102 protein-coding genes and 3 pseudogenes are annotated in these 115,343 nt (G+C 56.2%); 45 read left to right on the top strand and 60 right to left on the bottom strand.

Annotated features, from left to right (window positions below):
* Positions 1-48: 48 nt before the first annotated feature.
* Positions 49-459 carry a hypothetical protein gene (locus IB273_RS30970; protein ID WP_192225822.1) on the top strand — a complete coding sequence of 137 codons (411 nt, stop codon included), beginning with the start codon at positions 49-51 and terminating at the stop codon, positions 457-459.
* A gap of 41 nt (positions 460-500) precedes the next feature.
* Entirely contained in the window at positions 501-2,192 is a 1,692-nt protein-coding gene (locus IB273_RS30965; RefSeq protein ID WP_192225821.1) for an SEC-C metal-binding domain-containing protein, read from the top strand.
* Between the two features lie 45 nt (positions 2,193-2,237).
* On the opposite strand, the gene IB273_RS30960 is transcribed toward IB273_RS30965, so the two are convergent.
* Positions 2,238-3,266, bottom strand: coding sequence for an endonuclease (locus tag IB273_RS30960; protein WP_192225820.1), 1,029 nt, complete (start codon positions 3,264-3,266; stop codon positions 2,238-2,240).
* Positions 3,267-3,463: 197 nt separating this feature from the next.
* Here IB273_RS30960 and IB273_RS30955 point away from each other — a divergent pair, with 197 nt between their 5' ends.
* A complete protein-coding gene (locus tag IB273_RS30955; protein WP_192225819.1) occupies positions 3,464-4,762 on the top strand; it encodes a hypothetical protein in 1,299 nt (432 codons plus the stop codon).
* 392 nt (positions 4,763-5,154) lie between these two features.
* Here IB273_RS30955 and IB273_RS30950 read toward each other — a convergent pair whose 3' ends face one another.
* The 5 genes from IB273_RS30950 to IB273_RS30930 form a co-directional block, all read right to left on the bottom strand.
* The gene (locus IB273_RS30950) at positions 5,155-5,535 is read right to left on the bottom strand and encodes a hypothetical protein (RefSeq protein WP_192225818.1); all 381 of its coding nucleotides are present in this window, start codon (positions 5,533-5,535) and stop codon (positions 5,155-5,157) included.
* 266 nt (positions 5,536-5,801) lie between these two features.
* Positions 5,802-7,109 carry a DUF1173 family protein gene (locus IB273_RS30945; RefSeq protein WP_192225817.1) on the bottom strand — a complete coding sequence of 436 codons (1,308 nt, stop codon included), beginning with the start codon at positions 7,107-7,109 and terminating at the stop codon, positions 5,802-5,804.
* Between the two features lie 318 nt (positions 7,110-7,427).
* Entirely contained in the window at positions 7,428-7,712 is a 285-nt protein-coding gene (locus tag IB273_RS30940; protein ID WP_192225816.1) for a helix-turn-helix domain-containing protein, read from the bottom strand.
* A gap of 106 nt (positions 7,713-7,818) precedes the next feature.
* Positions 7,819-8,145, bottom strand: coding sequence for a type II toxin-antitoxin system RelE/ParE family toxin (locus tag IB273_RS30935; RefSeq protein ID WP_192225815.1), 327 nt, complete (start codon positions 8,143-8,145; stop codon positions 7,819-7,821).
* Positions 8,146-8,518: 373 nt separating this feature from the next.
* On the bottom strand, positions 8,519-12,565 hold the full coding sequence (locus IB273_RS30930) for a helix-turn-helix domain-containing protein (RefSeq protein WP_225610362.1): 4,047 nt from the start codon (positions 12,563-12,565) through the stop codon (positions 8,519-8,521).
* Between the two features lie 89 nt (positions 12,566-12,654).
* On the opposite strand from IB273_RS30930, the gene IB273_RS30925 reads away from it, so the two are divergent.
* Both IB273_RS30925 and IB273_RS30920 read left to right on the top strand, forming a co-directional pair.
* Positions 12,655-13,269 (top strand): type IV toxin-antitoxin system AbiEi family antitoxin domain-containing protein, encoded by a 615-nt coding sequence (locus tag IB273_RS30925; protein ID WP_192225813.1) that lies wholly within the window; start codon positions 12,655-12,657, stop codon positions 13,267-13,269.
* Positions 13,266-14,183, top strand: a complete 918-nt coding sequence (locus IB273_RS30920; RefSeq protein ID WP_192225812.1) for a nucleotidyl transferase AbiEii/AbiGii toxin family protein — start codon at positions 13,266-13,268, stop codon at positions 14,181-14,183. Before IB273_RS30925 ends, IB273_RS30920 begins: the two co-directional genes overlap by 4 nt.
* Positions 14,184-14,336: 153 nt before the next feature.
* Here the strand turns inward: IB273_RS30920 and IB273_RS30915 are convergent, their stop codons facing one another.
* Positions 14,337-15,068, bottom strand: coding sequence for a hypothetical protein (locus tag IB273_RS30915; protein WP_192225811.1), 732 nt, complete (start codon positions 15,066-15,068; stop codon positions 14,337-14,339).
* A 213-nt stretch (positions 15,069-15,281) separates the two neighbouring features.
* On the opposite strand from IB273_RS30915, the gene IB273_RS30910 reads away from it, so the two are divergent.
* Positions 15,282-15,680, top strand: coding sequence for a hypothetical protein (locus IB273_RS30910; protein ID WP_192225810.1), 399 nt, complete (start codon positions 15,282-15,284; stop codon positions 15,678-15,680).
* A gap of 134 nt (positions 15,681-15,814) precedes the next feature.
* On the opposite strand, the gene IB273_RS30905 is transcribed toward IB273_RS30910, so the two are convergent.
* Complete coding sequence (locus tag IB273_RS30905; RefSeq protein WP_192225809.1) at positions 15,815-16,174, bottom strand: hypothetical protein; 360 nt, start codon at positions 16,172-16,174, stop codon at positions 15,815-15,817.
* 496 nt (positions 16,175-16,670) lie between these two features.
* Positions 16,671-17,144 carry a conjugative transfer protein MobI(A/C) gene (gene mobI, locus IB273_RS30900; RefSeq protein WP_192225808.1) on the bottom strand — a complete coding sequence of 158 codons (474 nt, stop codon included), beginning with the start codon at positions 17,142-17,144 and terminating at the stop codon, positions 16,671-16,673.
* Between the two features lie 259 nt (positions 17,145-17,403).
* On the opposite strand from mobI, the gene IB273_RS30895 reads away from it, so the two are divergent.
* From IB273_RS30895 to IB273_RS30880, 4 genes are all read left to right on the top strand, one after another.
* Positions 17,404-18,384: a ParM/StbA family protein gene (locus IB273_RS30895; RefSeq protein ID WP_192225807.1), complete on the top strand. Its 981-nt coding sequence runs from the start codon at positions 17,404-17,406 to the stop codon at positions 18,382-18,384.
* A 273-nt stretch (positions 18,385-18,657) separates the two neighbouring features.
* Positions 18,658-19,236 carry a transglycosylase SLT domain-containing protein gene (locus tag IB273_RS30890; RefSeq protein WP_192225806.1) on the top strand — a complete coding sequence of 193 codons (579 nt, stop codon included), beginning with the start codon at positions 18,658-18,660 and terminating at the stop codon, positions 19,234-19,236.
* Positions 19,237-19,248: 12 nt separating this feature from the next.
* Entirely contained in the window at positions 19,249-20,283 is a 1,035-nt protein-coding gene (locus tag IB273_RS30885; RefSeq protein ID WP_192225805.1) for a FlhC family transcriptional regulator, read from the top strand.
* Between the two features lie 232 nt (positions 20,284-20,515).
* On the top strand, positions 20,516-20,893 hold the full coding sequence (locus tag IB273_RS30880) for a hypothetical protein (RefSeq protein WP_192225804.1): 378 nt from the start codon (positions 20,516-20,518) through the stop codon (positions 20,891-20,893).
* A gap of 24 nt (positions 20,894-20,917) precedes the next feature.
* Here IB273_RS30880 and IB273_RS30875 read toward each other — a convergent pair whose 3' ends face one another.
* From IB273_RS30875 to IB273_RS30850, 6 genes are all read right to left on the bottom strand, one after another.
* On the bottom strand, positions 20,918-23,980 hold the full coding sequence (locus tag IB273_RS30875; protein WP_192225803.1) for a conjugal transfer protein TraG N-terminal domain-containing protein: 3,063 nt from the start codon (positions 23,978-23,980) through the stop codon (positions 20,918-20,920).
* A gap of 9 nt (positions 23,981-23,989) precedes the next feature.
* Positions 23,990-25,354, bottom strand: a complete 1,365-nt coding sequence (locus IB273_RS30870; protein ID WP_192225802.1) for a conjugal transfer protein TraH — start codon at positions 25,352-25,354, stop codon at positions 23,990-23,992.
* A gap of 38 nt (positions 25,355-25,392) precedes the next feature.
* Positions 25,393-26,406, bottom strand: coding sequence for a conjugal transfer protein TraF (gene traF, locus IB273_RS30865; protein ID WP_192225801.1), 1,014 nt, complete (start codon positions 26,404-26,406; stop codon positions 25,393-25,395).
* A gap of 121 nt (positions 26,407-26,527) precedes the next feature.
* The gene (locus IB273_RS30860) at positions 26,528-27,742 is read right to left on the bottom strand and encodes a toprim domain-containing protein (protein WP_192225800.1); all 1,215 of its coding nucleotides are present in this window, start codon (positions 27,740-27,742) and stop codon (positions 26,528-26,530) included.
* On the bottom strand, positions 27,694-28,296 hold the full coding sequence (locus IB273_RS30855; RefSeq protein ID WP_192225799.1) for a DNA primase: 603 nt from the start codon (positions 28,294-28,296) through the stop codon (positions 27,694-27,696). The genes IB273_RS30860 and IB273_RS30855 overlap by 49 nt, the downstream gene beginning before the upstream one ends.
* Positions 28,296-28,610, bottom strand: coding sequence for a hypothetical protein (locus tag IB273_RS30850; protein WP_192225798.1), 315 nt, complete (start codon positions 28,608-28,610; stop codon positions 28,296-28,298). Before IB273_RS30850 ends, IB273_RS30855 begins: the two co-directional genes overlap by 1 nt.
* Before the next feature lie 402 nt (positions 28,611-29,012).
* On the opposite strand from IB273_RS30850, the gene IB273_RS30845 reads away from it, so the two are divergent.
* Positions 29,013-29,708, top strand: a complete 696-nt coding sequence (locus IB273_RS30845; protein ID WP_192225797.1) for a hypothetical protein — start codon at positions 29,013-29,015, stop codon at positions 29,706-29,708.
* Between the two features lie 189 nt (positions 29,709-29,897).
* On the opposite strand, the gene IB273_RS30840 is transcribed toward IB273_RS30845, so the two are convergent.
* The 23 genes from IB273_RS30840 to ssb all read right to left on the bottom strand — a co-directional run bounded on the left by IB273_RS30840 (position 29,898) and on the right by ssb (position 57,727).
* Positions 29,898-30,611: a nuclease-related domain-containing protein gene (locus IB273_RS30840; RefSeq protein ID WP_138526839.1), complete on the bottom strand. Its 714-nt coding sequence runs from the start codon at positions 30,609-30,611 to the stop codon at positions 29,898-29,900.
* A gap of 24 nt (positions 30,612-30,635) precedes the next feature.
* Entirely contained in the window at positions 30,636-31,568 is a 933-nt protein-coding gene (locus tag IB273_RS30835) for a TraU family protein (protein ID WP_225610350.1), read from the bottom strand.
* Between the two features lie 85 nt (positions 31,569-31,653).
* Positions 31,654-32,862: a TrbC family F-type conjugative pilus assembly protein gene (locus IB273_RS30830; protein WP_192225795.1), complete on the bottom strand. Its 1,209-nt coding sequence runs from the start codon at positions 32,860-32,862 to the stop codon at positions 31,654-31,656.
* 8 nt (positions 32,863-32,870) lie between these two features.
* Positions 32,871-33,437 carry a S26 family signal peptidase gene (locus tag IB273_RS30825; protein WP_192225794.1) on the bottom strand — a complete coding sequence of 189 codons (567 nt, stop codon included), beginning with the start codon at positions 33,435-33,437 and terminating at the stop codon, positions 32,871-32,873.
* On the bottom strand, positions 33,437-35,908 hold the full coding sequence (traC, locus tag IB273_RS30820) for a type IV secretion system protein TraC (protein ID WP_192225793.1): 2,472 nt from the start codon (positions 35,906-35,908) through the stop codon (positions 33,437-33,439). The genes IB273_RS30825 and traC overlap by 1 nt, the downstream gene beginning before the upstream one ends.
* A gap of 9 nt (positions 35,909-35,917) precedes the next feature.
* On the bottom strand, positions 35,918-36,634 hold the full coding sequence (locus IB273_RS30815) for a DsbC family protein (protein ID WP_138526834.1): 717 nt from the start codon (positions 36,632-36,634) through the stop codon (positions 35,918-35,920).
* Between the two features lie 119 nt (positions 36,635-36,753).
* On the bottom strand, positions 36,754-37,083 hold the full coding sequence (traA, locus tag IB273_RS30810) for a TraA family conjugative transfer protein (protein ID WP_138526841.1): 330 nt from the start codon (positions 37,081-37,083) through the stop codon (positions 36,754-36,756).
* A gap of 181 nt (positions 37,084-37,264) precedes the next feature.
* Positions 37,265-43,339: an Ig-like domain-containing protein gene (locus IB273_RS30805; RefSeq protein ID WP_225610360.1), complete on the bottom strand. Its 6,075-nt coding sequence runs from the start codon at positions 43,337-43,339 to the stop codon at positions 37,265-37,267.
* Positions 43,340-43,441: 102 nt separating this feature from the next.
* A complete protein-coding gene (traV, locus tag IB273_RS30800) occupies positions 43,442-43,969 on the bottom strand; it encodes a type IV conjugative transfer system lipoprotein TraV (protein WP_192225791.1) in 528 nt (175 codons plus the stop codon).
* On the bottom strand, positions 43,969-45,357 hold the full coding sequence (locus IB273_RS30795) for a TrbI/VirB10 family protein (RefSeq protein WP_192225790.1): 1,389 nt from the start codon (positions 45,355-45,357) through the stop codon (positions 43,969-43,971). The genes traV and IB273_RS30795 overlap by 1 nt, the downstream gene beginning before the upstream one ends.
* 10 nt (positions 45,358-45,367) lie before the next feature.
* Positions 45,368-46,474, bottom strand: a complete 1,107-nt coding sequence (locus IB273_RS30790) for a type-F conjugative transfer system secretin TraK (protein WP_225610348.1) — start codon at positions 46,472-46,474, stop codon at positions 45,368-45,370.
* A 190-nt stretch (positions 46,475-46,664) separates the two neighbouring features.
* Positions 46,665-47,300: a TraE/TraK family type IV conjugative transfer system protein gene (locus tag IB273_RS30785; protein WP_138526927.1), complete on the bottom strand. Its 636-nt coding sequence runs from the start codon at positions 47,298-47,300 to the stop codon at positions 46,665-46,667.
* Positions 47,300-47,590 carry a type IV conjugative transfer system protein TraL gene (traL, locus tag IB273_RS30780; RefSeq protein ID WP_138526928.1) on the bottom strand — a complete coding sequence of 97 codons (291 nt, stop codon included), beginning with the start codon at positions 47,588-47,590 and terminating at the stop codon, positions 47,300-47,302. The genes IB273_RS30785 and traL overlap by 1 nt, the downstream gene beginning before the upstream one ends.
* Positions 47,587-48,399, bottom strand: coding sequence for a DsbA family protein (locus IB273_RS30775; protein WP_192225789.1), 813 nt, complete (start codon positions 48,397-48,399; stop codon positions 47,587-47,589). Before IB273_RS30775 ends, traL begins: the two co-directional genes overlap by 4 nt.
* 86 nt (positions 48,400-48,485) lie before the next feature.
* The gene (locus tag IB273_RS30770) at positions 48,486-49,142 is read right to left on the bottom strand and encodes a DUF4400 domain-containing protein (RefSeq protein WP_192225788.1); all 657 of its coding nucleotides are present in this window, start codon (positions 49,140-49,142) and stop codon (positions 48,486-48,488) included.
* Positions 49,135-49,491 carry a hypothetical protein gene (locus IB273_RS30765; protein ID WP_138526904.1) on the bottom strand — a complete coding sequence of 119 codons (357 nt, stop codon included), beginning with the start codon at positions 49,489-49,491 and terminating at the stop codon, positions 49,135-49,137. Before IB273_RS30765 ends, IB273_RS30770 begins: the two co-directional genes overlap by 8 nt.
* Before the next feature lie 12 nt (positions 49,492-49,503).
* Positions 49,504-51,339: a conjugative transfer system coupling protein TraD gene (gene traD / locus IB273_RS30760; RefSeq protein ID WP_192225787.1), complete on the bottom strand. Its 1,836-nt coding sequence runs from the start codon at positions 51,337-51,339 to the stop codon at positions 49,504-49,506.
* Positions 51,336-53,753 carry a MobH family relaxase gene (gene mobH, locus IB273_RS30755; protein ID WP_225610359.1) on the bottom strand — a complete coding sequence of 806 codons (2,418 nt, stop codon included), beginning with the start codon at positions 53,751-53,753 and terminating at the stop codon, positions 51,336-51,338. Before mobH ends, traD begins: the two co-directional genes overlap by 4 nt.
* A gap of 209 nt (positions 53,754-53,962) precedes the next feature.
* On the bottom strand, positions 53,963-55,006 hold the full coding sequence (locus IB273_RS30750) for a lambda-exonuclease family protein (protein ID WP_192225785.1): 1,044 nt from the start codon (positions 55,004-55,006) through the stop codon (positions 53,963-53,965).
* A 127-nt stretch (positions 55,007-55,133) separates the two neighbouring features.
* On the bottom strand, positions 55,134-55,637 hold the full coding sequence (locus tag IB273_RS30745; RefSeq protein WP_192225784.1) for a hypothetical protein: 504 nt from the start codon (positions 55,635-55,637) through the stop codon (positions 55,134-55,136).
* Positions 55,618-55,797, bottom strand: coding sequence for a hypothetical protein (locus IB273_RS30740; protein ID WP_192225783.1), 180 nt, complete (start codon positions 55,795-55,797; stop codon positions 55,618-55,620). The genes IB273_RS30745 and IB273_RS30740 overlap by 20 nt, the downstream gene beginning before the upstream one ends.
* 225 nt (positions 55,798-56,022) lie before the next feature.
* Positions 56,023-57,126 (bottom strand): RecT family recombinase, encoded by a 1,104-nt coding sequence (locus IB273_RS30735; protein ID WP_192225782.1) that lies wholly within the window; start codon positions 57,124-57,126, stop codon positions 56,023-56,025.
* A 61-nt stretch (positions 57,127-57,187) separates the two neighbouring features.
* A complete protein-coding gene (ssb, locus tag IB273_RS30730) occupies positions 57,188-57,727 on the bottom strand; it encodes a single-stranded DNA-binding protein (protein ID WP_192225781.1) in 540 nt (179 codons plus the stop codon).
* Between the two features lie 402 nt (positions 57,728-58,129).
* Here ssb and IB273_RS30725 point away from each other — a divergent pair, with 402 nt between their 5' ends.
* The 5 genes from IB273_RS30725 to IB273_RS30705 all read left to right on the top strand — a co-directional run bounded on the left by IB273_RS30725 (position 58,130) and on the right by IB273_RS30705 (position 61,891).
* Positions 58,130-58,717, top strand: a complete 588-nt coding sequence (locus tag IB273_RS30725; RefSeq protein WP_138526992.1) for a hypothetical protein — start codon at positions 58,130-58,132, stop codon at positions 58,715-58,717.
* 4 nt (positions 58,718-58,721) lie between these two features.
* On the top strand, positions 58,722-59,600 hold the full coding sequence (locus IB273_RS30720; RefSeq protein WP_192225780.1) for a DsbA family protein: 879 nt from the start codon (positions 58,722-58,724) through the stop codon (positions 59,598-59,600).
* Positions 59,590-59,871 carry a hypothetical protein gene (locus tag IB273_RS30715; RefSeq protein WP_192225779.1) on the top strand — a complete coding sequence of 94 codons (282 nt, stop codon included), beginning with the start codon at positions 59,590-59,592 and terminating at the stop codon, positions 59,869-59,871. Before IB273_RS30720 ends, IB273_RS30715 begins: the two co-directional genes overlap by 11 nt.
* A 96-nt stretch (positions 59,872-59,967) precedes the next feature.
* Positions 59,968-61,014: an SMEK domain-containing protein gene (locus IB273_RS30710; protein WP_192225778.1), complete on the top strand. Its 1,047-nt coding sequence runs from the start codon at positions 59,968-59,970 to the stop codon at positions 61,012-61,014.
* 97 nt (positions 61,015-61,111) lie between these two features.
* A complete protein-coding gene (locus tag IB273_RS30705; protein WP_192225777.1) occupies positions 61,112-61,891 on the top strand; it encodes a hypothetical protein in 780 nt (259 codons plus the stop codon).
* 30 nt (positions 61,892-61,921) lie between these two features.
* On the opposite strand, the gene IB273_RS31560 is transcribed toward IB273_RS30705, so the two are convergent.
* Both IB273_RS31560 and traN read right to left on the bottom strand, forming a co-directional pair.
* Positions 61,922-62,125, bottom strand: a complete 204-nt coding sequence (locus IB273_RS31560) for a hypothetical protein (RefSeq protein ID WP_225610365.1) — start codon at positions 62,123-62,125, stop codon at positions 61,922-61,924.
* 69 nt (positions 62,126-62,194) lie between these two features.
* Positions 62,195-62,446 (bottom strand): annotated as a pseudogene (gene traN, locus IB273_RS32060) (conjugal transfer protein TraN); the annotation flags it as partial.
* Between the two features lie 23 nt (positions 62,447-62,469).
* Between traN and IB273_RS30695 the strand changes: the two are divergent.
* Positions 62,470-63,620, top strand: a protein-coding gene (locus IB273_RS30695) for an IS3 family transposase (RefSeq protein WP_156160533.1) whose coding sequence is annotated in 2 segments (ribosomal slippage) — positions 62,470-62,713 and positions 62,713-63,620 — 1,152 coding nt in all. Because the reading frame shifts where the segments join, the coding sequence is not laid out codon by codon here.
* Positions 63,621-63,737: 117 nt separating this feature from the next.
* Here the strand turns inward: IB273_RS30695 and IB273_RS30690 are convergent.
* From IB273_RS30690 to IB273_RS30665, 6 genes are all read right to left on the bottom strand, one after another.
* Positions 63,738-64,103, bottom strand: a complete 366-nt coding sequence (locus IB273_RS30690; protein WP_192225775.1) for a histone-like nucleoid-structuring protein, MvaT/MvaU family — start codon at positions 64,101-64,103, stop codon at positions 63,738-63,740.
* Positions 64,104-64,379: 276 nt separating this feature from the next.
* On the bottom strand, positions 64,380-65,084 hold the full coding sequence (locus tag IB273_RS30685; protein ID WP_192225774.1) for a hypothetical protein: 705 nt from the start codon (positions 65,082-65,084) through the stop codon (positions 64,380-64,382).
* 707 nt (positions 65,085-65,791) lie between these two features.
* On the bottom strand, positions 65,792-66,103 hold the full coding sequence (locus IB273_RS30680) for a hypothetical protein (RefSeq protein ID WP_192225773.1): 312 nt from the start codon (positions 66,101-66,103) through the stop codon (positions 65,792-65,794).
* Between the two features lie 2 nt (positions 66,104-66,105).
* Positions 66,106-67,071, bottom strand: coding sequence for a ParB/RepB/Spo0J family partition protein (locus IB273_RS30675; RefSeq protein WP_192225772.1), 966 nt, complete (start codon positions 67,069-67,071; stop codon positions 66,106-66,108).
* Between the two features lie 221 nt (positions 67,072-67,292).
* Entirely contained in the window at positions 67,293-68,426 is a 1,134-nt protein-coding gene (locus tag IB273_RS30670) for a ParA family protein (RefSeq protein ID WP_024766580.1), read from the bottom strand.
* A 124-nt stretch (positions 68,427-68,550) separates the two neighbouring features.
* On the bottom strand, positions 68,551-69,063 hold the full coding sequence (locus IB273_RS30665) for a hypothetical protein (RefSeq protein ID WP_192225771.1): 513 nt from the start codon (positions 69,061-69,063) through the stop codon (positions 68,551-68,553).
* A gap of 1,335 nt (positions 69,064-70,398) precedes the next feature.
* On the opposite strand from IB273_RS30665, the gene IB273_RS30660 reads away from it, so the two are divergent.
* Entirely contained in the window at positions 70,399-71,244 is an 846-nt protein-coding gene (locus tag IB273_RS30660) for a replication initiation protein (RefSeq protein ID WP_024766578.1), read from the top strand.
* Positions 71,245-71,463: 219 nt separating this feature from the next.
* On the opposite strand, the gene IB273_RS30655 is transcribed toward IB273_RS30660, so the two are convergent.
* Entirely contained in the window at positions 71,464-71,808 is a 345-nt protein-coding gene (locus IB273_RS30655) for a hypothetical protein (protein WP_192225770.1), read from the bottom strand.
* Positions 71,809-72,086: 278 nt separating this feature from the next.
* Here IB273_RS30655 and IB273_RS30650 point away from each other — a divergent pair, with 278 nt between their 5' ends.
* From IB273_RS30650 to IB273_RS30630, 5 genes and pseudogenes are all read left to right on the top strand, one after another.
* Positions 72,087-72,920, top strand: a complete 834-nt coding sequence (locus tag IB273_RS30650) for a hypothetical protein (RefSeq protein ID WP_192225769.1) — start codon at positions 72,087-72,089, stop codon at positions 72,918-72,920.
* A 20-nt stretch (positions 72,921-72,940) separates the two neighbouring features.
* Positions 72,941-73,201, top strand: a complete 261-nt coding sequence (locus IB273_RS30645) for a hypothetical protein (RefSeq protein WP_192225768.1) — start codon at positions 72,941-72,943, stop codon at positions 73,199-73,201.
* 129 nt (positions 73,202-73,330) lie between these two features.
* Positions 73,331-74,299, top strand: a complete 969-nt coding sequence (locus IB273_RS30640) for a DNA replication terminus site-binding protein (RefSeq protein ID WP_192225767.1) — start codon at positions 73,331-73,333, stop codon at positions 74,297-74,299.
* 107 nt (positions 74,300-74,406) lie between these two features.
* Positions 74,407-75,159: a hypothetical protein gene (locus tag IB273_RS30635; protein ID WP_192225766.1), complete on the top strand. Its 753-nt coding sequence runs from the start codon at positions 74,407-74,409 to the stop codon at positions 75,157-75,159.
* A 133-nt stretch (positions 75,160-75,292) separates the two neighbouring features.
* A pseudogene (locus tag IB273_RS30630) lies at positions 75,293-76,734 on the top strand (IS1182 family transposase).
* A 308-nt stretch (positions 76,735-77,042) separates the two neighbouring features.
* Here the strand turns inward: IB273_RS30630 and IB273_RS30625 are convergent.
* The 3 genes from IB273_RS30625 to IB273_RS30615 form a co-directional block, all read right to left on the bottom strand.
* Positions 77,043-77,255: a DUF2845 domain-containing protein gene (locus IB273_RS30625; protein WP_225610357.1), complete on the bottom strand. Its 213-nt coding sequence runs from the start codon at positions 77,253-77,255 to the stop codon at positions 77,043-77,045.
* Positions 77,256-77,642: 387 nt separating this feature from the next.
* Positions 77,643-78,053, bottom strand: coding sequence for a chemotaxis protein CheY (locus IB273_RS30620; RefSeq protein WP_192225764.1), 411 nt, complete (start codon positions 78,051-78,053; stop codon positions 77,643-77,645).
* A gap of 10 nt (positions 78,054-78,063) precedes the next feature.
* The gene (locus IB273_RS30615; RefSeq protein WP_192225763.1) at positions 78,064-79,344 is read right to left on the bottom strand and encodes an EAL domain-containing protein; all 1,281 of its coding nucleotides are present in this window, start codon (positions 79,342-79,344) and stop codon (positions 78,064-78,066) included.
* Between the two features lie 320 nt (positions 79,345-79,664).
* On the opposite strand from IB273_RS30615, the gene IB273_RS30610 reads away from it, so the two are divergent.
* Positions 79,665-80,327, top strand: a complete 663-nt coding sequence (locus IB273_RS30610) for a C40 family peptidase (RefSeq protein WP_318652518.1) — start codon at positions 79,665-79,667, stop codon at positions 80,325-80,327.
* A gap of 533 nt (positions 80,328-80,860) precedes the next feature.
* Here the strand turns inward: IB273_RS30610 and IB273_RS31550 are convergent.
* The gene (locus tag IB273_RS31550; protein WP_225610347.1) at positions 80,861-81,142 is read right to left on the bottom strand and encodes a hypothetical protein; all 282 of its coding nucleotides are present in this window, start codon (positions 81,140-81,142) and stop codon (positions 80,861-80,863) included.
* Between the two features lie 6 nt (positions 81,143-81,148).
* Positions 81,149-81,388, bottom strand: a complete 240-nt coding sequence (locus tag IB273_RS31545) for a transposase (protein WP_225610346.1) — start codon at positions 81,386-81,388, stop codon at positions 81,149-81,151.
* A gap of 326 nt (positions 81,389-81,714) precedes the next feature.
* Between IB273_RS31545 and IB273_RS30600 the strand changes: the two genes are divergently transcribed.
* The 5 genes from IB273_RS30600 to IB273_RS30580 all read left to right on the top strand — a co-directional run bounded on the left by IB273_RS30600 (position 81,715) and on the right by IB273_RS30580 (position 91,231).
* Positions 81,715-82,260, top strand: coding sequence for a fimbrial protein (locus IB273_RS30600; protein ID WP_192225762.1), 546 nt, complete (start codon positions 81,715-81,717; stop codon positions 82,258-82,260).
* Between the two features lie 70 nt (positions 82,261-82,330).
* Positions 82,331-83,071: a molecular chaperone gene (locus tag IB273_RS30595; RefSeq protein ID WP_192225761.1), complete on the top strand. Its 741-nt coding sequence runs from the start codon at positions 82,331-82,333 to the stop codon at positions 83,069-83,071.
* A gap of 424 nt (positions 83,072-83,495) precedes the next feature.
* Complete coding sequence (locus IB273_RS30590) at positions 83,496-86,087, top strand: fimbria/pilus outer membrane usher protein (protein ID WP_225610345.1); 2,592 nt, start codon at positions 83,496-83,498, stop codon at positions 86,085-86,087.
* Positions 86,087-87,184, top strand: a complete 1,098-nt coding sequence (locus tag IB273_RS30585; RefSeq protein ID WP_225610355.1) for a fimbrial protein — start codon at positions 86,087-86,089, stop codon at positions 87,182-87,184. The genes IB273_RS30590 and IB273_RS30585 overlap by 1 nt, the downstream gene beginning before the upstream one ends.
* Positions 87,185-87,520: 336 nt before the next feature.
* Positions 87,521-91,231 (top strand): ATP-binding protein, encoded by a 3,711-nt coding sequence (locus IB273_RS30580; RefSeq protein WP_192225759.1) that lies wholly within the window; start codon positions 87,521-87,523, stop codon positions 91,229-91,231.
* A gap of 13 nt (positions 91,232-91,244) precedes the next feature.
* Here the strand turns inward: IB273_RS30580 and IB273_RS30575 are convergent, their stop codons facing one another.
* Positions 91,245-91,868, bottom strand: coding sequence for a response regulator transcription factor (locus IB273_RS30575; protein WP_192225861.1), 624 nt, complete (start codon positions 91,866-91,868; stop codon positions 91,245-91,247).
* 211 nt (positions 91,869-92,079) lie between these two features.
* Here IB273_RS30575 and IB273_RS30570 point away from each other — a divergent pair, with 211 nt between their 5' ends.
* The 10 genes from IB273_RS30570 to IB273_RS30525 all read left to right on the top strand — a co-directional run bounded on the left by IB273_RS30570 (position 92,080) and on the right by IB273_RS30525 (position 103,902).
* Complete coding sequence (locus IB273_RS30570) at positions 92,080-93,303, top strand: EAL domain-containing protein (RefSeq protein ID WP_192225758.1); 1,224 nt, start codon at positions 92,080-92,082, stop codon at positions 93,301-93,303.
* Positions 93,304-93,441: 138 nt separating this feature from the next.
* Positions 93,442-94,383 (top strand): IS481 family transposase, encoded by a 942-nt coding sequence (locus IB273_RS30565; protein WP_192225757.1) that lies wholly within the window; start codon positions 93,442-93,444, stop codon positions 94,381-94,383.
* 361 nt (positions 94,384-94,744) lie between these two features.
* On the top strand, positions 94,745-95,278 hold the full coding sequence (locus tag IB273_RS30560; RefSeq protein ID WP_192225756.1) for a fimbrial protein: 534 nt from the start codon (positions 94,745-94,747) through the stop codon (positions 95,276-95,278).
* A 150-nt stretch (positions 95,279-95,428) separates the two neighbouring features.
* Positions 95,429-97,816 (top strand): fimbria/pilus outer membrane usher protein, encoded by a 2,388-nt coding sequence (locus tag IB273_RS30555; RefSeq protein ID WP_318652517.1) that lies wholly within the window; start codon positions 95,429-95,431, stop codon positions 97,814-97,816.
* A gap of 32 nt (positions 97,817-97,848) precedes the next feature.
* Entirely contained in the window at positions 97,849-98,583 is a 735-nt protein-coding gene (locus tag IB273_RS30550; protein ID WP_192225755.1) for a molecular chaperone, read from the top strand.
* On the top strand, positions 98,580-99,614 hold the full coding sequence (locus IB273_RS30545; protein WP_192225754.1) for a fimbrial protein: 1,035 nt from the start codon (positions 98,580-98,582) through the stop codon (positions 99,612-99,614). Before IB273_RS30550 ends, IB273_RS30545 begins: the two co-directional genes overlap by 4 nt.
* Before the next feature lie 437 nt (positions 99,615-100,051).
* Positions 100,052-101,056, top strand: coding sequence for a hypothetical protein (locus IB273_RS30540; protein ID WP_045217906.1), 1,005 nt, complete (start codon positions 100,052-100,054; stop codon positions 101,054-101,056).
* Between the two features lie 36 nt (positions 101,057-101,092).
* Positions 101,093-102,037 carry an NAD-dependent epimerase/dehydratase family protein gene (locus IB273_RS30535; RefSeq protein ID WP_045217890.1) on the top strand — a complete coding sequence of 315 codons (945 nt, stop codon included), beginning with the start codon at positions 101,093-101,095 and terminating at the stop codon, positions 102,035-102,037.
* A gap of 6 nt (positions 102,038-102,043) precedes the next feature.
* Positions 102,044-102,733, top strand: a complete 690-nt coding sequence (locus tag IB273_RS30530) for a type 1 glutamine amidotransferase domain-containing protein (protein WP_045217889.1) — start codon at positions 102,044-102,046, stop codon at positions 102,731-102,733.
* Positions 102,734-103,071: 338 nt separating this feature from the next.
* Positions 103,072-103,902 (top strand): alpha/beta fold hydrolase, encoded by an 831-nt coding sequence (locus tag IB273_RS30525; RefSeq protein ID WP_045217888.1) that lies wholly within the window; start codon positions 103,072-103,074, stop codon positions 103,900-103,902.
* Between the two features lie 326 nt (positions 103,903-104,228).
* Here IB273_RS30525 and IB273_RS30520 read toward each other — a convergent pair whose 3' ends face one another.
* Positions 104,229-105,170 carry an aromatic alcohol reductase gene (locus IB273_RS30520; RefSeq protein WP_192225753.1) on the bottom strand — a complete coding sequence of 314 codons (942 nt, stop codon included), beginning with the start codon at positions 105,168-105,170 and terminating at the stop codon, positions 104,229-104,231.
* A 97-nt stretch (positions 105,171-105,267) separates the two neighbouring features.
* Between IB273_RS30520 and IB273_RS30515 the strand changes: the two genes are divergently transcribed.
* On the top strand, positions 105,268-105,717 hold the full coding sequence (locus tag IB273_RS30515; protein ID WP_192225752.1) for a winged helix-turn-helix transcriptional regulator: 450 nt from the start codon (positions 105,268-105,270) through the stop codon (positions 105,715-105,717).
* 136 nt (positions 105,718-105,853) lie between these two features.
* Here the strand turns inward: IB273_RS30515 and IB273_RS30510 are convergent, their stop codons facing one another.
* From IB273_RS30510 to ccoN, 5 genes are all read right to left on the bottom strand, one after another.
* A complete protein-coding gene (locus IB273_RS30510; protein ID WP_192225751.1) occupies positions 105,854-106,852 on the bottom strand; it encodes an NAD(P)H-dependent flavin oxidoreductase in 999 nt (332 codons plus the stop codon).
* A gap of 330 nt (positions 106,853-107,182) precedes the next feature.
* Positions 107,183-108,043 carry a LysR family transcriptional regulator gene (locus IB273_RS30505; protein ID WP_017516353.1) on the bottom strand — a complete coding sequence of 287 codons (861 nt, stop codon included), beginning with the start codon at positions 108,041-108,043 and terminating at the stop codon, positions 107,183-107,185.
* A 48-nt stretch (positions 108,044-108,091) separates the two neighbouring features.
* Positions 108,092-109,225 carry a CBS domain-containing protein gene (locus IB273_RS30500; RefSeq protein ID WP_138526747.1) on the bottom strand — a complete coding sequence of 378 codons (1,134 nt, stop codon included), beginning with the start codon at positions 109,223-109,225 and terminating at the stop codon, positions 108,092-108,094.
* Between the two features lie 139 nt (positions 109,226-109,364).
* Positions 109,365-109,568 carry a hypothetical protein gene (locus IB273_RS30495; RefSeq protein ID WP_192225750.1) on the bottom strand — a complete coding sequence of 68 codons (204 nt, stop codon included), beginning with the start codon at positions 109,566-109,568 and terminating at the stop codon, positions 109,365-109,367.
* A 10-nt stretch (positions 109,569-109,578) separates the two neighbouring features.
* Entirely contained in the window at positions 109,579-111,024 is a 1,446-nt protein-coding gene (gene ccoN / locus IB273_RS30490; protein ID WP_138526749.1) for a cytochrome-c oxidase, cbb3-type subunit I, read from the bottom strand.
* 369 nt (positions 111,025-111,393) lie between these two features.
* On the opposite strand from ccoN, the gene IB273_RS30485 reads away from it, so the two are divergent.
* Positions 111,394-111,765, top strand: a complete 372-nt coding sequence (locus IB273_RS30485) for a DUF6306 domain-containing protein (RefSeq protein ID WP_037007937.1) — start codon at positions 111,394-111,396, stop codon at positions 111,763-111,765.
* Positions 111,766-111,912: 147 nt separating this feature from the next.
* Here IB273_RS30485 and IB273_RS30480 read toward each other — a convergent pair whose 3' ends face one another.
* The gene (locus IB273_RS30480) at positions 111,913-112,509 is read right to left on the bottom strand and encodes a Crp/Fnr family transcriptional regulator (protein ID WP_225610344.1); all 597 of its coding nucleotides are present in this window, start codon (positions 112,507-112,509) and stop codon (positions 111,913-111,915) included.
* A gap of 277 nt (positions 112,510-112,786) precedes the next feature.
* On the opposite strand from IB273_RS30480, the gene IB273_RS30475 reads away from it, so the two are divergent.
* The 4 genes and pseudogenes from IB273_RS30475 to IB273_RS30460 all read left to right on the top strand — a co-directional run.
* On the top strand, positions 112,787-113,674 hold the full coding sequence (locus IB273_RS30475; RefSeq protein WP_225610343.1) for an ABC transporter substrate-binding protein: 888 nt from the start codon (positions 112,787-112,789) through the stop codon (positions 113,672-113,674).
* A 10-nt stretch (positions 113,675-113,684) separates the two neighbouring features.
* A complete protein-coding gene (locus IB273_RS30470) occupies positions 113,685-114,437 on the top strand; it encodes an ABC transporter permease (protein ID WP_138526751.1) in 753 nt (250 codons plus the stop codon).
* Positions 114,430-115,119, top strand: a complete 690-nt coding sequence (locus IB273_RS30465) for an ATP-binding cassette domain-containing protein (protein ID WP_138526752.1) — start codon at positions 114,430-114,432, stop codon at positions 115,117-115,119. The genes IB273_RS30470 and IB273_RS30465 overlap by 8 nt, the downstream gene beginning before the upstream one ends.
* Positions 115,116-115,343: pseudogene (locus tag IB273_RS30460) on the top strand (hypothetical protein); the annotation flags it as partial. The gene IB273_RS30465 and the pseudogene IB273_RS30460, both read left to right, overlap by 4 nt.

Below are 115,343 nucleotides of genomic sequence, written 5' to 3'. Positions count from 1 at the left end.
CGTGGAAAGATGAAATAGCATTGGGCCATTACTGCATGGAGCAACCAGATGGCACGACGCCGATCGAGATCATTTCAATCCTGGGCACTAGGGCTAGTCGGGGTCATCGTCACCGCCGTGGTGATGTACTACGTACGAGTCGCAGCCATCGACTACATCGCTGAGCGCCAAATAGAGCGAACACAGCGAGCCCTGGAGAAGCTTCAGGCGCTCAACACACGCCCCTCAACAGCTTCAGCTCCTCAAACCTACCGTCAGCAAGATCAGTACGACGCCGAGGTTGTCAGGGTTGCCGCCGAGACACAGCGTCAACACGACATCGCGTGGGAGCGCTTTTACCAGCCACCCCGTGGTTGCGATAACTGGAGAAGCGACCAGCACATGGTCGAGTGCGTCGAGCATAAGAACCATGCCAAGCATGAGTTCGAAGTGAAATGGGCCGCCGGCCAACTGCGGTAGGGCGGCACAGCTATTGAAGACAGCATCGCAGAGTCAGGACCATGGACGATATTGAACTCGCCTACGGGGTAACCTTGAAGATCGGCGACCTCTACAAGGAAGGAAAGCTCTTCAGCCTGGCCACACCAGGGTATGCGTTGACCCAGCTACGGGGACTCGCTTCGGTGTACTGTGATCTCCTTTTTCCTAGCTTCGACGAACGCACGGAGCTGGCGACGAAAATCCGGATGCTAGACGAGCGCCGCTTGCTGACCTCAAAGGAGAAGCGCCAGCTCAAGATACTTCAGCTCAACGGCAACAAAGGTGCTCATCCCGAAAAGTACGACTTCCAGGCCGTTGGCTTCGCTGAACAGGCCCTTGAGTCACTATATGCCGCTCGATCACTAATCGAGGCCAACTACCGCTCTAGGGGACAGCAGGTTCCTGACTACGCGGTCGTCGACGTCACAGAAGACCCGCTCAAGGATGTCTGCTACCGCGCCATGATTGATGGGGATGTAGATGCAATCCATCAGGCAGGGGTTTACTTCAAAGAGCGCGCGGATCAACTCAAAAGACAGGATCAGTTCATCCTGCAGGATGGGTACGGTCCAGCATCCAGGGTGGACATCGACAAGGCCATGTACTGGTTCAAGCAGGGGGCCGACGCCCGCCATTCGGACTGCATGTTCCAGTACGGGTCCTACAAAGCTAAAGACACTGGCGTGGACGAAACGACGCGTCTGAAGGGCGAGCAGTTGGCCCTCCACGCTTCAGAGCTTGGCCACCCTGATGCATTGGCCTTTATCGGTGACTGCAACCTTCACGGCTCTCCTGGATTTGCCAAGGACGAGACGGCGGCCCTCCTCTACTTTGAAAAAGCTGCACAGCACGGGCACCCGGAAGCACTCAGCCAGTTGGGAGCGATGTATGCAGTGGGCCGGGGCTGCGAGATTAACCCCACCAAAGCAGCAAGCTACTGTCAGGAAGCCGCTGAACTTGGTTATCCCCAAGCTCAGTTCAACTTATTCGCTCTCTACTCCACCGGGCAAGGCGTTCCAACTGACAAGCAACTTGCGCTCAAGTGGCTGGTGGAGGCCGCCGCTCAAGGCTTCCCCAACGCAACGTTCAGCCTCGGGTACGAGATCTGGGAAGGAGCTCTACCCGACCGTAATCTCGCAGAAGCGGTGGACTGCTTTGAACGCAGCATCAGCTTCATCGAGTTTCGAGTGCGTGCAGCACGGGCATACGCACAATTAACGCTGCGCTTGGAGGACAACAAGGCTGGCTGGGAAAAAGCTGCGAGCGCCCTACAGCTCTGCATGGAGACAATAGCCACTGAAGGTGACCCGCATGATGATGAGGCAGCATGTCTGGAGCTTTCGCGCATAGCAGTGGGAAAGCTCCGGAAATGGCTCAGTCAGAACAGGACCGCCGCCGTATTCGATCTGAACAGTCTGCTGGTGTGTGGCCTCTTCGACAGAAATGCAGTACCGGTTCGCAGCAAATTTAAGCGACTGGCCGAGCTGAGGTTGCTGATAGACGTCCTTTCACAGGGCGACACCACCCAGAGACAGCGCAACTTGTTCCGGTTACTCAGAGAGGTGGGGGTGGAAGGAACAGAAGCAATCGAGCGCCTGCAGCATGATTCACCGATTCCGGTGCGCACTGGGAGGGGCAGCCGCGAACAGGGACGGAATGATCCGTGCTGGTGTGGCTCCGGCCAGAAGTACAAGAGGTGCCACGGCACTTGATGACCAGGAGAAAGACACTCCCTCCGCTTCCTCAGCGTGCCGAGCCTAGCGGCATTCGTTAGCTAATTCGAACCCTGCCGACCTGGCGGCCGCCGGCGAGTCGAAGTCAACCTGGTCGCGACGGTTCAGGCGACGTTTGGTGGTACACCCCTCGGGCAAGTAGAAGATGTTCGTTCGTCTGTTCCCCACCACGGGACCGGTCCAACTGTCGACGACGCCCTTTTCCACCGCCGGCCGAAGTGCAGACTCTCGATCTGCCGCATCCAGCCCATCCGCCGATGGGACATAGCCCGAGACCCAAGATCGCGCCCCAGTGACGAAGGGATTGGGGACACCGGTAAGGGCCTCGAGCTTCTTCTCGCGTTCAGCCTCCCAGGGCGTCACCGGAAAGCTCCGGTCCCATTCCATGAGCATGTCCTGCTGCTGCTCGCTCAAACGAATTGCATACCGGTCGGCCATGTAGAAGGTCACCCGGGCGACAAATCCTTTCACTTCATCGCGCGGCTCAAACAGTCCAGCTCCTCGGTCGAATTTTGAAGGGCACAGCCCATAGCGAGGGAGAGAGCTGGGCAGCTCACCGAGATCCGCGCCAGCGCGATCCATCGCAACCTCGCCGCCGGCCGGCACCAGATTGTGCAGATCGGTGGCCATGGCCTGGAATGCGTCGTCACCGGCGGAGCAGGCCTTCTCCCCACCGCGGCGCCAGCACTCCCTCCCCTTGCCCATGGCCTGCAGCGGAACGATAGGTGCCCAGGTCAGTTGCTGAGCCGCGCGGGGCTGGGTGCTGGCCACGTAGCCGCATGCGCTCAGCTGCATCTTACCGGCGCCGTTTTTCGTCCAGGCCCAAGTGCAGCCGCAGTACAGATCACCAATTCCGGTCTGGTTCCAACTGGCGTAGACCTTGCGCAATGCAGCGTTTGAGGTGCGGGGGGCTGTCCCTTTATCGCCGGCCGCGTGAAGCGGGGGCGAGAGCAAAGCGAAAGCTAGAACAATGACCGCGAATCGAACAGGTTGAACTTCTTGGATCGGTACGTCCCAGGTTGTCGCGATGTGGTTAGAACTGCTGGGGCTCATGCGCATCTCCATTCAAAGGTTACGCGCAGGCTATATGCCGTCGGAAACGCTGACGGGTGATTTTCAACCTGTTCGATGCAGGAAAAAAATAGGCCACCTCATCCCTTGATCTGGACACAAGCATCGCAGGTAAACTCGACTTTTAAGGCACTAACCGTCTGCCTTCCTTGCTCGCAACGCCACATGGATACGTCGAATTGCTAGGCATTAATCTCAGTAAAAGCGACATCGCTGAATACGCTCACCTCACACAAACCATCCACCTTCATCGGGCTGAACAAACGGACCTGGACAGCCTGATAAAAGCGCTATTCGAGCCTGAATGGGATTCGGGATTACGTGTGGTAGACGGGACCCGGGATGTCTTGCGGCCAATGCTTCATGAGATGCGGCACTGGGTCGATATGAACTGCTCTGTGCGAGGGCTGAAGACGCTTTCAGCGATTTTCCAACTCATGGCAGACCCGACACCAAGCAATTCCGCCATCCCGAACTTGAAGTTCGACATCACTCTGAACCGCTTCATCGAGCGCCATGACCCTGCAAATGGAAACATGCATTACCCTTGGCAGGTAGCCTTTTCTCTAAGCGATCCTCAATTTCATGAGCCCATACGGCACGTGTCGGCATGCTTCTATCGGAACAATGACAGGTTCCGCCGCAAAATCCTTTTTAAGTCCCCGATATACCTCGGGAGCATGCTGGAGACTTGTGCCTACTATCAGGAACAGCGTGACGCGTTATCTCTGCTAACCGAAGTGTCAACCCCAGCTGGCACTCAAGCGAGGGTCGAGACTGATGAGATGGCTTTTCTACAGGATTCCTCACGGCCCGAGTACCACGCAATCATCCATGCAGTATCGTCGGCCGCTCGGCAACCCGAAGCCGTGCATGGCATCGCCCTCGCTGCTGGCCTATGCACACTCCTGCTGCATATGCCGCCCAACATGCTAAGGGATAGCTGCCAGCGGGTGGAATCCGCCATGGCGGGGCGACAGTACGGAAAAGCGAAAGTGGATGCCGACCGGCAAATGCGTGCAATTACCTGGGTTTGCCCGGAGGCCGCACTAATTCATAACGCCCTACACGAGCTCGGAGTCAGATCTGAGTGGTCGCCCTTAACCTACAGCGACGATCTAATTTTCGACCTGGTGCCACTTTGGAAGAAACGACAGGGGGAATTTTTCGAGCGAAGCCATGACCAGTTTGTGAAAACAGTCCAGGCAATCAAAGGTCCGGATTATTTCCACGAATCGGTTCCAGCACTGATTGAAAACAATCGGTGGCTGCTGGAGCAGGGAACCCTAGCCCCCAGCATCGTCAGGCTACCGAAGCGCCCTCCAATCATTTTTGGAGACGCATTCATTCATCCTCCAGCCCCAGAATTCGCAGGTGTGATTCCGCATTACATGGGAGCTGATACTCGGCAGGTGGAAGAACTACTTCGCATTCGTCCGCTATACAGCGACGTCCACCACCCCTGGGACGGACAGTAGCCGGCACCCAACCTGCGAGCGACGACCTCTGCACGATTTAAGCGGATCCGCTGCGGGCAGATGCTGAACCTCCTCATTCCACCTGCTAAGCCTAGCAGTTGGCATATTCTTGGGTGGGTCCACCAAGTGGAAGCTGCAGACGATGGAGGCATGGGGTGTCCTGGCTCGCCGCCGCAACTGCTACTTCCACGTAGGCCGAGTGAACAGCGCGCGCCGGATCGCAACGTGCTCGGCGGCCGGCGCCAGCAGCTTCGACGGCACCAGCGTTACCCGCTTCGCCAAAACCCTTCCGCGTCTCGACGCAGCACTGGGATTTGCAGAAGACCAGCCAGACCTATTCGACTTGAACACTTTGCATGTCCAAGAAACCCCTTATGACTGTCGCTGGCCACTCAATGCTGAAAGGTCACGTCACGGTTCGTGAAGATTGTCGCTAGCGTGGCCGGCTCAGCTTTCACATCCGTCTTTCTCCTCACCTGCTCAAGCGCCAGCTCAAGGCGGTAGTCTTCGAAATGACGGAAAAGGTCCTCCAAAGGCATTTCATTAATGGCGCCCGCATTCTTCGCAAACAAAATGTGGACGATAGCGGCAAGAGGCAGCGACATTGCCTCGTTCTCTTCGTCGTCGCACCCTTGAGAGAGCACCCGGAAGCACTCCTCGAGATGTTCCTGGAGCTCGCTGAGCCAATAATCGTTGAGATTGCACGGCAAGGTAGCCTCAGGGCTGCTAGACAACACTTCCTGTTGGAATTTTTGTAGTATCGCGCTCGGCATGTTCACTCCTTTGAATAGTTCCTGGCAGCTTCTTGGCCTCTGGAGCGCCAGGTCCAGTCGCTACTGGGGTAGATGGATTGTTGCCATGCGAGGATGTGGTTCCAGTCTTACGGAATAGCCACATGGGCACTTCCTAGTGAACCCTTCACTGGCCTTACCTATCGTAGATAGGGTTTTCTTGTAACAGTTCGGGCAAACCACCCGCCGCCTAAACTTCGATTTAGCCATCACAAGACCTACTGGTTGAAGCTGACGCTTCGAAACTCCTAAACGCCATCGACTACAGATTCCGGCACATCTTCCCCGGCTGTATCAGCGTTTTCCTTGCTGCGGTAATCGATGTTTCGTTCAGGGAAGGGTGCTATCGCCTTCCCTAGGGGATCGTCGAATGCGTTCCAGTGCCACCACCCCGTAGAACCGTATTGCCCGTTGTACCAGCGAATCTTCCGTTGCCGGCGAGTCCGGTACTCTTCGGTGTCCATGCCGAACACCTCTAGGGGAAACTGTGTGTCTCGCCCCATATCCAGCAGCCAGAAGTCGGGGAATATTTCGTCCTCAGCTTCGAACCGCGGTGGCTTGAAGAAAGCGCGGCCTTGGGCGTGAAGCTTTGCCTCGATCACGGCCTCATAGCCGGAGTCGAGGGGAATCATACGCTCGCTAACGCGCATGAGCGCGAGCTCCAGGACCTCCGCATAACGCCCCTCCTTCAGGTTCAACTGAGCAATCGCGATCACCTTATGCCCAGCCTTCCAGGCTGCAAACTCCGCAGCGAAACTGCGCTCAGCGCGGCTGCGAACTTCAAAGCGAATGTCCATCGTTGGCATTCCGAAGGGACCCGCTAGCGGCAGTTGCCGGAGGTCGTGGCGAGTTTCGTCGTATCGCGCAAGAGGCGCTACCGCGATCAGTCGTCGCTTGTGCGTGCGCGCGGCCGCGACCACATCGGCATTCTGGGTCGCGCGGCCAGAACCCTTGCTGGCCGACACCACCAACACGTCGTGGATAGTCATTCGGCTAGCTCGAACCCGCTTCGCCGCTTCCGACACCCAATACGACACCGCGCCCGACTTTCGCTTTCCCTCCATGAGGGGATACCAGTTGGCCAAGCCGGCCTCCAGCCACAAGAGTTGAAGCAGGCCAAGGAGCTTCATTGAAGGCTTTTTCACACCGGGGACACGAGGTGGAAGGTCGTGCCCATCGCCGGAAGGAGCCGCGTCGTTGATCCGCAGGCCATGGGCCAGGCGAATCCTCAAAGTGTTGTCCTCTGCCTCCTCTATCACACCGACGTCGTAGCCCTGCAGCCCCGATCTCTCCGCTGCAGGTGCGTAGAACCGACAGTCGTTTGCGTGCTCTGGGCCCGTGTTGGCGTATCGGGCAAGGTGATAGCTGTCGCTTCCCTCTCGGTGCTTCACCGCGAGACAACGGTTACCATTTCCAGGGCAGAGGCAGATCACCTGGGTGCCGTGAGCCCGCTGCAGAACCGATTTCCAACCATCGGCGAATTCCTTCTCGGTTTGGAAATCTTTGGAATACTTCTTCTGGGTGCTGAGTACACGTACTTCGTAGATCGTCGGCATCTCCCCTCCCTGACCTGGCCTCGCGCCAATCGCTATCGAACCACTCGTTCACCATGCCAGAAGGCCTGGAAAATGATCCAGCTCTGCGCGCCTTGCCTCTCTTGCTACCACGCTTAGAACCTAAGACCACCGAGACCTACTTGGTTCTACGCGCCGTTTGGCTGATTGCATGTGAGCGGTCCAGTATCGCGCTCAACTCGTCAAAACCATCTAATCAAGGCGCCAAAATGAAAAAGCCCCACCGTTTCGGGCAGGGCTTCAGGGTCTTGCTTTTGTGAAGTCTACTAGTCAATCCATTACCAGCACCTCACCAGCGGCTCATGCCGCGCGTTGGACCACCGAGATCTCCAGATTGAGGCCGGCAGCACCCAGCAGGTTTACCAGGGCATCAAGGGAGAACTTATCGATCTTCCCTTTGAGCAGGTCGTTAAGTCTCGGCTGCGTGACGTGCAGACGAGCAGCAGCATCTTTTTGCGGTACATCCCAACCGTTGACGGTTCTAGTGAGTTCCCGCATGAGTTGAGCACGGATACGCAGGTTTTCGGCTTCTTCTGGCGAATCAACCAGCGCATCCCAAACATTGGTAGCGCGTTCGTTTGCCATGGATTTATTTCCTCTCGATGAGTATGTGTTTCTAGTAGAGCAGGACAGCAGTGACGAGGAGCCCCCTCTCGGCCAGACCTTGACCGGAGGGGGTCGCCCATCCCTCTCATCCCAGTGATCTCAGCCTGTCTTTCGCCAGGTCGATGTCACGCTTTTCCGTCTGCTGTGTGGTCTTCTGGAAGACATGTAGCACGTAGATCGCCTCTGGCCGGTTGGCCACATAGAACACGCGAAAAGCCCCTTCACAACTCACCCGGATTTCCATCACGCCAGGTCCAACCTCTGGCATCGCCTTCCAATCGCTTGGCATGTCACCGCACTGCACTTGGGAGAGCTGGAAGCCAATCCGTTGCTTGGCTTTAGCTGGACAGTCCCGCAGATCGTCCAGGCTGCTTCCAACAAACACCACATCCTTCTGCTGCTCGAGTTTCATAGAACCTCCGACGTCGACCCAGTTTGTCAGCACATTCCCGTTTCATGGCCCTTTCCTCATTTGAGTGCTGGACGCATCTGCCAGAGAACCCCAACCTCAGGAAGGTGGATCCGCCGGCGCCGTTGCCTCATTGCGCCCAGTGAAATCAGCCTATATCCATTTTGATATAAACGTCAAGACGTGAATGCTTGGGGTCATTTTGAGTGAGGGAATTTGGAGCGGGTTGGTCGTTAAGGACTGTGGACTCGGGCATAGCACTCAGAGCGAATCAGTTCAGTCGAAGTGCAAGCCCAGCCGTGCCGGATTTTGTAGTCGATTAACCGACAGCGGATGGGCAGCTGTATTTGACACAGGCAATGAATGTCTCAAAAAATCAGAACCAGTCCCGACGCTCAGCGTCATCGTCGTGAAAACGCGCCTCAGCCTCGTATCTCTCGGCAAGCAACTCAAGAGCTCTCGCGGTGAAAGGATGCTCTAGAGCCACGGACTGCGACCATCTCCGGTATTTTTCCACCTCGGTACGCTCAAGCGCTCCACCAGCGCTAAGAAGCCTGGTTGTGCCGCCACGTCGGCTTACTTTTCCTGCATAGAACCCATTTAGCAGCGTCTTGTTGCGCAGTTCATCGATGACTTCTCGCACCGGCTCCGCCGGCCAGTTCCCATCAGAACCCATTGGAGAAGCAGACAGAATCGCCCCGATTTGATCGTAGGCAATGTCCTTACGATGCCGTGCTTCGGCCAAGACGATCACTTCGTCAACCCACTTGATGAGTGCGTCATGGTCGATGGAACCGTCTTCACGTGTACCTGGTAGATGACTCCACAGTCTGAGGAGGCGATAGGCTTGGCTTGCGACACTGGCGTTTCTGTCCTCCTGCTGAGCAGTCTCCTGCTCCGATCCCTCGCTGGGAGAGAACGCAGCCGAGAGCATCAGAACAAACAACGCTGGTTGCTCAGCCAGGGCCACAAGAATCGCTTTGGGCGGACGCCGTGAATGCTCTAGAACTTGCAGGTACTTCCACTCCAGAAGAGCTAGAGCGTTTTTGTCCAGATCGTCTCGCTTATCCAAGCACTGGAAAATCTCGCCTACGTAGTACTGGAACATTGTCCCGTCGTTAGGGTCGGCTGATGGTTCTGCTGACTCCAGCGCCGCTCTATTTAGCAGATCGACAAGCAATTCCGTCTCTAGTTGTAGGCCGGTGTCTCGCCCAGCAAAAGCGACTGCAGCTCGAGCTCTGCTGACTGACACAAACTTCTTGATGGCGAAGATGACCTCGTCCTTATGTTCCTTCGACCAGAACACAGGAACGGACTTCCAATAGCTCTCCTCAATCGCCGTTCCGGCAAGATGCGCTTGCTCCCAGGTCCAGGTATTTCCCGGAAGCGAGAGCAGAATCGCGAGAATTGCTGACGGATCCCAGTTAGTGGTGCGCGCTTTTTTTAGCAACGCCTCAGCCCACTCTTTCCCCTTGTGGTGGAACCTAGGCGCGATGTATCCCCTCGCCACTTCGCGTTGCCGGCTGTCGCCGCTAAGAAGAGCTGCCTCTACAACTGCCTGAACAACAGGCTCTGGATTGTCAGTCTGGAATAGTGCCTTCCCCACAAGCATCGGATGCTCAACCTGACGAGCGAGCTCAAGAACGGCCTCCGGCCCGCCAGTTTGAACGAGCTCGTTGACTGCGCGTCTTCTGAGCTCATCAATGTCTCGTTCCTCTGCCTCCCATCCAGAGGAGGGCCGCGGCACAGAAACGCCGCCAGCAAAGAGCCAATTCAGGCTCTGTATTTCGTCCTTAGGGGTAAATCGCTCGTAGATCATCTCGAGCCGAGCCAGCGTGTCCTCAGGCATAGCCCAATCCATGTCGTGGAATTGCCGATGGTGGTGTAGCGTCCGTCGAATAGCCCCCCAAAGCGCAGTGCGCCCCTCTTCGTCCGATATCTCCCTTTCCGCCACCTCAAGCGCACCCAAGACATCACCTGGCCCCGAGACAAGATCAGGCAGCCGATCTACGAGGTCCTTCCAACGCGGCGCACTGCGACCTGCGTCTGCGATCAGACGCTGAGTAATCTCTACGACACCGCGGCTTATCAAACTCCAAGAGACCTCCTCGACCCTTTCTGGGGTGAAATCGCGCCACCGCGGACTTGGAGAAGGGGTCGATGTGTCATTGCCCTTCGGAAGCATGCCGAGCATCAAACGCCAAGCAGATTCGCTTTCACGCTTCCTGAGTACGTCAAGGATCTTTAGCCTTTGCTCCAATGTTGCATAGGTTTGAGGCCCCCAAAGGAGAAATACATTTCGCAGGCTGTTGCTAGGCCGGTTCATGTATCGCGCGGGGGTGGTGTCGATGGAGTCGAGCTTCGCCAGAACCCGAGCCACGCGAGCAAGATGCTCCGGAGACCACGCTAGTGACTCGAGAGCCCAGAGGAGATCGCATAAGTGCGATGCTCCTGCGCCAATTCCGTCTTCAATGGTGAAGAGTGAGCCCAGCGGCTGATCCTCTTGCTCCAGGCTGTCCTCTAGCGCGTCGAGAAATGCCTGGGGCGATGCTTCGGCAAGCAGGCGGAAATCCTTGGAGAGAGACCACCAGCGCACCTGGTCGGCATTTCCCATCAACATCCGAACGATCTGGTCCGCGCTGCGCTTTGCTTCGGCAGTATCTCCCCACAATGCGAGCAGGATCAGCGTTTTCCCAACGCCGTGGCGCAGCAGCTCCGAATAGCTGGGGCGAATGTCCCGCAGAGAAGCCAACCAGCGCTCATCGGGAGCCATTCCAAATCGCGGATCTTCGGCCTCCAAAACCTGAAGTGCGACATTCTCAAACCGCGCCAGCTCCACACTGCTCAACGACTTAGAGAGCAGCATCCACGCATCGATAGGAGATCTGACCCGCCAGGCTGACGCCACCTTCTGAAGCGGACTATCAAAGTTGCCAGCAAAGGAAGCCAATTCAACCACGAGCTTGTCGTACGGCAGGTCAGCGATCTCCGCGATGCGCGCACAGTCGGCCTCAGAAGATTCGTCCCAGCCGCCGGCTAGAAGGGCAGCACGGAGCACAGGGCTCGTAGAGGCATCAGCCCACCGCGGCCGACGACCGGGTGCTGCAAACATAAGGCGCCTTAGCACGGTCAGATTGCGTGCACAGTCGCGAGCGAGCGCATCAGCTTTCGCTTCGGGAACCCCAGCCTGGGTAAGGGCAAAAATGATGCCCTCACGTGATGGTCTCTCCAACACGCGAAGGTCGCCCTGGGTTACTTGGCGATCGTCATAGCACTGGAGGACATAGTGCCCACGGCCAACTAGCACCTTCGCCAAACCTGGATCAGGTTCCATCAGCAACATAATCAGCGGCGCTGGCGCCACTGCTAGATCTCGCGCTGCCTTTGTCGTCGCAGCGACTAGGGAACGGGCGCGATAAGCCATTGAGAGTTCGTTGGGGAGCATGCTCAGCGTGGCGTGGAAGAACGCGACCACCTCTTCAGTTGTGCTCGCTTGAAGCGACAACATGGAAGGGACGCCTCTAAGCCAACGCAGTGTCTCTATCGCGTCTTGGTCGCGATCGCTTAGCACCAGTTCTTCCGAGAGTGGCTGGATCGATGCCAGAGACCATTCTTCCCAGACTTCGCTGAGCTCATGCACGCCGTCAGGTCGTTTATTCAATCGCCTGGCGAGCCACAGCCCAACCGATGGAGTTTGCTCAATCCAATGGACGAGATCATCAGCATCGTAGGCTCGGACGTCCTTCCACACACCCTCTTTGTTCCGCTCGTTAACCCACTCGTGCTTCTTAGGCCAAGGGCGTGTTGAGATGAACACATAGGTAGAGGTGGATGGGTCAAGCGGGTCAGGAGTCTCTGTTCGCTTCCTGTAGTCGCTAGTCGCCTTTCCCGCGATGTCCATTCTCTGGGTGGTGATCTCCCAACCGGTCTCCCCTGGTGGCACGTAACGACTGCGGGCCTCACCCGAGGTCACGCCATCCCACCCTGAATGCCTAACGCTTTCTTCTGCTGGGAATCGCCGCCAGATACCGGCCCCCTCAGACGCATAAACCAAGTGGGAGAGCAGCGTTGACATGCTTCCAGCAGCATCAGTGCGATTGGCCCAATCGGTAAGATCTTGCGACGTCACCCAGCGCAAAGGGATGCCCGATGGAGCGACTGATGCAGGCGGCGCTATAGGGGGAAGAGCCGGACCGATCACAGCGCCTTGAGGCGGGAAGCTGATGCCGGCGCGCTCTAAGGCATTGCGGATAGCCGCCGCATTATTGGCCATAGGTATCCGGTGGCCGCGCTCAAAATCGGCCACGGTGGAGGTCGCTACGCCAGCATTCTTGGCGAGTTCCTGCTGAGACCACGCCAGTAGGGCTCGTGCTGCCCTTACTTGCTGGGGTGACAGTTCGTCGGGGGGGCTAGACTGATTCATGGTCATATGAAATATATGACGTCATTGATTATCTCTCAAGCGTTATATTTTGGTGACAAATAATCGTAAATGCCTACAATAAATAACAAATGATCCAGAATGATTTGACTCATCGGGAACGAGCCCTTCGCCTTGTCCAAGACAGGGGAATCGTTCGCGCGCGAGATTTCACCGCTGCCGGCATCCCGCTGGTCTACCTGAAGCGTCTTTGCGATTCGGGCGATATTTTCCGTCTTTCCCGGGGGCTCTATCAGGATCCAAATCGTCTCGGCGAGCACGCCGCCCACGATCTGGCTGAAGCGGCACGTAGAGTACCCAACGGAGTGATCAGCCTAATCAGCGCCCTCCACTACCACCAACTCACCACCCAGCTGCCCCACGCGGTCTGGATGACGATTCCCCATAAGGCTAGAACACCCCAAGCCCAGGGGCTGCGACTGGAGTTCGTACGCGCGACCGGCGAAGTAATGTCCGCCGGCATCGAGCACATCAGTGTCGAAGGCGTACTGGTACCAATCTTTTGTCCAGCCAAAACCGTGGCGGATTGCTTCAAACACCGGCGAATCGTGGGTGAGGACGTAGCAGTAGAGGCACTGAAAGACGCCATTCGGCAACGAAAAGCGACGCCCAGTGAGTTGATGCGGTTTGCAGCAATCAATCGGGTGGCTGAGCGGGTTGCGCTCTACCTGAGAGCCCTTCAATGAGCGTCAGGTCCATCAAGAACCCCGGGGCCTCCATCAACGCCCGCCTGATGAATCGCGCAAGAGATCGAGGCGATATTTTCAACCTCGTCCAGACGCGCTATGCGCAGGAACGTCTGCTCTATCGACTTAGCCAACTCCCCGAGGCGGAAGGCTACATGCTCAAGGGTGCAATGCTCTATGGGACCTGGCCCGAGCACGTATACCGCCCGACGAAAGACATTGATCTACTCGGCCATGGAGATCCCAGCCCAGAGGCGATTCTGGCGCTGTTTCGAAAGGTCTGTATGGTCGTCGTATCAGAAGACGGCATCAGTTTCGATCCCGCAACGCTCTCCGTGCAGCCAGTGAGGGAGGATGAGCACTATCGAGGGATCTCCCTAACCGTGGAAGGGCAAATCCACACCGCCAGGGTCACAGTGCAGGTAGATATCGGTTTTGGGGACCACGTTTATCCTGCGCCAGAGTCGCAAAGATTTCCCGCTCTTCTGCCAGGACTGCCCGAAGCTCGCATCCTGATGTACCCGCAGGCGACAGTAATCGCCGAGAAATTCGAGGCGATGGTTCGTTTCGGCGCGATCAACAGCAGGCTTAAGGATTACTTCGATATCTGGGTGATCATCCGAACATTTCCGCTGGACATGTCAGTTCTGATCCGGGCGATCTCCGGGACATTTGAGCGCCGCGGCGCAACAATCCCTACCGGTATCCCCGTTGGCCTCAGTCCGGATTTTGTTCAGATCGTCGGCCAACGGTGGCAGGGCTATCTGCGCCTCAATCCGCAGGTGAGCCCACCGTCGTCCTTCGAGGATCTATTGTCCGACCTACGCCAGTTCTTTGGTCCTGTGATAGCAGGCTCCCAACGTCCGGAGTTCCACCAGGGCCAGTGGGACCCGAGCAAGAAGGAATGGACCTGAATAAAGCCCTGGACTGCTCTGCCAGATGCAACGTAGCGGCAGTAAACACCCTCAGGCTGGCCCGAAATCGGTAAGCCAAGTCTTCGATACAAATACAGATCCATACCGGAATTTGTAGTCGTAAAAAGACCATCGACTACGGATACCGGCTGTTCAAGGCTCCTCGTCGGCACGCTCATCTTGTTCCAGATGACGTCCCCACCGCTTAACAGCCGAAACAACCTGCTCCTTCGCTAGACCAAAATCCATCGGCTCCACCTGTGTGGCATGCCTCTGAATGGCGTGGCGGCTTTTATCGCCGCTTGCGGATGCGTTATTCGCGACAGAACCAATGCGATCAAAATGTTCTATCACCCCCCAAGATTTCAGAGTGGTGCGCCCGACCGTCTGTACGAGTTCTGTGACGTTGAAAAGCGTCGCCCAATCATCTGCCAGGAGAGTACTGAGCAGGCGCAGCGCCTTGGCGAAGTATTGATTCTCTTTCGTGGAGCGCAGGTATAACTGTGGCAACGGTAGTGTAATTGTCCCATCAGGAGCACGAGCGAAAATAGTTGGACGTCCATAGGTGGTACCTTCTATCCCCTTGGGACAGAGGTAGCTAGTTGCTGGACCTTCATTTCGGTACTGTTCCAGTCCGGCAAGCGTCCAACTGCCTCGCACGCGCTCGATCACAGCAATGCCATTCAGCTGCAACAACTCCTGCCTACCAGCCGCCAGAGCAGACTCCGGACCAGAGTGCTCTGTCGCAAGATTGAAGTACATTCCGCTCGGTTCGGTGTAGATGAACCCATCTAAGTCCGTTATGGCACAAAGGTGAGTACATTCCGATTCATCACCATCCCAACGAATCCGTATTCTCCAAACCCAAGGCAACGTCTCTGGCATTTGCCCTCCTCAAAGCCAATGATGGCGATAGGTTTTCTCTGGCTGTACTCGCGTATTTTCTGCTGTTAAATACCCAGCAGCAACAGTTAGAACAAGGACTTCTGCTCAGCCTGGACCCGATCGACTACAGATTCCGGCTTACTGAAGCACCGTGTGGGCGTGAAGAGATCCATCCGAACCACGATCGATACTCATTACAAAAGGAGCATGAACATGGAGCGTATTGAATTACACCTGACGGATGAACAATTCACATCTATTCAGCGCGACTTGGTACGCGGCAAGAGCTCAAACACTGGAAAATTAGCAATGGCGATTGCTGAGATTCATTGCCGTTCTCTGTACCCGGATTGCACGTTTCAATACAACCTTGACGATGCAGACTTGGTAGTGACCACTGCCGACATAGTCATAGCCTTAGAGGTAAAAGGCACTGAGACAATTAACAATATTTGGACTGGTTTGGTGATAAACGGAGACAAATCGCACCAGAAAATTACATCCGGAATGCCAATCTATCGCGTCACAGGAGTTTACGACCGATCCCCGTCATTTACGTTCTCAGATATGACATCGACTTCACTGCCGATCAGGAGCCAAGGTGGAGAGTAAGACGGATTAGCTGACATATGAGGCAGAGGTTATTCCTCTGAACTGCCGGCTTAGAGGAGATCACGGATGATTTTTCTCCCTCGCCTCTTTAACTCCTGCTACGAACTACACGCTCCCTCGCTGCGCGACACGGGTCAGTTGAGTCTAATCCGCTGAGCTTCGAAAGTGATCCTGTTTAAGAGGCAGTACCCTATCGGGTAACCTTGAACGAAGTCCGACTTCAGCCCTGATTCGTTCTGGATCATGCAGGCGTCGACGTTGAATGAAAATCCAGCGGATGCATATTTCCTGGAGTTGATGCGGCATGTGGTGCCCACGAAGCTCGTGCCTTCGATCTCGGACCACAGCAAATGAATTCCCTCAGCGAACAGCCCCTCGGCGGTGACGCTGAATATCCTCATCACGCGACCTGTCTGTGGAACCAGGGAAAAGAACTCCCCATTGGGTAGTATCGGGGGGAAGTACTTCCCCTCCTCCAGCTTGCGGAACTCCAAATCCTTCCTCCGGTTGAATTGCTTTCCCTCGCCCTCAGTGGGGGTCAGAAGGGGTAAGCGGACGCATCTCATTCCTGCCTGGCGCATGGGCCCTGAGCACTGGCAGACCCACGCCAATTATCCGCTGCGTATCCGAAACCCAAGCCCGAAAGCCTGGGTCGTGATTCGAAGGAAAAACGGCCTCAAGTTGTTCTTCGCTTCGCGACACGGTGTCAGTCACAGTCAGACTTCCATCTCTTATCTATGGAAGTCTGGGCTTTCATTTCGCATAGCAGCATGGGGTAAACCACCTGCTTATGGCTGATGCCTCCAGATATGGCTGACACCTAGTGCCCCGGCACAGATCTCTATCGGAGCGGGGGAACACCTACGCCCGACTCAGCCATCACGTTCAGCTATCCCTTGATGACTGACTGGGATGGCTGACGCCCGTATTTCTGCGGGTTGCGCTGCACTAGGCTCCATGGGATCACGACAAAGGCTGACGTCATGTCAGCTACTCGGATCGCGCGTCAGGCACCTCGGCCAGGCTGCGGAACGAGGCTTGCGTAACCTGCCTGGTGACTTTGCCGTGATGAGCTTGAAGCGACTTTCGAAGGGCACGGTTTTCAGAGGCAAGCTGCCGCAGTGTCGCGAGCTCCGTCTCATAAGCACGCACCAGCCCTTTCAACGGCTGCTTGACGAAACTGAACGCTCCAACTGGGTACTTGAAGCCAATCCCTTTGTTGATCGTGCGCACCGACCGCCCCTGCGCAGAGATAAAGATCCGCACCCAATACGCTGCAAACGAGTTCTCGGATGGCTCCAGTACAGCGATCCCGATTGGTACGTGCCCCTTCTTATCAACCTGCAGCGCAAGCGCCCGCTGGAAAAACTGGTCACGCATTTCCTCGGCCTGCTCGCGAAGCTGCTTGTACAGCTGATCGACGACGGCAACAGGGTCTGGGGTTGTGCTTGGTGATGATGACAAAAGCGATCTCCTACTTGGCTTGGGATCATTTTTTGCCGTGGTAGAACAGAAATAGGTTTTTTTCTTGCCACTTTTTGGTTGGAAAAAGCCTTACAGACGGAATCTTGGGCGCCAACATCTGCATCGCCGTCAAACGTCGCAGCTTTGTTGCGTGACTCACCTGGTTAGCAGCTGAGCCACGAACTCCAAACGAAGTGATGCGTGTTGCGCCGTCATCCAACGGCATTCCGTCGCATGATCAACTGAAGGACAGATCCAGATGCAGAGATTCCTTGGCCTCGATATCGGCTATAGCAACGTAATCGGGGTGTATGGCCACGGCGAATCCGAGTTTCATACCTTTCAAGGCCCCGCTCAGGCTGCGCCTTTGACCTGTCTACCCGGTGATGCGGGCCTTCGGGCTGGTGAGGTAATTGTTACTGTCGGCGATACACAGTGGGTTGCATTTGCGTCTCCGGGACGCGTTCAAGAAGGAAGAGAGCTTCACGAGGACTACACGGCAACGGATGCTTATGAAGCATTGTTCAAAGCATCGCTTTTGCATGCCGCACAGGATGGCGACACGATCCACAGGCTTGTGACCGGGCTTCCCGTAAGCCAAGCGCGTGATGATAGCTACGTCGAACAAGTACGGAGCCGGATGCTTGGTCGCCATAAAGTTTCTCTGAAACGCGAAATTACAGTTGAACATGTGCAAGTGGTTGCTCAGCCACTCGGAACCCTCACTGACATCTACTGCAATACCGAGCACGGCGCGGTACTGGAGCAATCCCTCACCCTCGTAATCGATCCTGGGTTCTTCAGTGTTGATTGGGTAGTTTTTGACCATCAGGAACTGGTGGCGAAATCCAGTGGAAGCAGCCTGAAAGCTATGTCTGTACTTCTTGACGCCTGCAACGAAGAAATCGCCAAGGATAACGGTGGCGTGCCTGGTGTTGAGAAGATCGAGCATGCACTCCAAACTGGAAATGACTACATCTACCTCTTCGGACAAAAGGTTCTCCTTGACGACTACCTCCGCCTCGCCGCAGATCGCGTAATTCCAGGAGTGTTCACCGAAATCAAACAAGGTCTGCGCTTCTTGCGCGGGCGCACTGTCGACTGTGTTGTTCTAGGCGGTGGTGGAGCAGATACCTATGAACGATTTGCTCGTAGTGAATTCCCGGAAGCTCTAGTCATTAAACCCGACAACAGTGTTCGCAGTAATGCGGACGGATTCGCCTGTTTGGCAAAAGACTAATCCGATGGCGCAGGGACGCGCCTGGCCAAGGAAATATTATGCGCCTTCAATGCAGAATAACGCCTGCGGAGCAAGAGTTGTACGAGCACTTGGATAACATTCCGCCCGAGTACCGTGCCAAGCGGTTAATCGTAATGGCGTCTATGTACCTCAGCAAATGTACACAGAGTGCGGGAATACCTGGTGACGTTACTCAACCTTCAGGTACATCACAGGAAGTACAACCAGCGAGCACGTCGCATAAGCCGAAGAAGCCAGCGGGATGGATAAGGGATGCCGGTATTCAGAAGCCATAAGGCGATGCTGCTAGCAGGAGTGCTGTGCACTTCAGCGCTGCCACCTGCATTTGGCGAGTCGATAGGTTTCACTCTCAAGGGAACAGTTTGGGAGCGAGCAGCTCTGAGCGCTCCGTGCAAGATTGAGCCTGAACTACTCTTCTCGCTGGCATTGAAAGAATCGCACGGCGCGGTAGCGAAAGGCCTAATATCCCCACAGCCCTACGCTCTAAGAAACGGTCCTAGTGGTCCTGCTTACCCTAAAACCCAAGGTGAAGCAGAAGCTCTACTCGTCAGATACCTACAGGAAGATCAGCTGACTGATATAGGTATCATGCAGATAAACTGCAGGTGGAACTGCGGCCGGGTGAAAAATGCTAGTGCTCTGCTCAATCCCGTGGAAAATATAAAGGTAGGCGCAGCCATACTCTGTGAGTCAATATCCGCAAACCCTACGGATATGCAGCTTGCCATCGGCGGTTATCACACGATGAACCCCACCCGCGAGTTCGATGCGCGCCTGTACGCTCAAGATGTAATTGCCATCTGGCGATCTATTCAAATGCTGAAGAAATAAGGACAACTAAGCATGAAGTTTACGATCAACCGAACCCTGGTCCAAATGGCGGTCAGATGGCTAATCCAGGATGAAGCTGCATTCAAGCTGGTGCTGATGCAGCAGCGCTATCGTCAGGATGATATTGTCTGGCTCACAAATGTTGTAGCGAGCCCTCCCAAGCTACAAGCCCTGGATGCGCTGCCGGTGTCGATCAACCGAATCGAGTATGAAACTCTGAGCGTGGGGAATACGCACCTCGACGACAAGCAGTTTTTCAATCTCGGCCTTCGTCTGACCATGTTTACTGAACTCTTCAACTTCGCGCGCCACAATAGCTTCAACACTCTCAACGCCATTGGCTTGGACGATACAGCGTTTCGCCTGATGGAGACCTCTTCCTTCGAAGAGCGGCTGATGCTGATCCGTTCTGGTGGGTTCACCATCAGCATCCGGTCACCAGTCCGAAAGCTTCGGCTGAATCCAAATTCGACTCGAGACCAGATCCACGACACGACCCTGGTGCTTCTCGGGGACCTTCGGTTTTTCCTGAAAAAGAACCCTGATGGCAGTGGCCGCATGCAAGACTTCGGGCCCACCATTCCAACCGAATCCATCGCGCGGGAGCTGTTGCTAGCTCGCATCCAGCCGAAACTCGTCGCGCTGGCTACTGGGATGTCCCCTGAAGAGGCCGGCAAACTCAAGCGGAACATCACCCGCGGAGTACCCGGGGCGCAGTCACAGAGTGGGCGAATTCAAATCCCAGAAACGACACTCGCTGAGTACCCGATGCACAGCTTGCTGTACCTCACCATCTACAGGCTGCTTGCACACGACCCCTTGCGGAGAACAAACGTCCGCGCCCTGATGGCTGCCCATCGGGAGTACGAGCAAATCTGCGATGCCTTGAATGTGCCAAAGGGCGACACCATCAGCCCAACGAACGCATTCCAATTGAGCAACGCGATTAAGTCTGGCGAGATCCTGATGCAGGAGTGCTCAAGCTGCAGTGAGATCAACGCTCGATTTGTCCTCAAGCCAGCCAAGTGCATCTGGTGCGGCCACTGACAAAGGCAAGCCCGACCAAGGAAAGACCTGAATAGCACTAGCTCAAGTGCTGGGTCCAGTCCGCCCCACTTGCAGTCCCTGCCCCCTCACTGTCGGGCTTTGGCGAATGAACTGATCGAGATGAGCAACGTTGGCAATCGCCCTAGCCTGTCACAGACCTGGCGTTGATTGATTTGGGATTCAGTGAGCCCCATGCGATCATGACATCAAAGCGATATCAGGAGACCGCCTCATGACCCAGTCCACCGTGCTCTGCCATTGCTGCGGACACCACATGGTGCCGCAGGTAGTCAGGAGCCGAGGCATCTATGTCGGTTGGGAGTGGGGTGGTCGCATCGGTGCTGGCCACCCGATCGACTCAGTTTGCCCGTTCTGCCTTTCGTCCAACTGGGATGGTGTGCAACGCCCTGAACACCACGGTCCTGCATACAAGCTGGTCCTCATGATAGCTCTTGCTTTCTTGGGAGCTGTTTTCTTAGCAGTTATTGAATCGATGTATGAAATAACGAATCATCGCTTAGCATTTAAAGAGTTTGAGCCCGTCATAAATTGGGCAGTTTTCGGACTTGGCGTTCTAATCTACAGAGCGATGAGATTCAAGAAAAAATAAAAAGGGGCTATAAGCCCCTTTTTATTACTCAATTTTGGGAGGTGGATCTTTTTGAGGAGCACTCTGTTTCTGCACAGTCTCTAACTCAAAGCTCGCCGACCGAGTCTTGGTCGATCCGAGACTACCAGCACTAGCCGTAGGCCTAAACCCAGGGACATCTTCTGAAGCTGGTTTGCCTGGACCAAGCTCAGCTGGCTCTAAAGTCTTACGATCTGCTTCTGTCTCGCTATTGAGGCCAGCTCGCATCGTGTCGATTGGATGATTCGCAAATTCGCGCATACTTTGAATGGTTGGGCCCGCTTCATCGGCACCAAACAGCATCATCCCTTTTTCCGAAAGCTGTTCAGCCCCCTTCACCAATCCTCCTACAAAATATCCATCGGCATAACTCTTAGCAGTGTCAAGCACTGGAGTGGTACTTTTAACATCAATGTCGTTTGTAGGAACAGGATTGTCCTGCTGAAGGCTCTCCATTCGTTTAGAGGCCATATCGTTAGCCTCATCGATTCGCTCCAGCGATTCTCTACGTGATTCCTGAACCGCAAGTGGTCCGCTCTCTTTCATATCAGTCAATCCGGAGTTGCTCATGTCTTGATTACTACGGAAAGCCTCGGACGCTCCGGCGTTTACCTGATTCATTCTGGTCTGCAGGTTGCCTGTACTGATCGAGGTCTGGGCTAGCCCCGAGCTCTCGTTGCCGCTGACGGCAGCCATGGAGAAGTCGAACGGCGACATCTTCGAGCTCACCAAGTCACCAAGCCTTCCGTCCTGGTTCAACGCGCGTATTGCAGCCATGGCAACACGCTCTTCCCTATCGGTCGAGAGCCCGCGGATAGAAGCGCTCGCCATCGCTGTATTAAACGCCGCACGCCCTCCTTCGGTTTGGCCGGCAATCTCAGCAAGGGCCTGGGCAGACTCCGCACGAGACTCTCCACGAAGCAGCGAAGTCACTGCTGCCTGCTTGAGGTTCAATGACTGACTCGCAGCGTAAACATTCTCCATTTTCGAAGCCCGGGAGTAGGTTTCCTGCGCTTGACGCGCCTGCCCAATGGACTGACTGAGAGTTTCACCAGTCGATTGGCTTACACTCGCCTGGGAAGAGCGACTGAACGAGTCTGCAGCGTTGAAGGCGGTTTGGTCGTTCGAGCTTGCCTGCACCGCTGAAGTGAGTTGAGTAAAGGCCTGTTGGGCTTGCTGCTGCTGAGTGGATGACAGTTTCTGGAACTGTTCGGAATCCTCAAGACGTGCGCCTGCCAAGCCCAAAGGCGCCGCCGCGCCAGCGCTGGCTGCGAAGACGCCCTGAGCAATTTTATTCTCATTGAATCCCAGACTTTTGAGCTGGCTCGCGGCACTGGTGAACTGGGAGTTCTGCGAAAGATTCAGGCTCGACGCCACTTGGTGGCCCAGCGACGCGAGGTTCTGCTGACCCGTGGTCGTCTGTGCAGATTGCTGAATCGCGCTTTGAAGAGATCGCTGCATGTTCTCGGTCGCGGTTACCGAGGCGTTCTTCGAGCTCTGAACGAAGGCGGAAGCCGCTTGCTGCCCACTGATCGTTTCGGCCAACTGTGTCGCGCCGGTAACGCTTACGCCCTTGCCAACCTGGTCGGCTGTGTAGACTGCCTCCGTCGCCATAACTGGAGAAGGCCGCTGAGTCCGAGGGGTCATATCCTCGCTGTTGAACTTAGTGTCAGAGGTCGCGCCCGACATGATCGCAGTCATGCCAAAGGCTCCAGCTCCTACGATCGATGCGGCGATTGCGGGAGTGTAAGCCGCGAGGTAACCACCCAGGCCAAGGGCTGAGCCTATGGCTTGGTCGATGTCCAAGAGTTGCATCTGAGCGAAGCCCGTGGAGATCGGGTCGTACCCGTTGAATATCGCTTCCATTTTGGCGCCGGCATACCAAAGCGTGAACGCGTTCACCACCGACAGCAGAGGCATGCAGAGCGAAGTCGACAGCGGCAATGCGCAGAACTTCGCCAGGGTCATTGCCCCCCTCGAACCCATCATCAGAAGCAACGCCATGAACGGCGCAACCGCATAGACCAATCCCTCGAGGAAGCCAAGCATGGGTTTGATATAGAACTTGAAGCTATCCCCCTTCCCTGCCCACTGGATCTCCTGTTGGCTGAGCGACTGCTGAAGTGCCATCGCTGCACGCCGCTCTTGCCAATGGTTCAGTGCATCAACACGGCCCTGATTGAAATACCGCTGAATCAACGAAGCAGCAACATACTCAGACGCTTTTTTATTAGACAAAGCAAAGGACTGGAGGGAATTATCGATCTCACCTTGCATTTGGGTGAAGTTGACAAGCTTCCCAGAGTGAACATCATCACTAAAGCCTTTCTGCATGATATCTTCAAAGACAGAAGGAAGCACATCTTGAAGTGCAGCAGTAAGCAAACGACCGGCTTCAGCGCAAGTTTTCAAAGAAGGACTCGGGGAGTCGTAGAAATATACCGATTGCGCCTCCGAAGTATTTGATAGAAGCGATGCAACATCTCCGGTGCGCTGTAGTTGATCCACAGATGCTTTATTGCGGAGGAAGACTGGATTAAAGTTGCAATAGGTCATGTACTCTTGGAACGACCGGCCCAAGTCCCATCCCGCGCCTTTCTTGTAGTTCTGGAACTGGTCAAGTGCAACCGGATTCCTTAGCACATCCCGCACGCGTGCAAGTGTCGTCAGACTCGAAAAAAGACCGTAACGTGTCATTCCAGGGGTTGAGTTTGCTTGTTCAGCTAGCTCAGAGATTCTGTAACCAACAGTCGAAAACACCGATCCAACAAATGCAGGCCCAAGCGGAACATTATCAACAACACGAACCTGGTCAGTCGTAGTGTCTTGCACAATAACAGTCGCAGTGGGCCCATAAAAACACATGTATCCAATTAGCATGATGCCAACTGCGTGGAAAGGAATTGGCTGGTTTTTGAAGCCTGCCTGGAAACCGATAACCAAAACCCCCATCAAAGCGCCAATACGCGCCATATCATCTATTGAACCGCTGCCGGTAAGCATGGCGCATGAATTAAGCATTATCTGGAGGAACTCGGAACTCCCCGCAGTGTATATTGTAAAATCCATGCTTCCCCCTTATGAGCCACTGCTCTGATTGCTCGACCCTTGATACAAGTGACCACCATCGTCGGGCGGGCTCATCTCCATCATGCTGGATGCATCAGCGTCGGCGTCTTTATCTTTAAGACTCACCTGGATGTACTGGTCGTACTGGCTTCTGATGTCAGCCCTGGCGGATCGCAGGCTTTCAAGGTTCTGCTTTGCGTTGGGCATATCTGAACTCGTAACTCCAGCTTCCGCAACGCCAAGTAGCATTACAATCAGGTTATAACTCGACTGAGCTGCAATCGTAGTCGCGTACTTATTCAAATAATCGTAACCAGCTTGCGCCCCGCTCTTCTGAACGATTCTGACGAGATTTACACCGATACGGCTCGAACCAAGGTATCCGATACGCGCATCATCTCCCGGCGACAGCACGCCATTCGCAATATGCTCGAGAACTTGATTATTTTGTAGGTCTGCAACAATCCGTGTGGAGAGACCGGTAAAGGTAGACATGTTTGCAATATTTGGGCTCGTGCATCCGCTATCGTTCGAATCGCAACGGTAGACCTGATAACCTGCGTCCTTAGTACCCTCTACGAAGGTCTTTAAGCCATCGCTGCCGATGAGCGTAGGGAGAGGGTTGACTGTGAAGTTCTTCCCTCCCTTCTCGTCTGTTGCTGGGGTAATTATGAAAGACCCCACCATCGACATAATGAACTCGGCATTCTCGTCACTTCCAAACAGAATCTGAGAAGCTAAGCTTGTCTTCTGCATGGCACACCACAGAACATTGCCAACGTCCTTGCAATTAGTTGCTTTCCCGGAAGATACCAGTCTGTTGGCAGGTGAATCATCTGCGGTAGATTTTGCACTGAAGAAGTCCGTAGCCACATTATTACCGAAGGCACTGATCGCCGATGATAAGTCTGAAGACTCATCATAAGCCTTTTTTGCGTCAGTAATTAGACCACTGGCAATTTGACAACTATTCGAGAACATCTGATTTAGAGATTGGATCTTATTCGCCAAGTTCCTAATTACACCTGCAGTTTGAGCATCCATTGCATCAATAGCGAGATCAAATGCAAAGCCAGATACGATCCCAGTCGCGTTTGCAGCGATGTTCCGCATCAGAGCCACGAACTCCTCGCCATTAATAAATGAAAAAGAACCGGAGTACAGATTAATACCGCCACATCCAGCTTTAGCGCTGGGAGGAGTAATGCTGATCAGGCTTGAAGTTGAGATTCGATTCCTCAGCACTACCGCCCCGCCCGTAACAACGCCCCTCGATGCGGTTTGATAAGCGCCAGGCTTGGTTGTATTGATCATTCCGTTAAACATTTGATCAACCTGCTCTTGAATTGAGCACTGACCAATTATCGGGAACATGGAAATAGCCACCGAAACAGCGAGCCGCTTTAGATTCATCACTCACCCCCAACACTTTTAATGAATGCTTTGCGCGCTTCTTCCCGCACGCGCTTTGAAAACTCTGATGGATTGTTTACTACATCCGGAGGAAGGTCCGACAACGAAGCCGAATCGATAAGGCCGACAGTATTTACCCGTGAAGTTGCAGCCAATTCCTCACCAGTAATTAGCCCGGAATCCTTAGCTGCAACTAATATCCTGCTTATTGCCGTGTCCATAGACACGGTACTGAACGCTACAATTTTTACATCATGGGGTGGGATTGCGATGGCTAGGGCTGGAGCGGTAATCACACCAAGTTTTTTGGCAAGTCCGTTATCATATTTCGTTTTAGGATATTTGCCGTTAGGCAGCGGGTTGCCATCCATAGAAATCGGAAGGACGGAGAACCCATATTTAAACTCTAGTGCCGAAATTGCGGCTATTGCCTGATCACATAGGACGCAACTCGATCCCTTGTAGAAAAATACAAGAGATGAGTTCTTTGCAATTTCGCGCATCAGTAGATCGCGTTGCTTTCCAGACTCGGTGGATATGGCGTCAGCTGCCGCGTTTGAAGCTGGATAACGCATGTCCTCATCGAGGAACGGATCATTACGAATAGTTTCAACGGAATTGCGCGAGAACCTCTCCGCTTTATCTAGCATTAACCTCTGAGCAAAGTAATACGCGCTCATATTTTCGCGAGTGGGATTGTCAATCGCCTGGTCCCGTAATTTTGGGAGTATCACGCGCAACCACGCGACGGTACCAGGGGCTGGATCAGCAGCCGGCGCTGGTTCAGCAGTTTTCGGAGACTCCGGCGCTTTGGGTGGATCAGGCTTCTCAGGTTCCACCGGCGGAACAGTCTCTTCTGGCGGATCCTCATACCAGAACCACCCACGCTCCTTGTCCTGGTAGAACGAAGTCCCAGCCAGGGGATCAGCAGGCGTGGCCGCGGGCACGTCTGCCGCTATCGCTCCAGTAGCGAAGACGGCGAGAACAGCGGCAGAGAAAGAGTGAGAAAGCATGGCAAACCGCCTTGGCGCAGCAATCGATGCTCAAATTCTGCGTGGCGGAGTGAAGCGCAAAGGGCGTTTTCAGGCAGAAAAACGTACGGAAAAAAGTAAATCAGGAGGGAAGGCCTGAGGCCTACCGCACGTGGCGGTAGACCTCTTGCCCGGGGAAACCGGCCGGGCCCTGCCAAAGCAGGACGTCGTTCCAATCAACCCCTTTGGCGCCATGCGGTATGTCTATTGTCGGCTCCAGAATTCTGGCCCTAACTCCCAAACTCCACAGGCGCTTTTTGAGCGCGACTCCAGCATTCACACCGGCGCTTTTGCGGTCCTTGTCGATCCAAATTCGAACCTCCTCAGTTCCCGCCGGCGGCACGAACATCTCCATCAGGTAGGTGTTCACCAGTGGCCATACCGGCAACCCCGTTGCGGTCTCGATTGCCAACGCTGTTTCCAACCCTTCGCAGACATCAATCACGCTGCCAGGCGAAGCTGTCGGGATCGCGCAGCCAGGCAGTGCTCTATCGCTTGGAATTGCAAACATCTTCTTCGGCTCCGCGATCGGGGCTTTCTCACCCTTGGGGGTCAGAAAGTGCCTCTGGACCGTCACGGCCTGCTTTGCCGGGGACATCAATACACCGATGATCCCAGGGAAGGTCGTTTTCTCCCCATCAGGGCCTTTGTGGGTCAGCCTTGGGTGGAACCGCACGAAGCGGCTCAACTCAGGCCGGTCCCAGACAAGGATTCCGCGAGATCGAAGGTAGAGACGAGCAGGTTCGGCATCCGGGTGGGTCAGTGCGACACTCTCTTGCACCATCGTTCGAAGAGTGGCGATTACCCATTCATCCGATAGGCCCTTACTGGCAGCCTTCGGTACAGCACGCTGGGGTATCACCCGCTGAACGTCACCGGCGGTCCGACCATGCTTGTCCTTCACTCCCATGAGGCTTCCGACTTCCTGCAGCGCCTCGTGGAAACTCCAGCTGTTTACCCACATCACCAACGCCAAGCCGTCCGGCTTGATTCCACAGGTACGGCATACGCCGCCACTGGTTGTGTCGCTGGTTTTTCGGAAGATCTTGAACCCATCTCTACCACCGTGAACCGGGCAAGGATAGTTTCGGCCAGGCTTGCCGTTGGCATCTGCCAACCCAGGTGCCAGTTGCTCGAAGACGAATTTCCACCGTCCTTCTGCAGCTTCCAGCACGTCTAACTTCTCGGGGGCGTATACGCCCATCTGATTTGCAGACATGAGTAACTCCAAGGAAATGAAAAGCACCCCGTAGGGCGCTTCGTGGTGGATCAGTCGATACGGTCGATTTGCCAGGAATTCCTGTGCGTGTCCTTCCATTCGACTTCGTCGTTTTCTTTTCGAATCGGCACAGTGACCGGCGTCTTCTCAAGGAAGGTGAGCCGGATTTTGTCCCCTTTCTGGATATTGGTTCGGTTGATCTCCATCGCCAGCTCAGCACCCCAAACGAGGTGATTGCCAATGCGCAGATAGAACGACCGACCATTGCGTTTATTGAAGCGATACCAGTGCGAGCCTGAACCGTTGTAGATACCTTCTACAAACTCCCCCTCCATGCCCTGCCGGAAGGAAAGCTCGACGTCTTCTTCAGCAGCACAGGAGTTCGAAGCTTCGGCATCGACTGCATCCAGTCCCCGGTGGTCATTTTGCTCAAGGAGCTCCCCTTCGACCGAAACAACTGCAGCCTGCATTGCCGGCTGCAACCGATCCTGCGGGCGATACAGACGATTGAGGATGACGGGCTCGAGAGCCAAGACATCATCATTCAGCTGCAGCGCCACATCGTCACGACAGTACCGATGCGAATGGACGCACATCCCCTTGTAACTTCTGAGGTAGGCCGGCTCATCAAAATCAACGCGGACAGTATTCATCAGCACTCCTCCCCTTGGCGCAGGTAGGTGGGCATGTGGAAATTGTCGTAGTCGATGTGGTCGCACCAGACCGCAGTAGCCGTTCCAACGCGCGTAGCTTGCTGGGACGTCGTTCTCGCGCGGCGTTTCAGAGCCCCTCGGATTAGCGCCATGAGCGACGGAGCGTGCATCAAAGCAGCAGCGAGCACGATGCAAAGGGCAAATGGCACAAATGCCTTTACGAACGCCGGGGCATACAGCGCGCCCAGGAAGGACAGCAGAAAGCCATAACCAACCAGCACTTTCGCCTTCAGGGTTTCATTGGATTTGATCATTTCAGTTCTCCGTTTTTCCGACGGAGAACCCCCTAACGGAGGTGTGCCCCGTCAGGGTTTTTGAAACGAAAAAAGGGAGGCCTAGGCCTCCCTTTTTTGATGACGCTCTGCAGGTTGCAGAGCAAATTTTTAAGCTGATTGGCTCAGCTGGGCACAGCCCCAAGTGCATACACAGCTTGGGAAACCCACAACTGCACAGCAGCTATGAAGGTTGGCGGAGCCCTAAGGCAATTTTTGATCGGGGCAACCCGATGGATGCTGTGATTTTCTCTACCGGTACAGCGGTCGTCAACACCTCCAGGGAGAACTTCTATTTCCGGCGTAAATCAAGCAGAAAAAAGCCATTCCAGTCTTCCTGCCGCTGTTGCAATGCGGTGGCCACCAACACTGGAGAACTTGAACATGACCACCCAATCTGCAACTGCACCGAAGAAATACCAATACTCCACAGCGCGGCTGAAGGGGCATCTCGTACTCAACACTGAACAGGCTAAAGCCTTCAGCGGCAATCGTTTCGATAACGTGATGACCGCCCTCTTCGTTATCGATGTCGTCGCCCGGAAACTGGCGCAGAAGCTCAAGAGCTTCGATTACCAGGCGGTGGCTTCCGCAGTAAGCACCAAGCTCGCCAACGCGGAAAAAGCAATCAGCGACGACACCGCGCGTATCAGCGCCCTGCTGGGCGCGCTCGCCCAATGCCTTCCGGAATACGACCATCCCCAGGAGCGTGCCTACGAGATCACCAGCCCCGAAATCGCTCGGTTCGGCGCCCTGCTGAAGGCTTACGACCACCTGATCATGCTGGTCGACGCAGGTTGGTTGGGAGGAGTGATTGAAAGCGGTGAAGCTGACGCATTCCGCCAAGAGAAGCATAAGCAGATCAACAAACTCGTCCGCTTTCTGGTTGGGACCGGTCAGGCCGCAAGAACCAAGGCTTACGCCAGCAAGTCCTTGGAGATGAAGGCCGATCTTGAGCAGGCAGACGCTCAAGAGCAGACCGAAAAGGAAGAGCGCAAAGCAAGCGGCTTCGTGGAACCGGAATCCAATGACCTTGATGCCGTCGAGCAGATCGAGGCGCGCGAGACTGCGATTGGCTGAGTGGCTTGCTGACGCCCCTCACAGGGCGTCAGCTCCTCTACGGAGAAGCATCGATGTTGTCGACGCGCGAAAAAGCAACTGCAAACGATCGATTCGAACATTCCAGGTGGCTCAGCGTACTTCAAGACCCGCCGGAGGCCTCCACGGATAAAGGTAAGTTTTGGAGTTTCTCAGTGGTTGCCCTGGTCGTCATTGCGGCCACTGCTGGGATCGCTCTTGGCATTCCTCTTGGGGCGTACTGCTGGCTGCACTTTTCCTTCTAGCCTCTTTCCTCTTGAGCAGCTCGACGTGGCGTTTAGCTGCCCAATACCCCCCTTTGACCCGACACCTTTCAAGCGCCTTCGTGATCGAGGAAACATGCCCGGCGGTGAATACCGGTGCGCGAAAGGCTTGGATCTTCCGTACAACAGACCAGATGCTGAAAACGCCCTCCGGCATCCCATAGACAAATTTCGCCTGCCCCGCCATCACGACGAAACTCCGAATTTGCTGAGAGTGGATTCCGGTTACCCGGTGAAGCGCTTTGACGTGGGCATAGTTCTGCAGCAGCGGGTTCCTGACTTTGTACTTCCTCCGGCCTACCCGTTGCAGCCAGGTGTCAGGTGCATTGGGGTCCGTGACTATGCGCCCGCGAAAGCACTTCGTCTCGATGACAAACAGGCCATACCGGCTCACCACGATGTGATCGATCTGCGTGGTCTCATCATCCGTCTGCCCGCGATAAAGTGCGTTGCTGAAAACACGGTACTCCCCACTCAGGCACACCTTCAGCATGAAGTTGACCTTGTATTCCCCCCACCAGCCACGGTATGCCGGCCGGGCCAATAGAAGCGTGTGCGCAACGGCGCCGACCAGTAGCATGAGTGCTACTGGCGGCGCGTATATCCAAAGGAAATCTGCCATAGAGATGCCCCTCCGGGCCTCCTGTTAGAGGTTGGAGCAGCAGTCTGTCCAACGCCAAATGAGGTACATGGAGTCATTTCCAGTACCTGGTACGTGGCGCGAAGGGCCACCATCCCAAAGCTGTGGTGGCGTACCGATCCACATTGCCTTCTGGTTCTGCGACTTCGGGTAGAACTGAGTGAGCTTGTACTGGCTCTTCGGTAAGGTCGGGTAGATGCTCGCGTTACACAGGTTGTCGTCACCCATTGTCCTACGCGCCAGTCCCCTGCGGTGTTGCTGAGCAAGGATCCGGGCCGCCAAAAGCGCGGAAGACCGGTTCACGTCTTGCGCCGGCGTAACGCCGGTAAGGGGATATACGCCGCCCCACGTTCCGGTGCACCACCACATGCTTTCCAGCGGCTCCTTTCCTGCAGCAACCATTGCTGAGTCGGCGGCACATGCCGCGATCGCAAGCGGATTCTCCACTGCAGCAGCCTCAGGGTTCTGAAAGAAAGCGAGTGTCGGAGATGACCAGGTTGGATCGATCTCCGTGAAGGAAATGATGTCGAGATCCAGGTAGCCATCAGGGTTGCATTTCGTTGGCGTGTACAGATCGAGTATCTGAAGCAGCGGGAAAGCGTAGTAATGGGTGTGATAGAACGATCCCGCAGCCTGGCCGGTCTGTGTGAGGTTGTCCTGCCTCAATCGTCCGTACGTGCGGGAGTTCCCCATCGGGAGTGTGATCCCACCCAGAGTGGGCGAACACCCGGCCTTGCGCACGTTCTCGACGATTCTCGCCGGCTGCCACATGGAGGTTACGACGCCGGGCGTATAGATCCCGGAGCTGCCTTTCTGGCAGACGCAGAGCACTTGCTTCGACGCTCCTTCAGGCGCTACTCCAGGCGTGATTTGGGCACCCGATACCCGAATTGGAAACAGGCAGGCCCAGCAAATGTCGGTGAAGAGTTTTGGGCCCAACAGCCCAGAGTCCTCACACATCACCTCGCTTGCCCGAGCGCCGACACAGACCAGCAATGCCAGCGCTAAACCAACGAAAATCCTACTAGCGAATCGCATCGATTGCCCCCTGCGCATCGGATTGAGATATCTCCCGTACAACGAACTTCTTGTCTTCGGCCGTAACGACTGAAGGCACAGCCGTCACCTGATACCGCGCGGCTAGATCCTGCTGGAGGAGATACAAGGGAGCTGCAATCGAGTCCTGAACATCGTTGAACAGCTCCCAACCAGATGGGCCAACGTCCGACGTTGAACCGGGAATGTGGCTGGCGATCACGATGACCTGAAGCCCATCCTTCGTAGCAACCTCGCGGCGAGCAAGGTCCACCTGCCAGGAGGAGGTTGGGTCGATAACCACCAACTTGATACCGAAAGGCATTACCTCCAGTGGGTTCATCCGGCCAGCTTTGATTACTACTCGGCCGTCTGGGCCCAGGATGTCTTGCGGGATGATCACAGAGGGGTCAACGGGCCTGATGCTGCTGTGTTCAACGGTTGGCAATACAAAGCCCGGCTGCTTGTCCCAAAAGCGAGCAATCGCGCGCTGCTTCATCGCGCCGACGTCCAACTGCTCGATACGCGACTTCGCCACGGCCATGAGATCAGGCTCAATGATCTCGGTGGTAGAGCCGAAGGAGCCAAGATTTCCGCGCTTCCCTTGGGCAACCCTTTGAGAAAGCAACGAGGTCGACGAGCTGCCAGTAGCAAACGCAATCTGATGCTGCTCGCCATCCTCACGTCCAATTGATGGCACCGCGAAAACACCGTGGCGCTGGAAGGCGAGTGGATCGAGGAGGATTGGAGTTGTGGAACGGGTGACTTTGGTTAGGCGCTGCATTCTCGCCACTGCCGTCGCCATCGGCACATCCTCCGGGATGCCCCTAAAGACCACTCCAACCCCGGGGACTCCGTCGTAGGCCACCAAGATATCTTCGATGGCACGGGCGCCCATGGACCAGGAGACAAATATCAAAGTCTTTTCCCCATCTCCAAGGGGGTGCGGCGGCGGATGAGAGCCGTTGTCGACTGCCCCGTCTCGCTCTCCCGTACTCGCTCGCACCTCCTCTCCGGCACGCTTGACCCACTCGTAGTCGTGCGGGGATGCATCGGCCGCTATCGCTCTGCTGTTGTCCACAATCGTCTTCGCCTGCTCAAGCAGAGTCGGATCAAGGTCACTAAGCGCGGGCCTGCTTGGAAGGGTGTCTACAGCCAAAGCGGCGGTGGAGAGAGCAGCGCTGGCAGCCAGAACCACAAAACGCCTCACCATAGTGGATACGCCCTCCCCCACAGCTGCGAGCGCGCAACAGACCCCCAGTAGCGCGAGTCAAAGGAGTCCTGCGTTCTGCCCATGAACCAGTATCGCTCGATCTCTATACGGCCATGACGCACATACCGTGCAATATCAAGGTTCCGCTCGGTGGCAACGGCCAAACCATTGCCGACTACCTCTCCGTTAATGGCTGTCGTTGCCTCAGTCACTGAAACGTCATCGCCAGGCAGACCAACCATTACTTTCACGATGTTGGTGCCATCGGGGAAAATTGGCTGCAGCCCCTTGGCTTTGAACGCAAAGGTCCCCCCACGTACCGGGGTGGTGTCTGCCTTGTCGATGACCCAGACCCGGTACGGTGGGAGGCACAGGGCCTCCTGAGTGGCAATCGCAATGCTGTAGCGGCTCGCGAGGAGGACAATTCCACCTGCCAGTAGCGAGGCAAGCGTTACCCCCTTCAGCAAAAAGCGAGAATCCAGCGGTCGGCGTCGCCGAGCCGAATTCACGGCCTCGACAGTACGCCGCACCTTGGCATCGATGCTGAACGGATTCCGCATCACGCAGCCTCCGAAGCAATGATTCCCACGTCGATGCCACGGTCGCGCAGTACTTGGAGGATCGCCTGATCCTGAGGCATACCCGCCTGGGTGTAATTCCTGATCGCTTGCACGTCCTCCGGTGCAGTGGAGTACAGCAACATCGAATAGGGGTCGACGGTGAGGCGTGCAATGCCGGCGCCACGCGGCGTGAGCATGAAGATTTCGGAGTAATGGCCCTTGTAGGAGCGAACTGTCTTGAGGATGCGATAACCACCGTCGCCCAGAGGCAGGCGCTTCTTCTCTTTGATCGAGTCGATGGCCTCGGCCTTCTGGCCCAGGAGAAGGGTAAATGCCGAGTTCTCCGCGATAGCTTGGCCGACCTTGTTCTGATAGAGGTCGTTGACGCCCTGAGTGATGACAATCGCGCCGCCACCGTACTTACGGAAGCGACGGTAGCCGTGTTCGATGAACTCACCGACGTTGCCCTGCGCCAGCAGCGACCACGCCTCGTCGATGATCACGATTTTTGGCCGGTCACGTTCGCCGAGGTACATGTCCTGTTGGATCTGGTAGATGAGCTGCAGTAGCACTACCTGCTGAAGGTGGACGCGCCCTTTGAGCTCCTCTAGTTCCAGCACAGTGAAGGGGTTCTGGAAATTGAGGTTGTTGCGACCGTTGAAGTACTTGCCGTACTGGCCGCGGGAGGTGAATGCATAGAGCTGGCTGCCGATGTCCTTGATCCGCTGGTCTTCATCGCTCAGCAAGGACTGCTCGATGTGATCGACCAGCAAAGCCTTGCCATGTTTATCCCAGCAGTTCGTCAGGTGGCGCTTCAACCCAGCAGTTTGGAAGTCCTTCAGCGGCTCCGTCGGCGCCGCCATCGCAGAAATCAGCCCAACCAGGACGTCTTCCTCGTCGCTGAAATCTTCTACCAGTTCGAATGGGTTCAGGCAGATCTGGGAGCCCTTATCGAAGCACGCGAAATCACCCTTGTATGCCTCGGCGAGTTTCTCGTAGGAGCGACCTACGTCAATGCACCAGACCTTGGCGCCCATGCTCAGGTAGGAGGTGATGAGGTAGTTGGTAAGGAACGATTTACCTGACCCCGACTGGGCAGCAATGGTGCCGTTGTAGTTGGTGTCCGAATCGTAGAGATGGAAGCTGATTGGCTGCCCGTTTCGGGAAACAAACGGGGCCACAGGGGTACCGGTTCCGCGCCAATCGCCGTAGATCGGCAGAATTGGTAGAGCCTGCGCCAGGCTCATAGTTCTGTAGCGGAACATGTCCTGGATTGCTCCGGTGTCCGCGCACATCGGCAACGCATTGATGAAAATTGGCAGGACGATGAATTTGTCCTCGAGGAGCGTGAAACCTTGGGTCGAGAAGTGGCTCTTCGCGCTCGCCGCAGCCTGGATCAAGTCCTCTTTACTCTTTCCGAAGACGACGAGGGTAGTGTTTAACTGGATGTTCGGCAGCCCCTTGTCCAGGTCCTCGAAAAGGGTGTCATACCCCTGTTTTTTCTTTCGGAGCGCCGGCACGAAATGGGGCATCGGGCCGACCGCCTGCTTGATCGACCATTGGCGTCCACGGTTGAGCTTGTCCTTGGTGGAAAGCTGCGGGGGAATATAGATCGTGCTGGTGAAGATGCAATTGCCGCGGATTCCTCCCCGCTGGGAGAGAATGTCCGAAAGGTACTGCGAAGCATCCCCTTGCCACATCGAATCCGGATATGCCTTGGGCGAGAGGGTTTTAACGAAGCAGTCATCACCGATTTTGAGGTGATCCTTTTTCGGCTCGACACTGCGGTCGAAGTCCAGTAGCTGCTCGTTCAGGGGCTTGTCGAGATCAGCATGCAGTTCGGGGTTGTTTCGCCACGAGGCGTTCGGCCCCTTGTTCAGGATTGACTGGAAAATCTCGACATACGCGTCATTGGTCAGAGCGACAGGGGCTAGGTTGCAGCTGTCCAGGGAAGTATTGAGACCGTCAGCCAGTTCCTTGGCCATGTTGGCCTCAGTAGCGGACGGTAGTGCATCCTTAATCGGCATCGTCACAGAGATCACCAGGTCCTGCTGGCGAACCTTCACGCCGGAGATACTATCGACAGGCAGTAGCGTGCGATCGGACAGATACTGCCCTCGAGCCTGAGTGACCTTCTGCAGGAGAGCCTGTGTTTCCGGCGGTAAGTCGGACACGCCTCGCTCCACAAACGCTTTGCGTAGGTTAAGGAATCCCGCTTTCAGATGGTTGATGTTCTCGGTACAGATCAGGCTGAAGCTAATTGCAGTACCTTCCGGCCAGTCGACAGTAAGACCTGCCTTCAGGCGCGCTGCCTCGTCGCCGCTGGAGCCGGCCAGAGGCGAACAACGGAACGCAAAACCCAAACGGTTCCCTTCCAGTTGAAACAGCTGCATTTCGGGATCGTAAGCAAGGCCGTTGATCAGTTTGGAAAGGCGCGGAAGAGGTGCCAGAAGCGATGAGAGAAGCGACATAAGGCCCCCTTAGTTCGAGCGGTTGCTGAGGATCCACGAGCGCAACCCTTCGGAAGGCTTGCCTTCGTGGGTGAGCCCGTCATCGCGGATCAAGAAGGGGACGTTGCGAGCGCCCAGGAACTGTGCCGTGAGGCGACGCTTGTCGATAACCTCCAGAGAACACGCACCCTCCGGTTTTTGAGCCAGTGGAGTGTCCAGATCCCCGGTCACGCCAGCCTTCCAGGCAGCGACTTTGTCCTCGGCGCAAAGCAGTTCTTTAGTCCGCGACGCACTGCGCTCAGTCAGCAGCGGAAGCTCCAGCACGTCGAGGCGGTACCCTTCCGGTAACTCCTTACGTGCCTCTTCCATAATCTGCTTGCAGTAGCCGCAGGCGGGATCGGAGAACATCGTCACCGCCTTTTCCCCATTACCGATCGTCATCGGGGCCAGGTCGGCAAATCCTGTTTTCACTCTGTCGACCGGCACGTACTGAGCAGCGTACCGAGCGTCGTCAAGGTTCTTGATTTCCTTGTTTTGCCAGACGTCGAAAACTGTGCCCTGGATGAGGAATCGACCGGTATCACTGATGATGGCGAATTTGCCATTCTTCTCGATGCCGATCATCGCGCTTGCAGGGAGGATGACGATGTCCTTGGAAGGGGTATTGCCAGGAACTCCGGCCAGCGCGCCGGAAGTGACGAATGCGCCCAGGAGGGCTAGGAAAATCGATATCGGTTGCGATGGCATGTGCCGTTCTCCTATAGGGGATTGGCACAGCGTAGGGATTGCAGAAAAGCGAAGGCCCCGCTTTTCCGCCGCTTTTGCGACGGAAAAAAACGGGGCCTTGAGCGGTGGCCGAAGCGCTGTTAGAGCGCCACAGGCAGATGCTGCAGAGCGCTGTTCAGGCCATTCATCACCGGCACAGTGGCGGTCATGATCGATTCGATCACATCGGGCGCAGCGTACAGACCTACGCCACCGCCGACGCCAGTTACGAAGGGCATCAGGGATTGGCGCAGAACGCCGGCACCGATGCCGGTCAGAATCATCAGGCCGATGAGGATACGGCCCAGGGTACCTTGCATCCAGTCGGTCAGGGTTACCCAGACCGAGTCGAAGGTATCGCCGCCAGTACCGGCGACAGCAACCCCTGCGACGACCATCAGCGCGGCGGTGAGAACGACCGGGTTGACCATCGCCTTCGCGACTTTACCCGGCTTGAATTGAATGTTTTGGACTTGCATCGTGACTCTCCTGGAAATGCGCAGGGCCTGCGCTCGGAGGAGAGTTTTCCGCCTTGCAACAATCGTTAGTGGCGCTTTCCGACGCGGTTTTTACTCAAAATAGAAAAAGGCCGCAAAGCGGCCTTTTCTAGGGTTACTTGTTCGCCACCGGTGGCGACTCAGCTCCCGAGTCATCGATACCGATGAGGGTTATCACCGGCTCCCCATCCGGGTAGCGCCACATGGGGATCGAGATGTTGTTGGAGTTCAGTGCCTGCTTTTCTCCATTGATGTACCAGTTGTTTTTCGACACCCGGCCATCCGGATCAGTGCAGGTTGCCTTGGCCAACCAAGAGGTACGCCCATTAGTGACTTCGAGCGAGCAGCTCGGCGCCTGGTTGGCGACCACTGGAATTTGGACCTCCCCACTTGCCTCATGCCCCATCTCCGTAGTGATGTTCATCGTTACCGTGTGAGGGCCAGGGGTGGCCAAAGTCGCGCGACCGTAGTCTCCCGTGCTGTCGAGCGCTTTCCCATCCAGGGTATAGGCCTTGGTCAGAATCCTGTCCTTGGGATGACCTCCGCTGATCGATGGTCGCACCAGCACTCCAAGGGGAGCGCGGCCGAACTTGTTATCGCCGGACCACGACAGCAGCACGTTCCAGTCAGGCGGCGGAAGAAACTCCATTTCGGTGGACACGGTACTCAGGTTGCCTCGTGCATCGGTGACTGTGTATCCGAACTGGTAGGTTCCTGGCTCGGTCACTCTGACAATCCGGCTCTTCTGGTCGGAGTCCTTGACCACGCTCATCCCCTCATACGGGGGGACATCCCAATCAATCTTTAACCCTTCGAACTGCTGGAAAGTGCCACGGTTCCTTGCGGTCATCGTGAGGTCCGCAGGCGCGTAGATCGCGCTCGTTTTGCTCTGGATGTACCAGTCGGGCCAAACGTACTTCCAGAACTGCAGCAGCTTCTGGGTAAGGCCGCTGCCGCCACGGTCTTCGTAGCCGTTGATCCACCCCTGGAAGCCGATGTAGGTCTTCTCATCCGACATATCAGCGGATGTGGGGGTGTACTCAGCCTGCAAGCTGTGGACTTGCTCTCCGTTTGGCATGATGAAGTAACCATCCATTGTCACGTCCATGTTGGGGTATGGCAGCATCATGTTGGCCTTCCATGTCCCCTTGGTGTCGACCTCCGGATGGCCTGGCCCGATCAGTTGCACCCGAGGCGGGCGAATCTGGCGGAACGCGACTCCTACAGTGACCTTCTTGTAAACGCTGGGATGGTCAGGGGAATCGTTGTACTTCAGCCGCCCGTACAGCGTGACACGGACTGCTTCATCTCGAGTCAGGCGGTAGACGCCATCGCCTGTGCTGCTGGGCACCCACGTCTTACCCCGGTCCAATGACCAGTCCACGGTCATATCAGAGGTGTCGAGCGGCTGCCCCTGCAGATCGACCAGCTTGAAGATGGCGGTGTCGCCGATAAACACGTTTTGCGGCCCCTTCAGCCGTGCCTGCGGGACCACAAATGCAGTGATATCGATCACCGGCGTAGTCGATTTAGCTCCCGAGTTTCTGTTGGTGAGTTGCGCACGCAGGAGATAGTGCCCACGCGGGAAGGTGTAACTCAGGTGCTGGGGGAGCTTCGGATCCGAGCTAACGACGTCCCAAGTCACACCCTCATCCTTGCTCAACTCCCACACAACTTCACCAAGATCACGACTTTGGGTGCGGTCGGTAGTGACTGCGTAGAAGCTGTTTTTCAGCGGGGCCGGCCCGAGGATACGCAGCGCTTGGATCTTTCCATCGAGCGCCTCCCCGTTGAGGACGGTGAGCATCAGCGGTGCACTTCCTTGCCGTGTAAGCGAGTACTCCGGCACCGGCGAGTGAACTCGCGCCTCCGCGATGATCCGAACCGCTTTATTCGTCAGGCCGGTGAGATCAACTTTGAAGGTGGCATTGCCCTCGGCATCTATCGGCTGCCAATCCGCTAGCTGCTGATAATTCACGCCCGACGTGGTCGACAGAAGGCGAATGTCCCAATCACCCATCGTCGAAAGGCTATAGGGGTCGCTCATTGCCACCGTATCGCGAATGCCAGCCTTGATGGCTAGACCGTCGGTGTCGAGGACCTGGCGCTCATCATTAAGGATGACAGGCTTGATGGAGTCCTTAGGAACCGCGAGCAGCTGCACGGTTTTCTTCGTATGGGCCTCTGGAAGAGCGCGATAAGCCACGTCGACAACAAACGGCGTCTGCGACCACAGCGGAGCGGTCTGGCCGGAGATGTACCGTGTGAAGCGTTGCGCCTGACCGTAGCTTAAGGAGACAGAGTTTTCGAGTTGGGCGCCGTCGAGAGTCGCCTGATAGGTCAGGTCTGCGGCTATGGCACTGATAGACATTGCCCCCACCGAGCCGCCGGCCTGCGAAACCCAGTACATCCCCTCCTTCACAAAGTTCGTGGTCGGCAACGAAACATCGATTGCAGGCGGTGGAACCACGTTGAAATCCTGCCCGCCGTTGCCGCCATCAATCTGCGCACCACTGGGCGTGAACAAAGTGACATTCCATCCGATCGACTGCAGCCCAGGGACGTTCATTGAGCCGTTTAACTTGGCATCGGTTGTCGAGCTTGGTTGGACCATCCCCTCAGGAAGCTGGATCCACTGGATCAAGCAGCTTACGTTCGTCTGCCATTGCTGCGCTGACTTCTTGGCCATGTCTGCGCTAACCGTCGGCGTGCAGGTTGCTTGGCTGGCGGTTGACTTAAGCGAGAGCGAAAGTGACTGGACCTTCTGGTACACATCGCTCACTTGGGGGCTCAGTGCAAATCCGAGCTGGCCGGCCAAAGGCTTGACGATCAAATCGTGCTTGATGTCGACCATTTTCTGCGGCTGGCCACTCTGGTCGAAGACAAATGCCGTGGCCTGAACCAGCTGCTTTCCAGCGGCCATGCCAGCGGCAACCATTGCGAGGTTTGTGCTCGAGCTAGTGTCCTTCCATTCATCTGGCGTCCCAGTCCAGGACAGGAAGCAGGTGGGCGTGTCCAGGGCGTTCCGGGACTTGGCCATCTGGGCATTCGTCAGCAGAGCGCATGCGCCATTCGACTGTTCAACGCGAATGGCTGTCCGCCCTGTGCCTTGATAGATCGACCAATTATCTGCAGCGAGCGCACCTTCAAACGCCCAGATACTCACAGGTACCGAATAGACCGGCCCAGTACGGTCCGCGCGGCTCAGGTACACGTTGGATGTGCCGGCTACCCCGATATTCAATGCCCCCATTGGGGATTGCAGGTCTGTTGCAGTGAGCACCTTGGGAACCAAGCGCATGCCGATTCCTGGGGCCAATTGCCGGTGCTGCAACGTCACGCCAACTGATGATGAAGGAGTGACGATCGCAACCAGGTCGTTGCCCAACGACTCAAGCACCTCTGGCTGGCTGACTTGGAATGCCTGCTGACCGTTGGTATGCACGAGTTGGGCGGCTACCGCCGGAATGCGAGGAACAGCCTTTGTGGTCACGACTTCTCGCCCGTCAAAGAATTCCCAGGCCGGCTTGAAGGTCAGCTTGATGTCCTTCTCGACAAACAGGCCGTCCTGATCCGTCGCTCTCAGCCGAACAGTCGCGGGCTGATCGTCATCAGTGCGGTAGGTCAGCGTATTCCCGGAAATACTGACTTCTCCATTGCTCGGCTGCTGAACCACTTGCAGCGAAGTCGCCCCCCACAGGTTGGGATCGACAACGGCGAGCTCCGCGCTTCCGCCGATGCCGGCGTACATTTCCAGCGTGTGGGGGAGGATATCGGTAGGTGCATAGTTGAACTTGTTCACGACGACGCGCACCTGTCCGTCCACCCACAGGCCGCCAGAATCTGTTGCGCGAATCGTGAGGGCGTCATCACCGAAGTACTGACTAGACGGGGTGTAAACGAGTGCCCCGGCGACCAGCTTGATCGAACCGTGAACGGGCTGGCCAATTATCTGGAAGGTGAAGGTGTCGCCGTTCCCCAGATCGGGATCCACGACCCACGGAATAACCGAGGAACTGGTTTTCCCCTCGTCGGTGACGATAGTCGCGCCAGTCGCCTGGGGAGCATCGTTGACGGGCACGACGGTAATCGTAACTGTCCCGACGTTCGACTTGGCCCCGTGGGAGTCAGTCGCCTGGTATTGGAGCGTTGTTTTTCCATTCCAATCCAGACTGGGTGTGAAGGTCAGCTTGTTGCCACTGATCGATGCTGCTCCGTGCTCTATCTCAGGAGCAGTCACGATGCTGAAGGTATGACTGTCACCCTCGAAATCAAGATCGACGTCATGGACTGGAAGAGTTGCTTCAACCGCAGTGTCTTCATTGGTGGTGAATTGCAGGTCATCCACGGAGGGCGTGTCATTTACCGGCGTGACAGTGATCGTCATGGTCGCGATGTTGGACTTCGCCCCGTGCGAATCGGTCGCCTGGTACTTCAGAGTCGTGGTGCCGTTCCAATTCGCCGTTGGCACAAACGTCAGCTGGTTCCCGCTGATGGTCGCTTTCCCGGCCGAAGCAGGGGGAGCCGCCGTAACGATGAAGGTGTGCGAGTCCCCTTCGAACGCCAGATCGACGTCGTGCACGGGCAATGTCACAGCACCTGTCGTGTCCTCAGCAGTCGTCAGTTGCAGGTCGTCCACCGAAGGCGTGTCGTTCACCGGAGTGACGGTGATCGTCAGGGTGGCGACGTTGGACTTCGCTCCATGCGAGTCGGTGGCTTGGTATCTCAGCGTCGTAGTGCCGTTCCAGTTTGGCGCAGGTACGAACGTCAACCGGTTACCACTGATGGTGGCTATTCCCGCTGCTGCTGGAGGAGCTGCCGTGATGGCGAAGGTGTGGGAGTCCCCCTCGAACGCAAGATCGACATCGTGTACGGGCAACGTGACAGCGCCAGCAGTGTCCTCGGCAGTCGTCAGTTGCAGGTCGTCCACCGAAGGCGTGTCGTTCACCGGAGTGACAGTGATCGTCAGGGTGGCGATGTTGGATTTCGCTCCACGCGAGTCGGTAGCTTGGTACTTCAGCGTCGTGGTGCCATTCCAGTTTGTTGCCGGCACAAAGGTCAACTTATTCCCACTGATGCTCGCCGTTCCGGCTGCGGCCGGGGGTAATGCCGTGATCGCGAACGTGTGGGAATCGCCTTCGAACGACAGATCGACGTCATGGACAGGAAGCGTCACTGCGAGGGCGGTGTCCTCTGCTGTTGTTGCCTGCAGGTCGTCCACAGAGGGTGGATCGTTCACTGCTGTGACGGTAATGGACACAGTTGCCGGTGATGACCAAGCACCGGCGCTATCCTGCGCGCGGTATGTGACCAATGTCGTGCCGTTCCAGTTGGCGACCGGGATGAAGGTCATGGTCGAGCCGGATATCGTGGCGGTCCCATAGGGCGAGTTGGCAACAATCTGGAAGACTGTCGGCGCCGGCGAGTCGATATCGGTTGCGGACAAAGTGACAGAACCAGTGGTGTCCTCCGCCATTGTGAGTGTCTTGGCCTGGGCAACGGGCGGATCATTTACCGGCGTGACGGTGATAGTGATCGTAGCGGCGGCAGACCAAGCGCCTGCTCCATCCTGGACCCGATAGGTGATGGTGGTGACCCCGTTCCAGTCCTGGTTGGGGGTGAAGCTCAACGTGTTTCCGGAGATCGAGGCGGAGCCATTTGCCGGACCACCTAGAATCTGGAAGGTATACGGGAATGGACCGTCATCACTGGCGCTTAGGGCCGCGGAAAGTGGGGTGTCCTCAGGAGTGCTGAGCGAGACATTCTGTACAGTTGGAGCTTGGTTGTAGCAGTTGTTGTAAACAGTCCAATCGGAGTAGTTCTGAGTACTGCCGTCTGAATACACATCATAGGTACGGTTCTGGTAAATACTCCCGCTAGGAGTATTCGCCGGGCATGAAAGCCATTGGGTTTCTGTTTGCGTCGAAACATAGGTTGGGCCGGACGCAACACAGCTACTACTCTTAAGCTTCCAATACTTTGAGTACGACGGATTGTTAATAGTTGTCGACTTGCACTTCGGCTTTGTTTTCAGCGACCCATCTGGATCGGTTGTACAAGAACCACCATTTACACTTTGCGAACATGTGTAAATTTGCGACCCCGTCTGCCCTGCCGGGCATGCAACAGTTTCTTCACATGCAATGTTGACTGTGCCGCCATCTGCAAATGCAATAAGCGGTGCCCCCATTACAGCAAAGAATATAGCTAAGAATCGTCTCATATTGCGCTCCAATACAAACGCGAAAAGGCAGATACCTGCCTTTTCAATTCCTTGGTTCGAAACATTGGCCTAACGGCTGTTCATGCCGGGAGTCGTTCCGGGAGAGGCACTCTTATTTGGTGTGACGATGCTGAGCGGTCGCAACGTCGGGCTTGCTGTTGCCTGACGCGTACCGATTTCCCAGCGGCGAGGTTCGATTTCGGTGTAGATGTAGCCAGGTACGATCAAGTCGCCGTTGTCGTCTTCCCACGGGTCGATCGCGATGCGCATGACTACGGCTTGAGTCCGGATCGGGATAGGGTTGCGAGCACGCATAGGCATCGGCGCGTTATCTGCACTCTCGGCATACAGGACTCGTGTTTCAGGGACGGCGGCGGCCTTCCCGGCACCACGCCCGGCGGCTGCCTCCTGCTCCTGCTTCAACTGAGTCTTATAATTTTCACCCTCAGTGGCGGTGTACACGTCCTTGGCGGACATGCATGTCACACCATTAGGCATACCTTTACAGGCATATTCGCTCTCCCCCACGTTTAGCATATTGGAACAGCCGGTGAGCGCCGAAGATGACAGAAGCATTGCAGCGATGACTTTCTTCATTAGTTACTTCTCCCCTTCGCAGCGCCAGCCGCCGAGTTATCTTTGGTTTTCTTATCCGAATCCAGGCCCACGGACTCGTTGGACTTTAATGTGTCCGAGTTGAACTTGACGGTCATACCCTTATTTACGATGAAGTCGACTTCACGCATTGCATCGATTTCGATTACGGGGAACAGGTTTTGCGCCATTTCCAAGTAGTAATTCGCAATTCGATCTAATGCAGTGCCCATACCAGTGGCAGCTGCGGCTTGCAGGGCATTGGAATCAAACACCTGTTCATACACCGCACTTTGTTGGTCGCTACTGCCGTTACTGCCACTTCGAGTGATGTTGATTGACGGGACCTGGCGGACGTTGAAGACGGACGAAGCTCCTTGCATCAAGCCAGCCATAAGGCTTCGAGCGAGTAGTTGTCCTTGTTTGCTAACCAAGCGGCCGCGAAGACCGTTCTTGCCATCCTCGCCCGAGGCGAAAGCCTCAAGAGGAGCTTCCAGCGTCTTCCCGTCTTGCCGAACACAGGACAACCGCTCGGCGCGCAAGTAGGCACGCTCGGAGCTCATGTCTCCCCATCCACCAGCAATGAGGAAGCACTCGCGAAAGTCTGCACGGAAACGGTTCGGCAGAATTGCCTCGGACTTAATCCGAACGAGCGTTGGGAATGGGTCCCGCTTCGCCTGCTGCCCGGTTGGTGCGTCCATACCGGTGACTAGAACACCCGACAGCATGGAGCCGGCCGGGAGCGACACCGAAATATCCTCCGCCTTCTCCTTCTTCTCTTCGTTCTGATTCCGGATTGTCCGGATCTTCACCGGCTCCTTCTTCACAGAAGAGCGAGCTTTGGGGTCCTCCTTCGGAGCGGCGGGAAGGTTGCTGTAGACATCACCCAATGCAGCAGACGAGCTTGTTGCCTTGGGGACGAAGCGAGCAGGCGCCGAGGGCATAGCGTCTTCGTCGGCGGTGAACTCCTCATCGGAACCACCATCGGCACCGCCTTTCCGTCCCTGCCGCTGCGTTGCCTCCTTCTCGACACGCCCCAACTCCCCCTGAAGCGTCTGCAACTGGGCCTTCAACTCATCCAGCTCCTTGGAGCCCTTTTCGTCCCTGCCACTGCTCTGCTGCTGTTCCAGGAGTCGCAAAATCCGAGCTTGGTCGCCCTGCAGGTTACGCACCTGGGTAGCGAGCGATGCGATGCCCAACTGACGTGGGTCGTTATCGGTCAGAACAGCCTCAACTTGGGGCTTCTTCGGTAAGCGGTCTTTGTGCTTAGGACCAGCCCACTGCAGAACGATCCCAACCAGGGCACCCACGGCGATGACTGTGCCGCCGATCACGAGAAGGCGCTTCGCGTTCGGGTTCAGCCGGTCAAGAACTCCTTGAATTCCGCTCATGGCCGCCCCCTCAATTCAACAGGCTCGGACGGACGGAAGTGTCCGGCACGTCCACGGGTACACGGGTCACCACGTACACCTCACTCTTCTGGCCAGGCTCCAGAACCTCGTTTGGCCAGACGCTCACGGCCGCGCGGTTTGGGTGAGTGCAATCCGCATAATCGAACTCGACCGTGCGGGCGGAGATGTTCTCAACCGTGGCCACAAAAACGCGGAAATCGTGCCCTTCCAAGAGCTGCGCATGGCTGAAATCGAAGCTGAGGTTGGGTTGCGCGCAGGCGGGGACTCGACCGCCATTGGCTGGGGCACCCATCGAATAGCCCCGAGGCAGATTGCCCAGCGCCAGCTGGCGGAGGAGCTCCCGGAGCGTCTCCATGTAGGGCATAGAGCGCTCCCATTTCTTCGCTTGGCCGCTGTAGGAGCGAACCGAAGCTGCAGCGATGCCACCAGCGCCTTGCGGCTGGGCGGCACCGGGCAGTGACTTCGAGAAAATCAGGTTTGCCTGGATCGGCGGGATGTCTTGCGGGAAGAGCGTGAGAGAGATCGCAACCGACTCATCGTCAGCGGGTGTCACGTACATGGTGACCGGGCGCTCAGGCACGATAGTCGTTACGTAGATGACGTTTCCGCTCGTTTCGATCGTCGCATCCGAAACGGTTTGAACCTTCGGGTCTTCGAAGGGCGTGACGATACGGTTGATCTGTCCGAGGCTAATCGGAATCAGTGTGTTGGTTCCGTTGGTGACGACCACGTCTTGTCGAGTGTCGACCGGAGGCAATGACTTGACCGGCTTGGGCAAGACACTGCTCGGTACCGCAGGGTTATCAGCACTTCCCGGTGTTACTTGGACTAGGCGCGGTTTTGATGCCGCCGGCGCGGGAGCAGGTGCATGACCTTGAACTGCCACGTCCGGTTCAGCCTCTGCAGCATCAGCAACGCGCTGCTGTTCAACACGAAGGGCGGCCTGCCGCTGGGGCTGCTGCGTGCTCGCGGCAACGGGCATGTTCAGCCCTGGGATCTGAATCTGTTCTTCAGCAGCGGCGTACGGGGCAATTGCCAGTGCCAGCGCCAGCGCAGCCGGGCGGAAGAGTGTTGGGTGCCTCAGGGACATCGTCATGACCTCTGTACTTTGATGAGGTCATTGTGGGAAGGCGTCAGGCTTCTATTTCGGCTTTTCCAACCATAAAATGGTCAGAAAAAATCTGCACTGCCGCGGGCGCCAAATCGGGAAACAAGCCCTGGTCAAAACATGCAGGCAAAAAAAACCCCGGACCTAACGAGGGGCCGGGGTAGGAAAAACTGGTAGGTCAGCCGCGTGAGTGTGACTGCCGCTTAGCCTGGCGCTCGGCCGACTCGGCTTCGCGATCTTTCACGTCCTGGGTGCGAGGGTCGCCTCGGTTGGTCGCCATCCAGGTCAGGTTGGGCCTGTAGTCCTTGATCACGAGTTCGAACTCATAGGTCCGGTTCTCACGCTTACGATCGCCGGCAGGGCCTTCAGCAACGGAGTAGCCGGAAACGTAGAATTTGCTGGGATTGAGGTTGTCACGGAGCACCTTCTTGGGCTCAAAGCTGAGGCTGACCCGATCCTGTCGAATCTGCTGGATCTGCTTGTCGAGCACGACCATGACGTCCTGGTAGATCGATGGGTCGAGAATGGGACCGATCGCCTCTTTGATGATGTCCGCGTTATCCGGATTGACGTTGCCTAACATCATACCGAGATAGAGCGCCCAAGCGCTGGTGTACTCGCCCGATGCCTGTGTTTTGCTGACCCACGCTTTCTCGGTGAGGGTTGGTGGAATGACGGTCACTTTTTCTTCTCGGCGCAGTGACGCACACGAGGTAACCATCTGAGCAAAGACCAGAAGGATCAGCGCAGTCCGGTAGAACTTCACCTCCCCCTGCAAACCACTGAACGATTTTTTCAGATTGCCGAAGAGCATCAGATGAACTCCCGCTCATAGGAGTTTGGCATGGTGCGTGTCTCCTTCATGCCGATGGACCCCATGTACCAGTAGATGGCGTGGAGCAGATATCCATCCGGCCGGTTATCACAGAAGCGACGGTAGAAACGTGCCGCTACCATGCCCACCGCGGAGCAGATGATCAGTTGGGCCATCAGCACGCCGGCAACAAGCCCAATGCCGATTGGCATTACTTCGTCCAAGCGCCAGAAGAGAACGTGGGGAGGCTCGTCGATGTGCGCGGGGATGACTGTCGGCTCGTTGCTCATGGCGTGTTAGCTCCTTTGGATGGGGATAGTTTGGCAATGGCGCTAAGGATGCCGGCAGGACTCGCGTGCTCGCCCTGCAGGAGGAGGGACTTACCGGTTTGGTTATCCAGCACGAGGGTGGACGGAGTCTGCGTGACGCCAAGCTGGATCACCTGTTCCAAGTCCTTGCTCACTCGTTTCGCCACAGCCCTGGACTCCGAGCAAGCTGCGAAGCGGTCGCCGTCGAGACCCATTTCCTTCGCAATAGTCACCAGGGGCTTGCCAACGCCCTGCCCCTCGCTTCGAGTCAGATCGAACACCTTCTGGGCGAACTTCCATGCAGCGTCGGAACCCCCTTGGTCGCCCGCGCATTCGATTGCGTTGGCCTGATTGCGCGAGGTCTCACCCAGGAAAGGAACCTGCAGCAGCGCCGCGTTGATCTGGCCTGCAGACGATTCCACGAGGGATTTCAACAGGGGGAAATGTTCTTTGCAGAAAGGACACTCGGTGTCGGTCATCTCGACCAGGGTGTAGCGCGCTGAGACGTTTCCGTAGACCCAGTTGTCGGGGTAGTGCTCAGGCGCAGCAGCAGGGGGGGCCGCGGATTGCAACCCCGATACCAACTCGTTGATCTCCTTCGGTGTGAGACCTTTAGCGCTGGTATCGGAAAGCTGATTGCTGACCTCGGCGAGCTGCGACTGCAGCACGCTCACTTCACCGAGCGTTTGCACGTGGAAGTAGCCCAGTACAGCCAGTGCAGAGGACAAGGCCGCGATCGCAATCGTCGGCCCGTAGGATTTCTTAGGAGGCGTTTGGGTGGGAGCACTCATGAAGGCGAACCTGTTCAGAGGAATGCTCCGATTGTTCCCGGCGCGGGCTCATCGATATCGCTTTTTCCTGCCAGAAAACGGACGAATTAAAATTTCTTCGGCAGGTTGCTAATGAGCAGCGACAGCAGGATCGGAATCGCCAAGATGAGGAACGTACTGACCACAAGCGGCGGCAACGGGAGCGGGAAGATCAAACTCAACGGTAGTAGTACCGTGCTCATCAAAAGCATGTTCGTCGCATGGTTGTTTACAAACGGCGACGTGTAGCTGAACCCTGCCCTTTTCGCATGCCAACGCATCCAGCCGGCGTAGGCCCCGGGTACAACGACAACAGCAAGGAATGGCAGCCAGAAAAGCGCCAGCACCACTCGATACACCACCTGGTAAATGATCTTCTGTAGTGCCTCCCCCCGCTCGCTCAGGTAGTTGAACCACCAGCCTGCTTTTTCCTCCAGAGCATTGACGGTTCCCCTGGAGCTTCGCTCGCCAATGAATACGTCGGCGACCATGGCTTTGACCCCGGAGTCGAGGAGGAGAAACGAGTACCAGTCTCTTGTCTTCGACTCCACCGCAGCCAGATCGCTTTGGCCTAGCAGTGCAAGTCCCCAAGCCCGTTCCTTGACCATGACCTTGTCCACGAGCTTGTTTGGGGCGGCGGTGGCCAGCATCAGTACCAGGATGAACCCGAATGCTATCGACGCAACCAGGCCCTTGGGCCACTTCTCCTCGATATTTTCAGCCATGGATCAGTTGCTCCGTCACGATCGAAGGTACGTTCGACAACGTGCACCATTCCAGAACCTGTTCATTCGGCAGGGCTGCATCGCTTTTGCGCAGATGGTCTAGAACATGGCTGAGGACAGCACGCAGGCGCGAGAAATCATTGCTCCGCTCAATGCACATCCGCTGGTACTGCCCGAGTACCTCCTGCAAGGCATGACCAATCGCCAGCGGCGGATACCCAGCCTCCAGCATGAGCGTGATCAAGCGGGTACCGCAGCGCCACTCCAAATCAAAAGTGCGAAGTAGCTTGGTGGACTCCGCATCCAGCTGGGTACGGCGTTGAATCTCGAGAGGAGTCGATACAGACACAGGGGCCTCCTATCAGGCTGCTTTGTCAAAATTGATGATCGGGATACGGCCCTTGCGAAGATCTCCGCCAGCAAACACTGCAAGGAACTCAAGGTCGGGCAGTTCGCCCAGCAAGCCGGTAGGGAAACGCTCGCCCTCCTCCTGCATCAGCCGCTCACCGACGTTGCCACCGACACGAATGCCGCTCTGGTCTGGGCTATTTCCTTGCGTGCGCATGACGTACTTGAAGCGCGTCGGCGTGAGTTTGTCCGCGATGAAGGCTTGCGTATCGGTATCGAGCACGCGCAAAGCCACGACGTGGTTGCAGTTGCCGAGAACCTGCATGGCTTTCGATTCATCCCCCAGCCGCGCCTTGAAGTCTGCGATGGTCTGCGTAGCGATGTAGAGGTTGATGCCGGCGCCGCGCCCCTTGTTGAGCAGCTGGATCAACTGGTCGTTGATCACTTCAGCAGCCTCATCCACGAAGATGTTTACGGGCTTGGGAATGCGGTGGTTGTAGATTTCACCAGCCGTGGAGGCCAAATCAGCCAGTGCCAGCGAACCGATGGTTGAGCCAACCATCGAGTCCGAGAGCGAGTCGAGGCCCATGTAGAGCACCTGGTCCCCGTTGATCACGGAGTTGAGGTCAACAATGGCACGCTCGTCATCGGGATCCGCCACAGGAGACAGGAGCGGGCCCATGGCACCAGCAGTCAGCATCACCAGAATCGGCAGTAAGCCCGCGATCATCTTGCTGAAGTGCGAGCGTTCGTGCTCCAGCATGGTGAGAAGGCCTTCAATGTCACCTTTCGCTCTGACGGGCGCGATATCCTGGTAATAGACACGGCGAAGAACCTTGGCCTTCCCTTCGATATCGCCTGGCTTCACCTTTGCGCTGATCAAAGCGGCAGAGGCCATGGCATCGAACTGCGCGTCGCCGAATACTTCCGCGCCGTAGGCCATGATGACCTTGATCGTCAGGCCCGGAACGTCCCCTTCCAGCGTTCGCCTGAGCCCAACCAGGGTGGGTTGGATCTTGCAGATCAGCATGGCCTGAATCACGTTGTTCAGGGCCATCATCGAGAATGCCTGGAAGGGGTCACCGGCATCGCTTTTCATCAGAACAGCAACACGTGAGGCAATTTCTGTCGCGCGACCGAAGTTTTTGGTCAGCGACAGGCGTACCGAACGCTCAGGGAAGGCCGGGTGGAAATACTTGTACCGGTGGCTCTTGCCGATTCGTGCCGTTGCCATCTCACAGGTGCGCGCTAGCCCCTTGTCACCCTTTGGATCGATCACGATTACCGGTTCGCCACGGGCGATGCACTGGGTGATGGCCATGTCAAACCAGCGAGATTTTCCGGCGCCGGTGGTGCCCACCACCAGGAAGTGGATGTTTCGCGAATCCGCCGGCCGCATGCAGGGCTCTTCCTCTCCCATACCCAAGCCATGGATCCACTTGGTGCCCTTGACTGTTGCCTTCCGCTTTCCCTTCTTGCCCAAGATGTCTTCAAGGTCCAAAGCAAGCAGCTCGAAGGCGTACTGCCCATGCATGTGGCGCCAGGCAAAGGCCTCTCCGAAATAGATATCGTCTTTGTTGGCCCGGACCATCGCGATCATTTGATCCAACGTGATGGTATGAACGCCGGCGCCATAGAGACATGCCTTCGCGTTGTGTACGCGCAAGGCCTTGGGAAGCGCTGCGAGTGCGAAGCCCGCCTGAACCCCTACCGTGATGAGGTACGGAGTGATAGGCATGCTGGTGAGCAGCTGAACGGCCGTGCTGCCGATTATCGAGGTGCCCCATGCAGCGACCTCGTGGGCTTCAAAGTTTTTCCGCCAGTAGCTGGTGTAGTCCCATTCGCTCATTTGGCAGGGATCTCCTCAGGTAGTGCTCTGATGAAAATTTTGCGTTTAACCGCCACTTTCACTGCATCGCGCAGCGCGAATATCGCCTCCTCCAGAAGGGCCGGGGTGACGCCAAACTGATCTGCGATCTGCGAAACCTGGTGCGGAGTGATGGCGCGCAGGCCGAGGCCGGCGATGACCTCGAATGAAGACTTGGCGATCACCTGCTCGACCGCGTTACGCAGAACAGGAAGCTCGCCTGTTGGAAGGCGACTGAGGTGGGGCACGTTCCAGTCCAAACGTGCCAGCTTGCAGACGATCAAGCTGTAGTCCTGCGTGAGCAGGAACCCTTCCTGGTTCTTGAGCTTTTTCAGGACAGCAGGTCCCTCGGACGCGATGTCCTGCCAAAGCCATCCGGCCTGCACCAAGCCCTCAACATCATCGTGCTGAAACGCCGAACCCAGGCGAACGAACACCTTGTTGAAAGCGCTGCGCAACGTATCTGGCTCTGCTGCTGCAGCTAAAAGCTTTCGCGCCAATTCCGGGTGCATCTGCAGCAGGTACATTTCGTGGTCGGCCAACAACTCTGCATCACCAGGGGATATCTCCAGGGGAGCAATAGGTGCTGCAGATTTCTCTGGTTGGGCTGGTTGGACCGCTAACTGAACTTGCGGAACGGTCGCTGATGAAGCCTGAGGCGGCGACAATGGGCTTGCGCCGCATTGATCGCCGCGTAACTGGCTTAGGCTGATTCGTCCAGGGCGAGCAGCGCGCTCCGGTGCCGCGGCTGCAACCGATTGCTGTTCTGGAGCATCGTCAGCCGCCAGCGCGCCGGACGGCGTTTCGGAAGTCACCGGAGCCCCGTTATTCGCCCCACTCGCGTTGTCCGCGGGCAACTGCGACAAGTCGCCAAGCATTTGCTCGAGGGTGAACGTCTGCTCCGGCTCTTCTTCATGCTCCACCGGCTCTTCTGCGGAGCCTGCAGCTGGTTCGGTCATCTCGAGTGAGGGGGATGCCTCTTCAGCTGTAACACCTGCTCGCACACCCGGCGAAGGCTTACCGATCTCAGCCGTCGCTGGAGCTTTCTTCCGCTTTGGCTTGGTCTGTTTATCGGCCGGCGGTACGACCTCCTCGCCACTGTCATCGGCCTGCCCAGGGGGTGCAGTGCTTTCCTCCTGGAACAAATCGCCCTGGTTCTCGTTCGTCTGGCTCGCCTGCGCACCCAGCTTGTCGTTGGGTGCTATGAGATCCCGTGCCTTTCCCTCCTTACCCAAGCTGATTGAAACCGGGGGTGGCAGAGGTGTAAGCGGGAAGAGGATGTCCGGCGAGACGAGTTTTATGCACCGCAGCGCCGGCGCCTGTCCGTTCTTACGCAAAAGGTGCGGGGTGACGTACCAATAGACGTCGCCATTGGAGGCGCGCTCCGCGATACCGTGCGCAGCTAAAATCCCAACCAGGGTATCTGCGGCGCGCGGGATCGCGACAACACCGTCGGCGACAACCATCTGCACGATCTCGTCGGCAGCCATCGTCCAAGCGATGTAGATTCCGTCGGTAGCTATCCAGACTCGTCCACCAGGAACATTCGCCTTCCAGGTACCCTTCTCGATCAGTCGAAGCATGGCATCGGTAACGAGGCGAGCTACCGGAACGCCTGTATCACCACCGGTGGTATTTCGTGGGCCCTTCAGGAGATCCCGTTTCACTGAGGCCTCATCCGCTGCACGCACGAGCGATGTCAGCGGCCCTGCCCCCGCGCCAGAGATGGCGTCGAGCATTGCCTCGTAGATGTCGTGGCCACCGTCCCGAATCCAGGCCCTGGCCTCATCTGGAATGATGCCCCTAACCAGCGAGACTGAAACTTGAACGTGATTAGCGTGCCGATCAGGATTCCAGTGGAGAAAATACCGGTTGATACCGGTTCGACTGGACCACGCATGGAGCGTTTCCCGCTCGTAATTCCACTCTTCCCCACCCTCAAAGCTCGTCGCCCGAATGTCCGACAACGGTTTGCCGGCATCGTGAAGCAACCCGGCAGCAACGCCAGCCACATACCAGCGGCGCAACCGCATGCTTCGCCGCGAAGGCGTTTCGCCAGCGTCGAATGCCGTGGTCAGGCAACCGTCGAGCGTGAACGCTGCCACTTCCATGCTGTGACGGAGCAAACCTCCAGGACCATCATGGTGATGGCTCTGTGAGGCCGGGAGGAGATGGGCCAGCTCAGCGAAGTTATTGAGGATCGGCTCGACATACCGCGCGAACTCTTCATCAGGCAGTCCAAGTGAACCCATGAGCCGGTCGAAGAGATCCTGCTGATATCGGCGCATGAACCAACGGCCGGCAACCAGACCTGGGTAGCCTTCCTGGTAGGGTGGGTACCGGAGGTTCCGCCAATTGTGATTCTCAAGGTATGGACGGAGCTCAGGGGCAATCATCTCCTCGGCAGGGTGCGGGTACGAACGGCCGACGCGATCGACGTTCCGGTTACCCCCAAGCGAGAAAATCCGTCTGATAAGCGAGATAGGCGACATAGGCTTCTCTTTGTGTGGACTGGCGCATGTTGCTTGCGCGCAACCCCGGCAAGAGGCCATTTCCCGCCAAAAAACGGGCGAAAAAAAACCCGGCACATGGCCGGGCGGGGAACTCAGAACCAGAAGGTTCCGTAAGCGACTGAAGGCTCTGTGGCCTCTTTCGATTCAGCTGGCGCCAACCTGCGAACCCTAGGTTTAGGCTCTGGCAGCGCTGTTGCTTCGTCGTAGTTCGGATTTACGGTATGTCGATATGCAACGGAACCACCCGTTCGATGACGATTCAGGACGTCTTCAGGAATTGCGTCATGCAGTTCCTTCGCCACCCCTTCCCAGTCAACAGCACCGGCGATCTCGTAACACGTCACCCGCACACCGAGAGCATCGGCTCGTCGAAACAGCCCCATCAGCGGTCGGAACGCAGCATCCTGTTCCTTAGCTTGATTGGTCAGTGCTTTGAGCTCTGCCTTCAATTGCGCGATTTTTTGCTCCAACTCTCTTCTTGGCCTAGCCAGCTTGCGCCAGGCATCCAAGTCGAGCTGCTCCAACGGCAGAACATCACGCTTGGGATCAGCCGCCGGCGGGCAGCCGGTTTCAACCAACTCCCAGAAGTGGATTTCAGCAGCGACAATCCGCTTGCGCGTAACTTCGTCGAGCGTCACCGGTAGGCAGCAGGGTTCGTGCTTGGGGGACCAAAACCACAAGTACCCTTCACTCGCGCCGCTGACGATCAGTTGGTGCCACACCTGCCACCGATACAGCAGGTAGGCAGGGCTTTCCATCTGAAGGCGAAGCACTTCCAGGTGATTCGCGTCAGAGAGGTTTTTAATTTCCACCGGTGCGCCGTTGGCCAACAGACCGTCGAAGGATGCCCGAATGATTGGGTACTCCTGCGACTCGCCGCAGACCGGCATGCCCAACTGGCCGTACTTCTCTTCGAACGCCTGCAGAGCCATTGGCTCTCGCTGTACCCCCTGCCGCACCTGCGGAATGACCGATAGGTCCGGCGGGGTAACGATGCCAACAAGCTCCCTCCATAGTTCAAGGGGGCTTTTCTCTGGGTTTGCACCCATGATCACTGCACAGCTGGTCGCAGAAACTCCCTCACGGCGCCACGCGTGCCACTCTGGGGATCGCTGCGCGAGATCAATGACTTTCATCTCGTTCTCCTTTTCAAGTAGTGAACCACTTGGTCATGCGGACCCAAGTGGTTCCCACCGGAACGAACGAGCCCCTTGGGGCGTCCGCCCCAGAGGGATTTCTTCTGGTACTCCAGGCTGCCCGGCATCAAGCAGCCTCTGCAGCAGCCTGGTACCGGGCATAGATCTCTTCTCGCTGTCGAATGGCGTCTTCGAAGCTGAGCAACCCTGCGTTGCAGGACTGGATCAGACCGACTACCTCCATGCCACGGCGCCATTCGACGGTATCGGCAACACGGTCAAGCGCGCCCGGGTCGGGCGCGCCATAACCGTCGTCGACCAAATCACCGAGACACTCCTCCATCGAATCGAAGGTGACGTGCCCGGTAAAACCATCGCTCTGGAACGCCTGCCACCGAAAGCGGCCAGGCTGCGAGGCGTCAGGAAGGATGATCCCCCAGGAGTCTCGCCGGCAGTGCTTCAAGGTCAAACCGACTTCGAGCTGGCCGACGAGAAACTCCAGGAAGAATAGCTTCGCCTGAGTCTTCTCGATCACCTCTTCAGCACAGACCGAAAACGGGCCGCCATCGTGAAGAACCTGCTGCCACTCGCGTAGCGATTTATGCAGGCTTTCAACGGTGGACGGCCGCATTGCTCTGCTCCTTGGCCAGGGACGGTTTCAGGGGCAGGAACAGGTCTGGATGGTTCTTCTCAGCGATTTCGATTGACTGCTCAAACGACTCCGCCTCACAGCGGAATTGCTTCGTTTCATTGGTCAACAGGTTCACGAGGGTATGAATGTAGGTGCGCATGGGATTTCCTTTTCAGAAGTTGAACACCTGAAAAGGCAGCGCTCCCGAAGGGGGCGAATGCCCCCTCAGGGTGGGTTTTTCCTGGCGCCTTACGGCAGCAGCAGGGTCAGGATCAGCTTGATGATGTCGAGCATGATGCTTCCTCAGTTTTGCCAGAGTCGCCCGCTAGGGGGCTTCCCTGGCGGGTTGGTTGACTCGGCGTGCCCGGAGGCGGTCGAGGATGATTTATTCGCCCTGGGAGGCGATGGCATAGGCTTCAGCTCGCGCTGAGTTGATTTGCGTCTCCGCGTAATTGCGAGCATCTACCGGCCAGGTCGACACATACTCCAACGCTGCATTCCAGGCCCCTGAAAGGCCCGCGCGGCGGACCAGTTCAGCAACTTTTTTGAGCGTTCTTTCCGGGAAGTTAGGTGCGGGCACGGCTTCGCTATCAGCCGCTAGCAACTCCCCCTCAACCAACACAGCTTCCGGTGCCGGCTGAAGCTCAGCTGCAGGTACGGCGGCCGGCTCGGTGTCCACCCGGCCAGGCTGCAGACCTTCCTCTTTCGAGGTAGGTAGCGGCTCAATCGGATCGACAACCTGCGCATTCCCCATGAAGCGCTCGATCGCCGACACAGACACGCCGGTGGTAGCGAATCCCTCGCCACCATCGGTGTTGAGGTACTCAATTACCTTGTCCAGCTTCCCACCAGCGAACGGCCAATACTTGCGGGCAATCTTGATCGCCGATTTCTTCTGCATCGAGCTTTCATAGTTCACCCATGGACCTTTCTTTTTTCTCCGCCACAGGTCTGAGGCCTCTCTTGCAGCGTGGATCTCCTTGAGGGTCACAACTTCGACGTGGAACCGACCATCAGGGAGTTCCGCTTCGACATAGCAACCCAAGAGTTCTCCTCGCTCCTCCAGGGGGGCAAATGGTTTGCACTTAAATATCGGCTGTTTGCGCTTACCGAGGTATTCGAACACATCGTTCGAATACACCAGCTCGACATTAGCATCTTTAATTGCGCCATCATTCACGGCGACCTTAATCATGCCTCGCCAAGAAACATCGAGGACGACTTGCCCATCACGAGGAACCAGATAGGCCAGTTGCCGTGAAGGATCCAGCGTCAATCCCGACGCAGCAACTTGCGCAAACGCGTTACGAAGTGAAAGCTTGTTCTGGATTGCAGCATTGCAGAGATAATCGTTATTCATCATTGCTTGAGCTGCATAAAGCAGCTCATTCTGAAATACGACATCCGAATTGCTCAGCTTGGCAATCGACTTAAACTTATCTTCCTGCTTTGCAATTACAGCCAAAGCGTTTTGAAGTTGCTCGCTCATGAGATTTCCTTTTATAAAAATAACGCACCCGAAGGTGCGTCTTTCTTAAACAGTTCCGACTTCAGCTAATCAACAGCAAGCAGCGGCTGATGGGCGCGAACGGAATGTCGTCATCGAACGAGTCGTAATCCGGAGCTGGCTGCGGTGCCGGCTGCGGTGCCGATTGTTGCGGGCGCTGTGGCGAGCGCTGCGTGGCGTGGCTCGCTGGTCGTTGCTGACTCTGAGCTTGTTTCTGCCCATCGTCTTGACGATTTCGGTTACCACCAAGCAATTGCATTTCGCCGTTGATGTCCACAACCACTTCCGTGGTGTAGCGATCCTGGCCGTCTTGCGCTTGCCACTTACGAGTTCTCATCGATCCTTCAACGTAGATCTGAGAGCCTTTTTTTACGTATTCCGCTACGACTTCAGCAAGTCGACCGAAAAACACCACTCGGTGCCATTCGGTGCGCTCCTGCTGTTGCCCAGTTTGCTTGTCCTTCCAGCTTTCACTGGTGGCGAGCGTTACATTGGCAACAGCATTGCCATTGGGCATGTAGCGAATTTCTGGATCGGCGCCAATGTTGCCAACCAGAATTACCTTATTTACTCCGCGAGCCATAGTTTTCTCCATATCAAGAGAACTAAGGACGGCATGATCCCGTAAGGGGCATGTCGCCCCTAGGGGTTTTTTGAGAGGTTTTTGGTTGTATTTGTAAATCGGCCAACAAGCCGACCATGTGCAAAGAGCACATGACTAAACCTAAACGCTCAAGCGATTAGATTTAATTAGAGAATTCTGCTGGTCATGCGGCGAGCACTTGGTGAGCCGCAGAGGGTGGCCAGGAAGGCCGAAGATGCTTTTAACGCCATGCAGGCGTGCCGCAAGTCTGCAACAGCCGGTATCGATCTGCAAGATAGCGGGGTCGGCATCTTTTTTTCCGGCCAATTTGTTGCGTGAAAAAGCGAATCCTCACCGTCAGCGGCTCGGACAATTTCAACAAATTGATCCCGAGGATCCACCATGCCCAACTGGAAGTTCACCGGCCGATTTGGCCTCTACGCGGGACTGCTCCTTTCCGCGTCCTGTACGCACCAGCCACCGGCTGACAAAGCCGAGCAATTGCCGCTCGGCGTTCCGTATGTAGTCGAAAGCTACGGCCCTGACTTTCGCGATCACTACACCAGCTGGGGTCATGCGGGCCGCGGTGGCGCCGCGCTTCGAGAACCTACCTACCAGCCAGTCCTGGGAAGCAAGGACGTGCTCGACACCCGGAACGGCAAACTCTATCCGGAGCTTCAGCCGCAGCCGAAAGCATCCCACCAGCCGATGGTGGCCGTGCCCCCCGGCCTGGTGGCAGCCAACTGCGCCGAGAACAACGGTGTCGCCCAGACCTTCGCTCTAGGCACACCAGCAGGTGGGAAGTTCATCACCACGCTGGCCAACGGAAAAGGCACCGTTAACGAGTACGTGCAGGTCCGCAACAAGCTCTGCCGCGGCACTGAACGGCTCACCTATGACGAATGGCTGATCCTGGTGAACGGCACACCCAAAGACTTGCCGGTGCACCTGCAGGCTCCCTCCCGCCCATCTACCCCTCAATGGAAGTGAAACGATGTCCAATTCGAACCTGACCGGCCATATCGCGATCACTGTGCTTGGTGTGGCAGTAGCGGTCGGCGTGTCCTTCATGCTGAACGCGCGTTACACGGACGCCTATGTCACCACTCAACTGGTAGAGAAGCTTCCAGGCCAAGTCGATAAGACCTTGGAGTTACGGGAGTCGAAGGTCATGGCGGCGCAGCGCGATCGAATCCTTGCGGGCTGGACCGCCGCCAAGAACGCCGACATGAAGGATGGCCGCCACGTTTACGGCAACCCCCAGGCCGAGTTCACGCTGGTCGAATTCAGCGATCTGGAGTGCCCTTTCTGTCAGCGTTTCCATGACACCCCCAAACGCATCGCCGACGGCTCCAACGGCCAGATCAATTGGGAATGGCAGCACTACCCTCTGCAGTTCCACGATCCGGCAGCTAATGCAGCCGCCGTAGCAGCCGAGTGCATAGGCGAGCAGGTCGGAAACCAGGCTTTCTGGGCATTCACCGGCGAGTACTTCAGCCATACCCAGCTGAACGGCCAAGGCCCCGAAGACCTCGAGAAGATAGCGCTGTCGGTCGGCGCTCAGCCGGACCCGCTGCGTAGCTGCATGAGCAGCGGCAAGTACGACGAGAAGATCCAGAAGCAAATCAGCCGCGGTACTTCACTAGGTGTCACTGGCACGCCGGCAACGGTGGTGGTGGACAACACCACTGGCAAGCACCTGATCGTGAAGGGGGCGCAGCCGGCGCAGTCGTTCCGCGCCGCGATCGCGCAGCTGGTCGCTATGCGCAACGAAGCTCCCGACCAGGAAGGTCTGCCGCCACCGGAACAATCCCCCGCAACCATGCCAGCCCCGATCAAGCCCTTGGACCTCGGAGGTGCGCATGAGCAGTAGCCACGCCCCTCTCGAAGATGCCTCGATTCGCCGCCTGGCAGACCTTTTGGAGCAGGGCACTGAGCGTGAGCGAGTGTTTGCCCGCCTGCGGGCGGCGAAAAGCTGGTGGGCCGTAGGGGAAATCCTCCAGCAATACGGTCTCAGCGTGATCGGGAACGATGGCGAACTGTTCGCGGTGAACTTCGAGCGACGTGAGTTCTTCGCTCTGGCTGACTGCGGGCACAACATGCAGGTCTTCGAGGAACGGTTAGGTCCCTACCCTAACGCCTAATCCGTCTGTTGCCGGCGCCGCTTATGCGGCGCTTTTTTTTGCCTCAGCTCCCACTTATATTCCATGATGGCATTTTGACCATGCTAGGAGCGCTGTGTGTTAACTAGAGGCCTACTAATCGGCGAGATTCTGGACGAACTATCCAGCCTTTCGGAAAGGATCAAACTAAGAACTTCACTTAATCTTAATGATCTTCCACTTTTTGCAGAAGACTTCTGCAAGGAGTTGCTTTCTACGCTCCTGCAAGGAAAATTCATCAATCTGAACGCGGAGCGTTCCAACAGCCCAGGCCTGGATCTTGGTTGCATAAAAAATAAGATCGGCATACAGGTTTCGGCAACATGCACAACCGAAAAAATCAATAATACACTAGACAAAATAACTGACGACCATAGAAAACTGTACGAACGTTTCATAATACTGACTCTCGGAAAGAAACAGACCTCATATACGATAAACAAGAAGTTAGCCAAGAAGAATAATTTCAATGAGAAGGGTGACATTTGGGACCTAAAAGATATTGCAAAGATGGCTGTCGACCTAGAGCTCAACGAATTAAAGGAACTTCACAGTCAAGTTAGAAATCAAACGACAAGACTTCTCATTGATTTAGAAATCCGCCCAGAGGATGAAGAATTCCCTACCAACAATTATAAAAACTGGGAGTCCATGCCAGAACCCAAGCATGGAACTGGTGAACAGTTTATTGCGTATACTGAATTGAATGGCCCTCTCGATGACAAAGAAAAAGACAGTATCTGCGCCGAACTAAACGACGCAGCCAACAGACTTGCAAGACTGCCGAGAGTAACCCGCGAGTTCTTCGCTATGCTATTCGAGCGCAGAGAGCCTGACGGGACAAAGCGGATAAAACAATATCGCGGTTACGAAAGCATTCTATTTGACTCACTGCAGAGGCAATACAGTGGCGACTTTAAAGGTGAATTAGATCTATTGAGCGAAGCAGGTTTCGTCAGTGTAGAGCATCAAACCAGAGAAGACTACGAAGATGGACCATCTGCTGTTGGCTTTATTTTGGGGAAAAAAGATAGTCCGTTTAGCCTGGGGTTTGTCGATTATATAGAAAAAAATTCACTTAGCTTCAGGAAAGTACTTGGCGAGGTTAACTTCTCGGATTTTTAAACTTGGAAACACCAGTTTGTCCATCATGCTATCCATGTACTGCAATGATCTGTATTCTCTCGATCCGCATGGAGTTACGACTTAAGGAGTTTTCCCAATGCTTCAGCGACTTGCACTAATAAGCTTTGTGACTGCGATAGTTGGTTGCGCCACTACGCAGCAACAAGCCCCATTGCCTGACCCGCAGACGGTGCCACGTCAGCAATGGTCCGACGCACTAACGGTCTTTGACGCCATGGGACTCAAGGGTCAACGTGACATTCCGAAGGAGTTGTTGGGCAAGGCCCAAGGACAAAGCCAAGGTGTGAACGTCAGCTCCGGCGCAGGTGATCTGGCTGTGGGCCCATCGGCCGGCCTTGGGCTCGGGCTATTCCTCCTGGGTGGCGGCGGCTCGCCCGCAGAAGGCCTTCCCCAGATCGCTGCCTGGGTCCCTGCAGAGCTTGCGTCGACACCAGAAGCAGCAACAGCACTTGTGGCCAAAGAGTGGGAGCAGGCTCGCCAGCGCGTCTTTAAAACTGACCTGGCCTCGATCCCGACCACTACGGCGAAATATCCCTATGGCTGGAGCGCCAAGATCGCTTATGCAAGCATGAAGGAATACTACCTGGGTCAGCCTCTGCAGCTTGATAAGGGCCCGGTTCCAGGCCCAGCATTCATGAAAAGCCGGCAGGTCTACGGTCCGGTGTTCGTTTTCCCGACACAGCTTCCTGTGGATGAAAGCCGGCACAATCTTACGGCGCCCCAGGCTATGGCTGAGCTTGCAAAGAATCTCCCGGACTGGTTCTACCTTTACTACCCCGGCTCCAAGTATTCGAAAGAAGTACTTCCAGCTGGCGTATTCAACGGAGCACAAACATTCCGGTTTGTGAGCAAATAATTAAAAGCCCCGCTGTGCGGGGCTTTTTTTTCACTTAACCGGCTGCATTTGTTGAGCGGCATTCTTCTTCACAGAATCAACATCTACATCTTTTAGCCGCTCTACGTTGCGCTCAACTGTATCAGCGCGGCCCGTGCCGTCATTGAATATGTCATTCAACTCACTTCCATTACCCGTCAAGTTCGTGAGGGTCACTGAGTTTACTGTGGGAAGGTTCCCAGTGATGCTCAGCATTCCGATCCATTCAGAGAGGTCTATTTTAGACCAATCGAGTTGCTGAAGCTGCGCAGGAGTTAGGCCTTCGCAACTTGGACTTTCAGCCTCGCCAAAATTCAAACCTAGCTGCTTGCGCCCTTGCTCTTGGATAATTCGTCCTACTACCGATCCAAAGCAGCAATATGCATCACGCTTTTCGATGCAGCCCCCAATCGACTTGCTTGCACAATAGCTTCCTACGAATGTGCATTGTCTAGTCTCATTCTTAGCGCCAAGTTCGAATTCTTTCGGCTCGCACTCTGAATCGCCCCTAGTTTCGTAGACACCTCCAAGCCTCATAATGAGGCCCATTAGGAGGTGCCATGAGCAACCAGCGTTACCCCGAAGAATTCAAAATCGAAGCGGTCAAGCAAGTGACTGAGCGCGGCCTCCCCGTAGCCGAGGTGGCAGCGCGGTTAGGCATGTCGGTGCACAGCCTGTATGTCTGGATCAAGCGCTACAGCAAGCCCCAGGAGCAGCGGCAGCAAGAAGACGATCAGCAGGCCGAACTGCGTCGTCTGCGCGCCGAACTCAAGCGAGTGACCGAAGAGCGAGACATTCTAAAAAAGGCCGCCGCGTACTTTGCCAAGGAGTGCGGCTGAAGTACGCCGTCATCAGCAAGCTGTCGGTGGAGTACCCGGTTCGACGCCTCTGCCAGACCCTGAAAGTGCATCCCAGCGGTTACTACGCCTGGCTGGCCGAGCCGAAATCCGTGCGCGCCAAGGAAGATCAGCGCCTGCTCGGGTTGATCAAACACGCCTGGCTGGAAAGCGGTGGGGTCTACGGCTATCGCAAGATTCACGACGACCTGCGTGAGCTGGGGGAGTCCTGTGGCCGGCACCGCGTGGCTCGCCTGATGCGGGGAGAAGGGCTGCGCTCACAAACCGGCTATCGGCGGCATCCCGGCTATTATGGCGGCCGGCCGGCGGTGGCTTCGCCCAATCGCCTGGAGCGGCAGTTCAACGTCAGTGAGCCGAACAAGGTCTGGGTCACCGACATCACCTACATCCGGACCTATGAGGGCTGGTTGTACTTAGCGGTAGTGCTAGATCTGTTTTCACGCCAGGTGATCGGCTGGTCGATGAAGTCACGAATGTGCAGCGACCTGGCCATCGATGCCCTGCTGATGGCGGTGTGGCGGCGCAAGCCCAAGCAGGAAGTGATGATCCACTCCGACCAGGGTAGCCAGTTCAGCAGTTCGGACTGGCAGAGTTTCCTCAAGGCTAACAACCTAAGCAGCAGCATGAGTCGACGTGGCAACTGCCACGACAACGCGGTAGCGGAAAGCTTTTTCCAGTTGCTGAAGCGGGAGCGCATCCGACGGAAAACCTACGGCACCCGCGAAGAAGCCCGCAGTGATGTGTTCGATTACATCGAGATGTTTTATAACCCCAAACGCCGGCACAGCAGCGCTATGCAGCTATCGCCAGTGGAGTTTGAAAAGCGCTACTTCCAAAGCTTGGAGAGTGTCTAGGAAAGCCGGGGCGATTCAGACCGTTGATCACCAGAATCTGTTTCGATTTTCCAGGTTGCATTTCTCAACCCCTATAAACGACAAAAGGCCTTTCGGCCTTTTGTCGATTCGATAATGTTACTGAAGCCAACTATCTACGACTTCTGCACCGTACTCTGCCTTCCAGGCTTTCAGGCCAGTGTGGTTGCCACCCTTAGTTTCGATGACTTCCCCGTTATGGGGGTTCTTATAGGTTTTCAGCTGACGGGGTTTGCGACGGGAGTCAGCCTGGCCGCTGGTCACCTGACCTTTCAGCTTGCTATCCGGATCGAGAAGGCTGATCACATCGCGCAGCGATTTCTGATGTTTCTCCATGAGATCACGAAGCTTCTTCTCGAACTCGAGCCCCTTCTGCAGCTGCTCACTTCCTTTGAGCTTCTCCAGGTGCTGTTGAAGACGTTCAATCTCAGATTCGGTATTGCGATATTCGTGAACGATAGACATGGAGTCCTCCTTAAAGTCTTTCGATCTTATAAAAAACGATTATGGTTCGCCACGACTTTGTTCAGATTGCTCCGATCCAGATGGCTACGCTGTAACCAAAGAGGATGCCGAAAGCGATGTATGCAGGGTACTTAACTGTAACTTGAATCTGCTGAATCATGCGACACCTCATTATTCCTTTGCTATGCCTTTTCGGTTACATCCGTTGTGATGTCAGTGACTTCATTCCACCGTCACCTTTATCCAATCACACCAGGGATGAATCCCAACAAAAAATTATCGCCGGTAGACCCGGCTCCTAATTCTGTCTCTGAGTAGCACTGCTACCTCAGTTGTGAATGCCAGCAGCTGCAGATCTAGACCTTCGTCGACTGCGTCGAGAATCTCCTCGACCACACTTGCTGCTTCCCGCCCCTCTTGCATTCCAGAATCAGCAAGTTCGAAGAGGAGCAGTGCAGATGGCTTTCTTGAAAGCTCTGACTTTGCGCTCGTGTCGACAGAAGGTAGCAACGCAAGTTTTTCTGGTTGGGGGTCTTCTCGGTGTTCTGGAGCGGCTTGGGAGAAACAGTCTACCGAGTCGTTCTTCGGCTGCTTCATACGCTGTGCAGCCAAGCGCAGCGCTTTGGTGCCTCGGTCACACAGTTCGTCCTGCTGGTGGATGGGGAGCTTCGCCAACTGCTCAGCGATCGAGATGCTCACCTCACCGTTTTTTACCGCACTAACGAGCTTAGGAGCTCCATCCCGCATAACTCGCTTTGCGGATGAGACGGATCTCGGGGAGACATTCATCGTCTTTGCGGCGTTTGGAAGGAGGATGCGCGCAGATTGCTCTGTTGCATCGCTATCGCCTTTCGGGGGTTTGGCCAGCTCAACAGCTATCAAAGCCCGCTGTGCTGTCGTCAGGTGCCTCCGACGGAGATTTAGAGCGACGACAAAGGCGAGCGGATCATCACCTTCAAAATCCTTGGTTATCGGATCCATTCCTAACTCTAAGCAGACCCGGTAGCGATTGCGGCCGTCGAGAATCTTGCCTTCGAGCAGGATGATGGGTTCGAGCTGACCTTGCTCCTGGACATCGCCCTTAAAGCCGTCGTAGTCAGCCCCCGATAGGAGCGGGAAGATATTAGCGAATGGGTGGTATCAAGGACCGAGGTCTGCATCGAAGGCTCCCATGGTTGGTCTTCGATGCAGCCTATGTTGTCGCTGGATAAAGTTTGATTCTTTTTCAGCAACAATATTGCAGGAAATTGGTCCGACTCTACTGTTGGTTTGACATCGACTCTATTTCGTCGATGAGGGCCTGCAGAGCCTGGGGATCAGGTTCAGTTTTGACGAATTGCACGGAGTTGTCGGAAAGTACTTCCAACACGCCCCATTGGAGCTCACGCAAGTCCTGGCCTGGCTCCGGCGGGTTTTCCCAGTACGGCATCCTCCGTACGACGTGTGGCGTTTTCGAGCTGTTCATGGTTTGTCTCGGCCGGTTCCTCGAGCGTATGGCAGTTTCATGCGTCGCTCCTTGTGACGCTAAGACAATATATTACAAAACTTCAGGTAATGACCAATTGCCATTACCGCGATTCGTATCTCATTTCCTGTAAAAATGATCTAACGACCGACGTTAAAATATCGTCAAATACTTGTCGGCTTATTTCCTGCAACTTTTACGTTCGAAATAGCATGTAACCGAACTAATGCAGAAGAGCTTCCTCCCCTCCCCTGCTTTGAAGCGATTTTGTGATGGAAATGATGACATCTTCAAGGCCATCAATTTCTGATATATCCCCAGTTATTGTAGGGTTACTTTCCTGTTTGTCTGAAGGCAGCGTCATCACGAAGCGCTCCGGCAACTCTGGGTCCACCAGAATCGACACCCCTGACATGCTTTCAAACGCAATGACGAATCTGCCCTTGCTTATCGACAGGATCGCATTGGTCTTGAGCGCTTCCGCACTCAAAACCTCCTCTGCCCCGTTATCGTGCCGGATCTTAATCAGTCCCATTTTCAATCTCCAGCCTGAAGCTCTGTGGCATCGAGCGAAGCAAGAAACTCCTGGAGTTTGGAGTTTAGCTTTTCGGGATTGATGCTTTTTTCGATAGTGAGCTCCAGCTTCTCACCTGCAACCTTCAGTTTCCCAATGCCTTGTATGGTTTGAACTTGAATTCTGTGTCTTGGTGACTGAGGGGATTCCGGCTTTGCCAGGTAGCGCAGCGCAGCTTCCTGCTGCATGCCCTCCTCCGCCATTTTCTTCACCACGTCGCTGAGCTTTTGAGGATCTTGCTCACCAAAGGCGACGAACTTCGGAGCGTAGTTAAGCGTGATCAGCCATGGCTTATCATCAAGGATAGCCTTAACTGAATCCGGGAGAGACATCATTGCAACGCAGCGGCTTACAGACGAGACGTTGATGCCGAGTTGGCGTGCGAGTGCGCGTTGTGACGTATCTCCGCTTTCCAGAGCGTTTTGGTACGCCCTCCCCCGCTCATAGTCAGTCAGGTCTTCTTGCTCATTGTCAGTCAGGGCTAGGACCATTGCGACCGTATCGGTCATCGGACGGACTATTGCTGAAATTTTCGACAGACCCAGCAGCTTCGTTGCGCGCCATCTGCGTTCCCCTCCGACTAACTCGTACATGCCGTTTGGGAGAGGTCTGACCAGGATGGGCTTCGCCAGGCCCATGGCTTGGATCGAGTTTGCGAGCTCCTCTAGGGCTTGTTCATTAAAAGTTAGGCGCGGCTGGTATGGTGACCGGACGATCTGGTCTACACCGATATCTTGGAGCGCTGCCTCACTAGCGAGGATGAACTCCCCTTCCATAGGTTGGATTAAAGTATTTTCTTGTACCGGTGTAATGGGGCTTGGCGTTGGTGCTTGTGCTGGACTCTCGCCATCACCAACTACCCGGGCGGGTTTTCGTACCCCAACCATGCCACTTGGTTTCGCTCGACCTGGATAGTCGCTCGACTTCATCTTTTTCTCCTTAGGGGTGTTGCTACTAGCAACAGCCGCTGGATTCTGCGCAGTTCGTCATTCATCAGCTGCCTAATGCTGGTGAGTGTTGCTACTAGCAACAGTTCGTTTGACCACGCTTTCTGCTTCAGTGTTGCTACTAGCAACAGCCGGAGGCGAGGGCGGATTTTCGATTCTCTTGATGTCCGCCTTGGCCAGTGTTGCTACTAGCAACACCCATCTCAAGAGGCCTGGCCGATCTTCTGAACGACTTGAAGGATCTCCTGGTACACCTTGCGAGCTGCTTCCAAGGTATCGGACTTAGCGTTCCTCCAGAGGAGCAAAGGAAACCCTTGATCCATGGCCTTCGAATAGTCTTCTGAGAAATACAGGTTTTCCTGCGTAACTCGTCCAGGGAAGTACTCGTTGAGCAGGGCAAGGTGCTGAAGAATTCGCGGCCGATTACGGATGAACATTGTTGGAATAACGGCCAGAGCGGGACTTCGTTTGTAATCCTCAGCAAAGCGCAGCAGCCAGTCATTCAGGCGATTCAGTGCGCGGAACGAAAGCTTATCCATACGAATGGGGCAGAGCTGCAGGTCACAAGCAGCTACTGAGTTCTTCGTCAGCCTCGATGCTGCCGGTGCATTGTCGAAAATGATCACGTCGTACACCGAAAGATCGCAGTTTGGAAGCTTCCCGGAGTTACCAGCCTTGATCCATTCCGAGTACCAAAAATCGGGGTTATTTGCAGCATCCAGTGCGATGCTCAGATCCTCGAGCGAGTTGTCAGCGGGAATGATGTGAGGACCATCGGCGCCGAAGGGCATTTTGACTACCTGTTCGAGGGTCTTGGTCTCAAACGGCTTCATGCGGAGGAGGGGAGCGATTAGGTTGCCCAAGTGGCCATCGACAATTCGGTCCTTGGGAATCCCAAAGGCCTCAAGATCCTCATAACTGAGGTCAGCGTCGTAGTCGAACATACTCGACGTGTCCCCTTGAGGATCGTTATCGATGACTAAGACACGTTGCCCGGAAAGCTGAAGTTGAATAGCCAGGTTGGTGGCGTTGGTCGACTTGGCTGTTCCGCCCTTATGAATGAATACAGAAATTACGACCTGCTTCTGCAGAGGTTTCGTGTAACCCCGCTGGCGACGAACCGCTGCAATCTTGAAGAGATCAGAAGGACGATACGCGCGAGTAGTCACCGTACCGCGGGGGACACGAGGAATATCGATGCCGTTTTCTTCCTCGATATCCTTAAGCCTTCTGGTGGTCAACCCAAAGCAATCCGCTGCGAACTGGGGTGTGTAGTAGACCTGCTCCCAGTCGACGTAGTTTTGCATCTCTTCTTCGTGTTCGACGTGCGTATTCATCATCCACCTTCGGCATCAAGTTGTGCATCGAAGGAGATCATAGTTCCGGATTTCCAAAACCCAAAGCTTTCAGTTCAGGCTTTCGTCTGATTTATGCGCGAAAACCTGAACTTAACTCAGATTACTAGGCATAACGTGGAAGCAGAGCCCGATCTGCTCTGTAGCCGAAGGTTGAGACCGTGATGGAGAAACGATCGCTCAGACCATCATTCTCGAGGGTCACCTCGAGATCGCCCTGTCGATAGGTTACTGACGTGAAACCGGTCTGGCCCTCAATCTCTGTCACCACATCCAGTTGCTCATTGAGCCGTTCCAGGATGGGTTCAAAGTAGGGTGTGTCGATTTTCGCTAAGGCAACGTCGAGAATTCCCCGCGAATTGAAGGATAGCTGTACATCATGGAGTCCTTCCGTCTTGAGCTCCCAGTCGTTCAGACCGTAAACAGGGCCGCCGGTGTAGGAAATACCGATTTCATCGATGATCTTCATAGCTTTCTGTACATCCGAAGCGGTGGTACCGCCGACTTGAACGCAATGATGAAGATGATTGGCGCCGTGCTGCGCCTCTGCTTTGTGAGGCGTGATCAAAGTGAGCGCTTCCAGGAATCGCTCTAGTGGCTGTTTTTCTTCTGCAGACATCCAGGAGCTCCGGATTGGGGTGTTCCGGACAATTCTGGGGAGTGGGGTAGGGCGGTAGCGGCCTTTTCTGACCGAATTTCGGCCCGAATTGAAAAATCTTGCTCAAGCGCTGAACCGCCAACCCTCAGAAACCTTTTTAGAGCTTGTTTTTCTCTTGTTTTTTCTTGTTTTTCTCTTGTTTTTAGCAGGCTGGAGGCCTTGTGGGGCGGAGCTTTCAGAAGGGTATCGACTACAAGAACCGGTATTACGACTACAGATTCCCTGCTTACGACTACGGATCGCGGGTTCACGACTACAGTATCCGGCGCGAAAAGCTACATCTACCGGCTGTTATCCACAGGTCATGCACCAATTTTGAGCAGCGTGTGTGACTGAAACGGGCCCTTGGCGAAGGTCGGAAGACCGAATTATGACTGATAGGGCGGTAGGCGTTTCATGCTGAGTGAATTTTGGCCACTTTGACATCGTAACGACTACAGATTCCGGGCCGATGTAGCTCTGAATCGAGATTACGACTACAGATTCCGGCAGGGGCGACCCTGTATCTGTGTTCATCGACTACAGATTCCGGCTCGCGCATGGAATCCCAGAACTGAAATGGGCGTAACCCATGCGGCACTAGGGATTGCCTGAATCGACTACGAATTCCGGCTCCGCATTCTCGGAGCTCTTACGACTACACATTCCGGGTATGGCTAGGTCTTGAACTAGGCCAGGATCACCATCAGCTGCACGATCAGGCTAAAGCGTTGGTTCATTTCTAACCGAATTTTTGCAGGAAAGCAGCGAGTACAGCTTTGGCGCCCTGTCGGCAATGCCTAACTATCTGTTTTATAAGGATAATATCTAATCGACTACGGATTCCGGCTGTGAGTTGATATGGGATCGCGGCCGGAAAAAGGATGGCTTCATGACTCGACTACAGATTCCGGTATTAGCACTGGGGAAATCCCTCAGCGGCAATCGACTACAGATTCCGGCTCATTGCTAAGCGACTACAGAAACCGGCTGTGACTTCAGTGAGTTCTGTCCCAGTCACGACTACAGATCCCGGTAGCGGAGGCGCGACCAAGAGGTTTGAGAGCCTCGATGGATCGCATCGACTACAGATTCCGGTACGTATCCTGGCATTGAAGGCGTGGTTAGGGTTCCAGGAGGAACAAAGTGATAAGGAAATCATATGCTTGTACTTCAATAGCCGGAATCTGAAGTCGAATCCAATGAGCCAGCGACTACGATTTCCGGCTGTTGAAATGTCCAGCCCGACCTTACATGCGGTCTATCGACTACAAAGCTAAGTGCCGGTAGTCTATGCGGCATACGGGGGGAGCCCAAATGACCGCGAACATCGAGCAAGAACAACCTGGTTCTAAATCGAAGGATAAGGACCAGCGGCCGCTACGTGTTTCCAAGTCCAATGACCTTATCCAGGCTTCGTACAAACTGACCTTGCAAGAGCAGCGCTTGGTACTGGCTGCCATCTGTAAGCAGGATCCGCGCAAGCCGATGGAGAAGGTGATCAGTGTTTATGCCTCCGACTTTGCCAAGATCTACGGCATCCCACTCCGTCACTGCTACGAGTACATGAAGGAAGCCGCGGACTCCCTTTACGAGCGGGACATCAAGACCTACGACAACAAAGGGATGGACCGGAAGCGCTGGGTTGATCGTGCGAAGTACGTGACGGGGGAAGGGCGGGTGGATCTGTACTTCACCGTTCACGTGATGCCATACCTCTCGCACTTGACCAAACGGGTAACCACCTACGATCTCCGCAGAGTCGCCCAGCTTGAGTCGACCAACAGCTATCGACTGTTCGAAATGCTGATGCAGTTCCGGAGTACAGGCTGGGCGCACATCGAAGTAGATCGGCTGCGCGAGGCCCTTGGGTTAGACGGAGCCTACGAGCGGTTCAACAACCTGCGGCAGCGGGTAATTGATCCTGCGGTTAAGGAGCTGGAGGCCAAGAGTGGTCTGATCGTGACCTACGAGTTGCAGAAGGCCGGGCGCAAGGTGAAGGCAATCAAATTTGCCTTTAAGGACGCAGTGCAGATGCCATTGGTTCTGCCTGACCAACCCGAATTCATTCCTGGGAGCTGGGACAGCGACACGCCGCTATCTGACGCATTTGGCGAGCTGCTGAATGAGGATCATGAGATGGCGGACGCTGAGATGCATTGAGAAGTGTTGCTAGTAGCAACATCAAAACCCGGCATAGCCGGTTTTTTTTATACCCGGCATCTGGCCGTCATTCGTTGTAGGGCTGTCGTTTGCCAATCCAGGCAGGCAACCGAAATGAATAGGTGCCGTAATTTGTAGTCGTTTTGTCGTTAGGCAGGAACAGCCGCCGAGTGTCGGTCCAAGTAGCTGCCGTCATCCGTTGTCATTCTAAGGCCAATGCTAGTAGTTCGGGACAACCGCGAACAGCGCACGTCGCCATCGAGCGACCTGCTCGGAACTCGCTTTACCCTGGTTCCTGAGGGCAGAAAATACGGCAACAGAAAATCTCATCGCTTCGTCGTCATCGTCATGATGATCAATCATCACGATAGGGAAGGCGCCGGCAGTCCCAAGGTCCAAGGAAACAACTGCAATAGTTCTCACCAGGTGAACACCCCCGACGTCGACACCCTCTGCAAGAAATCTTGAGAGCGACGAGACGATGCCTTGCTCGCAAAGAGCAACCAATCCGCTTGGCTGAGTTGCTGGTCCAGCGAATTCAAGTTCCGGATCAGTATTTCCCATTTCATCCTCGTTGCTGCATCCAGTTGTAGACCCAGACTATTGCGAATGTTGAGCAACCCAAGCGTGAATGCAGCAGAAGCGTTGCACTGCTGAGAAATCCCTTGCCAGCTCCTGGCAATCTGATTTCCAGCCATTTTTAGGGAGGAAAAGCTGACCTGCGATCGCGGCGATCTCGGAAGCTTGGTGTTGTCCCGCCCTTGGGATTTCCAAAGCGATATTTAGCCTGATGAGTAGTCAGCCGCTCGGCGATCTGAAAATTGGCTCGAAGGATAACGCCTATGTACCAAGCCCTCGCTTCAAGACCTGGTGTTCCGACCTCGACTGCTTCCCTGTCAACACCATCGGTAGTTCCCCAACCAGAGGTTGTCCTGCTGCACCAGGCAATCCAGCTCTTGTGGGAGGTTGCCCAATGCAAGGAGAACGCGGTGGACCCGCAATGGCATGCAAAGCTCGACGAACTGATGGGCAGAATTGGAGATTCACTTCCAGATCTGCTCGCAGAGCAGTCGGAGGCTGAAAACGTGCAGAAGGGGGGCTGGACCGCAAATCTGACTTTGGCAGGGGTAGTTAAAGCGGCTGCATGGATGCTCAGGACGCTGGACGAGAGTCCTGGTCTTAGGATGCGCTGTGCGGAAATGTTGTCTGCAGCACTGCAGGCAAACACAGCTGAAGAACGAGCGCCCCTGGTGGAAGACGAAGGAGTGGTGACGCTGACAGAAATCTGGGCAGCCATCGGACGTCAGCCCTCAATGATGCCTAGGAAGAGTGGTGTACTGGGGATGCTGCGAATCATCGCAGGCACGTCGGGCCAGGAGATGACGGCCGCGCTCCTGGACGTAATCCGTGAGCGCCGGCGCCAGCAGGATGAGGAAGGATTCACTTCTGCGCACGACGATCGCTTGTCAGTTGCTGAGTTGGCCCGGGCAGCTGGGTGCTATGCGATGGGGGCTGCGGACTTGATACGGACGATCCGCCCATTCTGGCCCTGGGACCAGGCCAGCCTCAAGTTCAAGCACCAACGGCAGAATCTGGTAATGGCCGCGGCTACCAGCCTCGCGGCTTTGGAACGGTTCGACCGCTTGCACAACCCGCTGCCGGCGACCGATCGATGAGCAAATACCGAAGAGGGTGCATGTTCATTCGTCGTTTGAAGCCCACCGATCGCACGGACAGCTTCTTGCTGGCAGTACGAATTGCTGCTCTGAAAATGCTGGCAGAGAGGAGAGGGCGAATGCCTTACGTTGTGGTTCGACACGGATTTGAAGATGTCATCGCCGCCGGGGCAACCAAAGCAGAACTCAAACGAGCCATACATTCCTCTCATGCATCAAACTGGAAAGAGGCTGCACGCAGAACACGCGAATGGCATCGCGAAATAAGGTCCCTTGACTGATTAATACCACCCCCTCACTTTAGGCATGGATGATGCTGACTCCCCCGGCCCTGTTAACAGGGGAGGGCAGGAAATTCCAGGGAGCGTCCGTTACAATATGTAAAGGGGTGGTATTATTGAGGTGAGGGAATGACACAGGCGATCGCCGACGCTTACGCCGAATTACTGCACGCAGTAGCGACCTTCAATGAACGCTGGCCCAGCCTGGTGGAGGAGGGGGCAGTTTGGGAGTTACCGCTTCTGCAGGAGCAGAAGACTCCGAAGCAAATCCCGGTGAAGCATCTAACAGGCGAGGAGGCGGTAGGTGCAGCTCTGGCTGCATTCAAGGAGTTCAAGCGTGACCTTGGCCAAGCGCCAGGTACGGTCATGCGACTACCGGGTTACTTCATCTTGTCATCGTCAATCCTGGCAGAGGGGAGGGCGGTGAATCGGCGCAAGGCGGAGTTGGAAAGGGCGATTGAAGCAGAGCGCCAGTTCCGCAATGTCTCCATCAGCCGGAGGTCGCACATCATGCGACAGGCTCTAGGGAGAAATTTTTCCCTCAATCAACTCAAGCGAACGATCCAAGTGTTCGACGCCTCGCCAAGACAGATCACGTTTACATGGGCTGGCCACACTTCCGGCAAGGAAAAAATCCGCGTTGCCCAGGTGCGTGAACTGCTGCTGGCCGAGGCAAACGAGCGAGTTTCCACTGGAGGGATCCAGCTGGAGCAAACGCCCCAGTGGCTGGATCTCCGAGGGCTCTCGAACATGGCTGAGGATGACCTCCTCGATGTCCCCAAGCTGGTCGCACCTCATCCTCGCTGCATGCTTTGGTTCTCCGAGAGCAGTCGCTACGACGCAATGCTGCATGCAAATCTACCGTTTTTCGTTCTACGTGGAGATCGCCGGCCGAAGGTTGTGGGGCTCAAGGACTTTGATAGCGCAGCGCGAACCGCCAAGCGGCCGGACAGTAAATCGAGAGAGCCTGCGCTACCAGGTGGCCGATTTTTCGTCGCGGAAGATTCCTCACCGGCAGCAGGCGCCCCCGCTGCCGGCATCATCGAGGGCGTAGAATCTACCTACGCCGAATCACTGAATCCGCGACGGCGCGAATAGCCGCACGGGAAAGCGCATGCAGTTTTGGCCGGTAAGTCATTAGGGCTGGTTTGCACTTTCCCGCACTCGGGTACTCTCTACGGAATCGATCTACAAGGGCGCGTGAAATGGACTTCGACCGAGTCATCCGAGCAGGGGCTAATCGCGCAGAAGCGCTGATTGGCAAGTATCTTGGACTTCGTCCGGGCAACCTTGACTTGGCCGAGTTGGACATCTCTGCCCTGGATGGCGTTTCCGCGGACTTCAAGCGCTGCGCGCAGAGGATCCAGGACCTGGCTGCGGCCCCGCCGAGCAGGATCGCTGCCAAGAACATGATGATCCAGGTGGACGCCCTGGGCGAATTAGTTAAGGCGCCGCGCCTGCGTCAGCCGTTGATGGCCATGTGGGAGCTTGAGGAGTCCTTGTCCACCGTCGCCGGCCTCATGTTCGTTCGCCACGCGCTGGTCATTCTGCTGATCTTCCTGGGGGTTGGTTTCGTCTCACCCGTTATGCACGGCGTTCCGATGGCCATCAGCTACACGGCATTGATCGCCGGATACGTTTCACTGGCGCTGGGCCTGACGCACTTCAAGAACTCAACTGCAGCGTTCTTCATTGGCTGTCCGCTCGCCCTCGTTGCCGGCGCGGGAATCATTGTGTTGGGTAATGAAACTCTGCTGATGGCTGCATTGCTGCTCGTATCGCTGGGCATGTTCGTCAAGAACGCAGTGACCATGGTCAGGAGCCGCACGGGACCCGCACGCCACGTCGACAACGGTGTCCCATTCGTTCTGGAGACAGACTCGAACCTGTTCGATGACGAAGGAGATCCCTTCATGCACAACGTCGCCGGCACGTATCCCTACGCTGCAGACGATTAACGCCTACGTTACTGCACCTACTTGTCCGCCCGTCGACAATCGACCACATGCGGAGAGTCTGCAATCGACCCAGGCTGTGTGAAAACGTCGTCCTCGCCTAGAGTTGCTGGAGCAACCTCAGCGGGGGAGGCGTATGAAGCGATTCATCGAAGAGGCGAGCCGGGCACAAGTCAGCTTGCTTCCCGAATGCCTGGATGACCTCGTCGCCGAAGACAACCCGATTCGCGTGGTCGAAGCCTTCGTCAAGCAACTCGATCTGGTGGCCCTGGAGTTCGATGGGGTCACTCCTGCCGTAACTGGGCGGCCGTCTTATCACCCCGCTGTGATGTTGAAGGTCTACATCTACGGCTACCTCAACCGCATTCAGTCCAGCCGTCGCCTGGAGCGCGAATGCCAGCGCAACCTCGAGTTGATGTGGCTGACCGGGCGACTGGCTCCGGACTTCAAAACCATTGCCGACTTCCGGCGTGACAACGGCAAAGCCATTCGCAATGTCTGCCGGCAGTTCGTCGTGCTGTTTCGCCAACTCGATTTGTTCTCCCAGTCGCTCGTGGCCATCGACGGCAGCAAGTTCAAAGCGGTCAACAACCGTGGTCGCAACTTCACCCATGGCAAGTTGCGCGCTCGGATGGAGCAGATTGAAAAAAGCATCGACCGTTATCTGGCGGCGATGGACACTGCCGACCGAACTCAATCCGATATCGCCGAAGCCAAAGCTAGCCGCCTCCAGGACAAAATCGAGAAACTCCGCCAGCAGATGCAGTCGCTCAAGGAGATGGAGCAGCAGCTATGTGAAGCACCGGATGGGCAAGTCTCGCTGACCGATCCGGATGCACGCTCCATGGCCACCAGCGGTAAAGGCACCGGCGTAGTCGGCTACAACGTGCAGACGGCGGTCGATACCCGGCACCACCTGATCGTTGCGCACGAAGTCACCAACGTCGGCCATGACCGTGCAGCGCTCGCCACGATGGCCGAGCAGGCTCGTGAAGCCACCGGGTCTGAACACCTTAACGTCGTTGCCGACCGAGGCTACTTCAGCGGGGTGGAAATCCTCGCATGCGAGCAGGCGGGCATTACTCCCTTCGTGCCCAAGCCGATGACCTCCAGCAGCAAGGCTGAAGGGCGTTTTGGTAAACAGGACTTCGTCTACATAGCCGCTGATGATGAGTACCAATGTCCTGCTGGGCAGCGTGCAATCAAGCGCTTCTCGACGGTGGAAGATGGCCTCGAGCTGGATGCTTACTGGAGTTCTGCCTGCCCGAGCTGCCCGATACGCAGCAGCTGCACCACGAGCAGTTATCGCCGACTCAAACGCTGGCGGCACGAGGCGGTACTGGAGGCCATGCAGCAGCGGCTGGATCGCGAACCAGAGATGATGAGCGTGCGCCGCCAGACCGTGGAGCACCCGTTTGGCACGCTCAAATATTGGATGGGCGCGACGCACTTCCTGACCCGAACACAGCCCCGAGTCAGCACGGAAATGAGCCTGCATGTGCTGTGCTGGCCTACAACCTCAAGCGGCTGATGAGCAACTTTGGCGTCACCGGTGCGATGGAGGTACTGCGGGCCTGAGGTCTGCCATTTCCCTACGTCTCTACACCACAAACTGCCGTAGATCGCCGCAGAGACTCTGGCAGTGGCTAACAGCCTGTGGACGATATCGGTGCTACATCTTCGGGTCCAAATCCCATCTGCGGCTCTGGTGTACGCACTTCGACGTTTTCACACAGCCTGGACCCATAGCGGACGTCTCACGCGCAAATCAGGATGCCCCGACGCGCGTTCACATTAAGAGCTTTGATCTACACGTAGAACTCAGACGCCAGCACTGCCTCTAACTCTAAGTGCTTGTAGAGGAGCTATTTGCGCTCCATCTCGACTTAAACCAAACGGTCATCAATGAAACGCAGCTTCCGGTAAACGCCCCCAGAAGGGCCATATGTCCAGAACTCTAGCTTCGCTGCCCCCTTTTCAGGAACGCCATTCACCCTCAGCTTGGGCTGCCAGACCTCCTTTGAGGTTGGTGGGCCGCACTTTTCCAGCACTTGCTCCATAGTGTCACCTTCCGCAACGATGGAGGTTCCACATCGCATGGATGATGCTTCTGAAGAGGTAGCAAGGGCCAGAAGCATCCATGCAAGACCAATGATGTGCCTACCATTCACCATGAACCCCCAAAATCTGAATTGAATGCACCTAGTTGCAATATTCCCTTTTAGCCAGGTGCTGCCATTGACGACGGGCACCTTCCGACTGTGGATTCATCTAGTGTTGCTTGCCCAAGGCTGTTGTCGCCTCGACTGGTGCCGACGTTGCCGGTGCGTGCGGTTCTGCCCTGGCGATCACTTCCGTCTCCGGTTCATCGGTCGCGGCGACCACCATCGATGCAGGTGACACTGGGACTGCGGACGGCGGGTTGCGCATCTGCAGCAGCCTTGACGGAGAGCTGGATGTTCGCTACGTCGATTTGGGGCAGGCCTTTAGAGTTGTATTGCCACTTGCCGCTGCTGGTGATGAACTGACATTGGATCGACCAGCGCCATGAAGGCGTCCAGTTCAGCAAGATCCAGATGACCAGGTAGCCGCATGGCGACGCCTTCTGCCGCAAAAGGAACGAGTGGCTGCGGCAGATACAGACTTTGGTAAATGAGGCCGTTAAGGCTAATACCCGCGAGCGAGGAATCATCGAACTGCTCGCTGACGATGAGCAGCCCGCTAATGATCAATACATCGAAAGGGTATTCGGTGCATCGTCCCAGAAGGCGTGCCTCGTCCAGAGTTGAGGCGGTGGCGATCCTATGGTAGCCCAGCCTATTAAGCAGGCGCTCCACCATCAATGACTCCGAATTTTGGCTTTCGGCGATAAGGATGCGCAATTTTTTATTGGTCATATGGGGAATCTCAGAGACTGCAAAGGCGAGCTTCAGACATAACTACCCGCCAGCGGCAGTTCTCGTCTGCGAATGCTTGAGAGGTAAGATCTGCTTCTATTTTGCTGGTGCCGCTCAGCCCTTCACTGAGAAGCAAACGAGTCAGTGCATTTCCCATGACTGGTTTGTAGAAGTAATGCCCTTGGGCCACCTCACATCCTAATCTCTGCAGGTGCTGCACTTGGCTCTCGCTCTCGACGCCTTCGGCCAACACGGATAACCCCAAGGCGCGGCTGAGTAAGACAGCACTGGCGAGAACCGCACTGCGGCGCGGGTCCTCGTCCAAGTCCATGAGAAAGCGTGCCTTCAATTTCATTTCTGTAAACGGCAACTCGATCAGGCGTTCCAGTGTCGACTGGCCTCGGCCAAAATCATCAATGGCTAACCCGCATCCGAGCACACGCAACTGCAGCAGATTTTCAAGGCTTACTGCAGGTGTCGGTAATGCTTCCGTTTCGGTCAGTTCGAAGGTGATTTGCCTTGGATCGATACCTAAGCGCGCCAGGAGGTGAGATATCTGAGCGGCAAACCCAGGTTGGGCAAGCTGTGATGGCTCCAGATTAAAAGCGAGATTGAAATGATGCTCACTGTAAGCCTGCAGAGTGCAGACTGATTGATCGATCAATGTGAAGAGCAGTGCATCGAGCAGGCCCTTCCGACGTAATACTGGTAAGAATTGGTCCGGAAGGATTATTTCGTTGTCTGCACGCTGCCATCGAGCCAGAACCTCGAATCCGATAATGCGGCCAGTCTTTATTGAAACCTTAGGTTGTAACGCAGCGTGAATTTCTCCACGGCTCAGGGCTACAATGACATCGTGGTCAGAAGGAATTTCGCGCAGCGACGGCAGAGCGGGTACATCTGCGCGGCTTGGCTCGAACGTTCCGAGAAGGGCTACCATCTGCTCCTGAGTTGCCGGTCCACCGTTCAGGCGCAGCACCTGCAACCCTTGCAGTCGCAACAAGCGCGAAAGTGCAGGCCAAGTGCCGGATGCTAAGTCGCCGATGATGGCAACCCCCTGAGCCAGGCGCTCGCGAGCGACTACTTGTAGAAGTTCCAGCCGAGCCGCTGGTTCATTGCGTAAGTCACACAGCAGGAGTCGAACTCCATCTAGTTCGCGTAACTGGCGCAAAGCAGGCTCGCCAAACGACATTTCAGTTACGTAGTTGTAACCGAGGTGTTGCAGGGCGGCGACAGCTATCGTGCGATGAAGACATGGGGCTTGTAGTATCAGCGCGGAAAACGGTCGCATTAGCCAACTCCTAGAGCAAGGAAGAAGGTCAGATTTTGCTGTAGAACGCACAGGAGGTATTTCGGCTCTTTCCGTTATCGGTGTAGGACGCATCCTACAAATTCGGTATTAACCTGGCCTCGAATTTAGAGGGGAATCGCTGCTCTCCGTTAGTTCATGGCTCAGGCAATCTAGTCCGCGTTGCTCACTGCATGGCTTCAGCCGCGTGCCATCGAAGGGAGAGGATGGTTCCTACAGCTAAGTAGTCCCCAGCTGATAAAACGACCCCAGCACGATCTTTAACCTACCACTCCTCGTATATTTCCCTGAGTGGTAAGAAGGTGCGCATCCTTAAATTCTTGATCCGAGCGACTTTGCTAACCTCCGTTGCAATAAACTCCTATGCCGATGAGCTTGATCCGCCCAACTGGCTTAGTGATGATAAGGGTATTCTTGATAGTACGCACGGTCTTACTCTCGTGCGTGGCTCTTTGGGCTTTCCTTTCAAATCGTTGCACCAAGTGTCTGCCGGGGATTCGAGTAAGCTGCAGATCAGCCGTCAGTCATTTGTTAACGTAAAGTCTTTGCCAAAAAGCGAGTCGGCTTCCGAGTCCCGTCATCGGATAATTCGCCGGGCAAAAGAGTTGATTGGTACAGCATATAAGTGGGGTGGGGTGTCAGAGGTTGGTGGGTTTGATTGTAGCGGCTTTCTCGTTTATCTATTTAGAAGCGAAGTAGGGGTTGAGCTTCCACGAACGACTTCTTCTATGATCCGGGAAAATTATCAGCGTGTGTCGCGCGACAAGCTGCAGCCCGGCGATGCCGTCTTTTTTACGCAAAACGGCAGCAACCGTGCTAACCATGTAGGTATCTATATCGGGGAAAATAGATTTATTCATGCCCCGCGGACGGGAGAGTCTATTCGTATAGACTCATTGAATAATAATTACTGGAATAGTCGCTTTTTTGGTGCTCGCCGCTTTGAGGTTGAGAAGTCTAGTTGATGGGTGAGCGGGTGGGGCCTTGGGCTAAAGTTAAAGATGGCCCATATGGGGCATCTGAAAACCAACCTTCAGGTTGCATCGGAGCATAAATGAGTTTTTGTGTCCGGTCCGATGCGCGGAGCAGTTTTTGCCAACTCGGTAAAGCTAACCGCATGCACCGGCCAATGGTCTGTTTCATGCCATTTCCTGCAGGCTCGGCATCCGCTTCAGGTTGTACACCGCAGATTTGATCGTAAGAGCAAACACTGTCCGTGCCAGACCACCTGATCATTTTTCCACGCTATCTGCCTCATGCTGGCGAAGATGTGCTCGACCCGCGTTCCCGGGCTGGCAATGCGTCGATTACACGCCTTGTCGCGCTCGCCAATCGCCCCCCCTGTCTGACCTTTTCGCTAGATGCTGGGTCGTTAGCCGATCTGCTTGAGCCAGCACCATGATAGTCCCGATCGGCCCAGAAATCGCGGCTGCAGTTATGTTGATCCAGCCCCCACCAGGTAACGAGTGACAGCCACGCTGGCGTCACTCATCTTGAACTAGCGGATCAGCTTATGCCGCCGATCCACACTGACCGACAGCTTGTAGCCGAAGTACGAATTGCCGTGCTTTTTCGGCAAGTATATCTGGACATTCTCTTGCGGCCGCTTGGACGGCGACCATTCGCCTGGCACCGTGCCGGCCTTGACTTGTGCTTGCCTCCCGGCGCTGTTGTGCTCATTCGGTGCCCACGATGACGGCGTCGATGATCTGGCCTTTGCAAGCGCGAAACCGCGTAACTGAAGCTGACGTTGGACTTCGTCGAAAATCAGTTGCTCCAACTTGGCTTACACCAAGCGCTTACGGAAGTCCCAGATCGTGTTGCGAGGCACACGAGCCGTGTTCTTCGGGCCGATAAAACGCTGGAAGCTCACGCGGTCGAGCAGTTGAAACTCCATCTGCTCGCCGGACAGGTTGAATAGTTGCTGGAGCGCCAGCAAACGCGTGATCAACTCTGTGGGATACGGCAGCCTGCCACCTTCGACACGGCTCGGGTGCGGAACCCAGCAGTCAATCTCGACGGCCATGGTAGCGAAATCTAGATGCTTGCCCAGCACGGCCAGCGGATCGCCCAGGCTATCGAGTTTTGCTTCACGTTCCTAGTCGGCAAACAGGCTGAGTGGAGGCTACAGGTTGGAGCAAGCGCTGCGGGGCGCCGGGCCATTAACAGAAGTGGTTCGGCGATGTACGGAGGAAGCCTACATGAGTGTAGGACGCAGACTACAGAATCATGTGTTGGCTACGTAGGATAATTCTCTCGTCGCCCAGAAAGATGGCTTGTAATGCAAAGCACAACAGCTTCAGACATCCAGACTTTCAAGGCAATTTCGCTACTTAAATTTGGAGTTGTTAAATGAAACGCAATGCCCTCGCTATTACCCTTCTGGCCTCTGTTGCTGGTATTCAATTCGCCAACGCGGATGACGGTACCATTAACTTCAACGGCGAACTGACTAGCCAAACTTGCACCATCGCTGTTGATGGTGTCGTAACTCCGACTGTCGCTACCGTGACTCTTCCGACCATTTCCACTGCACTGCTCACTGCGGCTGGTCAGGTGCAAGGCAAGACTGGCTTCAACATCCAACTGACCAACTGTGTTGGCACCGCCACCACTGCGGCTGCATTCTTCAACTCCGGCTCGACCGTTGATCCGGTGAGCGGCAACCTGAAGAACATGACCGGCAGCGCATCCAACGTCCAGCTTCAGCTGGTGGACGGTCAGGGCGGTGCGGTAATCCAGGCAGGCAACGTCAATCAAAAGACCAATACCACTCGTAACACCATCGATGCTAGCGGCGCAGCTAATATGCCCTACGCTATTCAGTACTTCGCCACCGGCACCACCACTCCGGGTACCGTGGTAAGCTCTGTAACGTACAACATCGACTACCAGTAAGCCCTGGCGCGCTGGCGCTACCAGACCCGAAAGGATCCGGAGCGCCGGCCCTCAGCTATCGAGGTGTGTCATGCGTATAGCATCCGTTCTGCGCCTTTCAGCTTTGTTGTTTTGTGCCCTTCTGGTCCACTCACAAGCGCAAGCTGGCGTGGTGATCACTGGTACCCGTCTCATCTACCCCGCGAGCCAGAAAGAAATCACTGTCAAGCTGAACAACAACGGGACACGTCCCGCTCTTGTCCAGTCTTGGATTGACAGCGGTGATGTGAATACCAGTCCAACTAAATCAACCGCTCCCTTTGTGTTGTCTCCACCGGTATCGCGTATTGATCCGGGTAAGGGCCAGAGCCTTCGTTTGATGTTCACCGGCGCTAAGCTACCTGCTGACAAAGAGTCGGTATTTTGGCTCAACGTGTTAGAGATTCCGCCCAAAGCTACGGGACCTGTTGACCTGAACGCGCTGCAGATGGCATTCCGCTCTCGGATTAAAATTTTCTATCGTCCAGACGGGCTACCAGGCACTGCAAGCGATGCGCCAAAGCAGTTGCAGTGGAAAGTGGTTGCTATTGATAAGGGCTACGCGCTGCAGGTGTTTAATCCAACTGCATTTCATGTCTCGGAGGTCGATCTCGCATTGATGATCGGCAGTCAGAGCTACGAAAGCGAAAACGGAATGGTAGGTCCTGGTCAGACTAAGACCTTTGCATTGCCGACGCTGAAAGCGCCGTTGAGTGGTGGTGGAGAGGTGCAATACAACGCCATAAACGACTATGGCGCGTTGGTGCCAACTAGGCAGCCACTGACGCCCTGACCAAATTGGTCTCGCTGCATTGAGGTGGTGTGCACGAATGAATACTAAACCTGCTTAGTACGGCTGGAGCGGTAAGAAGCAGGTACCGCTACCGCCACACATTCTAAGCGATGAATGTGTGGATTCCCTCTAGGTCAAGTCGCGACACTCCTCCCGGCGCCTAGCCTCTTCCTGGTCCATTTACTCGCCCCCTTAATTCCTCCGGCAATGATGCCAAGCGCATTGCGAAGCTAGCGCGCGCCAGAGCGTCAAGTCGTGGGCGCCACCGCCCTATAGGACGCGTCCTACAGAGGAGTAGGGCGTGGACTGCATAAGCCGCTTCCCAAGGATGAGAAAGTTCTTACACGGTTTGGAGGGGGTGCTTGATAGACAACTGCTTCTCCTCCTAAGCCTCTGTATCAACATTTCGGTGTCCGAGTAACTTATGAACGCTAACTCCCGCCTGGCGGTCTCTGCACAGGCTCGTCCTTGCTTTGCCCTAAATCCCCTGGCTGCGCTGATCATGATGGTTAGTGTCGTGGGTGGCGTTGCGCTCCGGTCCGCCCAGGCCGAAGAGGTTCAATTCAACGACTCATTCTTGCCAGAAGACTCACGCAGCCTTGATCTCGGTGCCTATCAACAAGGTAACCCTGTGCTGCCAGGTGAGTACCGCGCTGACGTAGCGGTCAATGGGAAATTGATTACTCGCCAGGACATTCGCATTAACGCAGAGGCGGATGGCAGCAATCCGACGGTTTGCTTCAACAGCGCGATGTTGGAAATGATCGGTGTTGATATGCGGAAACTTTCTGTCCCAGCGATGGGGAGTCTTGAAAGCGGTGCGAGCTGCCTGGACATCTCGAAGTTGATTGAAGGCGCAAGCGCTGTATTTTCTCCTTCTACTCAACAACTGGATATTAGTATTCCACAAGCTTCTCTTAAAAGAGAGGCTCGTGGTTACGTAAGCCCGGAACTCTGGGATCGCGGAGTTAACGCCGGTACCTTGAGTTATAGCTTTAACGCAAATCACAATAAGACAAGCTACAGCACCTATGACTCTGCATATATGGGACTGAATGCTGGCTTGAATTTAGGTGATTGGCGCTTACGTCACAACGGCTCTCTCAGTTGGGATAAAGAAAGTGGAAACGATTATCAGACTCTAAATACTTACGCGCAGCGTGATATCACGATGCTTAAAAGCCAATTATTAGTAGGTGAAGCGAACACTAGTGGCGAGATCTTCGACACTTTGGCTTATCGCGGAGTACAACTAGGCTCTGATGATCGCATGCTGCCAGAATCTCAGCGTGGCTATGCTCCGGTTATTCGAGGAATTGCTCGAACCAACGCGCGAGTGTCGGTTCGGCAAGCCGGTAACCTACTTTACGAAACAACGGTTGCGCCTGGTGCGTTTGTCATCGATGACCTGTATTCTACAGGTTATGGTGGCGATCTGGACGTAACTGTGTATGAAGCAGATGGCAGCGAACAGTCGTTTGTCGTGCCTTATGCTTCAACAGCTCAACTGTTACGCCCTGGTACTTCGCGATTCAATGTGACCGTTGGTCAAACGCGTAATAACTACGTTGAAAGTCAGTCCAAACTAATTCAGGGAACCTATCAGCGAGGGCTGAGTAATATTTTCACCGGCTATACAGGTTCGCAGTTGAGCGATGGTTACAAATCAGTACTTGGTGGCTTGGCGTTTAGTACACCTATCGGATCCGTGGCAGTGGACATTACTCAGGCGCAGACTGACCTGAAAAGCGGCACCGCAAGCGGCCAGAGTGCTCGCATCAGCTACAGCAAAAATATTCTTAGTACTGGAAGCAACTTCGCGGTAGCTGCGACGCGGTTTTCCACTGAGGACTACCTCGATTTTACCACCGCTCTGCAGCTTCGCGATGCAGAACGAAATGGCTTGGACACCAGTACGTTTGCTCGTGCGCGTAGCCGCTTGTCGCTTACCGCTAACCAGAGCTTGGGCGATTGGGGGCAAATAGCATTCAGCGGCTTTACTCAGAACTACTGGAACTTGCCTGGCAGCGATGTGCAGTACCAGTTCAGCTATAACAAGCAAGTTGGTTCGGTAAGTTATGGCATTAGTACCAACCGTAGTCGGGTTGGCTCGGGAAAAATGGATAGTAGCCTGCTGTTCAACGTCAGCATGCCTCTTGGGTTCGGTTCATCGGTGAACCGCCCCCAATTGGCCGCACAAGCCATTCGTGACACCAACGGCAAGTACAGCGAGCAGGCAACGCTCAGCGGAACAGCTGGAGCTGATCGCCAGTACAACTACGGTGTAACAGCGGGGCACGATGGTGCGGGCGGTACCAACAGCGCCTCGGTGAACGGCCAGTACACCGGGCCTAAAGCCATGTTCGGTGCTACTGCGAGCACCGGGGAGGGCTACGACAGTCTGTCGCTCAATGCCAGTGGCAGTGTCGTTGCACATTCCAATGGCGTGACCTTCACTCCCTACCGTGGAGAGACCATGGCCGTCATTACTGCAAAAGGTGCCGAAGGTGCGAAAGTCGTCGGCTTCCCAGGCCTTAAACTTGATAAGCATGGCAATGCGGTTGTGCCGTATCTGAGGCCCTATGAATTGAACGAAGTGGCGATTGATCCGCAGGGGACCTCCATGGACGTAGAGCTGAGTGAAACCAGCCAACAGGTCGCTCCGCGTGCTGGTGCTGTGGTCGCCCTAAAGTACGGGACCAACAATGGGCAGGCATTACTGCTCAACGTCAGCCTGGCGGATGGCAGTCCCCTACCATTTGGGGCTGGAGTAGTCGACGAGCGTGGCGTCTCGATAGGGATAGTTGGGCAAGGTGGTCAGTTGTACGCCAGAGTGAAGGAAGATACGCGTCGGTTGTTGATTAGTTGGGGAGGGCAAGCTGATGAGAAATGTGATCTGCAGTTGCCTCCTGGAAAGAGCGAAAGTAAGCAACTGCGCCAGGTTGACGTGGTCTGCTCAGTGACTAATTCAAATAACCGCGTTGCTTCTGTTGACAACGCACCGGAGTACAAGTGATGTATAAGATGGGGTTGAAAGTATCGACCGTATGCGTTGCATTTCTGGCCATATTAGCTGGTACTGCAATGGCGGATTGCAAAATTGTCGATGGTTACAGTCCGATGGTTCGTACCCAGCCACTACTGGGGGGAAGCTTGACTGTGGGAAGGGACATCCCTGTCGGGGCAGAAATCTATCGCCAAACTTTCAACCCTGTCGGAAATATCATGCTGAATTGCTCCGCTGGCATTTACACTATTCAGCAAGATGCGTCACTGCCCATCACACCATTACCGAACTCCGGTTGGTCAGGCGGTTTGTATGGTAATAAGGTGTATCAAACTGGCGTTCCAGGTATTGGGGTGGCCATACTCACCTTAGGCCAGCCACTTCCCGCCTCCACTCCGATGACAAACTGCAGTGCAACTGGTGCTTGTAATTATATCTATAGTTGGCATATGGGGTTTGATTTGTCCTTCGTAAAAACTGGGGATGTTTCGCCTGGGGTGATACAGGGATCTCAGTTGCCAACTATGGCACGTAGCTTGATTAGTTCCAATACAGTGGAATATCAGCGTGTGAATTTTTCTGGAAGTATCAACATTGTCTCGCGGACGTGCCAAACTCCGGATGTCACGGTGCAGATGGGTAGCCATAAGACCGATGAGTTTTCTGGCAGGAATAGTTCTACGCCGTGGACGGATTTTTCAATCTCGCTGAATAATTGCCCTGCGTTCAACGGGTATTATCAGGGGACAGGCCCAAAATGGTCCAGTGATGGGACAATTGCTAACTTGAATTCACGAAAAAACAATGTGATTCAAGTTAGCATCTGGCCAACTATTATGCCTCTGGATCCCGGTCTTAGTATTTTGGACTTAGATCCATCTCCTGCTGGAATGCCCCCTGCAGCCACCGGAGTTGGTGTGCAAATCGCCGATCAGACTGGTACGCCTTGGCCACTCATAGCATTTCGTGAAAGTGGAATCACGCCGAGCTCTGTTGAAGGTGCGAGTTATACGATTCCGTTGAAAGCGCGCTACGTCCAGACAGGCGACACAATCTCTGCTGGACCTGCAAATGCCACTGCGACATTTACGCTGAATTACGAATGATGCCTATAGAAGTGGAAGTAGGTCTGGCTCTCTAAGCTTTGGATGGTCAACTACAGCGCGAAATGGCTATAACTTGTTTTGAACGGATTGTTATTTTTTATTCTAAAAAGTCATATTGCGATCAAAAGCTCTACCTGAAAATGGTGGGTACCCATCGATGCTACTGAGACTTAGGCGTAGATCCTTGCTTTTTCGGCGTCTCTGGGTTTGCAGGGGGCAGAAGTGGAAAATATAAGCTTCGCGTCATGAAATGAGCCGCATGAAGGCAGAAGATGTCCTACGCTTTCTACAGGCTCTGCAGTCGACTCCTAACATAAACTCTACATGAGTGATGCTATGTCCTGGCTGGCTTTACATTGCTCTAAATACCAATGTGCGAGACTCTGCTCTATGCGCTGCAAGGTCCTCTTCTCTTTCTTCGCATTATTAGTTTCCTCTGTTTGCTCCGCCAATAGTTATTCTGCACCCAGGACGATCCAACTCCTTGGTCATTCCGTTATCTCGCAGCAAGAGTTGTCGCTTAGTGACGAGGATTGGCGTTGGCTTCGACAAAAGAAAAAACTTGTTCTTGGGGTGACCCAGTGGGACTACGTGCCATTCGATGTGACGGTGAAAGATGGCCTGTATGAAGGAATTACTGCAGATGTAATTGGTATGGTTGGCCAGTTATTGAATATTCCGGTCGAGGTGAAATTATTCCCTGATCGTGTAAGTGCTGTGAGTGCACTGAGGAACTATGAGATCGATTTGCTCGCAACCGCTAATGACTACGATGCGAGCATTCGTCCATTAAATCTATCTTCAGAGTATGTTCTCGAGGATTCGGCACTGTTCAGTAGGCTAAACGAGAGAAGAAAGTTTGGTAATTCTTTCTCTGGGTTGAAGGTCGCTACAGCTAACGACTATTTACCAGTAGATGTCTTACGTGGCGCTCTTCCTGGTGCGAATTTTCAGTTTTTCGATTCGCGGCAGCAAGCGCTCGCGGCACTTGCGTTCGGCCATGTGGACTTGTATCTCGGTGATTGGTTGTCGAGCAATTTGCTGATCAATCAGGGTTATTTTAATTACGTGAAACTTGAGCGTGATCTAAATATTTACTCTGGCGGTGTTAGCTTTGCGTTAAGTCCAGATAATCTTAGGCTTCTGGAAATTATCAATAAAGCTATTGCTGCGATCAAGTCTAATCAAATAGATAGCATCATGAAACGATGGGGAGGAGGGACAGGGATCGCCGTTAATTCTTATATTGAATGGACTTCGGCGGAGAAGAAATGGATTTCCAACCATCCAAGGCTGAGGATTTTGGTTAGCAACGATCAAGCCCCAATAGCTTTTGAAGACGATAATGGAAATTTCAATGGTGTTGTTGCGGATCTTATAAAGATGGTGACAATGCATACCGGAGTTCAGTTTGATATCAGCTATACTGATCAGTTAAGCGACCTCAGCAAGCCGGATGCCTTCGCCAGTGCCGATCTTGTTATTTTGACTCCAAGTGAAGAAAGGGAAGGTCTCATGCGATTTTCCTATCCGTTCCTCTCTGCCCCAATCGCAATAATCACACGCAAGAATGACGACGTTCATATAGATGAAAAGTCACTGCATGGCGCACATGCTGCGATACCCCAAGGGCAGCTATTCATTAAGATGTTGCAAAGTATGTATCCTGGAAATCCACTGACAACAACGCCGTCGTTGCTGGAGGCAATGGATCTTGTGGCACACGGAGATGCTGATTTTACGACGGCAGGTCTTAATGTTGCTCAGTACTACACAACAAGAATGTTCGATAAAAAACTTCGAATAATTAATGTTCTTGGGCCGGGCACATCCAATTATTCTTTCGCTATGTCGCGGGGGAATACCGAGTTGCAAACTATCCTGAATAAGGTGTTAGAAAGTATTCCTCCTGATGAAATGAATGTAATCGGCACGCGATGGAGGGCAAATGTAGTTAGCCGGGATAAAACTTGGCTGGATTACCGGATGCTAATTTATCAGGTTAGTGCTGTCATAATTTTGCTAATCCTGGTTTCTCTAATCTGGAATTCATATCTTCAGCGTCAGATAGTTTTGCGCAAGAAGTTTGAGAGCAAACTTGATGACCAGTTGCGTTTTAAACAAGCCTTGATCAATGGTACTCCTCATCCAATCTATGTGCGGGACCGAGGAGGTAAACTGGTTTCTTGCAATGATAGTTATCTTCAGATATTTGGATTAAAACGGGATCAGGTAATCGGGAGATCTGGACGTGATGAGGTTGTTAGTAACGCTTCAGAGGCTTTGGGTTTTCATGATGACTACATGAGGGTGATGAGTGACGGACAGCCACTGGAGCAAGATTGCACTATTGAAGTTTCCGGCAAAACCTTAAGTATTTACCACTGGATTCAACCATATCGAAATTTATCCGGCGAGATCTTGGGGGTGATATGCGGGTGGATTGATATCAGTGAGCGACATGATCTTGTAGAGCAGTTGCAAGCAGCAAAAGATGAGGCCGATTCCGCAAGCCGCGCCAAAACTACTTTTCTTGCGACTATGAGTCACGAGATTCGGACCCCAATGAACGCAGTGATAGGTATGTTGGAGCTGTCGCTAAAGCAAGCGGATCAAGGTAAGTTTGATCAAGGCGCAATCGAGATCGCTTATGACGCTGCTCGCGGGCTTCTTGAGTTGATTGGTGATATTTTGGATATTGTGCGGATTGAGTCTGGTCATCTTAATGTAAGTCCTAAGCGTGCTAATTTACAGGAACTTGTTGCTTCAGTTGTTCGTGTATTTGATGGGTTGGCGCGACAAAAGTCGCTGACGCTGTGTATGAGTGTTAGTTCAAATATAAATACAGATGTGCTGATTGATCCGGTCAGATTTAAACAGGTTCTATCTAATCTCATCAGTAACGCCATAAAGTTCACTGAGCAGGGGCAGGTTGATTTGAATATCCAAGGGGAGTACTTGGAGGATGATCTCTTACACGTAATTTTGCAGGTAAAGGATACGGGGATTGGGATTTCTGAAGACGATCAACAGCGCCTATTTCAGCCATTTGCTCAGGCCGAACAACCCGTGCACATTTCCAGGGGGGGGACTGGCCTCGGTCTCGTAATCTGTCGGTCGCTTTGTAATATGATGGGGGGGACGTTGAGTTTGGAAAGTACCCTTGGTGAGGGTACTACTGTTATTGTTGAACTGACTCTAAATACTCTTTACCCATTGCCGAACGAAGAACTGGAATTGCCTTTACAAAACGGTGTATCAAACCAGCCGCTCCGAATTCTAGTGGTAGATGACCACCCTGCTAACCGCTTACTCATGACCCGGCAACTGGCCTATTTGGGGCATCAGATCAAAGAAGCAGTTGACGGTGCACAGGGTTTTGAGGTGTGGAGAGAAGGGGCATTTGACGTAGTCATCACTGACTGCAATATGCCCGTAATGAGTGGCTACGACCTCACTCGCAAGATTCGAGAAGTTGAATCTTCCCGCGATATGCTGAACTGTACAGTTCTTGGTTTCACTGCCAATGCTCAGTCTGATGCCGTTGATCGATGCAAAGAGGCGGGTATGAATGACTGCATGTTCAAGCCTATTAGTCTTGCGACTCTAAGTGTTGTGCTGTCTCAAATAAGCCCAATTAATCCATTAGTAGATTTGGATAGTGAAGGAAATAAGTCTCCGTCGGCGCTGTTCAATCTGGAAGAGCCGGAACGGCTGACAGGGCACGATCCAGCATTAATAAATATGCTGCTAGCGGAGTTGTTAAGTACCAATCGAAGTGACTTGGAAAAGCTGCTGAACCTAGCGTCCTCTGCCAAGGATCATAAAGGTTTGTCAGATCTTGCGCATCGCATTAAGGGGGCGGCTCGGATGATCCAGGCACAAAAATTAGTACAGGCATGCGAGGCTATGCAATCAATTTGCGATGTTGCCTCTCCTAGCGAGCAAGCTATTATAGCTCAATCGAAAAATCTTGAGCGAGCTGTCCATGATCTCGAGATTGCTATCAACGAGTACTTGGATAGGAAGGCAATAGCGGATGAGTAAATGTGAGGTGCTGTCAGTCTAGTTTGTTCCGTTTCGCAAATTCGGCGAGATCTAATGTTGTCTCGGCTTCCAGTTTTTCCATTAAACGAGATTTGTAGGTGCTAATAGTTTTGTTGCTTAGCATTAAGTCGTCGCCGATTTCCTTGTTGGTCATTCCTTTCGCGATTAAGCGCAATACCGCCATTTCGCGATTTGAAAGCTTCTCAATTTTATCTTCTTCTGTCTCAGGTTTGTATGCTTGAACGGAGATGGTTAATTCTCGAGGAATGTGTTGATATCCATTCAATACTGCTTTAATTGCATACTCCAGTTCGTCGAGCTTTTCTCCCTTGGTTACAAACCCTAATGCGCCTGCACTTAAGCAGCGCATAGCGAATTGATTTGCAGAGTGGGATGTTAAAATTAAAATTCGCATCGACAGATCTATAGCTTTTAGTCGCTTGATTACTTCCAAACCATCGAGTTTTGGAATGTCGATGTCCAGAATTACGAGGTCGGGCCGAAGGTCCCTAGCGACCTGCACTGCTTCCACGCCGTTGTCAGATTCAGCAACTATCTCATGACTAAGTTGATTCAAGAGCAATTTGACAGCTAGGCGGATGACGGGGTGGTCGTCAACTATTAAGACCCTACTCATTGCATACTCCAATTCAAAGGTGCATGCCAGATCGTTAGCGGCAGGCTCCCAAGCGCGGAATCTTACTCCGTTTTGTGGGGGACGGCGCATTTGCTGTAGGAAAATTCTTCGTATCAGACGCTTCCTACACCACATAGAGAAGCATTCCTGTAGGAGGACTTCAAGTGGATCGGTAGCCTTTTGTTCTTAACTAGACTCTACGGAGGACACCATGACTGATCTCAGAGTGCTGGTTCTGGAAGACCATCCGTTTCAGAAGGCCCTCGCCGTCATTGCCCTGCTCAAAGCGGGTGTGACGAATGTCATCGAGGCTTCCGAGGGAGAAGAAGCCCTTAGAAAGCTTAGGGTTTTTGGTTGCGCTGACATTGTTATTTGCGATTTACGTATGCCCGGGATGGATGGCCTCGCTTTTCTTCGTGAGGCTTTTGACGGCAGATTAGTGGGCTCAGTCATTCTCAGCAGTGATGCTGACGCCTCCTTGCGGCAAGGGGTGATAAGCATGATTGATTGTCTGGGGCTTACTTTTTTAGGCGACCTAGGCAAGCCATTTAACTTGGACAGGCTGCGTCTGTTGATCAACCGGTATGAGAGCTTACGGAATAGTAAATCCTCGCCGAGTAACTTGGACACCATTCCGCAAATTGAGGATGTCCAGCGCGGACTTGATAATGGTGAATTTATCGCTTATTACCAGCCAAAAATTGATCTGCGAACTCAAAAAATTGCCGGCGCTGAGGTGCTGGCTCGATGGAATCATCCTGAGCGAGGATTGCTGTCTCCCGGAGAGTTTTTGCCAGCGGTAGAGTCTTTTGAGTTACTAGATAGGCTTTTTTGGAATATGTTCGAGCAAGGTTTGAATTTTCAAAAAAAGCTGAATCTAGATGGGGATACTCTTGAGCTGGCTTTTAATTTAGATGCTTCTCAATTGCACTCCAAGCAGTTGCCCGATATCTTGCGTGATTTTCTAAATAGCTACGAAGTTTCGGCGAGTGGTTTGATTTTCGAAGTAACCGAGGTTGGCATGCTTGAGGCTCCGACAAATAGTTTGGAAAATTTGGCTAGGCTTCGAATGATGGGGTGCGGACTTGCCATGGATGATTTTGGAGCAGGGTATTCTTCCTTGGCGCGATTGTGTGAGCTTCCGTTTAACCAAATAAAGTTGGATAACACCTTCATACGAAATTTGGAGCATCGGCCGCAGAATCGCGCAATCATTCGTAGCGTTATTGCGTTGGCCAAGGAAATGGATATTTCGCTTGTGGTGGAAGGGGTCGAAAAGCTTGAGCAAGCAAACGATCTCAGGAGGATGGGGGGCACTCTTGCGCAAGGGTACTTTTTTTCTCGGCCCGTGCCAGAGGCTGATATGCGGAAATTTATCAAATCGCTAGACCTTCCGGTGGCTAGGGACCAATTTTCTTCACCTTGGATTTCCTAAGGCTAATCGCTTTCGAACTGGTTAAAGCGTGCTCAAATGGCTCCGCGGCTGCTAGGTGTGATCTCTCGGTAGGTTGTTCATCCAGGGCTTACCCGGAAAACTGGAAGTGCGACCAACCAATCCTTCCAGGAGCCCCGAATGAACCTGCATAAACATGCCCGTCTTACACCGCGCGGTCGAGCCCTTTTAGTCCAGCGCATGCTTCAGGGATTACGTGCTGAAGAGGCAGCGCAGGCGGCCGGTGTCAGCGTACGTACGGCCTACAAATGGCTTCGGCGTTACCGCGAAGAGGGAGAGGCCGGCATGATGGATCGCACTTCGCGCCCTCACGCCTGCCCCCATGCCACACCCGAGTCCCGGCACGAAAGGCTGATTGAGCGGCGCAGCGCCCGTCAAACCTATCGGCAAATAGCCAACGAGTTAGGGCTGGCAGTCAGTACCATCGCTCGCCACCTCAAACGACTCGGACTCAATCGGCTCCCCGAGTTGGAGCCCGCTCCGCCGATCAGGCGTTATCAGTACGCTCAACCAGGTGATCTACTGCATCTGGATATCAAGAAGCTCGCACGCTTTTGGAGACCAGGACATCGAGTTCCGGGAACCCGGCTGATGGGCTCGGATGGAGCGGGCTGGGAGTTTGTCCATGTCGCCATCGACGATGCCTCGCGCATCGCCTTCTCCAGCCTGCATGCTGATGAACGAGGTGGAAGTGCCTGTCGCGCTCTGCTCCAGGCTTTGCGCTACTACCGCTCGCTGAAGATTCGATTTACTCGGGTCATGACTGACAACGGCGCCTGCTACCGATCAGGTCTATTCCGCCGCCTATGCCGGCGTCTGGGCTTACGACATATCCGCACCAAACCCTACACCTCACGTACCAATGGCAAAGCTGAACGCTTCATTCAAACCAGCCTGCGGGAGTGGGCCTACGCCCGTAGCTACGAGAGCTCTGAGCAGCGCGCCCAGCATCTGGCCCTCTGGCTACACCAATACAACTGGCACAGGCCTCACTCCAGTCTGGATTACTGCCCACCCATCAGCCGCATTCCACTGAACAACCTACTGGGTTTACACAGCTAGGCGCTATGTGTCTGCCTTTTTTGGTGGGTGGAAATTGTCAGATGGTACTTCTGTCATGGAAATCTGGTTATAGGAAACTTCCTACGACCTTCTGCTCTAGGTCCTACATTTTCACCTCCGCCCGTGCACGCAGAATTCATCCCGTGTCAGACAGTTCTGACGTCCTTGGGGGGGTTGCCTACAGGTACCGTTGCTGTTCGGGAAAGTCAAAGCCCGCTGTCAATTTGACTTTTCTGACGTAGTGATTTGGCTGAGGGGTTTGTAGATGGGGATTTCTTCTGTCAATTCAACTTTCGGTAATACACATCAGGGGTGTCTGCTGGCTGGCGCATTAAATAATTATTTTAAGAGATTCGTCTAAATGAAAAAGATTGTCGCTGTTACCGCTGCTTCCGTTATTATGGGTCTGGCCACTTTTGCTAATGCTGCACCGCCGGCCACTGGTAACCCTGGCACTGTACGTTTTATCGGTGAAATTGTTTCCGGTGCTTGTGGTATCGACGCCAACTCCCTGGACCAGACCGTTTCTCTGGGCCAAGTTCCGGCCAACACCTTTAAAGCAATTGGTGATCGCTCCTCGCCAGTCAAGTTCGACATCGTCCTGACTGAGTGCGATACCTCCACTCAAAAGAACGCCCGCTTCACCTTCAGTGGCGTGCAGGACCCGCGTATTCCCGCACTCTTTGCAACCACCGGTCTGGCTCAGAACGTAGGTATCCGTCTGCAGGCCAGCGCTGGCGAAATGCTGCAGAACGGTAAGGAACAGGTCGCTCCGGTCGTCCTGCAGGACGGTAACAACACTGTGACCTTCGCCGCCATGTACGAAGCCACCGCCGCCACCGTTACCACCGGTGAGGCTGACTCCATCGCCAACTTCACCGTGGCTTACAACTGATCCGCCTTTCTCGGTCGTTGTGAGGAAAAGGGGCGCAAGCCCCTTTTTTCTTGTTTGTCATCGTCCTGTCTGTAACGGTGGTTTCAGGTGTTTGGTCGCAAACTTATTCTGTCTTGCATATTGGCTTCCTGCACGCGTGAAACGCTTGCGGTGGAATTCAATTCTGAGTTCTTGAATATCGATAATAATACCGGTATCAGCCTCGATAAGTTTGCTCAGGCGCAATACACCGCTCCTGGCAATTACTTGCTGGATATCGTAGTCAACCAGCGTTACTTTGGCACCCGCTCCATCGAGTTCAAGAGTGGCGAGAATGCGCAGGAAACTTATGCCTGCCTGCCGGCAGACCTGGTCTCGATGCTTGGCATCAAACCCAGCTTGCTCAAGGGGCTGCCGCGCCTCGCGGGTGGCGAGTGCATCGACCTGGGCGCCATCGACAACGTGACGGTCAAGTACCAGCAGGACAAGGGACGGCTCGCGATCAGCTTGCCTCAGATCACCCTGGAGTACGACGACCCCAACTATATTCCACCCGCCGCCTGGAGCGACGGAATCAACGGTGCGCTGCTTGATTACCGCGTGATCGCCAATCACCGCGAGTCGACCGGCTCCGGCTCCAGCGGCGATTCGAATGCGCTGCAAAGCTACGGTACCGCAGGCCTGAACATTGACGCCTGGCGGTTACGTGCTGATTACCAAGCGCAGAATAGCTCCGGCGAACTGAATAGCGCCGATAGTAACAAGTATTTCCAACTCAACCGTCTATACGCCTATCGTGCGCTGCCCTCCATCCGCTCCCGACTCTCGGTGGGCGAGGACTATCTCAATTCTGATGTCTTCGACACCTTTGCCCTGCGCGGTGTGGCGCTGAGCAGTGACGACCGCATGCTGCCACCTAGCCTGCGTGGCTACGCACCGCTGATCTCTGGACTGGCGCGTACCAACGCGACGGTGACGGTTTCCCAGCAGGGCCGCGTGCTCTATTCCACGACAGTGACGCCCGGCGCCTTCAGCATCCAGGACCTGAGCAGCAGCGTGCAGGGCACGCTGGACGTGACCGTGCGCGAGGAGGACGGTACCGAGCAACAGTTCACCGTGACGACGGCGGCCGTTCCGTTCCTCTCCCGCGAAGGTGAGTTGCGCTACAAGGTCTCCGCCGGCCAGCCGCGCCTGACCGGCAGCGGCGGCACCGAGCCGACCTTCGTGGCTTCGGAGCTTGCTTATGGGCTGCCGTGGGACGTGACCCTTTACGGCGGCGTGCTAGCGGCGGAGGGCTACCTTTCCAACGCAATCGGTGTCGGCAAGGATCTGGGCGCGTTCGGCGCGCTATCGGCGGACGTCACAAGCTCGCGGGCAAAACTGCGCTGGACCGGCGACACGGCGGTGGGCAACTCCTACCGCATCAATTATTCCAAGCATTTCGACAGCATCGGCACCGACTTGCGCTTCCTCGGCTATCGCTTCTCCGAGCGCACCTTCACCAACTTCTCGCAGTTCGTCGGCGACCCGGACTCCTATTCGCAGAACTCCGGCAAGCAAAGGTACTCGGTGATGCTTGCCCGGCGCTTCTCCTGGCTGTCGACCAGCCTATCGTACGACCACTCGACCTACTGGGATGCATCCCCCACGGACCGTTTCGGCCTGTCCTTGGCGCGCAGTTTCACGCTGGGCAAGGTCAAGAATATCAACGTCAACCTGTCCGCCTACCAGACGAAGAGCGCAGTGAATGACGACACTCAGATCTACCTAGGCGTGAGCGTACCTATGGGCAACAACTCGATTATCACCAGCAACGTGCAGGGCTCGGGCTCCGGTTCGCCGTCTGCCGGAGTCGGCTACAGCCACGACGATGGCGAGGGCATGAACTACCAGCTCTACGGCGGCGTTGGCGACAACCGCTATGTCAATGCCTACGTCGGTAAGCGCGCATCGTCCTATCGCGCCAATGCCTCGGTCACCACCGACGGTAGCACATACCGCTCCGTCACCGGGGAGATCGACAGCTCGCTGGTGGCGACTCGTTACGGTGTGTCGGCCCATGGCAATGGCTCCAACGGTGATACCAGGCTGCTTGTCTCGACCGATGGGGTGGCGGACGTGGCCTTTAGCGGCCAGGCCCGCTCGAACAAGGACGGCTACGCGGTGATGGATGGGCTGCCTTCGTTCCAGGCCTACGAGGCGCGCGTGAACATGGAGAAGCTGCCCCTGGACGTCGAAGTGGCCAACCCGGTGCAGCGCCTGGCGCTGACCGAGGGCGCCATCGGCTATATCAGCTTCTCCGCCGGCCGAGGCCAGAACGTCTACATCGCGTTGACCCAGGCTGATGGCAAACCGGTGCCCTTCGGCGCATCGGTTCAGGACAAGAACACCAACAGGGAAGTGGGCATCGTGGGCGAGGAGGGCGTGACCTACCTGCTCGGAGCCAAGGCCGGTGCCGAACTGGTCGCCCGCTGGGGCGAGGTCGGCCGCTGCACCCTTGCCAAGCTGCCTGACGATTTGGTCGTGACCAACGTCGCCCAGCCTCTTGCGTGCCGCTAGGGCCCTTCCTTTTTCGTCTTGGAGAGTTTCATATGTTTTGCTTGCCTGTTTCGCACCACCTGACTCTTCGTGTCGGCCTGTTGGCCGCGCTTTGCGCACCGCTGCTGGCCCAGGCCGCCGTGGTGCCTGACCGCACCCGCGTTATCTTCGAGGAAGGTTCGCAGGCGGTCAGTGTCACCCTGAGCAACAAGAATCCGCAGCTGCCTTTCGTGGTGCAGTCGTGGATCGAGGATGAGCAGGGCAAGAAGATCACCACACCCTTCATGGTGCTACCGCCGCTGCAGCGCATCGAACCCAACGAGCGCAGCGTTGTGCGCATCGTCAAACTGCCGGAGACGGCTTTGCCGGCAGACCGGGAATCGGTGTTCTACCTCAACGTGCGTGAGATTCCGCCCAAGAGCGAGGCAGTGAACTCCATGCAAATCGCCCTGCAGTCGAAGATCAAGCTGTTCTATCGCCCAGCTTCGGTGAAGCGCGAGCGTGGCCAGGACCTGGCACGCGGGCTGGCGCTGAAGATCGACGGCAAGCAACTGCTGATAAGCAACCCGACGCCGTTCCACATCACCGTGGTTGGCCTGCTGGCTGGTGAACAGAAGGCGAAGATGCCGGTCGACACCGTGATGATCGCACCCTACGGCAACACCCGCCTGCCGCTCAGCCAGACCGGTTTCCAGCAACTGCGGGTGTCCAACATGAACGACTTTGGCGGGCAGACCGATACCTTGTTCCACTGCACCGCCACGGTGTGCCAGGCAGACACCCAATGAACCGCGTGGTCCCGCTACTGCGAACCGGCTGGTTCAGGCTCTGCGTGAGCGCTCTGCTACTGGGGTTGTCGCAGATGTCCTTTGCGATGATGTGCAAGTCACTGGATGGGGGCAGCTATTTAAGCGAGTACATCGGCCCGGTATCGGTGCCCGATACCGTGCCTGACGGCACCATCATCTGGCGCTCGAAGACACACGTAGTGTCTGCCAAGTGCTGGAAACTGTACGATGTTCACTTCGAAGAAGATGACCCGATCTACTTCTATGGCAATCCAGCGGGGATGGATGCTACAGGTTGGGGCATCGAGTTTGGCTTGGTATATAAACAGCAGACCGCATGGGACGGGGACTGGAGCTCCAACCCGACTCAAGGCGTCAACACCGGTTTTGTTTCTCGAGGTTGCCCGCAGGCAGCTGGGACGGGTGACATGAGTTGCTCGGATGTTTACCCGACCATTGCCTTCCAGGTGGTTATTCGCAAGCGTGGGTTACTCCCTTTGCAGCGACCTTCACAGGATACCTACGATGTCTTCCAGTTCGACGGTCTCTACGGCCTCAATGCCGGCCCGAGCAACCCGTTCGGCAACTTTCGCTTTCAGCTTAACGGCCTGCAGAACATTGTCGGCACAGCCTGTACAGTCGACGTTACCGTGACTCCGGAGCCAGGCATCGTCGACTTCGGTGTGATCCAGAAAACCACCACCGGCTTTTCGCCTCCGCAGCCGACCAAGCCGTTCAGTCTTGCTCTGGAGAAGAAGTGCAGCACGCCGATCAACATCGGAGCGACCATCGTCACTGCCAACCAGCAGGGCACCTACAACATCCTGCCGGCGGCCGACAGCCAGTTCGGCATCCAGATCCGTGATGGCCACAATAACCTAGTGCCGATCAACGAACCTTTCCCCTTGGCCAATTTCGCGGCGGACGTGACACACATCGACGTACCGTTCACGGCCTCGCTGGTTTCGTTGGGCGACCCCAAGGTCGGCCCCTTCGAGGCTACCGCAGTGGTGGAGGTGGTTTACTACTGATGTTGGCGCTAGTGGCTGAACCAGAGCACTGTGCGTGCGTTGAACTCGTAGTGCCTACGATTGATGCTCTACGTGATTCGCGAATGCATCCTCGACTTGCGTTGCTGAGACAATCGAGTGCGCGGTTAAAGAGCTCCCGGTGCGTCCGCTTCTGGCCGATTTCTGGCGCTGGTGAGAGGCAGCTACCGACCCATAGCGGACGTGCACTTCTAGACTATTGGGATTGCCCATTGGCAGCGTTGCATGGTCCCCAACCAACCAGACGCTTGTCATTCATCGCTCTTATTCTCTCTCATCGCGCCGTTAATAACTCTCAGGGCTCCTTGACCTTAAAGCTAACTTTAATCTTAGGGTTCCGCACAGACACCGCCAACTGAGTCGGTGCACAGATGCTGCCTCCTCTGGCGGAGCCAGCCCAACACGCGGAGACCTTCGATATGAAACCTGTTTCACTTGCCCTTGCTTGTGGCCTTCTTAGCGCCGCCATAGCGGTGCCTTCCTGGGCTTCACAACCAACCGATCCAGCGGCCGCCCAGGCCGCCACGACGATTGCCGGGCAAGTCATCCCTGTCGTGAAAGGGGGATTGTACGATCGCTACCACTCCAACCCGCCACTCTCGGTGATTGCTCAGGAGGCTCCGGATATCGACCTGAGCTGGTTCAAGACCCTGACAAAGACCAAGGTCGACATGGGCTTTGAGTCCTATTCCCCGAATTTCTATTACAACAACAGCCGGGTCACCGTGGTCTTCACAGCCGATCTGGACAGACTCCGGGGTCTGATGCCCGCCAAGGTCCTGGAGCAGGTGCAGCCACTACAGATCTGGCCTGGCCGAGGTCTGGTGGCGCTGACTGCCTACGCCTATCACTACTGCGACAACGACAGTTACAACGAAATTGCCTTGTCCATCGTCACCAACAAGCCAGGCCGCAGCAACCTGGGGCCCATCAGCCTGATCAGCCAATCGATGAGCAGGGACCTGTGGGGGTATGTGTTGAAGCTGCCGGTCAACACCGAGCTGGCCAGAGTGCGCGGCGTGGTCGGCTACAACCTGCCCAAATGGCTGACACCTATCGACTATCGTGAGACGGACAAATCGGTGGTGGTGAGCATCAGCGATAGCCAGACCGGCAAGGTCGACGTGACCCTGGAAACAGCGAAGCTTGCTGATCTGTCGCAGGACGTCGAACTGGTCACCAACAGTTTCACTAATCTCGATCACAAGGCAGAGCTCAGCTACGGCTATGCGGTCTCCCGGCAGCTGCACCATGCCTCCACGACAAGTTCGGACGCCGTCAAGCTGAGCCTGAGCGACGGCAGCCTGTCGACCTACATCAAGTCACTGAAACTGGGGTCGATGCTGAAGTACGAGTATGTGCCGCAGTTCCAGAGTGCCTTGTATGCGCCGGCACCGCTGCAGACGATGCTGCCGCGCGATTGAGTGTTGCGGGTTCCCAGGGCCAAGTGAGGAAATCGCATGCAGACCATCTTGGGCGCCACCGGCCAGATTGCGGTGGAACTGGCGCGAGAGCTTAACCGCGCCTATACAACAAATCTGCGACTTGTGAGCCGCCGACCTGAGAAGGTCAACGACTCCGACTCCCTGGTGCCGGCCGACCTGCTTGATGCCGGCCAGGCTGCCAGGGCGGTAGAGGGTAGCAGCATCGTCTACTTCACTGCGGGCCTGCCGCCGGATACGCGGCTGTGGGAAGAGCAGTTTCCAACGATGCTCAAGAACGCGCTGGATGCGACCCGAGCGGCAAAGGCCAAGTTCGTCTATTTCGACAACACCTACATGTACCCGCAGGATGGCCGTGTACTGACCGAAGCATCCGTATTCGAACCCGTAGGCCGCAAAGGCAAGGTGCGTGCTGCGATGGCGTCGATGGTCCTGCAGGAGGCGGCACGGGGCGAAATCCCCGTCGTTATCGGACGAGCCCCCGAGTTCTACGGTCCTGACAAGACGCAGAGCATTACCAATACGTTGGTCATCGACAAGATCAAGTTGGGCCAGACGCCGCGAGTGCCGGTGCGCGACGACACCCGGCGCACGCTCATCTGGACTCCCGACGCGAGCCGCGCGCTGGCGGCCTTGGGTAACGCCGCGGACACGTTCGGGCAAACCTGGCATTTGCCCTGCGACGATGATCGCCTGACCTACCGACAGATCGTGGCGTTGGCATCCGAACTGGTCGGTCGTGAGCCCTCTTATCGAGTGCTCGGCAAGTGGACTTTGATAGCCGCCGGCCTGCTATCCCGGCAGGTCCGCGAACTTCGCGAGCTACTGCCGCGCTATGAGCGCGACAACCTGTTCGACTCGGCGAAATTCAAGCGGCGCTTCCCGGAGTTCAAGGTGACCACTTATCGCCGAGGGCTCGAGCAGCTCTTTGCAGAATCCAGCCCGAATCCGTTTGAAAGGTAAACCGTCATGCCCCGTCGCATTCTCCATGTCGTCTCCAACGTGGCTCACTTCGACAATCCCGACGAGCCAACCGGCTTGTGGCTGTCGGAGCTCTCTCACGCTTACGACCTCTTTGCTGCCCAGGGCTACGAGCAGCGGTTGGTAAGCCCCAAGGGGGGAGCAATACCTCTGGAGCCACGCTCACTCAAATGGCCGAACGCCGATGCCTCCGCTAAACGTTGGTTGGCTGACCCCGCCAGCATGGCGTTGCTCTCGCACACCGCCTCGCCGGGAGAGTTATGCGGCAAGGATTTCGATGCGATCTACTTCACCGGCGGTCACGCCGTGATGTACGACTATCCGGATGATGAAGGGCTGCAGCGACTCGCCCGCGAGGTCTATGAGCATGGAGGCATCGTTGCCTCCGTATGCCATGGCTATTGCGGCCTTTTGAACACTCGGCTATCGGACGGCTCGTTGCTCGTCGCAGGGCGACGCGTGACCGGCTTTACCTGGATGGAAGAGATCCTGGCAGGGGTGGCTAAACAGGTGCCTTACAACGCCGAGGAAGAGATGAAGCGACGTGGCGCCCGATTCGAAAAGGCGCTGGTTCCCTTTACGCCGAAGGCTGTGGTGGATGGCCGCCTGGTGACAGGGCAGAACCCTCAGTCAGCCAAGGTCACTGCCAAACGGGTCATTTCAGTACTGAGCGCCTGAAGACAACCAATTGTTGGCCCTGGAGACCCGATGAACCCTCAGATGGGTTTTGCTCCTGGAATAACCGAACAGCGGTGCGTGGTAGTCGGACGCGCAATTTCGGAGGTAACGCTGCCGCTGTGATTGACGCGAAGGAGGCTCCGCATGGTGGCGGTCGTTCGTGCATCGGACGGCACGCTGCGGAGCAGCCAGTACAAGGGGCGTAGTGGTATCGCTGCAGAGTCAGTCTGGGTCGATTTTCGCCTCTCGTTCCGGCCGACGGATGGAATAACGCTCCCGGCCACAGCACGTGTGCAGGCGCCGGTTCATCGATCTACACATAATCCGGAGACACGAACATGGGATACGTCACGACCAAAGATGGTGTCGAGATCTTCTACAAGGATTGGGGCCCCCGGAACGCCCCAGTCATCCACTTTCATCATGGCTGGCCGCTCAGTGCCGACGACTGGGACGCCCAGATGCTGTTCTTCGTGGCGAACGGCTTCCGAGTCGTTGCTCACGATCGCCGCGGGCATGGACGATCGAGCCAGGTGTGGGATGGACATGACATGGACCACTACGCTGACGACGTGGCCGCGGTAGTCAATCACCTTGGTAGCCAGGGGGCGGTACATGTGGGCCACTCGACCGGCGGCGGAGAGGTCATCCACTACATCGCCCGTCACGGCGAGGACCGTGTGTCCAAGGCCGCGATCATCAGCGCGGTTCCTCCGCTGATGGTCAAGACCCAGAGCAATCCTGGCGGCCTGCCCAAGGAGGTGTTTGACGACCTTCAGGCCCAGCTCAAGGCCAATCGCGCCCAGTTCTATTACGACGTTCCGGCCGGGCCGTTTTACGGTTACAACCGCCCCAATGCGAAGACCTCTGAAGGCATTATTTGGAACTGGTGGCGCCAGGGCATGATGGGCTGCGCCCAGGCCCATTACGACGGAATCGTAGCCTTCTCGCAGACGGACTTCACAGAAGATCTCAAGGGAATCACCATTCCTGTGCTGGTGATGCATGGGGATGACGACCAGATCGTACCCTACGAGGATTCCGGGCCGCTTTCAGCAAAGTTGCTCAAGAACGGGACTCTCAAAACCTATTCTGGCTTCCCCCACGGGATGCCAACCACCGAAGCTGAGACAATCAACGCAGACTTGCTGGCGTTCATTCGCGGCTAACCGCGCCAGGGAGCCAGGTATTTCTGGCTCCCTTCCTTTCCATGGGCGCGACGGCATGGCGTTCCGTTTAATTAGCCGTCGGGGCGAACGTCAGTGCCTTTAACCCGAACATTGCTCCACGAGTGCGAGGACCGCAATCTCAGCCCCATTCGTTCGCTTCTGGCCAATTTCTGCCGCTGGCGAGGGCGGCTACCGACCCATAGCGGACACTGAGGCTCTACGCTGAAAGTCTAGACAGCTTGCCGTCCTCTAAACGTTCAACTTTGGTTGTCAGCGTCCACTGTCGGGACAAGGTGTTTCTCTGCAAGTCAGCTATCTGTCGTCGCTCACTTGCCCCCAAGGTTCGCCCGAGCCCATTGTTCAGCGGTGGTTACTGGAATCGACTGCTGTTCGTTGAAGGTGCCCGCTTTAGGCCATGCCACACCTCTGCCTTGTGCGAATACAGCGCGGTACTTTTTGATGTGATGGGTAGGGTCTTTTCTCAGCTCATCCATCAAGTACGGAACAGTCCACACGTTAGTTTGGAACGGACGACCCAGTACATGTTCGAGGATGTTCGCGACCTGTCCATACGACACCGTGTCGCCTGAGAGATAAACAATCTCGTTGCGGAAGCGAGGTTCAAAGAAGACGATTTCCGCAGTGAGAGCACCGATGTCGTCTGGCGTGGTGAGCGTCACGCTGTTCTCGAGACTGCCGAGCGCGTTAACGGTGTCATTGTCGAAGTCGACTACCTCAAATACGGGCTCGAAAAGGAAGCTGGTGAACATGCCCGTCGAGATAATTACCCATTCGGTTTTGTCTTGCGCGCGGAGCGCCTCTCGTACATCGAGTTGAGCATCGAAAAGATCTTGGGGGCTGCCCCGACCGATCACTTCGAAATCCACGCCAAACTGCCACGGGAAGTAGCGCTTCACGCCCGACCTTAGCGCTGCTGTCGCCAACTTCATGGGGGTTTCTCGACCTGCGACCATGCCGGCACAACCTATGACGGTATCGAACCGGGCGAACACTTCAGCCAACTGATCAATTGAGTCGTTCACCAGATCCGCAGCGACCATCTGAATGCCCAGCCCACGAAGCTCGTCGATTTCGGCCTTTTTCTCCGGTATCTGGGTGTTGATGGTCGACTCCCTGAGAAGAACGCTGATTTGGGAGCCGGGTGCGCGTTTGGCCACTCGCGCGAGATTGCGCAAAACCGGGAGACCCAGTTCGCCAGCGCCGAGAACAAGAATGGATTGAGGGGAAAACGGGGTTGCTTCGGTCATGATTTCTCCTGAGGCGTGATGCCTTTAACATGAGCGAATGCTGGCATGATCAGGCAGTACTCGTAAGAAGGCACACGCGTGATACCTAGGAGGATAAATGACCAATCAGGACGCTCTGAGCCAGGCAGAAGCCATCTGCCGAACGCTCCGAGAAGATGACGATGGCGTCAGACGGGAAGTCCTCGCCCACGCGGGTAGCCGATGGTCATTGGGCATCCTGCATGCTTTGGGCGTGTACGGCACGATGCGCCACGCCGAGATAAAAAGGCAGATGACTGGGGTGACCCAGCGAATGCTGACCAAGACGCTACGCGCCATGGAGCGGGATGGATTGCTGCTTCGACGGGAGTTCGGGGAAATTCCGCCGCGCGTCGAATACGAGCTGACGCCGCTGGGTATGGAACTGTTGGTTCGGATGTCTCCTGTTTGGATGTGGGTGGTCGAAAACGCCGAGGAATTCCGCAAGGCGCGGCGCGCTTTCGACAGTCAAGATGACAAGAAACCAGCCTGGCAAATCCCCACGTCGGCTCCCTCTAATCCAGAGTAATCGATAGCGTGTACTTCTCATTCAGAGCAGTAGCACTCGACCTAACCTCGCCCAAAATCGAACGCCCGCTTCTGGCCGATTGCCGCCCCTGACTAGAGGCAGCAATCGAAGCTGAGCTTGAACTCCATGCTTTCGATCACCCGTTGCACCTCAGATCTTCAAGGCGCCGCATCGCATGACGCGCATCATCAAGCACTGAATCAAAAATGGCTTCCACGCTTTGCACAGCGTTAGCAAATACGATCGATGGGCCGCAATCGAGCATGCCTTGGTGGCTATCCCCTGTCTTGTAGGCGTGAGTGGTTAGCGTGCCCATGACGTGAGGGCGATAGCTTTCGAAATCGCTCGCTCCCGCCGCGTCCAATGCTGCAACAGCCTTGGCGCTGTCGTTGTTCAGGACTCGGTGATGTTGCCGCAAGCCGGTCTTCACGATGATGCTTTCTGTGCCGTCGCTCTGAACCAGTCGTTCCTTGTACTGGCGGTGAATCCACAGCTCCTCGGCTACCAGCATTCGCGACCCCATCAGGATTGCATCGGCTCCCATCATCAGGGTCGCCGCCAGTTGTCTTCCTGCACCGATCCCACCACCGATAACCACAGGGATGGAAACCTCTTTCGGTGCGTGGGCGGCTTGAACCATGCTGCTGATGCCGTAGGTTCCGGGATGGCCGCCGCAATCATTGCCAACTACGATTACCGCGTCCACGCCAAGACGCGCGGCTGATCGCGCGTAGCGAACCGCCGGAACCTTGTGCAGAACCTTGATACCCGCTTCTCGCAGCGCTGGCAGGACTTCCTCGGGGCTTCCACCTGAAGTCTCGACACGGAGCACTTCTTCCTCGGCAAGAATCCTCATCTGCTGCCGCAAGCGCTCAGCTGCGTTGGCCTGGCCAGAAAGGTAGAGGTTCACCCCGAATCCTTTTCCCGAGGTGAGGCTACGACACCGACGAAGTTGCTCCCGGAATTCGTCTAGATCGGAAAATCCGGCAGCAACCACAAATCCCATCCCGCCTGCGTTGACCACAGCCGCGACGTAGCTCGCGTCTGAGACGCTGGGGCCCATACCGCCGCAAAGAATGGGATGACGGATACCAAGCATCTCGGTAATGCGAGTTCTGAACAGCTGATTACGCATTGGCACTCCGGTTCGGCGAAGAGCATGGACAGGCGACGTGAGCCGCCCTGGGAGGGGTGAATGGTGTTCCCGAAACGCTCGACTTGATCTAAGGTCGGGGTCATTCTTATAGCTGAACAGATGTTCAGCAGTAAAGGCCGCGATGGCCGTCCGCCAAGGGCGCTCGTAAGTCCTTGCTTAAGCTCGCTGGGGAAGCCCAATGGCTTCGCGCATGTGCAGAGCGCCGGATATCTGAAATAGGTGAGTAGGAGTTCCTGCAGAGGCGAGCCTGCCTGTCGTGGCTTTTCGGGAGGATTTTTGATGGGCCCCGCTCCTGTGGCGGCCGGTACGTCAAATCATCGGATCCCAACGCTGTGACCAGTCCGGGTCCTGCGACACCACCTCGCGCAGCAGCTCGAACGCCTGCTGCAGCGCCTGCGAATCGCGGTCCCGCGAATACACCAGATAGGTCGGGTAGCTGAACTCCGGCGCCTTGGGCACCCGGCGCAGCACCTTGCGGTCCAGGTAACTTTGCACCACCCGCGTGCGGAAATAGCCCGAGCCACCGTTCTCCAGGATGTACTGCAACGCCAGCGGGCCGAGGTTGAACGACACCGGCGCCTTGGACAGTTCCGGCAGGGCACTGTCGTGTTGCTGGCGGAAGCCTTCGCCCCAGTCGATGTAGACGTAGGGCTCGGGGTTCTGCGCACGCACCAGGATCAGTTTCTCCTCCAGCAACTGCTCCACCTGCATCCCCGGCCAGTAGGTTGGCTGGTAGACCAGGGCTGCGTCGAGCACCCCCAGCTCGAGCTGGCGCAGCAGGCTGTGGCCGTCGCCGATCTCGGCGCGTACCGCGTGGTCGCCGATCGCCTGGCGGATACGGCTGACCCAGCGCAGCATCAACGGGTTGCAAAGGCTCACTTCGCCACCGATGTGCAGCACGTTGTGGATGCCTTCGGGCAACGGCAGGTCGCGCTGGGCCGCCTCCCAGGTCTGCAGGATCTGGTTGGCGTAGGTAACGAAGGCCTCGCCGTCCGGCGTCAGGCGTGCACCGGCGCGGTTACGCACGAACAGCGTGCAGTTGAGATGCGCCTCCAGCTTCTGCACTCGTGCGGTGATCGCGGTCTGGGTGACGTGCATGCGTTCGGCGGCGGCCACGAAGCTACCGTGGCGGACGATTTCCAGGAAGGTACGGGTGAGGTCGATGTCCATGCGGAGGCTTCTGCGCGATTTAGTCGGCCAGTGTAACGGAAAGGTCGGTCAGCCCAGATGACTGAGCAGGTCGCGTTCCAGGGCGGCGATCAGGTCGGTCTGGGTGATCACGCCCACCAGTTCGCCGCGCTCCAGTACCGGCAAACAGTGCAGACCCTGGTCGGAGAGCAGCGGGATCAACTCCACCGCATGGGTGTCGGCATCCACGTGCAGCACCGGACTGGTCATCACTTCGCCCAGCAGACGGTCGCGGCGCAGGCCGATGCCGCCGAGCAGTCGCTTCCACCAGACGCCCCTGGGCACCAGGAGGTCGATCAGGCTGACGATGCCCACCAGCCGGCGCTCCTCGTCAAGGATCGGCAAGGCCTTCAGGTGGTGCTTCACCAGCAGGCGCAGGGCGTGACTGAGCGGGGTTTCCGGCGAAGCGCAGATCAGGTCGCGGGACATCACCTCCCGCGCGCGGGTCTCGCCCATGCTGCGGCGCAGGGCATGTCGCTCGGTACTGCGCACCAGGCGTTCCAGGTCGTCGCGGGTGATGTCGACGAAGGAGCCCAGTTCGTCCAGCGCCTGGTCGAGGTCGGCGGCCTGGATGCCGACTCGCGCGCCGGGCGCCGGGTCCTGGGTCTGGTGGTTGTCCGGCGCAAAGCTTCGGCGGCGCGGGTAGGGCATGCGCGTGAGGTTGTTGAACAGCAGGGCCAGGAGCACCAGGCAGAGGCCGCCGCTGATGGCCGGCAGCGGCGCCGTCCAGCTGGGCTCGCCGGGCAGCGGCGAGGCGAACACCATGCAGAAGGCCAGCGCGCCGCCCGGCGGATGCAGGCAGCGCAGCGGGTACATCAGCAGCAGGCTAAGCCCAAGGGCGAGGGCCGCGCTGGCGATGCCGGCGGGCAGCCAGAAACCGATCAGCAGCGCCACCAGTGATGCGCACAGGTAGCTGCCGATCACCGACCAGGGCTGGGCCAGGGCGCCGGAAGACACGGCGAACAGCAGCACTGCCGAAGCAGCCCAGGTTCCGGCGAAGTGCAGGGCCACCGCGGAGCCGAACAGCAGGCCGCAGGTGGCGGCACTGAGCAGGAAGCCCAGGCTGGCGCCTAGCGAGGCGCGCAGCCATTCGCGCGGGCGGGTGTGGGGAATGTCGGGCAGGTACGCGGCGGCGCGGTGCCGCCAGCCGGTGAGGGCGGGCATCGGTAGGTCCGTGGAGCGAAGTTTGAAAAAAACGGGCTCTCGCGGGGAGGAGCCCTGCAAGGTGCCAACATCGGCACTCAGGGAGGCCCCGTCCATGGGGCTGGGAAACCAGAAGGCTGGAAAACAGGAGCGCTGGAGATCAGGCGCGCATTCGGTACGGTGGTGGTGGCTCCGGCAGGGGCTGGACGATCCGCTCGCAGTGCCGGCCGGTGGCCGCGCTCATGCGCCGCGCGGCATCCGGGTCGTCGGCGAAGGGCAGCAGCGCCGCTTGTTCGCCGTCGCAGCGGCAGGTCCGCCAGCAGGCGGCTGTACAGGCGATCAGGCCGATCAGGCTCAGCAGCATCGTCGAGTCCTCAGGCCGCAGCCGCTGCGAGATTCGACACCGGCTTGCCGGAGCGCACTGTGGCCCAAGTGTTCCACGCCATCAGCAGCATGCCGCTGGCGAAGGTGGAACCGCCGATAAGCCGCACGATGTAGCCCGGATGGCTGGCAGCCAGCGCTTCGACAAAGGAGTAGGTCAGCGTACCGTCCTCGTTCACCGCGCGCCACATCAGGCCCTGGGTGATGCCGTTGACCCACATCGAGGCGATGTACAGCACGGTGCCGATGGTGGCGAGCCAGAAGTGCGCGTTGATCAGCCCAACGCTGTGCATCTGCTCGCGGCCGTAGAGCTTGGGAATCATGTGGTAGAGCGCGCCGATGGAGATCATCGCCACCCAGCCCAGGGCGCCGGCATGCACGTGGCCGATGGTCCAGTCGGTGTAGTGCGACAGCGAGTTCACCGTCTTGATCGCCATCATCGGTCCTTCGAAGGTCGACATGCCGTAGAAGGCCAGCGACACCACAAGGAAACGCAGGATCGGGTCGGTGCGCAACTTATGCCAGGCACCCGAGAGGGTCATCATGCCGTTGATCATGCCGCCCCAACTGGGCGCCAGGAGGATCAGCGACATCACCATGCCCAGGCTCTGCGCCCAGTCGGGCAAGGCGGTGTAGTGCAGGTGGTGCGGGCCGGCCCAAATATACAGGGTGATGATCGCCCAGAAGTGCACGATGGACAGGCGATAGGAGTAGATCGGCCGCTCGGCCTGCTTGGGCACGTAGTAGTACATCATCCCGAGGAATCCCACCGAGAGGATGAAGCCCACCACGCTGTGGCCGTACCACCACTGGATCATCGCGTCGGTGGCGCCCGAGTAGAGCGGGTAGGACTTGAGCAGCGTCACCGGAATCGCCAGGTGATTGACCACGTGGACCATCCCGGTGACCACGATGAAGGCACCGTAGAACCAGTTGCCGACGTAGATGTGGCGTACCTTGCGGCGGGCGATAGTGCCGAAGAACAGGTAGGCGTACACCAGCCAGAGAAAGGTCACCCAGACGGCGATGGGCCACTCCATCTCGGCGTATTCCTTGGACGTGGTGATGCCCAGCGGGTAGCTCACCAGCATCGACACCAGGCTCGCCTGCCAGCCCCAGAACAGCAGGTTGGCCAGGCTGTCGGAGATGATCCGCACGCGGCAGGTGCGTTGCACCACGTAGAAGGAGGTAGCGAACAGCGCGCTGCCGCCGAAGGCGAAGATCACCAGGTTGGTGTGGATCGGCCGGATGCGCCCGAAGCTGGTCCAGGGCATCTCCAGGCTCAGTTGCGGCCACACCAATTGGGCGGCGATGAACACGCCCATGAGCATCCCGAGGATGCCCCAGCCCAGGGTGGTGAGGGTGAAGCGGCGAACGATGTCGTAGTTGTATTCGGCGTCGCGGGAGGTGTGCTGATCGAGGGGTATCGCGCTGTCCATCTTGATTCCGTCGTACTCCGGTTGACTGGCGGCTCCCTGCCCGCACGAATGCGGCAAGGCGAACTAGGCAGTTAGGAGGCAATTCGCCGCAGGGAGCCCGATCAGTCTGAACAGACGCGATGGATGCAACAAACGAATAATAATGCTGCATAAGTGCAATAACTTTGATCTTAAGGTGGGGTGTTGGCATGCGGCGGCTCTGCAATGCCTTGTCCGGGATCAACGCCGACGAGCGACGCAGCGGAAATGAAGAGGTACAGCGCAAGCTGGATGCATTCGAGAAATTGCAGCGTCAGTGCAATTCAATTCATTTAAAACCACTTCATGAGGCAGTCTAGGATGGGCTCTCGCCAAGACCTGGAGGGCTTCATGTCCGACGAACTGATTGACTGGTTGCAGACGCTGATGCGCGCCGAGCGTGCCGGTGCGCGGGTGATGCTCGACAGCCTGCGGCAGGCCGAGGAGTTGGTGGCACGTAATCGCCTGGAGCATCTGCATCAGGGCGAGGCGGAAAGCTGCCGGCGTCTGCGCCGATGCCTGGAACGCCTGGGTGTCACGCCCGATACCGGCGTCGGTGACTTCCACGCCAGCGCCATGGCCATTGATGACTTGGAACTGCGCTTCGACTTCATTGGCCGCGGCCAGCGCTGGGTCGCCCGGCAGATAACCCAGCGCCTGCCGGAGATCGACGAGCCCTGGCTGCGCGAGGAGTTGGAGGCGGTGTTGCGGTTGCATCGGTGAATTGAGCGCTGAGATTATCCGCGATGCCTTGCGGGATCGGCTCGCGGCGAAAACCAACCATGCTGAACATGGTGCGCGTTCCATCGCTGCGTGCCTTTCCAGGCTGCTACCCCGACCAGTTGAAGCGATAGCCGAAATCCGGCCCGCTCAGAAAGAACGTACTGCCGGGCTGGCCAGGTCCTGCAAGTAGGTGAGGTCGCACAGCAGCCATTGCCGGAGTCGCCCCTGGATGCGTCCGGCCTGCTGCCAATCGGACAGCAACCGGCTGAGTGATTCCGGGCGAATACCCAGGTGTGTGGCGAGCTGGCGCTGACTGATCGGCAGGTTGAGACGCTCGCCTTGGCGACGGTGCAGGCCGAGCAGATAGGCGGCCAGACGCTGGGAGGCGGAACTCGCCGTCAGCCAGTCGACCTCGTTCACCTGGCGGTAGAGGCGCAGGCTGAGGTTTTCCAGCATGCGCATGGCCAGCGGCGGATGATCCTCGCAGGCCTTGCGCAGCGCATTGCGGCTCAGTCGGAAGAACTCGCCGCTGCCCTGGCTGCGGGCGTTCATCGGGTAGCGGCCGTGAGGCATGAACATGGCCGCTTCAGCGATCAACTGACCTTCGCGGAACAGGTGGAAGACGCGCTCCTCGCCATCGCAGGTGAAGCGCAGCATTTCCACACAGCCACGCCGTACCAGCAGGAAATGCTCGGCAGGGTCGCCTTCGCGGAACAACAGCCTGCCGGCTTCAGCGCGGAGCAAGGTTGCCGACTCACACAATCCGGCCATGAGGGCGTCCGGCAGGTCGGAGAACTGGGGGAGGGCGCCCAACAATCGCAGGCATTCACCACGATCTGGCGCGAACTTAACATTTGTCATTCGTGATGAGCGTGCGGGCTGCAATGATTTGTGAATGAAGATAAGACTTATTCGCATATCAATCAATCGGAGGCTACCGCGCCTCTTCCTTTCACTTGCACTGGTCGCCGGCACCTGCCTGGCGTCCCCGGCCGGCATGGCCCGGGAAAAGGTTTTGCGGTTGGGTGGCCCCGGCGCGGTGGTCAGCTTTCCGCTGCTGCACATGGTGGAAACCAATGCCCTGGCGGAGTACGCCGAGCGCGTCGAATTCCACCTCTGGCAGAACCCCGACCAGCTGCGCGTGCTGCTGGCAAAGAACGAACTCGACTACAGCGCTGTCCCGGTGAACCTGCCGGCGCTGATGGCTGGGCGCGGGCAGCACGTGCGGCTGCTCAACGTCTCTGTGTGGGGAATCATCTGGCTGGTGAGCCGCGACCCTCAGGTGAAAGGCTTCGCCGACCTGGCCGGCAAGGACGTGGTGCTGCCTTTCCAGCGCGATCTGCCGGCGATCCTGATCGATGAGCTGTTGCTCAGCCATGGCCTGAAGCCGGGCAAGGACCTGACGCTGCGCCCGGTCCGCGACGGCCAGGACGCCCAGGCGCTGCTGCTGGCCGGTCGCGCCGATCACGCCCTGCTGGTGGAGCCGGCGGTGTCCCTGCTGCTTTGGCGCAACCGCAGCAAGGGTGGGGCGCCGCTCTACCGTGTGCAAAGTCTGGAGAGCGCCTGGAAGCAGGCCTTCGCTCAACAGCCTGAACTGCCTCAGGCAGGACTGATGAGCAGCCCGCAGCGCGCCGAGGACGGCGAGTTGGCGCGCGCAGTGGAGGCCGCCTATGCCGAGTCCGCCCGCTGGTGCAGTACGCAGCCGCGGGACTGCGCGGAGCTGGTGCATCGGCACCTGCCGCACTTGCCGGTGGAGGCGGTCGAGGAGTCCATCCGCGTCACGCGCCTGGACAGTGTTGCCGCCAGCGCCGCACGCGGGCCTCTGGAGGCGCTGTTCGGCCTGATCGCCGAACGCCATCCACAGGCCATCGGTGGCTCCATGCCATCTGCGAGCTTCTATGGGCCGTGAGATGAGTCGAATGACTTCCCGACGCTGGGCCGTGCTGGGTGGCGCCTTGTTGCTGGTGGGCTGGCAACTGCTGGCGATGCGCCTGGGCTCGCTGCTCATGGCAACTCCCGGGCAGACGCTGCAAGCCATGGCTCGCCTGCCTTTCGAGGCCGACTTCCGTCTTCATGCCGGCGCCAGTCTGCTGCGCATCGTCCTGGGTGTTGGACTGGGTTGCCTGCTGGGCTTCTGTCTGGGCCTGCTGGCCGGGCTGGACGCTCGTGTACGCGGTCTGCTGGAACCCCTGCGCTGGCTGTTGATGTCGGTGCCGCCAGTGGTGGTCGTGGTGCTGGCGATGCTGTGGGTCGGCCTGGGCTCGGCCATGGTGGTGCTGATCAGCGTGTTGATGCTGGCGCCGGGCATGTACGTGAACACCGTCAAGGGCATGCAGATGGTTGACCGCGGCCTGCTGGAGATGGCGCGGGTCTACCGCTTCAGTCCCTGGCAGAAGTTGCGGCGGCTCTATATCCCTTCATTGACCGCGCCGCTTGGAGCGGCACTGTTGATCGCCACCTGCGGCGGCGTGCGCCTGGTGGTGATGGCTGAAGTGCTTGGCGCGGAAAGTGGAGCCGGTTTCGCGCTGGCTAACGCGCGCAGTACGTTCGACAGCGCCGGGTTGTATGCCTGGACTCTGCTTATCCTGCTGTTGGTCGCCGCACTGGAGTTCCTCCTGCTGCAGCCGCTGCAGCGGCGCATGGGCCGTTGGCAGGAGGCCGCCCATGCTTGAGTGGTACGGAGTCGATCTGCGGCTGGGCCAACGGCGTGTACTCGCCGACGCTTCCCTGCGCCTGCTACCCGGTGAGCGGGTTGGCATTCTCGGGCCCAGCGGCGCCGGCAAGAGCAGCCTGTTGCGTCTGGCGGCCGGCCTCCTGAGGCCCCATCGGGGGCGAGCGGACAACGGATTCCGTCATCCCGTACTGGCATTCCAGGAGCCGCGCCTGCTGCCCTGGTGCCGGGTCGCGGAGAACCTGGAAATCCCCCTGCGCGCCATCGGCCACGACCGTACGACGGTGCGTCGGCTGGCCAGCCTTTGGCTGGAGCGAGTCGGCCTCGCCGGCCACGGGCGCGCCTGGCCGAATCAATTGTCCGGGGGCATGGCACAGCGCGTTGCCCTGGCGCGCGCTTTCTCGGTTGAGCCGGACCTGCTGCTGCTTGACGAGCCATTCAGCGCGCTGGACCCGGCGCTGCGCGAATCGCTGCTTGATCTTTGCCGCGACTGGTTGACCAGCTCGGGTGCGGCCTTGCTGTGCGTCAGCCACCACCCCGGCGAACTGGTCGGCCTCGTCGAGCGCTTCGTGCTGGTCAACGACGGCTCGCTTCGTCCGTTCGACCTCAGTGGACACACCGCCGATCAAGCGGCGGCGGTCCTTCATCAGACCCTGCTGGCCCTGGAGATACCCGCGCCATGATTTATCCGATCCTGCTGACCTTGCACCTGTTCGCCGCGCTGATGTTCATCGGCACGGTGTTCTTCGAGGTGCTGATCTTCGAGAGCGTGCGCAAGTCCGTGCCGGCTGCGGTAATGCGCCAGGTGGAGCAGGGCATCGGCAAGCGTGCGCGGCGGCTGATGCCCTGGGTGTTGCTGGTGCTGTTCAGTGCCGGCCTGGGCATGGTCTGGACGCGCTACCTGCCG

Source organism: Pseudomonas sp. PDM19 (assembly GCF_014852215.1).
In the GTDB taxonomy this organism is placed as follows: domain Bacteria; phylum Pseudomonadota; class Gammaproteobacteria; order Pseudomonadales; family Pseudomonadaceae; genus Pseudomonas.
Note: the sequence above shows the minus strand (reverse complement) of the source record. Positions and strands in the feature narration are given on the sequence as shown.

What these genes read in the sequence shown, in the direction of transcription:
- IB273_RS30970 (WP_192225822.1), top strand. Translation starts at nt 49, where the DNA reads ATGGCACGACGCCGATCGAGATCATTTCAATCCTGGGCACTAGGGCTA.
- IB273_RS30965 (WP_192225821.1), top strand. Translation starts at nt 501, where the DNA reads ATGGACGATATTGAACTCGCCTACGGGGTAACCTTGAAGATCGGCGAC.
- IB273_RS30960 (WP_192225820.1), bottom strand. Translation starts at nt 3,266, where the DNA reads ATGAGCCCCAGCAGTTCTAACCACATCGCGACAACCTGGGACGTACCG.
- IB273_RS30950 (WP_192225818.1), bottom strand. Translation starts at nt 5,535, where the DNA reads ATGCCGAGCGCGATACTACAAAAATTCCAACAGGAAGTGTTGTCTAGC.
- IB273_RS30945 (WP_192225817.1), bottom strand. Translation starts at nt 7,109, where the DNA reads ATGCCGACGATCTACGAAGTACGTGTACTCAGCACCCAGAAGAAGTAT.
- IB273_RS30940 (WP_192225816.1), bottom strand. Translation starts at nt 7,712, where the DNA reads ATGGCAAACGAACGCGCTACCAATGTTTGGGATGCGCTGGTTGATTCG.
- IB273_RS30935 (WP_192225815.1), bottom strand. Translation starts at nt 8,145, where the DNA reads ATGAAACTCGAGCAGCAGAAGGATGTGGTGTTTGTTGGAAGCAGCCTG.
- IB273_RS30930 (WP_225610362.1), bottom strand. Translation starts at nt 12,565, where the DNA reads ATGAATCAGTCTAGCCCCCCCGACGAACTGTCACCCCAGCAAGTAAGG.
- IB273_RS30925 (WP_192225813.1), top strand. Translation starts at nt 12,655, where the DNA reads ATGATCCAGAATGATTTGACTCATCGGGAACGAGCCCTTCGCCTTGTC.
- IB273_RS30920 (WP_192225812.1), top strand. Translation starts at nt 13,266, where the DNA reads ATGAGCGTCAGGTCCATCAAGAACCCCGGGGCCTCCATCAACGCCCGC.
- IB273_RS30915 (WP_192225811.1), bottom strand. Translation starts at nt 15,068, where the DNA reads ATGCCAGAGACGTTGCCTTGGGTTTGGAGAATACGGATTCGTTGGGAT.
- IB273_RS30910 (WP_192225810.1), top strand. Translation starts at nt 15,282, where the DNA reads ATGGAGCGTATTGAATTACACCTGACGGATGAACAATTCACATCTATT.
- IB273_RS30895 (WP_192225807.1), top strand. Translation starts at nt 17,404, where the DNA reads ATGCAGAGATTCCTTGGCCTCGATATCGGCTATAGCAACGTAATCGGG.
- IB273_RS30890 (WP_192225806.1), top strand. Translation starts at nt 18,658, where the DNA reads ATGCCGGTATTCAGAAGCCATAAGGCGATGCTGCTAGCAGGAGTGCTG.
- IB273_RS30885 (WP_192225805.1), top strand. Translation starts at nt 19,249, where the DNA reads ATGAAGTTTACGATCAACCGAACCCTGGTCCAAATGGCGGTCAGATGG.
- IB273_RS30880 (WP_192225804.1), top strand. Translation starts at nt 20,516, where the DNA reads ATGACCCAGTCCACCGTGCTCTGCCATTGCTGCGGACACCACATGGTG.
- IB273_RS30875 (WP_192225803.1), bottom strand. Translation starts at nt 23,980, where the DNA reads ATGGATTTTACAATATACACTGCGGGGAGTTCCGAGTTCCTCCAGATA.
- IB273_RS30870 (WP_192225802.1), bottom strand. Translation starts at nt 25,354, where the DNA reads ATGTTCCCGATAATTGGTCAGTGCTCAATTCAAGAGCAGGTTGATCAA.
- traF (WP_192225801.1), bottom strand. Translation starts at nt 26,406, where the DNA reads ATGCTTTCTCACTCTTTCTCTGCCGCTGTTCTCGCCGTCTTCGCTACT.
- IB273_RS30860 (WP_192225800.1), bottom strand. Translation starts at nt 27,742, where the DNA reads ATGGAAGGACACGCACAGGAATTCCTGGCAAATCGACCGTATCGACTG.
- IB273_RS30855 (WP_192225799.1), bottom strand. Translation starts at nt 28,296, where the DNA reads ATGAATACTGTCCGCGTTGATTTTGATGAGCCGGCCTACCTCAGAAGT.
- IB273_RS30850 (WP_192225798.1), bottom strand. Translation starts at nt 28,610, where the DNA reads ATGATCAAATCCAATGAAACCCTGAAGGCGAAAGTGCTGGTTGGTTAT.
- IB273_RS30845 (WP_192225797.1), top strand. Translation starts at nt 29,013, where the DNA reads ATGACCACCCAATCTGCAACTGCACCGAAGAAATACCAATACTCCACA.
- IB273_RS30840 (WP_138526839.1), bottom strand. Translation starts at nt 30,611, where the DNA reads ATGGCAGATTTCCTTTGGATATACGCGCCGCCAGTAGCACTCATGCTA.
- IB273_RS30825 (WP_192225794.1), bottom strand. Translation starts at nt 33,437, where the DNA reads ATGCGGAATCCGTTCAGCATCGATGCCAAGGTGCGGCGTACTGTCGAG.
- traC (WP_192225793.1), bottom strand. Translation starts at nt 35,908, where the DNA reads ATGTCGCTTCTCTCATCGCTTCTGGCACCTCTTCCGCGCCTTTCCAAA.
- IB273_RS30815 (WP_138526834.1), bottom strand. Translation starts at nt 36,634, where the DNA reads ATGCCATCGCAACCGATATCGATTTTCCTAGCCCTCCTGGGCGCATTC.
- traA (WP_138526841.1), bottom strand. Translation starts at nt 37,083, where the DNA reads ATGGTCAACCCGGTCGTTCTCACCGCCGCGCTGATGGTCGTCGCAGGG.
- IB273_RS30805 (WP_225610360.1), bottom strand. Translation starts at nt 43,339, where the DNA reads ATGGGGGCACCGCTTATTGCATTTGCAGATGGCGGCACAGTCAACATT.
- traV (WP_192225791.1), bottom strand. Translation starts at nt 43,969, where the DNA reads ATGAAGAAAGTCATCGCTGCAATGCTTCTGTCATCTTCGGCGCTCACC.
- IB273_RS30795 (WP_192225790.1), bottom strand. Translation starts at nt 45,357, where the DNA reads ATGAGCGGAATTCAAGGAGTTCTTGACCGGCTGAACCCGAACGCGAAG.
- IB273_RS30790 (WP_225610348.1), bottom strand. Translation starts at nt 46,474, where the DNA reads ATGACGATGTCCCTGAGGCACCCAACACTCTTCCGCCCGGCTGCGCTG.
- IB273_RS30785 (WP_138526927.1), bottom strand. Translation starts at nt 47,300, where the DNA reads ATGCTCTTCGGCAATCTGAAAAAATCGTTCAGTGGTTTGCAGGGGGAG.
- traL (WP_138526928.1), bottom strand. Translation starts at nt 47,590, where the DNA reads ATGAGCAACGAGCCGACAGTCATCCCCGCGCACATCGACGAGCCTCCC.
- IB273_RS30775 (WP_192225789.1), bottom strand. Translation starts at nt 48,399, where the DNA reads ATGAGTGCTCCCACCCAAACGCCTCCTAAGAAATCCTACGGGCCGACG.
- IB273_RS30770 (WP_192225788.1), bottom strand. Translation starts at nt 49,142, where the DNA reads ATGGCTGAAAATATCGAGGAGAAGTGGCCCAAGGGCCTGGTTGCGTCG.
- traD (WP_192225787.1), bottom strand. Translation starts at nt 51,339, where the DNA reads ATGAGCGAATGGGACTACACCAGCTACTGGCGGAAAAACTTTGAAGCC.
- mobH (WP_225610359.1), bottom strand. Translation starts at nt 53,753, where the DNA reads ATGATTGCCCCTGAGCTCCGTCCATACCTTGAGAATCACAATTGGCGG.
- IB273_RS30750 (WP_192225785.1), bottom strand. Translation starts at nt 55,006, where the DNA reads ATGAAAGTCATTGATCTCGCGCAGCGATCCCCAGAGTGGCACGCGTGG.
- IB273_RS30745 (WP_192225784.1), bottom strand. Translation starts at nt 55,637, where the DNA reads ATGCGGCCGTCCACCGTTGAAAGCCTGCATAAATCGCTACGCGAGTGG.
- IB273_RS30740 (WP_192225783.1), bottom strand. Translation starts at nt 55,797, where the DNA reads ATGCGCACCTACATTCATACCCTCGTGAACCTGTTGACCAATGAAACG.
- IB273_RS30735 (WP_192225782.1), bottom strand. Translation starts at nt 57,126, where the DNA reads ATGAGCGAGCAACTTCAAAACGCTTTGGCTGTAATTGCAAAGCAGGAA.
- ssb (WP_192225781.1), bottom strand. Translation starts at nt 57,727, where the DNA reads ATGGCTCGCGGAGTAAATAAGGTAATTCTGGTTGGCAACATTGGCGCC.
- IB273_RS30725 (WP_138526992.1), top strand. Translation starts at nt 58,130, where the DNA reads ATGCCCAACTGGAAGTTCACCGGCCGATTTGGCCTCTACGCGGGACTG.
- IB273_RS30720 (WP_192225780.1), top strand. Translation starts at nt 58,722, where the DNA reads ATGTCCAATTCGAACCTGACCGGCCATATCGCGATCACTGTGCTTGGT.
- IB273_RS30715 (WP_192225779.1), top strand. Translation starts at nt 59,590, where the DNA reads ATGAGCAGTAGCCACGCCCCTCTCGAAGATGCCTCGATTCGCCGCCTG.
- IB273_RS30705 (WP_192225777.1), top strand. Translation starts at nt 61,112, where the DNA reads ATGCTTCAGCGACTTGCACTAATAAGCTTTGTGACTGCGATAGTTGGT.
- IB273_RS31560 (WP_225610365.1), bottom strand. Translation starts at nt 62,125, where the DNA reads ATGCTGAGCATCACTGGGAACCTTCCCACAGTAAACTCAGTGACCCTC.
- IB273_RS30690 (WP_192225775.1), bottom strand. Translation starts at nt 64,103, where the DNA reads ATGTCTATCGTTCACGAATATCGCAATACCGAATCTGAGATTGAACGT.
- IB273_RS30685 (WP_192225774.1), bottom strand. Translation starts at nt 65,084, where the DNA reads ATGGATCCGATAACCAAGGATTTTGAAGGTGATGATCCGCTCGCCTTT.
- IB273_RS30680 (WP_192225773.1), bottom strand. Translation starts at nt 66,103, where the DNA reads ATGGGACTGATTAAGATCCGGCACGATAACGGGGCAGAGGAGGTTTTG.
- IB273_RS30675 (WP_192225772.1), bottom strand. Translation starts at nt 67,071, where the DNA reads ATGAAGTCGAGCGACTATCCAGGTCGAGCGAAACCAAGTGGCATGGTT.
- IB273_RS30670 (WP_024766580.1), bottom strand. Translation starts at nt 68,426, where the DNA reads ATGAATACGCACGTCGAACACGAAGAAGAGATGCAAAACTACGTCGAC.
- IB273_RS30665 (WP_192225771.1), bottom strand. Translation starts at nt 69,063, where the DNA reads ATGTCTGCAGAAGAAAAACAGCCACTAGAGCGATTCCTGGAAGCGCTC.
- IB273_RS30660 (WP_024766578.1), top strand. Translation starts at nt 70,399, where the DNA reads ATGACCGCGAACATCGAGCAAGAACAACCTGGTTCTAAATCGAAGGAT.
- IB273_RS30655 (WP_192225770.1), bottom strand. Translation starts at nt 71,808, where the DNA reads ATGGGAAATACTGATCCGGAACTTGAATTCGCTGGACCAGCAACTCAG.
- IB273_RS30650 (WP_192225769.1), top strand. Translation starts at nt 72,087, where the DNA reads ATGTACCAAGCCCTCGCTTCAAGACCTGGTGTTCCGACCTCGACTGCT.
- IB273_RS30645 (WP_192225768.1), top strand. Translation starts at nt 72,941, where the DNA reads ATGTTCATTCGTCGTTTGAAGCCCACCGATCGCACGGACAGCTTCTTG.
- IB273_RS30640 (WP_192225767.1), top strand. Translation starts at nt 73,331, where the DNA reads ATGACACAGGCGATCGCCGACGCTTACGCCGAATTACTGCACGCAGTA.
- IB273_RS30635 (WP_192225766.1), top strand. Translation starts at nt 74,407, where the DNA reads ATGGACTTCGACCGAGTCATCCGAGCAGGGGCTAATCGCGCAGAAGCG.
- IB273_RS30625 (WP_225610357.1), bottom strand. Translation starts at nt 77,255, where the DNA reads ATGCGATGTGGAACCTCCATCGTTGCGGAAGGTGACACTATGGAGCAA.
- IB273_RS30620 (WP_192225764.1), bottom strand. Translation starts at nt 78,053, where the DNA reads ATGACCAATAAAAAATTGCGCATCCTTATCGCCGAAAGCCAAAATTCG.
- IB273_RS30615 (WP_192225763.1), bottom strand. Translation starts at nt 79,344, where the DNA reads ATGCGACCGTTTTCCGCGCTGATACTACAAGCCCCATGTCTTCATCGC.
- IB273_RS31545 (WP_225610346.1), bottom strand. Translation starts at nt 81,388, where the DNA reads ATGGCCGTCGAGATTGACTGCTGGGTTCCGCACCCGAGCCGTGTCGAA.
- IB273_RS30600 (WP_192225762.1), top strand. Translation starts at nt 81,715, where the DNA reads ATGAAACGCAATGCCCTCGCTATTACCCTTCTGGCCTCTGTTGCTGGT.
- IB273_RS30595 (WP_192225761.1), top strand. Translation starts at nt 82,331, where the DNA reads ATGCGTATAGCATCCGTTCTGCGCCTTTCAGCTTTGTTGTTTTGTGCC.
- IB273_RS30590 (WP_225610345.1), top strand. Translation starts at nt 83,496, where the DNA reads ATGAACGCTAACTCCCGCCTGGCGGTCTCTGCACAGGCTCGTCCTTGC.
- IB273_RS30585 (WP_225610355.1), top strand. Translation starts at nt 86,087, where the DNA reads ATGTATAAGATGGGGTTGAAAGTATCGACCGTATGCGTTGCATTTCTG.
- IB273_RS30580 (WP_192225759.1), top strand. Translation starts at nt 87,521, where the DNA reads ATGTCCTGGCTGGCTTTACATTGCTCTAAATACCAATGTGCGAGACTC.
- IB273_RS30575 (WP_192225861.1), bottom strand. Translation starts at nt 91,868, where the DNA reads ATGAGTAGGGTCTTAATAGTTGACGACCACCCCGTCATCCGCCTAGCT.
- IB273_RS30570 (WP_192225758.1), top strand. Translation starts at nt 92,080, where the DNA reads ATGACTGATCTCAGAGTGCTGGTTCTGGAAGACCATCCGTTTCAGAAG.
- IB273_RS30565 (WP_192225757.1), top strand. Translation starts at nt 93,442, where the DNA reads ATGAACCTGCATAAACATGCCCGTCTTACACCGCGCGGTCGAGCCCTT.
- IB273_RS30560 (WP_192225756.1), top strand. Translation starts at nt 94,745, where the DNA reads ATGAAAAAGATTGTCGCTGTTACCGCTGCTTCCGTTATTATGGGTCTG.
- IB273_RS30550 (WP_192225755.1), top strand. Translation starts at nt 97,849, where the DNA reads ATGTTTTGCTTGCCTGTTTCGCACCACCTGACTCTTCGTGTCGGCCTG.
- IB273_RS30545 (WP_192225754.1), top strand. Translation starts at nt 98,580, where the DNA reads ATGAACCGCGTGGTCCCGCTACTGCGAACCGGCTGGTTCAGGCTCTGC.
- IB273_RS30540 (WP_045217906.1), top strand. Translation starts at nt 100,052, where the DNA reads ATGAAACCTGTTTCACTTGCCCTTGCTTGTGGCCTTCTTAGCGCCGCC.
- IB273_RS30535 (WP_045217890.1), top strand. Translation starts at nt 101,093, where the DNA reads ATGCAGACCATCTTGGGCGCCACCGGCCAGATTGCGGTGGAACTGGCG.
- IB273_RS30530 (WP_045217889.1), top strand. Translation starts at nt 102,044, where the DNA reads ATGCCCCGTCGCATTCTCCATGTCGTCTCCAACGTGGCTCACTTCGAC.
- IB273_RS30525 (WP_045217888.1), top strand. Translation starts at nt 103,072, where the DNA reads ATGGGATACGTCACGACCAAAGATGGTGTCGAGATCTTCTACAAGGAT.
- IB273_RS30520 (WP_192225753.1), bottom strand. Translation starts at nt 105,170, where the DNA reads ATGACCGAAGCAACCCCGTTTTCCCCTCAATCCATTCTTGTTCTCGGC.
- IB273_RS30515 (WP_192225752.1), top strand. Translation starts at nt 105,268, where the DNA reads ATGACCAATCAGGACGCTCTGAGCCAGGCAGAAGCCATCTGCCGAACG.
- IB273_RS30510 (WP_192225751.1), bottom strand. Translation starts at nt 106,852, where the DNA reads ATGCGTAATCAGCTGTTCAGAACTCGCATTACCGAGATGCTTGGTATC.
- IB273_RS30505 (WP_017516353.1), bottom strand. Translation starts at nt 108,043, where the DNA reads ATGGACATCGACCTCACCCGTACCTTCCTGGAAATCGTCCGCCACGGT.
- IB273_RS30500 (WP_138526747.1), bottom strand. Translation starts at nt 109,225, where the DNA reads ATGCCCGCCCTCACCGGCTGGCGGCACCGCGCCGCCGCGTACCTGCCC.
- IB273_RS30495 (WP_192225750.1), bottom strand. Translation starts at nt 109,568, where the DNA reads ATGCTGCTGAGCCTGATCGGCCTGATCGCCTGTACAGCCGCCTGCTGG.
- ccoN (WP_138526749.1), bottom strand. Translation starts at nt 111,024, where the DNA reads ATGGACAGCGCGATACCCCTCGATCAGCACACCTCCCGCGACGCCGAA.
- IB273_RS30485 (WP_037007937.1), top strand. Translation starts at nt 111,394, where the DNA reads ATGTCCGACGAACTGATTGACTGGTTGCAGACGCTGATGCGCGCCGAG.
- IB273_RS30470 (WP_138526751.1), top strand. Translation starts at nt 113,685, where the DNA reads ATGACTTCCCGACGCTGGGCCGTGCTGGGTGGCGCCTTGTTGCTGGTG.
- IB273_RS30465 (WP_138526752.1), top strand. Translation starts at nt 114,430, where the DNA reads ATGCTTGAGTGGTACGGAGTCGATCTGCGGCTGGGCCAACGGCGTGTA.